The sequence below is a fragment of the Variovorax raffinosi genome, assembly GCF_051216615.1.
Taxonomy (GTDB): domain Bacteria; phylum Pseudomonadota; class Gammaproteobacteria; order Burkholderiales; family Burkholderiaceae_C; genus Variovorax.
Window position 1 is genome coordinate 1 of sequence record NZ_JBPJZR010000008.1, and the last position, 113920, is coordinate 113920.

A 113920-nucleotide genomic window follows, 5' to 3' on the forward strand; every position below is an offset into this window, starting at 1 on the left:
GAACGAGGGCACCACGCAGTCGGCCAGCAGGTTGGCGCCCGAGGTGCGCATGCGATCGAAGTACGGGGCCACGCCCGCTGCGATGGCCGCATCCAGGTACGCCGGCTCGCTGCCGTCAACGCACACGACCACGACCGGGCGCGTCATCCAGCGATAGCTTCTGGCGTTGACTTCGAGTGTCTCCTGTGTCATTTCAGACTTCCTTTTGAGGTGGGTTGTTCGGGGCGGCAACGGGGGCGGCAACAGCGGCTGCATCGGCGCGGCCGAAGGCCTTGTGCATGCGTGCGCGGCTGTCGGCGACATGCTTGCGCAGCGCGGGGCCCGCAATGTCGGGATTGCCGCTGGCAATGGCGTCGACGATGGCGCGGTGCTCGTCGGCCGAGACCCGCAGGCCACCGCCGCTGTCGAGCGCGCGCATTCTGAAAAGGTGCAGCTCCTTGACGAGGCGCTTGTAGGTTTCCGTCAGCTTCTTGCTGCCCGCGGTGTCGAGCAGGATCTCGTGGAACTGCAGGTTGAGTTGCGCGTACTGCTCCACGTCTTGCGCCTGCGCTGCCGAACGCATGGCGTCGAGCATGGCCCGCAGCCGCTCGACCGCGTCGGGCTTGATGGCGAGCGCCACGCGCCGGCCGATGATTTCTTCGAGTGCTTCGCGCAGTTCGTAGATTTCGTCGGCTTCCTCGAATGCGATCTCGCGCACGAAGACGCCCCGGTTCTTTTCGTTGCGCACGAGGCCAGCCTCTTCCAGCGCACGCAGCGCTTCGCGGATCGGGCCACGGCTGGTGTTGAAGCGCTGCGAAAGCTCGCTCTCGTTGATGCGGCTGCCCACGGGAAGCTCGCCCGTCATGATCAAACGCTCGATTTCTTCCTGCATCAGCATCGGCAACGAGCTGGATTGAAGAAACGCGAGGGCGGCGGAGTGATTGCTGGTGACCATGGGGCGTATTTTCCCCAAGGATTGAAAACTGTCAACAATTTTTTATTGACAGTCTTCAATCACCAATCTACATTGCGTTCGCCGGAGCCTGGAACGCCAGTTGCCGGAGCCCGCCACTCACCTCTTTCAGTGACAGCCAGCCCTCTCAGGAGAAAAAGATGACGATGAAACCAAGCACGCGCCGTCTCACGGCGGTTCTGTGTGCGGCAACGCTGAGCCTTGCGGCCAGCGGCGCCGCATGGGCGCAAAAGACCTCGCTCCTGGTCTACACGGCGCTCGAGACCGACGCCATGAAGCTCTACAAGGACGGCTTCGAAAAAGCCAACCCCGACATCGAGGTGAAGTGGGTGCGCGACTCCACCGGCATCGTCACCGCCAAGCTGCTGGCCGAAAAAGCCAATCCGCAGGCCGACGTGGTGGCCGGCCTGGCCGCCAGCAGCCTGGCCCTGCTCGAACAGGAAGGCATGCTGCTGCCCTATGAGCCCAAGGGCTTCAAGGAACTGAACCCCGCCTACTCCGACGCCGCCCGCCCACCGGCCTGGGTCGGCATGGACGTCTGGGCCGCGACCATCTGCTTCAACCGCGTCGAAGCGAAAAAGCTCGGCCTGCCCAAGCCCGAGACCTGGAAGGACCTGGCCAAGCCTGTCTACAAGGGCACTATCTCGATGCCGCATCCGGCCTCCAGCGGCACCGGCTACCTCGACGTGTCGTCCTGGCTGCAGAACATGGGCGACGCCGAAGGCTGGAAGTACATGGACGCGCTGCACCAGAACATCGCGCAGTACGTGCACTCGGGCTCCAAGCCCTGCAAGCAGGCCGGCGCGGGCGAATTCCCCATCGGCATTTCCTTCGAGTTCCGCGCGCACCAGGTCAAGAAGTCGGGTGCGCCGGTCGACCTGATCTTTCCGAAGGAAGGCCTGGGCTGGGACATCGAGGCCACCAGCCTCATGAAGACCAGCGCGAAGCTGCCGCAAGCCAAGCGCTTCGCCGACTGGATGGCCAGCAAGGAAGCCAACCAGATCACCTCCACATGGTGGGCGGTGGTGGCTTACCCCGGCGTGGCCTCGAAGCTGGAAGGCATTCCGGACAACTACGAAAAGCTGCTCGCAAAGAACGACATCAACTGGGCGGCCAAGAACCGAGAACGCATCCTGGCCGAGTGGAGCAAGCGCTACGAAGGCAAGGCTGAACCCAAGTAGGCCCGACGGCATTCCCGACTTTCAATCCGCGGGCGCCGCAGCAGCAGCAGTAGCGATGGCGCCCGCCAACGACGAGTGCGAAAAATGGATATGACCGACACCAAGTTCATTGCCACCCCGGTGCCTGCGAGCGCGCCTGCCGCGCTCGAGATCGTCGGCGTGCGCAAGGACTTCGAATCCTTCAGTGCCCTGCGCGACGTGCACCTGCGCGTGAACCCGGGCGAGATGCTGTGCTTTCTCGGCCCCTCGGGCTGCGGCAAGACCACGTTGCTGCGCATCATCGCGGGGCTGGAGACGCAGACTTCCGGGCAGATATTGCAGAACGGCAAGGACGTGTCGTGGCTCTCGCCTGACAAGCGCGACTACGGCATCGTGTTCCAGTCGTATGCGCTTTTTCCCAATCTCTCGATTGCCGAGAACATCGGCTACGGGCTGGTCAACAGCCGCGCCAAGAGAGGCGAGATCAAGGCGCGCGTCGAAGAGCTGCTCAAGCTCGTCGGCCTGCCGACTTCCGGCAAGAAGTACCCGAGCCAGCTCTCGGGCGGCCAGCAGCAGCGCGTGGCACTCGCCCGCGCCCTCGCCACGCGGCCCGGCCTGCTGCTGCTCGACGAGCCGCTGTCGGCGCTCGATGCGCTGGAGCGCATCCGGCTGCGCGGTGAAATCCGCCGGCTGCAAAAGCAGGTCGGCATCACGACCATCATGGTCACGCACGACCAGGAAGAAGCGCTGTCGATGGCCGACCGCATCGTGGTCATGAACCACGGCGTGATCGAGCAGGTCGGCACGCCCATGGAAGTCTATGAACAGCCGGCCACGCCCTTCGTGGCCGACTTCGTGGGCAAGGTGAATGTGCTGCGCTCGGTGGCGCTGGGCAACCACCGCTTCCAGGTCGGCGACATGGAGCTGCAGTGCGACGCCTGCGATGGTGCCTTCGAGCCCGGCGAAGCCGTCAACCTGTATCTGCGGCCCGAAGACCGCGCGGTCGAGCACCTGGGCGAGGACACGGCCAACCGGCTGCAGGCGCGGGTCACCAAGGTCGAATTTCTCGGCGGCCTGTGCATTGCCGAAGTGACGGCCGATGCGCTGCACGGGCAGACGCTCGGGCTGCACTTCTCGCTCAACCAGTTGCACGACCTGGACATCCGCGAAGGCAACACCATCGACATCGCGCTGCGCGCAAACCGCATCCGCGCTTTTTCCGCCAGTACCGCGAAGCCATGAACACGCTGGCCCACCCTCGCACCGTGCTCGCTGCGTTCACCGCGCGCCCCGTCATGCGCTGGAGCCGCGACGAAACCATTGCCCGCGCCATCCTGCTCGTGGTGATGGTGATGCTGTTCGTGTTCCTCATCGCGCCGCTGCTGACCATCCTGGCGCACGCGGTGCAGGACAAGGAAGGCCGCTTCGTCGGCCTCACCCACTTCATCACCTACTTCCAGACACCCAGCCTGCTGCGTGCGGCGTGGAACTCGATCTGGGTCTCGGCGGCGGTGGTGATGATCTCCGTGCCCATGGCCTTCGTCTTCGCCTATGCGCTCACGCGCAGTTGCATGCCGACGCCGCTGAAGGCGGTGTTTCGCCTCATTGCGCTGATCCCGCTGCTGGCGCCTTCGCTGCTGTCGGCCATTTCATTCGTGCAGTGGTTCGGCAACCAGGGCGCGCTCAAGTTCCTGCTGGGCGGCGTGTCGATCTACGGCGCGCCGGGGATCATCATGGCGGAGGTCTACAACACCTTTCCACATGCGCTGATGATCCTGGTCACGGCCCTGTCGCTGGCCGACGGCCGGCTGTACGAGGCGGCCACCGCGCTGCGCACAAGGCCGTTGCGCCAGTTCATGACCATCACGTTGCCTTCGTGCAAGTACGGCCTGATCAGCGCGGCCACCGTGGTCTTCACCTACGTGGTGAGCGACTTCGGCGCACCCAAGGTGATCGGCGGCAACTTCAACGTGCTGTCGGTCGATGTCTTCAAGCAGGTGGTGGGGCAGCACAACTTTTCCATCGGCGCGGTGGTGGGCATGCTGCTGCTGATTCCGTCGATCATTTCCTTCGTCATCGACTACGTGGTGCGACGCAAGCTGAAGGCGCAGCTCACGGCCCGCTCGGTGCCCTACAGCCCCAAGCGCCGCAAGCTCGCCGATCCGCTGCTGATGCTGTTCTGCGCGGTGGTGTGCGGCCTGCTGCTGGCCACCATCGGCATGGCGATCTACACCTCGCTGATTTCGCTCTGGCCCTACGACCTGTCGTTCACGCTCAAGCACTACCACTTCGTGCTGGTGGAGAGCGACATGGCCGCGGCCTACGGCAACAGCCTGATCGTCGCCATGGCCACCGCCGTGGCCGGCTCGCTCATCGTGTTCGTGGGCGCCTACCTGATCGAGAAGACGCGCAACCTCGGGCTGATGCGCCGCGGCATGCACCTGATGGCAGTGCTGTCGATGGCGGTGCCGGGACTGGTGCTCGGTCTGGGCTATGTGATGTTCTTCAACCATCCGGCCAACCCGCTGAACTTTCTGTACCAGACGATGGCGATATTGATCATCTCGATGGTGGTGCACTACTACACGTCGAGCCATCTCACGGCCGTCACCGCGCTCAAGCAGATCGACAACGAGTTCGAGGCCGTGTCGGCTTCGCTCAAGGTGCCGTTCTTCAAGACCTTCCTGCGCGTGACGGTGCCGGTGTGCCTGCCGGCCATCCTGGACATCGGGCGCTATTTCTTCGTGGTGTCGATGGCCAGCCTGTCGTGCGCCATCTTTCTCTACACGCCCGAGACCATCCTTGCATCGGTCGCGATCATGCATCTGGACGATGCCGGCGACATCGGCCCGGCCTCGGCGCTCGCCAGCCTGATCGTCGTGACCTCGACGCTGGTGTGCATCGCCTACTCGCTGCTCACGCGCGTGCTGCTCTCGCGCACACAGGCCTGGCGCAACCTGAGCCGCGGCTGAACACACAACGCATCTCTCTCATTTCCTTTCCCCGCCTGGAGACACCATGAGTCAAACGCCCTACCCCATCTTGCTCACGCCCGGCCCCCTGACCACTTCGGACCGCACACGCCAAGCGATGCTGCGCGACTGGGGATCATGGGACGCCGACTTCAACCAGATCACCGCACGCATCCGCAAGGAGGTGCTGAACATCGTGCATGGCACGGGCACGCACGAATGCGTTCCGCTGCAGGGCAGCGGCACCTTCTCGGTGGAAGCAGCCATCGGCACCATCGTTCCGCGCAACGGCCATGTGCTGGTGCCGAGCAACGGTGCCTACTGCCAGCGCCTCGCGAAAATCTGCAAGGTGCTGGGCCGCAAGCTGAGCACCATCGACTACACCGAAGACAAGCAGGTGTCGCCGGCCGACGTCGACCGCGCATTGGCTGCGGACCCGAGCATCACGCACGTGGCGGTCGTGCATTGCGAAACCGGCGCCGGCGTGCTCAACCCACTGCACGAGATCGCGGTGGTCGTCGCCAGGCACGGACGCGGACTGATCATCGATGCCATGAGTTCCTTCGGCGCGCTGGAGATCGATGCGCGCAAGACGCCCTTCGATGCCGTCGTCGCCGCATCAGGCAAGTGCCTCGAAGGCGTGCCGGGCATGGGCTTCGTCGTCATCAAGCGCAGCACGCTCGAAAAGTGCGAAGGCAACTGCCACTCGCTGAGCATGGACCTGTACGACCAGTGGGTGTACATGGAGAAGACCACGCAATGGCGCTTCACGCCGCCCACGCACGTGGTCGCGGCGCTCGACACCGCCATTGCGCAGTACATCGAGGAAGGCGGCCTGCCCGCGCGCGGCGGACGCTATGCGCGCAACTGCAAGGGGCTCATCGACGGACTGGCCGCGCTCGGTTTCAGGAGCTTCCTCGACCCCGCGATCCAGGCGCCGATCATCATCACCTTCCACGCGCCCGACGACGCCAACTACAACTTCAAGACCTTCTATCAAGAGGTCAAGAAGCGCGGCTACATCCTCTACCCGGGCAAGCTCACGCAGGTGGAAACCTTCCGCGTCGGCTGCATGGGGCACTTCGGCGAAGCCGGCATTCCGGGCGCGGTGGCAGCCATTGCCGACACGCTCAAGGCCATGAACATCCGGCAGGTCAGCGCACCCGTGGCCGCATGACATGAGCGATACGACGCCGCGCCGCTACATCCTCACGCTGACCTGCCCGGACCGCACGGGCATCGTGGCGGCCGTGGGCAGCTTCATCGCGAGCCACGGCGGCCTGATCACCCAGGCCGCGCAGCACGGCGATGCACTGCACAACCGCTTCTACATGCGCGTGGAAATCCAGGCCGACACGCTGCCCTTCTACCTGGACGAACTGCGCGAACGCTTCGCGCCCGTTGGCAAGCAGTTCGACATGGAGTGGAGCGTGTCCGACAGCTCGGTCAAGAAACGCATGCTGGTGCTGGTGAGCAAGCTCGACCATTGCCTGAACGACCTGCTGCATCGCTGGCGCAACAAGGACCTGCACTGCGAGATTCCGTGCGTGATCTCCAACCACAACGACCTGCGCTCCTTCGTCGAGTGGCACGGCATTCCGTACTTCCATGTGCCGGTGACGCCCGACACCAAGGAGCAGGCCTACGCCGAGGTGGAGCGCCTGTTCCGCGAATTCAGCGGCGACTTCATGGTGCTCGCGCGCTACATGCAGGTGCTGTCCGACGGCATGACCCAGCGCCTGCGCAACCGCATCATCAACATCCACCACAGCTTCCTGCCGGCCTTCGTGGGCGGCAAGCCCTACCACCAGGCCTTCGAGCGCGGCGTGAAGATGACCGGCGCCACCAGCCACTACGTGACCGCCGAGCTGGACGCCGGGCCGATCATCGAACAGGGCGTGATCGACATCGACCACGGCAACTCCATCGAGGAGATGGTGCGCCTGGGCAAGGACATCGAAAAGAGCGTGCTCTCGCGCAGCGTGCGCCACCACCTCGAAGACCGCATCCTGGTCCACCGCAACAAGACAGTGGTCTTCAAGTAGCCCCTCTCTCTCCCTCCCACAGAACAAGCCCCCTCCACACACCATGGCGACGCCACTTCCCTCCCATGCACAGGTCGTCATCGCAGGTGGCGGCATCGCCGGCTGCAGCGCGGCCTACCACCTCACCCGGCTCGGTTGCACCGACGTGATCGTGCTCGAGCAGGGCCAGCTCACCTGCGGCACCACATGGCATGCGGCCGGCCTGGTCGGCCAGTTGCGCGCGAACCGCAGCATGACGAAGATGAGCCGCTACGGCATCGATCTGTATGCCTCGCTCGAAGCCGAGACGGGTCTTGCCACCGGCTGGAAGCAATGCGGCAGCATCACGGTGGCGCGAACACCCGAGCGCATGACGCTGCTCAAGCGCACGATTGCCACGGCGCGCAGCTTCGGCATCGAGGCGGAGTTCATCACGCCCGCTGAAGCGCAAGAGCTGTGGCCCTTGATGCGCGTCGACGATCTCGTGGGCGCAGTCTGGCTGCCCGGCGACGGCAAGGCCAACCCCACAGACCTCACACAGTCGCTGGCCAAGGGCGCGCGCAACCGTGGCGCAAAGATCTTCGAAGGCGTGCAGATCACCGGCACGCTCATCGAGAACGGCCGCATCGTCGGCGTCGAAACCAACCAGGGCACGGTGCGCTGCGAGAGCTTTCTCAACTGCGCGGGCCAGTGGGCGCGCGAGCTGGGCAAGATGTCGGGCGTCAACATCCCGCTGCACTCGGCCGAGCACTTCTACCTGGTCACCAAGGAGATCGAGGGCGTTCATCGTGACCTGCCGGTGCTGCGCGACCCCGACGGCTACATCTACTACAAGGAAGAAGTCGGCGGCCTCGTGATGGGCGGCTTCGAGCCCGTGGCCAAGCCCTGGGGCATGGACGGCATTCCGCCGAAGTTCGAGTTCCAGCTGCTGCCGGACGACATGGACCAGTTCCAGGTGCTGCTCGACGAGGCGGTGCACCGCACGCCGGCCCTTGAGACCACCGAGATCAAGCTGTTCCTGAACGGCCCGGAGAGCTTCACGCCCGACGGCAACTTCATCCTCGGCGAGGCGCCCGAGGTGCGCGGCTATTTCGTGGCCGCCGGCTTCAACTCGGCCGGCATCGCCAACGCGGGCGGCGCGGGCAAGCTGATCGCCGAATGGATCGTCGGTGGTGCCGCGCCGGCCGACCTGCTCGATGTGGACATCCGTCGCTTCGCCCCCTTCAACAGCAACAAGCGCTGGTTGAAGGACCGCACGGTGGAAGCACTGGGCCTGCACTACGCCATGCGCTGGCCGCGCCACGAGCTGGAGTCCGGCCGGCCGCTGCGCCGCTCGCCGCTGTACGACAAGCTCAAGGCCAAGGGCGCCGCGTTCGGCAGCAAGCTGGGGTGGGAGCGCGCGAGCTGGTTCGCGTTGCCGGGCCAGAAGGCACAGGCCCGCTACGGCTTCGGCCGGCCCGACTGGCTCGATGCCTGCATCGAAGAACAGATGGCGGTGCGACGCGATGTGGTCGTCTTCGACCAGACCTCGTTCGGCAAGCTGATGGTGCAGGGCCGCGACGCCGAACAGTTGCTGCAGCGCCTGTGCGCCAACGACGTGGCGATACGCCCCGGCAGCATGGTCTACACCGCATTGCTCAACGAGCGCGGCGGCTTCGAGAGCGATCTCACCGTCATGCGGCTTGAAGCCGACTGCTTCCTCATCATCACCGGCTCTGCGCAGCCGTATCGCGACATCGGGCACATCAAGCGCCACTTGCAGGCAGAAGAGCATGTGACGGTGACGGACGTGACCTCGGGCTACTGCACGCTCACGGTGACCGGCCCGAAGGCGCAGCAACTGCTGTCCCGCGTGACACCGCAGGACTTGCGCAAGGAAGCGTTCCCGCAATCGGCGGTGATCGAGATCGACGTCGGCCATGCGCGTGCACTCGCAGCCAAGGTCTCGTACGTCGGCGGCCCCGGATGGGAGCTGTACATCCCGACCGAGATGGCGGTGCATGTGTACGACACGCTGTTCGAGGCGGGCGCCGACCTGGGCCTGCGCGACGGCGGCTACTACACCATCGATGCGTTGCGCGTCGAGGCCGGGCGCCGCGCCTTCGGCCTCGAACTGGGGCCGGACGAGAACCCGTTCGAGGCTGGCCTGGAATTCGCCGTCCAGCTCGACAAGCCGGTCGCGTTCATCGGCCAGGCCGCACTGGCGAAGATCGCACCAGAGCGCCTTTCCAAGCGGCTGGTGATGTTCTTGCTCGACGACGCGCAGGCTTTCGCCTGGGGCGGCGAGCCGATCCTGCGCAACGGCAAGGCCGTGGGCGAACTGACCTCCACCGCGTACAGCGCAGTGCTGGGGCGGATGGTGGTGATGGGCTACGTGCGCAGCGCCGAGCCGCTGACGCGCGACGAGGCGATGCACGGGCCGTACGAAATCGACATCGCCGGCCAACGCTTCACTGCCACCGCGCAATCGCGCCCACCCTATCCGTCGCTAGTGAAAGCTGCGCTCGATCTCGCGGGCTAATGGTTAACACTGCAGTCATTTGGTTGACCATCGGAAAAGTTCGCCCTTAGAATTTGCGCACAGGTTCAGATTTAAAGACCATCTGTAAGATGGCTTTGTCGCGCCTGCCTGGTTTGCATCGTCTTCTTGCGGAATATTCCAATGGAGACAAGCTGTGCAACCCAACGCGATCAAGATCCGTGGCATCGACGATGTCATCGCCTACCTCGATTCACGACAGGGCATCGTCGGCCGGGCCGCCACCATCTGGTGGCTCGCACTCGGCGGATTGTTCCTCGACGCCTTCTCCAACTCCGCACTGAGCGCGGGCCTCGGGCCCATGACGCGCAACCTGCATCTGAGCGCCGCACAGGTGGCGCTGATGACCTCGCTCGCCTCCTGGGTGGCGATTGCCTTCAACCCCATCGGCGGCTGGATGGCCGACCGCTGGGGCCGCATACGCCCGCTGATCCTTGCCAAGTTCCTGGCCGTGGTCGGCGCCGTGCTGGTGGTGTTCGCGCCCAGCTTCGAGATGATCCTGGTCGGCCGCTTCTTCGTGGGCGCGGCCTACGGCATCGACTTCGCCATTGCGATGGCGGTGCTGGCCGAGTTCACGCCGGCCAAGCTCAAGAGCCGGCTCAACACCTGGCAGGGCATGTGGTACGCGGCGGTGTGCACCAACCTGCTGCTGGCGCTGTTGTTCTACTCGTGGGACGTAGGTGATTCGATCTGGCGCTACTCGGTGGCCGCCACCGCCGTCTTCGGCGTGACCATCCTCGTGCTGCAGCTCACGCTGCTGGTCGAAAGCCCCGTGTGGCTTGCCCGCAAGGAACGGCTCGAAGAAGCCGCGCATGCCATGACCCGCATCTACGCCCAACTGTTCGTTGCCGCGCCGAAGCACGAGCGCGTGCCGGTGCTCAACCAGGCCCGTCGCGGTGCCGCCAACGTGCTGCTGATCTTTCGCGGTGCCTACCTGCAGCGCACGATCCTCGCGGCGACCGTGCAGATCGGCCAGTCGATCCAGTACTTCGCCGTGGGCTGGTACTTGCCGCTGATCAGCGCCACGCTGTTCGGCAAGGATTTTGCGCAGGCCACCATCGGCGCCCTCGCCTTCAACGTCTTCGGCATCTTCGGCGGCTTCCTGTCGCCGTGGATCGGCCGCAAGCTGGGCCTGCGCCGCGCCTCGGCCTTCGGTTTCGCGATGGTGTTCCTGATGCTGCTCACGCTGGGCCTGTTCCATGGCCGCATGCCGCTGTGGCTGGCGGTGATCGTGCCCTCGCTGTTCATCCTCTTCCACTCGGGCGGCCCGGGTGCGAACGGCAAGAGCCTGTCGTCGCTGTCGTTCCGCAGCGAGCTGCGCGCCGGCGCCAACGGAATCATCGGCGCGCTGGGCTCCATCGGCGCGGCGCTGGGCCTCTTGATCTTTCCGCTGTTCCGCGAGAAGTACGGCCTGGAACACACCTTCCTCATCCTGTCGGTCGTGCCGCTGATCGCAAGCGTCATCTGCTTCGTGATCCGCTGGGACCCGACGCGCACCACCATCAACCCCGACAACGAACCCGATGCACCCCAATTCGAGAACGACAAGCCTGCCATCTCCGAGCTTCGCCCGGCCGCAGGGAAAGTGAACTGATGGCGACACCTCAGGACGTGATCCTCTGCATCGACGAGGGCACCTCGGGCACGCGGGCCGCCGTGGTCGGCCGCGACGGCCATGTCTCGTGCCTCGAATACGCGCCGCTGCATGTCGACACGCCCCGCCCCGGCGTGGTCGAGCAGGACGCCAACGCGATCCTCGAGAAAACCCTCGCGGTCTGCCGCGCCAGCATCGCGCAGGCACAGGCGGCGCAGCAGCGCATCGCCGCGCTGGCCATTGCCACGCAGCGCTGCTCGGCCGTGCTCTGGGACACGCACACCGGCCGCGCGCTGGTGCCGGTCATGGTGTGGCAGGACACGCGCTACGTCGATGAACTCGACAAGCTCGCGCCCACCTGGGACAAGCTGCTGGTGCAGCAGTTGGGCCGGCCGGCCGGCGTGCGCTCGCCCTACCTCTGGGCCGCGCACCACATCCGCGAAACCGAAGCCGTCGCCCGTGCCTTCGAACAACGCCGCCTGGCCTTCGGCACCATCGACAGCTGGCTGCTGTGGCACCTGTCCACGCAGCGCGCCTGCGTGACGACGCCGACCAACGTGACCTCGGCCAGCGCCTACGTCATGGGCGGCCACCGCTACCAGCTCGACTGGATCGACGCCCTCGGCTTCCCGCGCGAACTGCTGCCCGAATTGCGCGAAGACGCGGACGACTTCGGCCGCACCCGCGTCGATCTGCTCGGCATCGACGTGCCCATCCTCGCCTGCGCCGGCGACCAGCATGCGGGCGCGATCGGCCTGGGCTGCCTCGACCGCGAGCAGGCCATGTGCGTGCACGGCACGGGCAGCTTCGTCGACGTGATCACCGGGCCGGTGCTGCCGGTGCATGCCGGCCTGCACGACGGCACGCTCACCATGACCGCGCGGCGTGCGCAGGGCGTGTCGCATTTCGCGGTAGAGACCTATGTGGCCACCACCGGCTCCGCATTGAACTGGGTCTGCGAAAAGCTGCAGTGGTTCGACAACGCCGAGCAGATCAGCAGCATGGCCGCCACCGCCGGTTCGTCGCGCGACGTGACCTTCATTCCCGCGCTGACCGGCTTTCGCGTGCCCGCCATGGAGCCCGCCGCGCGCGCATCGCTCACCGGCATCTCGATGGCGACCACGCGCGCCGAAGTCGCCCGCGCCATCCTCGAAGGCATCGCGCATTCGGTGGCCTCGTGCATTCAATCGAACGAAGACGTGTCCGGCGTCAAGGTGTCCGAGCTGGTGGTGGGCGGCGGCCTTTCGGGCAGCTCCGCGCTGCTGCAGATCCAGGCCGACCTCACCGGCATGCCGGTGCGGCGCATGAAGGAAACCGACCGCGCCAGCCTGCGCGGCATCGCCTTTCTCGCCGGTTCCTCCGGTCTCTTGTGGAACTCGCTGCAGGAAGCCCGCGCCACGCTGGCCACCGACGCGGTGTTCGAGCCCGGCATCCATGCCGATGAACGCAAGGCCCGCCGCACGCTGTGGCATGCCCGCGTGAATTCGGAACTCGCGCACGCACGCAATTTCAAGAACACAACCCCAGGAGAGCTTTCAAGATGATGGGTCTGCCATCCTTTCGATCCGGCAAAGACCGGGCCGAGATGACAAGCACCGAAGCGCTGCGGCTGAACCGGCAGGACCTGCTGGCGCGGCTCGGCGACGAGACATTCGACATCGTGATCGTCGGCGGCGGCGTCACCGGCGCCTATGCGGCGCTCGATGCCAGCCTGCGCGGCTATCGCGTGGCGCTGGTCGAGAAAGACGACTTCGCCTTCGGCACCTCGTCCAAGTCGTCCAAGATGGTCCACGGCGGCCTGCGCTACATCGAGCAGGGCAACCTGGGCCTGGTGCGCCACTCGCTGCTGGAGCGCCAGCGCCTGCGCCGCAATGCCCGGCACCTGGTGCAGCGCCTGCCCTTCCTGTTTCCGGTGATGGAGCGCGAAGGCGTGTTCGACAAGCGACTGGCCAAGGCCTTCGAGAGCCTGCTGTGGACCTACGACATCGCCGGCGGCTGGCGCGAAGGCATCCTGCACCAGAAGCTGACCAAGGCCGAGGTGCTGTCGCACTGCCCCACCTTCAAGGACGAGCACCTGACCGGCGGCTTCATGTACTTCGATGCGCGGGTCGACGACGCGCGCCTCACGCTGAACATCGCGCGCACCGCCGCCTTCCACGGCGCTGCGGTGCTCAACCATGCGAAGGCCATCGAGATCACGCGCGACGGGCACGGCAAGGTCGACGGCGTGGTGGTGCAGGCCGACGGCCGCGAGATCCGCGCGCGCGCCGGCGTCGTCATCATGGCCACCGGCGTGTGGCTGCGCGACTGGGACGGCCGCAAGAAGAGCGAAGAAAAAACGCTGAACATCCGCCCCGCCAAGGGCGTGCACGTGGCAATTCCGTGGCTGAAGATCCGCAACGACTGCACCGTGACCATTCCGGTGCCGGGCCGCAACCGGCGCGCGACCATCACGCGCTGGGGCAACGTCTCGTACCTGGGCACCACCGACGAAGACTACGAAGGCAACCTCGACGACGTATGCTGCACGCGCGAAGAGCTCGACTTTCTGCTCGACGGCGCGCGCTCCGCGCTCAAGACCGACCTGAGGGCGGAAGACGTGGTCGGCAGCATCGCCGGCTGCCGGCCGCTGGTGGCGCCGCCCGGCGGCAAGACGCTGGAGATCAAGCGCAACCACGAGATTCGCGTGGCGCCCGACGGCCTGGTGACCATCGTCGGCGGCAAGCTCACGACCTCGCGCCACATGGCCGAGCAGACCATCGACGCGGCGCAGAAAGTCATCGGCCAACGCAACGGCTGCAAGACCAAGTCGGCCTTCCTGCTGGGCGCCGCAGGGTACGACGCGCAGGCCATCATGGCCTCGGGCGGCATCTCGGCCCACCTGGGCGAGCGCTACGGCACCGAGGCGCGCTTCGTCAGCGACATCCTGCAGGAAGACCCCGGCCTGCTGCGCCCCATCGTCGAAGGCCTGCCGTACAGCGAGGCGGAAGTCGTCTACGCGGTGCGCCACGAACTCGCCTGCACCGTCGACGACGTGTTGTCGCGGCGCATCCGCGCGCGCCTCATGGCGCGCGACGCCTCGGGCCGCGCGGCAGCGCGGGTCGGCGAAATCCTCCAGGCCGAACTCGGCCTGTCCCCCTCGGAAACGGCGCAGCAGGTCGCGAGCTACCGCGCCGCCATCGAGCATGAAAAAACCATCCTTATGGGAGTCCAGTAAATGATCAGCAAAGACGCCATCCAACGCGGCTATAACCGCCGCAACTACATCGTGGGCGCCCACACGCCGCCGGCCTACGCCAAGACAATCACCGCCACCGACGGCCCGCCCGGCCTGCAGCGCGCCCCCGTCAGCGTGGCGCCGGCGCACATCGATGCGCTGCGCAAGGCGTCCGACGAAGTGCTTACCGACACCGGCAGCGTGGTCGAGTGGACGCGCGACTGGTGGGCCGGCTCGATGGTCTCGGAAACCGGCGGCAAGCCCGCCACCCCGCAGGCCGTGATCGTGCGGGTCTCGACGGTCGAGCAGATCCAGGCCGTCATGCGCATCGCGAATGCGGCGTCGATTCCGGTCACCGTGTCGGCCGGCCGCAGCAACGTCACCGGCGCGGCGCTGCCGGTGCGCGGCGGCATCGTGCTGGACGTGTGCGAGCTGAACAAGATGATCGGCTTCGATGTCGGCAGCCAGATCGTCGAGGTCGAGGCCGGCATGTTCGGCGACGTCTTCGAGGAAACCATCCAGCGCGAGCACGGCATGACGATGGGCCACTGGCCTTCGTCCTTCGGCATCAGCACGGTCGGCGGCTGGGTCGCCTGCCGCGGCGCGGGCCAGCTCTCGACCCGCTACGGGAAGATCGAGGACATGGTGTTCGGCATGGACGTGGTGCTGGCCGACGGCAGCCTCGTCACCGTGGGCGGCTACTCGCGCGCGGCGGTGGGCTCCGACCTGCAGCAGCTGTTCATCGGTTCGGAAGGCACGCTCGGCGTGATCGTGCGCGTGCGGCTGAAACTGCACCGCCTGCCGGACTACGGCCGCGCCATCGCCTACGGTTTCGACAGCTTCGCCATCGGCCTGGAGGCCTGCCGCGAGATCATGCAGCGCGGTGCCAACCCGGCGGCGCTGCGGCTGTACGACGCGCTCGAAAGCCGCGTGCAGTTCAACCTCGAAGACACGCACGTGCTGCTGATTGCCGACGAAGGCGCGCCCGAAATGGTGGACGCCGTCATGACCATCAGCGAACGCGTGTGCAAGGAACTCGGCCGCCAGCTCGACGGCCCGGTCATCTTCGAGCGCTGGCTCGACACCCGCTACCTCACCGGCAAGAGCGCCGAGGGCTTCAAGCGCAGCCCCGGCTTCGTGGCCGACACGCTGGAGATGAGCGGCCGCTGGAGCGACCTGCCCGCCATTTACGACGAAGTGGTTGCCGCCATCAACGCGGTGCCCGGCACGCTGGCCGGCTCGGCGCACCAGTCGCACGCCTACGTGGACGGCGCGTGCCTGTACTTCTCGCTGCGCGGCGAAGTGGAAGTGGAAAACCGGGGCCGCTGGTATCGCCAGGCCTGGGACGCCGCCAACGCGGTGCTGGTGCGCCACAATGCCGCGCTGAGCCACCACCATGGCGTGGGCCTGCTGCGTGCGCCGTACATGGCCGATTCGCTGGGCAGTGCCTTCCCGGTGCTGGAGGCGATCAAGCGCACGCTCGATCCGAAGAATATTTTGAACCCGGGCAAGCTCGGCCTGACCGACAAGCTGCCCCAGACCGAAGACTGAGTTTCACCGAATGGACCGCTCCCTTGGCGCGCGACTTGCGCGGCATCCGATCATCGCGACGCTCTACGGCGCCGAGCAGATCGACGCCTTCATCGACAGCCCCACCGAAATCGCCATCGTGGCGAACGTGGAGCTGCGCAAGCTGCAGGCCGTGGTGGCGACCATCACCCGCGCCGACAAGATCGTCATCGTCAACATCGACAGTTGCGAAGGCATCTCGCCGGACAAGGGCGGCGTGGAGTACCTGGCCGAGATCGGCGCGACCAGCCTGGTGTCCACCCGCGTGGCCACCATCCAGCGCGCCAACCGGGCGGGTCTTCTCACGATGCAGAAGGTGTTCGTGACGGACCGCTCGACCTGGCCGCGCAGCGTGAAGGCGCTGGAGCAGAGCGACCCGAACCTCGTGCAACTGATGCCGGCGCCCATGCTCCCCCACATCTCGGCCAAGGAGCGCAACGCGCTGCCGCCGATCGTGGCCTCGGGGTTCGTCATCACGCGGGACGACGTGCGCAGTGCATTGGCGGCGGGTGCGGTGGCGGTGTCCACGAGCGATGCGGCGATGTGGAGCCTGGACACCAAGCTGCTCAACATCGACGAGCTGCGCCCGCGTTAGTCGGACCTGCCACGCCTGCGGCAGGCTGTAGCAAAAGTGCCGCAATCCAGCCCCTGCGATCACGTAGCATCCGGCCATGAGCTACACCGTGAAACTGATCGATTTTCCCGATGCGCCACATGACGTCATCGCCACCGCCGAAACGCGCTTCCGCCGCGAACTCGACAAGCTCCTGGGCGACGGCGTCGAACAGGCACTGAAGGCCTTCGAGAACGCCAGCGAGTCGAGCGCCGACGAACTCACCAAGGAAGAAATCGGGCTGGCCGCCAGTTGGGCCAAGGCCTACGAAGCGGCCAAGACGGCGGGCTTTCGCGCACTCGGCGAGTCCGATGAAGCGTACTTCGAAGTCCGGGCCGACTGACGCACGCAAGCGGCCGCAGCCGCTGCGTCAGGCCGTCCTGTAGCCGCGCAGGCCGCCCAGGTCGAGCACCGTCAACCCCCGCTTTTCAAGGCGGATCAATTCCAGCGCCTGGAAACGCTGCAACGCCACGTTCACGCGCTGCCGCGACACATTCGCGAGCAGGCCGATCTCGGTCTGCCCCACTTGCAGGAAGCGCGGCGCATCGGGATACAGCTCGGGGTTGAACAGGCTGGCCAGGCAGTTCGCGACGCGTGCGTCGGTGTCCAGCAGCCGCTCGCGTTCCAGCGCGCCGATGAACAGGCTGAGCCGCGCGTTGAGCAACTCCTGCAGATAGTGGTTGAAAGGCACGCTGGTGCCGCGCAGCCATTCGAAGGTGCGACGCGGCATCAGCGCCACGCGCGTGGGCCGCAGCGCGAACACGTCGTAGCGGCGTTCCTCGTGCTTGAAGAGCGAGCCTTCGCCGAACCACACGCCGGACGAGACACCGGTGAGCGTCGAGACCCGGCCGTCCTCCGATGCCACCGACATCTTGGCGAAGCCGTCGATCACCCCCATCCAGTGTTCGACCAACTGCCCCGCGCGTGCAATGCAGCCGCCGCGCGCGAACTGCCGCTCCTGCATGCTGCCCAGCACATGCTCCAGGTCGGCATGCGGCAGGGCCCGCGCCCACACCGAGCGCCGCACCATCTCTTCCACGGCGGGCCCGGAAGGTCCACCGGGCGAGTCAGGGATTACCTGTAGCAATTCGCGTGTCATCTGTCGTCGCAACGACCGCGGTCCGAAACGTCCATCCGTATTCTTTCCCTACACCTACACAACACAGGAGAGACATCCATGTTCGCTACACCGTGTCCCCCGCGCAAGCGGGTTTTTCCGTGGCTGCGGCCCCGTGCCGTTGCCACAGGCCTTGCGATGACGGGCGCATTGCTGGCCGCAGGCTGCGGCGGAGGCTCCGGCGGCGGCTCGGCGTTCCCGTTCTTTCCCGGCACCACCCCGCCGCCCGCCGCGCAGACGCCGGCCGCATTCCAGGTGAAGACGCTCTCGTCACCGCCCGACATGATCAGCGGCGGCGACACGCTGCTCGAAGTCACAGCGCCGGCGGGCGTGGCCCTGGACAAGGTGCGCGTGAGCCTCAACGGCAAGGACGTGACCTCGCAGGTGCCGGTGGCCGACAGCACGGCACGCGTGCTGCGCGGCCTCGTGACCGGGCTCACGACCGATGCCAGCAGCACCACCGGCAGCAGCAACTCGCTGGTGGTGAGCAATGCCGACGACGCCACGCAACGCACCGAGACCAAGTTGGTCAACTACCCCATCACCGGGCCGATTCTCTCGGGCCCGCACATCTCGCCCTACGAATGCCGCACGGTGCAAAACGGCCTGGGCAACCCGCTCGACGCTGACTGCTCGGCCACCACGCAGGTGGTCTGGTACTACCGCACGAAGGCCAACACCTTCCTGCCGCTGAGCGACCCGACCGGCCCGCGCCCGGCCGACCTGGTGACCACGACCACCAACGACGGCGCCACGGTGCCTTACATCGTGCGCGTCGAGTCCGGCACCATCAACCGCGGCGTGTACCGGCTCGCGGTGCTCGACAACCCGGCCAAGGGCGCGCCCGCCACCTGGAAGCCCGGCCCCGGCTGGAACAAGAAGCTGGTCGTCTACTTCGACTGCTGCGGCTCGGCCCAGTACAACCAGGGCGTTCATGCAATCGACACGGTCCTGGGCGACGTCGGCCACATCCAGTTGTCGCGCGGCTTCGCCTTCATGAACTCGACGGAGCTGTGGAACAACCAGCACGCCAACCCGCACCTGCAGGGTGAAACGCTGATGATGCTCAAGGAGCACGTCATCGAAGAGTTCGGCACCGTGCCCAAGTGGACCGCCGGCTTCGGCGGCTCGGGCGGCGCCATCCAGCAGTACCTGATCGCGCAGCTCTACCCGGGCCTGCTCGACGGCATCCAGCCCATCGTGTCGTTCCCCGAAACGCTGATGCCCGAGGTGATGGAGTGCCGGTTGCTGAACAACGTCTACAAGCTCGACGCGGCCACCTGGACCACCGCCAAGCAGACCGCGGTGAACGGCTTCAACACCGACCCCAAGAGCGGCATCACCACCTGCATGAGCTGGGACGCGGCCTTCGCGAGCATCATCAAGTCCGACAACGCGGCGGGCTGCGGCTTCCTCGAACCGGCCAATGCATCGAACGTGTTCAACCGCACCACCAACCCCAACGGCATCCGCTGCGACCTGTTCCAGACCAACGTGAACCTGCTCGGCAAGCGCCCCGGCACGCAGGAGGCGCGGCGGCCGATCGACAACATCGGCGTGCAGTACGGCCTGGCCGCGCTGAACAGCGGTGCGATCTCGGTGACGGAGTTTCTCGACCTGAACCAGAAGGTCGGTGGCTTCGACGGCGATGGCAACACGCAGGCCGCGCGCTCCGAGGCGGACCCCGACGCGCTGAAGCTCACCTACGCGGGCGGCTTCAAGAACAGCTTCAGGGGGCCGGGCCTTGCGAACATTCCGATCATCACGCAGCGCGGCAACGCCGACTCGGCGGCCGACATCCACGACACCATGCAGGACCTGATCATCCGGGCCCGCCTGCAGCGCGCCAATGGCCGCAGCGACAACCAGATCATCTGGACGCTGGGTTCCAAGTCGAATGTCGACTACATGTCCGCCTCGATCGACCTGCTGAACAAGTGGCTGGACAACATGGCCGCCGATCCGGCACCCGCCTCCACCGACAAGGTGGTGCGCAACAAGCCCACGGGCGCCAACGACGCCTGCTGGGACACCACCGGCACGCGCATCGACGAAGTGGCATCGACCGATCCGGCCGCACAGTGCAACGTGGTTTATCCGCGCTTCAGCACGCCGCGCCTGACGGCCGGATCGCCGCTGGTCAACGACGTGCTCAAGTGCCAGCTCAAGCCGGTCAATGCCGCCGACTACAAGGTGACCATCGCGGGTGCCGACCTTGCGCGGCTGCAGACGATCTTTTCGGCTGGCGTGTGCGACTGGAGCAAGCCCGGCGTGGGCCAGGAGCCGCTGCGCGGCACCTACCTGCGGCTGCCGCTCAACTAAGCGGAAGAAGGCTTGCGGGCGGCGCCCGGCAACTTCGCCACCCGCTCGGCCAGAAAGTCCACCAGCACGCGCACCCGCAGCGGCTGGTGGCGGCGTGCAGCGTAGAGCAGATGCACCTCTTGCGCCGGGCCCGTGTGGCGCCCGAGCACACGCACAAGGCGCCCATCGGCCAGCAGGTCCGCCACCATCCAGGTCGGCTGCAATGAAATGCCCGCGCCGGCGAGCACGCTGTCGAGCATGGCCACCGCGTTGTTCACGCGGTAGCGACTGCGCACCGGCACGGTCACCGGGCCGTCGGGGCCTGTGAGCAGCACCCCGTCATCTCCCGCCGCATAGCGCAGGTAGTCGTGGGCCACGAGGTCCTGCGGCTTGCGTGGCTTGCCGCGCGCGGCCACGTAGTGCGGCGACGCCACCAGCACGCGCGGCCACGTGCCCAGGTGGCGGGCGACCAGGTCCGGCGGCAACGCGCCGCCTACACGCAACGAGACATCGATGCGCTCTTCGCGCGGATCGATGAAGCGGTCGTCGAGCACCAGTTCGAGCTGGATGTCGGGGTACAGCCGCAGGAACTCCACCGCCATCGCATTGAGGTGCCGCTGCCCGAGCGTGACAGGCGCACTCACACGCAGCAGGCCCTGCGGTTGCTGCACCTGCTCGCGCGCATCGGCCACCGCGTCGCCGTAGTCCTCCAGCATGCGGCGGGCGCGCTCGTGAAAGCGCTGCCCTTCTTCCGTCAGGCTCAGGCCGGTGGCGGCGCGGCGCAGCAGGCGCACGCCCAACGAACGCTCCAGGCCCGCGACCAGCTTGCTGATGGTGGGCTGGGTGGTGTCGAGCGCGCGGGCTGCCCCCGAGAGGCTGCCGAGATCGACGCTGTGCACGAAGGCCGAGAGCGCGCGCAGGGTGTCCATGGGTGTATTCGATTCAGGAATGGAATGGATGCCATTTTGCCGTCTACCCATCCTGATGTGAATGCGCAAAAGTCGGGTCCTCCCACCCATTCCAAGGACTTCACATGACTGCATCGACACTCGGATCGATCCTGCGCCAGGGCGCGCTGGCACTCACGCTGGCGGGCGTCGCCGCCGCATCCACGGCGCAAACAGCGGCGCCGCCCACGTACTGGAGCCCGAGCTGGATGGCCGCCACGCAGCCCCTGTGGGACGGCAACTTCGTGCTGCCTGCCGGCGTTCCGTTCCAGTTCAACCGCCAGACGGTGCGCCAGGTGGCACGCCTGAGCATCGGCGGCACCCGGCTGCGCGTGGTGATCAGCAACGAAGGCGGCACGTCGCCGCTGTACATCGGCGGGGCCCGCGTGGCCCGGCACGACGAAGGCTCGGCGATTGTCGAAGGCAGCGACCGCGCGGTGCGCTTCGGCGGGCAGATCGAGGTCGTCGTGCCGCCCGGCGCGCGGCTGGTCAGCGACCCGGTCGACCTGCCGCTGCCCGCGCTCAGCGAAGTCGCTGTGTCGCTCTACCTGCCCGGGCCGAGCCAGCCTGCGGGCTTTCACTTCGACGCCCGCCAGACCGCCTACGTGGCCGATGGCGACTTGACCGGCGCCCCGCGCCTGCCTGCCACCGCCACGCAATGGAGCACCCGCGTCTACGTGAGCGGCCTGATCGTCGAGACACCCAGGGCGCCCACCACCGTCGTCGCCCTCGGCGATTCGCTGACCGACGGCAACGGCTCGACGCCCGGCGCCAACACCCGCTGGCCCGATGCGCTGGCCGAACGCCTGGCCGGGCGCGGCGTGGGCGTGCTCAACGCCGGCAACTCCGGCGGCCGCCTGCTGAAGGACGGCATGGGCTGCGCCGCGCTGGAGCGCGTCGGCCGCGACGTGTTCTCGCAACCGGGCGTGCGCGCCATGGTCGTGATGCTGGGCACGAACGACATCGGCTGGCCAGGCGGCCCGTTCGCGCCGCAGGAGCCCGCTGTGCGCGCGGAAGAAGTCATCCAGGGGTTCCGCCAGTTGATAGAGATGGCCCATGCCCACAACGTGCGCATCATGGGCGCCACCATCGCGCCCAACGAACGCGCGCTGGAAGGCACACCGCTGGTCGGCCACCACTCGCCTGAAAAGGAGAAGGTGCGGCAGGCCGTGAACCGATGGATTCGCGAGAGCGGCGCCTTCGACGCGGTGGTCGACTTCGACGCGCTGCTGCGCGATCCGGCCCGCCCGATCCGCATGAAGGCCGCGATGGACTCCGGCGACCACCTGCACCCTGGCGACGCCGGCTACAAGGCGATGGCGGCGGCGATCGATCTCGAAGCGCTGCTGGGCAGCCCTGTGCAGCCTTGAGGGACGGCCACGGAGAAGCCCCGGACGGGGCTTTTCCCGTGGTCCTGAAGCCCTCAAATATACTGTACATACATACAGTATTTCTCTAAAATTCGACGTCTCCAAGAACAACGTCGAGGCGCCCCCCAATGACCACCGCCAGTCCGCCTGCGCCCTCCGCGCAGCTTCTTTTTTTCTCCCGGCTGCAGCAGTTGCAGTCCCGCTCCCGCACAGGCCGGATCTCGACCTGGCCCTTCAAGGTGGCCCGCGAAAAGGGCCACGGCGACGATGACGACAGCAACGCAAAGGAAGACGTCCGCGTTCAGGCGGCGCGCATCATCCGGACGACGGCCGAGCATTGGTGGCCGTCTGCTTCTTGAACCGCCTCATTCAAGGAAGGCCGTATGAAGTCCGAACATCTTTCCCGGAATGGACAAGTGCGCAACCGGCTTCTCATCGGACTGTTTCCCGACGAGGCCGTTCGCACTGAAATCAAGGCGCATCGCGATGATTGGCTGTGGCCCACGAGCAGCCGTTTTCCTCCAGAAGATCGATGGCATCTGACGCTGGAGTACCTCCGCGATCAGGACGAATTCGCGGAGCGACGTCTGCGTGCCGCGCTGGCGCAGGTATCGCTGCCAACGCTGGAACTCACGCTGAATCACTCATGCACATGGAACAACGACGTTTCGGTGGTCCAGCCTGCGGACCATCAAGGCCTGCGCGCGCTTCAAGCCCATATCGAACACGCAGTGCATCGGGCCGGCTTCCGTTCTCTCATCCGCGGATGGAATCCGCACGTCACGATTGCCAGAGACGCGGAGCATGCCGCCTGTCCGACCTTGAGCCCCATCCGTTGGAACGTGCGGGAGTTCAGGCTGGTTCGCTCGCACTTCACACGCCCCTTTCGCCATGAGTTGCTGGCGTCCTACCCTGCGCATTAGGAATCCGGCGCTACATTTCCTGCATGCTGACGCCACCCGACCTTTCGCAAGACGCCATCGCCCAATGCCTCGCCAACGAATACGGACTGCACACCACGCGCGCTGAATTCCTGCCCCTCGGGGCCGATGTGAATTCAGCCGTCTTCCGCGTCGATGCCAACGACGGGGCTGCGTACTTCCTCAAGCTGCGTCGAGACGACTTCAAGCAGGCCGTCGTCGCCATCCCTGCCTTTCTCCATCACGAGAAAAGCATCGAGGCCGTGATGGCGCCGCTGCCGACCACAGACCGCCAACTCAGCGTGCGCAACCTTGGCTTCGACTGGATGCTCTACCCCTTCTTCGAAGGTAGCAACGGATTCGAGCGCGCCCTGTCCAATGCGCAATGGACCACGCTCGGTGCCGCATTGAGCGCCGTTCACCATGCCGAACTGCCGGACGCCCTGCGCGCAGGCGTGCCGCAAGAAAGCTATTCGCACCACTGGCGCGAAGGCGTGCGCCGCTACCAGCGCCGCTTCATCAACGGCCTGGCCGGCGACGACATCGTTCGCCGCTTCCTCGCCTTCTGGGAAGCGCATGACGAGGAGATCGACACCGTCGTCTACCGGAGCGAACAGATCGCCTCGATCCTGCTGGAGCGCTCGTTGCCGCTGGTGCTGTGCCACTCCGACATCCACGCCGGCAACGTGCTCGTCGGCGACAACGACAGCCTGTGCGTCATCGACTGGGACACGCTGATCCTCGCGCCGAAGGAGCGCGACCTGATGTTCATCGGTGGCGGTGTCGGCCACGTGTGGAACCAGCCGCGGGAAGAAGCGCTGTTCTACGAGGGCTATGGACCGGCAGACATCGACCCGATGGCGCTGGCCTACTACCGCTACGAACGGATCACCAGGGACCTGCTCGAAACCTGCGACCTGATCTTCGATGCGTCCGCGAGCGCGGAAGACCGCGAAGAAGGCCTGCGCCAGATCGCGAGCCAGTTCCTGCCGGACGACGTTGTCGCCATCGCGCACCGGAGCTACGAAGCGATCACCTGATCCGGCCCGGATCGGCTCAGATCAGCAGGTCCTGCGCGTCATCCTCGAAACCCGCGATGGGCTGGGCCTTGGCCAGTGCCAGCCAGACGGCGAAGGGAATACGGTCGAAGGCGCGATGCACCGCTGCGCGCGCCACCACGAGGCGCTCGCCTTCGAGCACCATCACGCCGCACTCGGGCGGCACTTCGTCGGGCGTTGCAATACAACGGCCCTTGGCATCGTTGCCCAGCACGTACCAGCACTCGCCGCCCAGGTCGAGATACGCCGCGCGCTTGTCGGGCTTGCGCAGGTCGCCCAGCAGGTCGGCGCGGCTCACCTTCACCTCGTGCACGATCGGATGCGCATAGGCCTCCACGCTGGTGTTGCGGATCGAAAAAACATCGGGCCGCGCCACGCACCAGCGCGGCTTGCCGCCCTCTTCCAACGGCGGCAGTCGCGCGCGCAGCCCGAGGCCGCGCCATGCGATGCGGCCGCCGCGCGTCATCTCGCGCGCCACGCGCTCGACCAGCGCCTCGTGCGGCGACAGCGCCGCGCGGTTGATGGTGAGCGTGGTCGCAATGCGCGCAATGCCGGCATCGGTCACGCGCAAGGTTTCGTGGCCGTGCACGGTGCGCACGCGTTCGAGATAACCACCGGCGAGCAGTTCGACCTCGATGCTGTCGCAGCACGGCCAGCCGGCCGAGCGGTAGATCTCGCGCAGGCGCCGTGCATGCAGCTTGCCGAAGGGCACGGCCGTCTGCAGCGGCGGCGGGTCCGCCACCGGCGGCGCAATGCCGGGATCGGTGACCGGTGGAACCCCGGGCGGCGGATCGCCCTCGGGCAGCGGCACCGGCGGCGATGGCGGCGATGGCGGCGTGATGGGCGTCGGCACATCGGGCGCGGGCGGCGGTGGACCGATCGGTGCGGCAACGCCGACGACAACGGACTCAGGAAGAACGAGTTCGGGCATGGGAGGAGCAGGTTAGCGAAAAGTCATGGAGGGCGCGAGGCATGGAACGATCGGTTGCATTCGCGCAGGGCGGCACTCAATGGAAGTCCCGGCTCGTGTTGCTCTGCGCGAGCCGGCCCATGAGCGGCGTCAGGTCCTTGAAGCCGGTGGCGATCAGGTGCTGCACCTTGCCGCCGCTGTCGTCGTCGCGCTGCCAGGTGCCCTGCACCGCGAGCAGGTGCGACTTGAGCAGCGGCTCGCGCCAGGCATCGATGACGTGGTTCCAGACGATCACGTTGACGTTGCCGGTCTCGTCTTCGAGCGTGACGAAGATGGTGCCGTTGGCGGTTCCGGGCCGCTGCCGGCCCTTGACGATGCCGCAGGCGCGCACGGTCTGGCCGCTGGGCTGCGCGCGCAGTTCCTCCGCGCTCATGAGCTTCATGCGGGCCAGGCGCGAACGCAGCAGCGCGAGCGGATGGCGGCGCAGCGTGAGGCCGAGCGATGCGTAGTCGCCGACGATCTCCTCGCCCTCGGGCGCGGCCGGCAGCAGCAGCGCCTGTTCGTGGATCGGCACGCCCTTGAGCAGGGCCGGTGCGCGGTGCTGCGCGGTGGCGTCCCAGACCTGCTGGCGCCGATGGCCCGAGAGCGACATCAGCGCATCGGCCGCGGCCAGCGCGGCCATGTCCTTGCCGTCGAGTTCGGCGCGCAGGGCGAGGTCTTCGGTGCTGGTGAATGGCGCTTGCGCGCGCGCTTCGAGCAAGCGCTCGGCGCCCCCCGCGCTCAGGCTCGAAATCCGATTCAGGCCGAGTCGCACCGCAGGCTGGTTGTCGTTGCCCAGGCGCTCGGCATAGCGCGCGTCGGTCCCCGCCGGCATACGCGGTGCATCGGGGGCCCGGGCTTCGAGCGTGGTGTCCATGTCGCTGCATGTGACATCGACGGGTCGCACCTCGACGCCATGGCGACGCGCGTCCTGCACGAGCTGCGAAGGGCTGTAGAAGCCCATCGGTTGTGAATCGAGTAACGCGGCGAGAAAGCAGGCGGGCTCGTAGTTCTTGAGCCAGCTGCTCACGGTGACCAGCAACGCGAAGCTCGCGGCATGGCTTTCGGGAAAGCCGTAGTCGCCGAAGCCCATGACCTGCTTGAAGATGGCTTCGGCAAAGCTGGCCTTGTAGCCGTTATCGACCATGCCGTTCACGAGCTTGTCGTGGAACTTGCCGAGGCCGCCCTTGCGTTTCCATGCCGCCATCGCGCGGCGCAACTGGTCCGCTTCGTCGGCCGTGAACTTGGCCGCGATCATGGCGATCTGCATCACCTGCTCCTGGAAGATCGGTATGCCCAGCGTGCGCTCCAGTGCCGGGCGAAGCTCATCTTTCTCGTAGACGATCGGCAGCTTCTTCCTTACCCGCTCGCGCTGCTTGAGATACGGATGCACCATGCCGCCCTGAATCGGCCCCGGCCGCACGATCGCGACCTCGATCACCAGGTCTTCGTAGGTGCGCGGCTTCAGGCGCGGCAGCATCGACATCTGCGCCCTGCTCTCGATCTGGAACACGCCGATGGTGTCGGCGTCGCAGATCATGTTGAACACCTTCTGGTCGTCGTTCGGGATGTGGTGCATCTGCACCATCGAGCCCCGCCAGCGGTTCATGTGGTCGAGCCCGCGCCGGATCGCACTGAGCATGCCGAGCGCGAGCACGTCGACCTTGAGCATGCCCATGGCTTCGAGGTCGTCTTTTTCCCACTGGATGACGGAGCGGTCTTTCATCGACGCCTTCTCGACCGGCACCAGCCGCGTGAGCTTGGTGTGGGTGAGCACGAAGCCGCCGACGTGCTGGCTCAGGTGGCGCGGGAAGCCCTTGAGCCGCTGCGTCATCTCGATCCACTGGACCAGCTTGAGTTCGTCTTCTTCCACGCCGACGCGCTCGGCCGCCTGCCGCAGTTGCTCGCCGAGCACGGTGTCGTCGAACCAGTAGTGGTCCTTGGCGAACTCGTCGATCAGCCGTTCGTCGATGCCGATGGCCTTGCCCACGTCGCGCAATGCGCTGCGCGAGCGGTAGCAGATGACGACGGCGGCGATGGCGGCGCGTTCGCGGCCGTATTTTTTGTAGATGTACTGGATGACGTCTTCGCGCCGCTGGTGCTCGAAGTCGACGTCGATGTCAGGTGGCTCGCGGCGCTCACGGCTAAGAAAGCGCTCGAACAGCAGCGTGCCCTTGTCGGGGTTGATCGCGGTGATGCCAAGGCAGTAGCAGACCGCCGAATTGGCCGATGAGCCGCGGCCTTGACAAAGGATGTCCTGAGATTTTGCGAAACGCACGATGTCTTCCACCGTGAGAAAGAACATCTCGTATTCGAGTTCGATGATCAGCCTCAGCTCTTTGTGCAGCTGCATGCAGACACTCCCGGGAATGCCCGAGGCGTACCTTTCGACCGGGTACATCTTCAATGCGCCCTCCCAGGTCTTGCGCACCAACGTCTGCGCGGCGGTTTCGTTGTTGCCCACCATCTCGAGCGGGTACTTGTAGGTCTCCCGAATCACCTTCGGATCGAACCTGCACCGCTGCGCCACCACCAGCGTATTCGCCAGCATCTGCGGCAGATAAAGCCCGGCCAGCCGCATCCGCTGCCGCAGATGCCGCTCGGCGTTCGACTCCAGCGCAAAGCCGCATTCGGCCACGGTCTTGCCTTCGCGCACGGCCGTCAGCACGTCATGCAAAGGCTTGCAGGCACGCACATGCATGCGCACATCGCCGGCCGCCACCAGCGGAACGCCGGCCTGCTCGCCCGCCTGCATCAGCGTGACGAACCACAGGTCGTCGTCGAGTTCGTTGAACAGCTCCATCGCCAGCCAGAGGTTGGTGCCGTAAAGCGCCTTGGCGGCCATCAGGTCTTCATGCAGCGTGGCGACATCCACCGCGCCGCCGGGAGCGCGATGCGGCACGAAAAGAACCTGGCAGTCCTGCAGCGAGGCCACGTTGCTTTCTTCCCAGCTCACGCGGTATTGGCCCTTGGGCAATTCGGTGTTGCGCGCGGCGGTGATGAACTCGCAGAGGTTGCCCCAGCCCTCGGTGTCGTTCGCGATCACCACGAGCTTGAAGCGCTCGAAACGGAACTCGCTGCCGAACAGCAGTCTGAAATCGGGGTGGCGCGGAATCGGTGGCTCGTCGGGGTGCTCGCGTTCGTACTCGTCCAGCTTCGCAGGCAGGTCGCGCAACGCGACATGCGCACGCACGATGCCCGCCACCGAACATTCATCGGTGATCGCCAGCGCCGAGTAACCCAGGTGGTAGGCGCGCTCCACCATGTCTTCAGGCATCGATGCGCCGCGCTGGAAGCTGAAGTTCGTGAGGCAGTGCAGCTCGGCATAGTCGGGCAAGCCCGGCACCGGCCTGAACCGCTGCGGCAGCACATGCACCTTGGCAGGCATGAGCGCCCGCATCTGCTTGCCGCTGGGATCAGGCATAGAAGCCCTGCAGATACCAGCGCACTTCGCCGGAAGAAAAGCGCGCGGCAGGCCGCTCGCGAAAGATCCACACCAGCCCGGCTTCGGGGCTTTCCGCGACGTAGTAGTCGCGCATCGCGGGCTGGCCGCCGTCGTCCTTGTCGCCCCACCAGCCGGCTTCGACGCGCTGCGGTCCGATCAGCTTGCTCAGCGGCCCGCGATAGCACGGCCGCTCGCCGTCCATGTCGAGCAGCAAGGGTTCGGGCAGCAGCCACGGCGGATAGCTCGCATCGGGTTGCGAGGCCGCGGCCTTGGCATCCTTTCGGACCTTCTCGGGCGCCTTGTCTTTCTGCAGCGCGGGCCGCCATGCCTGCTTGCGCTCCGGCCGGTGGTCGGCCTGCGCCGAGGGCACCAGCACCTGCTGCGCGCCGAGCCGCACGCTGAGCCGCTCGACCATCTCGTGCAGCTTGTCGCCCTTGCGGTTGTCTTCCGGCAGAAAGCTGGTGCTGGCACCGGCCCACGGATCGGTTTCGAGGGTGCGCAGCTTCAGCCAGCTCGCGGGCGCGGCCAGCGTGGTGAGCGCCAGTTTTTCGGACAGCAGGCGGCGCAGGTGCGCCATGTCTTGCGTGGGTTCGGCGGTGCGCACGGTGACCTGTTGGTGCGGCGGCAGGTTCACGCCGTTGAAGCGCTTGAGGTCGAGCGTCCATTGCAGCTCGAGCGCACGCGCGCCGCGCTGGCGTGCGCGCAGCCAGAACTGCAGCGTCGTCAGCAGGCGGTTGGCCGACCACATCAGCTCGGGCGCGGTCTCGGCCAGCGCGGGCAGCTCCAGCTTCTGCTCGAACACGTCGGGCAGCGTGAGCCAGGTGTGGCTTTCGGGGCGCAGGCCCCAGGCCATGTCGAGCGCTTCGCGCAGGCCCGCGCCAAAACGCCGCGTGAGGCCGCCGCGCGGCAAGGCGGCCACGTCGCCCCAGGTGCGGCAGCCGAGCCGCGCGAGCAGGTCGAGGTGGGCATGCGCGGCGCTCAGGGTGTCGAGCGGCAGGCGGCCCGGAATGTCTTTCGGGCGTTCCTCGTTGCGCGAGAACAGGCGCAGCCGTGCCAGCGCGATCAGGCTGGTGGCGCCCTGCGCGCCCAGCATGCGCGCATCGGGAATGGGGTTGGCGGCGAGCAGCACCCGCATCATCTGCAGCCGCCCGCCCCACAGGCGCTCGCAGGCGGAGACTTCGAGCATCAGGGCTTCGTCTTGCCAGGCGACATGGGGCGTGTATTGCAGCGCCCACCAGCCCAAGGCCTCGGGCGTGGGCAGGGGCTGTGCGTCAGGTGTGTCGGGCGCGTCGGCGTCAAGCGACCACCGCAATGCGATCCAGTGCATTGGGGCCTCCTTTCCACGCGTCGATGCGCACCACGGTGGCCGACGACGCCGCGTCACCCACAGGCACCGTGCCCAGTTGCTGCAACCGCAGCCTGCGCCGCAACCGGGCGGCGGCCAGCAGCGCGGTCATGCGCTCGTTGCGCGCGGGCAGCATCACCGGCGAAGCCAGCGGCGGGCCGCGACGCTTGAGGATGTGCAGCTCGATCTGCGCGCTGTCGCTCTCGCAGCGTTCGACCTGGATGCGAAGCCGCGCGGGCGAGGCCGACTGCGCCACCGCCTCGGGCCGGCACACGAACAGCAGCACCTCGTGCTGGGCGGCAGCCAGTTGCAGCCGCCGCAGCTCGGCCACGCGCGCCTGCGGCAGCCAGGCCACGACGGCGGCCACGTCGGCGCAGCGCAGCGCCTGCTCGCAGGCCCACAGCCGTGCGGGCGCGGCATCGCTCTTGACCCACATCAAGGCCTCCACCGGCAGGCCCTGCGCCGCGAGCGAGGGGCCGCAAGGTTCATAAGGCGCGCCGATCAGCACCACCGGTCCGCCGCGCGTTTCCACCGCCTGCGCCAGCGCGGGCAGCAACAGCCGCCAGACATGGGCCTCGGGCGTGCCCTGCAGCAGCTCGGTCATGGCGCCGACCGGCCAGCCGCCGCCGGGCAACTGCGCATCGAGCGCGGCATGGCCGGTGGCCGTGACCTGCGCGTCGGCCAGGCCGAGTTCGTCGGCATGCCAGACGCCACGGCCTGCGGCAGCGGAAAAGGAGTCGAGGAAAGGAAGGCCCATGATTGCACCGTTAACTGTATTTTTATACAGTATTTCATGGGTCGCAAGAAAGAAGATGTTTTTCTTCCTCGCTTGGCTTTTCATATTCCCATGGCTCATGCCAAGGCGCCCAGAAGTCGTTTGAGCCGGGGCCGTGCTTTCGCTCCAATGCCAGGCAAAGGAGCCCCGCATGAACCACCCCACCGTCACCGCCGGCCTGAACTACCTGCAGCCTTCCGCGCTGCGCCCGTTCAGCTACACCTTCCAGCCGCCACCCGACACACCCTGGGAAAGCGGCAGCTACGAGTTGCGCCCCATGCCGATCTCGGATGCACGCGCCGCCGCGATGCCCACCGACATCGAGCGCGAAGGTTTCGTGCTGCGCGATGCGCCCACGGCCGTGGCCGACTTTCTCGACGATGCCGAGGTCACGGCCGTCTACCACCGCGAGGCGGCCGAACTGGCGCTGCAGGTGACGGGCGGCGCGCGGGCCTACGTGTTCGACCATCTGGTGCGCCGGCGCGAAGCCGACCGCGCCGCCTTGAGCTTCGGCCGCCGCGCGAGCGACGGCAAGGCTGCTGCCAACGGCCGCATCCACAACGACTACACCGAGGAATCCGGCCGCCGCCGGCTGGCCATGGTGCTGGCCGACCCTGGCGCGGCCGCGGCCGTGCGGCGCTATTGCATCGTCAACGTCTGGCGCTCGATCAAGGGCCCGGTGCTCGACACGCCATTGGCCGTGTGCGATGCACGCTCGGTGATGGCGAAGGACCTGGTCAGCGCCGAGGTGCGCTACCCGCGCCGCACCGGCGAGATCTACCTGGCGACCCATTCGCCATCGCACCGCTGGTCGTATTTTTCGGCAATGGACCGGCACGAGGCGCTGGTCTTCAAGCAGTACGACTCGCAACTGAGCGGCGTGTCGCGCTACACGCCGCATGCGGCCTTCGACCACCCCGATGCGCCCGCCGACGCGCCGCTGCGCGAGAGCATCGAGGCCCGCTGCCTGGTGGTGTTCGAATGACGCCGCACACACGCCCCATGCTCGATTTCTGGTTCGACTTCGGCAGCAACTACAGCTACCTGAGCGTCATGCGCATCGAGGAAGAAGCGGCACGGCATGGTGTCGACATCCGCTGGCGGCCCTTCCTGCTCGGGCCGATCTTCCGCTCGTGCGGCTGGGAGTCGTCGCCCTTCGTGCTGCAGAAAGAAAAAGGCGACTACACGTGGAAGGACATGGCCCGCCAGTGCCGCAAGTACGGCCTGCCGTGGCAGCAGCCGACCAGCTTTCCGCGCCCGGCGGTGCTGCCGCTGCGCATCGCGCTGGTGGGTGCCACGCAGCCGTGGATGGGCGAGTTCTGCCGCCGCACGATGGCGATGAACTTCGCGCAAGACCGTGGCATCGACTCGCCGCAAACCATGCATGCGCTGCTGAGCGAGCTGGGCCTGCCGGCGCACCGGGTCATCGATGAAGCCCTCTCAGACGCCAACAAACTGCGGTTGCGGCGACAGACCGAAACCGCTGCCGAGAAAGGCATCTTCGGCGCGCCCACCTTCTTTGCCGGCGACGAAATGTTCTGGGGCAACGACCGCCTCGACGAAGCGATGGCGTTCTGCAAGCAAGCAGGCTCAGGCGCCGCCTGACCGCTGTTGCCGCTGCGCCTCGGCCGCCAGCCAGGCCGCTACATGGCGCACTTCTTCGCGCGGCTCGCCCTCGGCCTGGATCAGCCAATAGGCATGCCCCGATGACTGGGCCGGCTCGGGCGCGGCCACGCGCACGAGGCGCTTTTCGTCGAGCAGCGGCTGGATCAGTTCGAGCCGCCCCAGCGCCACGCCCTGCCCGGCCAGCGCCGCCTGGATCAACTGGTCGTACTGGTTGAAGTGCAGCACCGCCTGCGGCTTGGCATCGGCCCAGCCCACCGAGGCCAGCCAGTCGCTCCACTGCAGCCACGGGTGCTGCGGATCGTCGAACGCCAGCAGGCACAGGCCCGACACGGCCCCGGCCGAGCGCAGCGACTTCAGGCCCAGCGAAGGGTGCGCCACGGGTGCCACCGTTTCGCCGAAGAGCCGCAGCGCGCCGGCCGGTGCGAGCGCGGGCGTGGTGTAGCGGATGGCCAGGTCGATGCCTTCATTGCGCAGGTCGGCCAGCCGGTTGTTGGACGACACGCGCACGTCCACGCCCGGATGCAGCTTCTGCACATGGGCCAGACGCGGCAGCAGCCAGAGCCCGGTCATGCCGATGCTGGCGCTGAGCGTCACCGGGCGCTGCTCGCCCGCCTGGCGGATGCCGCCCATCACCTCCTGCAGTTGCTGCACGGCGCCGTCGGCACTGCGAAAAAGCCGCTCGCCCTCGGCGGTGAAGGAGATCGAGCGATGGCCGCGCACCAGCAGCTTCACGCCAAGCTGCGCCTCGAGCGCATGCACCTGCTTGCTGACCGCCGACTGCGTGATGCACAGGTCTTGCGCCGCGAGCGAGATGCTCATGCGCCGCCCCACCGCGACAAAGCCCCGCACCAGATCGAGCGAGGCCATGCGAAGGAGCGAGAGTGGCATTCCCATGATGAATATGAGAGCGGATTCTCATGCAGCAGGTGCCGCGCCACAACCACAGAGCGATTTACCCGCCGGGAGCCGCGCCTTAAGATGATTTATTAACAGTTTGTGACCATGACACACAAAAAGATTCATCTGCTGGCTTCGGCCTTGGCCGTGTCTGCCTTCGCCCTCCTCGGCCTGTCGCCCGCCGCGCAGGCACAGACCAAGCCGATCCTGATCGGCCAGACCTATGTGAAGACCGGGCCGCTGGCCTCGTTGTCGACCGAACCGCTCATCGGCATTCGCGCCATGTTCACCGCGCTGAATGCGAGCGGCGGCATCAACGGCAGGCCGGTCGAATTGCGCCAGCTCGACGATGCCTACGACCCCGCCAAGGGCGCCGAGAACGTCAAGGCCTTCGTCGGCGACGGCGCGGTCGGCATCCTGATGCCCATCGGCACGTCGTCGTCGGTCGGTGCGCTGAAGGCGGCCAACGAACTCAAGGTGCCCGTCGTCGGCCCGTACACCGGCGCGGGCCCGGTGGTGAAGTTTTCCGAATACGGCTTTCCGGTGCGCATCAGCTTCGACGAGGAGTACAGCCGCATCGTGAACCACCTCTTCACCATCGGCCTGTCGCGCATCGCCTTTGCGCACAACGACAACCCGGGCGCGCGCTCGGCGATGGAGAGCACGCAGAAGTTCATTGCCGAGCGCGGCGACAAGATGGTCGGCAGCGTGGCGATCAAGAACGACGGCTCGGACGCCGCCGAACGCGCCACCGAACTGGCCAAACTCAAGCCCAAGGCGGTGGTGCTGTCGGCCACCAACGACGTGGCGGCCAAGTTCATCACCGCCTACCGCGCGGCGGGCGGCGAGACGGCCTTCTATTCGTTCTCCTTCCTGAACGGGCAGAAGCTGTTCCAGGACATCAAGAAGGACGCGGCCGGCGTGGTCATCTCGCAGGTCGTGCCCTACCCGTGGAACAGCGCGATGCCAGTGATTGCCGAGTACCAGGCGGCCATGAAGAAGATCGGCGCGACCGAGTTCAGCTATGCCAGCCTCGAGGGCTACGTCACGGCCAAGGTCATGGTCGAAGGCCTGAAGCGCGCGGGGCCGAACCCCACGCCGGACACGCTGCACAAGGGCCTCGAATCGTTCAAGACGCTCGACATCGGCGGCATTGCCGTGTCTTACCGGCCCGGCGAGCATCGCGGGCTGACCTTCTCCGAATTGTCGATGCTCAAGGCCGACGGGCGCTATCTGCGCTGAGCCCTTCCGGGCGCGGCCGGCCCGGAGCAGAATTTCCTTCGTGACCTTCCCCACGCCCCCATTGCTGCTTCCCACGCTCACACGCGCCCGGTTGCTCCGGCTGGGTGCGGCGCTTTGCGCCAGCGCCGCCCTTCCCTCCTTCGCGCAACAAGGCAGGCCCGCGATGAAGATGAACACCCGCCCCATCCCCTCCACGCAGGAAGCCTTGCCGGTGATCGGCTGCGGCACCTGGATCGGCTTCGACCAGCGCCCCGGCAGCGACGAATACAAGCGCCTGCCCGGCGTGCTCGACGCCCTGTTCGCGGCCGGCGGCGCGGTGATCGACAGCTCGCCGATGTACGGCCGCTCCGAGGAAACCACCGGCGAACTGCTGGCCGCGAGCGGACAGCGCGACAAGGCCTTTCTCGCCACCAAGGTCTGGACCTCGGGCCGCGAAGCCGGCATCGCGCAGATGGAGCAGTCGTTCACGCGGCTGCGCACCGAGCGCATGGACCTGATGCAGGTGCACAACCTCGTCGACTGGCGCACGCATCTCGCCACGCTGCGCGGCTGGAAGGACAAGGGCCGCGTGCGCTACATCGGCATCACGCACTACACGGCCTCGGCCTATGACGAGGTCGAAGCGGTGCTGCGCGCCGAGAAGCTCGACTTTCTGCAGATCAACTACTCGCTCGATGCGCGCGAGGCCGAGCAACGCCTGCTGCCGCTCGCGGCCGAGCGCGGCGTGGCGGTGATCGTCAACCTGCCCTTCGGTGGCGGCGGCCTGCTGCGGCGGCTGCGCGACAAGCCGCTGCCCGCGTGGGCCAACGAGATCGGCTGCACGAGCTGGGCGCAGGTGCTGCTGAAGTTCGTGCTGAGCCACCCGGCCGTGACCTGCGCGATCCCGGGCACGAGCCGCGCCGAACACATGGCGGACAACGCCGCGGCCGGCGCGGGCACGTTCCCGGATGCGGCGTTCTGGCGCCGAGAGGCCGCCTCTATTCGAACTTGACGTTGTGCTCCCGCACGGTGGCGCCGAAGGCGTCGTACTGCGTGCGGAAGAACTCGGCGAACTTCGCGGGGCTCATGCCGTAGCCCTCGAAGCCCTGCTGCACCAGTTGCGTGTGCACGTCAGGCCGCTTGAGCGTGTTCTGCAACTCCAGCGAGAGCTTGTCGGTGATCTCCTTCGGCAGGCCCGGTGGTCCGAAGAAACCGGCCCATGGCGTGATGGTGAGCTTGCCCAGCCCCAGCTCGCCGCCCGTGGGCACATCGGGCAGCAGGCCGCTGCGCTGCGGCAGCAGCGTGACCAGCGCGCGGATGCGCCCCTCCTTCACGAAGCCGGGTGCCAGCGTGCCGGTGGTGAACATCATGTGGATCTGCCCGCCCAGCAGGTCGGTCATGGCCTGCATGTCGCCCTTGTAGCGCGCGTTGACCACCTTGCGCTCGCCCAGCAACTGCAGCATTGCCAGTTCTGACGCGCTGTTGCTCGATGCCGAGTTGTAGTCGCCGGGCTTGGCCGTCACCATCGCCAGCAGCTCGTGCACGCTTTTCACCGGCAAGCTCGACGGCACCACGAGGAACATCGAGAACTGCCCCGCCGAGCTGATCGGCGTGAAGGCCTTGAAGGGGTCGTAGGGCGAGGTCGGCCGCAACGTGGGCGCCGCCACCATCGCGGTGTTGGTGCCCATCAGCAGCGTGTAGCCGTCGGGCTTGGCCGACGAAGTCGCTTGCGCCGCGAGCACGCCGTCGGCGCCGGGGCGGTTTTCCACGATCACCTGCTGGCCGAGTTGCTTGGACAGCCCCTCCGCGATGATCCGCGTGAGCGCATCGGCGCCGCCACCGGGCGCGAAGCCGACGATCAGCCGCAAGGGCTTGTTCGGATAGGCATCGGCGCTCCAGGCCGCCGTGCCCGGAAGCATCGCGGCCGGGAGAGCGGCAAGGGCCGCAAGGTTCAGGTTTCTGCGTCGCATGAAAGCCTCCTTGGTTCGCAGGATCAGAAGAGATGCCGCACGCCGAACTCCCAGCCCGACGAGCGCTTGCCGCCCGCCGGCGCAACGCCGCCGCTCACCACATAGCGCGCCTGCCCGCTGTTCATCAGCCGTGCGTAGGTGCCGTAGAGCGCGGTGCGCCTGGAGAGGTTGTGCACGTAGCCGATGCCGAACTGGCGCGCGTCGTCGCGGTTGCGCGGCATGCCGTTGGCGTTGCGCAGGCTGTCGTCGCTGCGGTCGTCCAGGTAGGCATAGCTCACGCGGATGCGGCCGACCTCGAAGGCCGGAATGTGCGCACCGATCTCGGCGGTGTTCTTGCGCACCGTGCCGGCCGCGAGCTTCACCGTCACCTTGTTGTAGAGCGCGAAGAACTTCGCAAAGCCCGCGTCCCACGAGCCGCCGATGTTGGCGTGCGTGTAGTTGCCGATGGTGGCAGTGGTATTGAAATGCGAGCGCGTGACGGCCGCTGCGATGTCGAACGCGCCCGAGGCAAAACCGAAGCGCGCGCCGGCAAAGTTGCCGTCGTCGCGGTTCGGCGCGGTGGAGATGTTCTCCCCGGTGCCGACCATCGCCATGCCGTAGAAGCCGCCGAGCTTGGGCGGCAGCCAGTAGCTCACCGTGTTGCTGCCGGTGATGGCCGTCGGCAGCGGCCCGGTGCCCGCGCCCGCGAACGTGAGGTTGCCCGCGCGTGCCACGCCGTTGGCGTTGAAGGGGTCGAAGTAGATGCTGTTGTAGTGCGTGGGAATGAAGTCGTGGCCCAGCCGCACTTCGCCCAGCGTGGCCGACGCGAGGCTCACGAAGGACATGCGATCGAAGGTGATCGACCCCGCGGGTCCCGCGCCGCTCGTCTGGTTGTTGCTGTTGCTCGGCCGGCCGGTGCCCACATCGGGGTTGAGGCTGCCTTCGAGCCAGAAGCCCGCGCTGAGCCCGCCGCCCAGGTCTTCGGTGCCGCGAAAGCCGATTCGGCTGGTCGAGAGCCCGCCGTTGGACAGCGCCTTGACCGCGCCGCCTCCGACGCCGTTCGTGTACTGGATGCCGAGGTCCATCACGCCGAACACGGTGACGCTGGATTGCGCGTGCGCCGCGCCGCTGCTGGCAAGGCCAATGGCCGAACACATCAAAAGTCTCTTCATGGTTTCTTGTCTCCTGCTCTTTTCTTGGTTGAAAACTCGGGTCGCGCGCAGGGCTGCGCCACCGGGTGCGAACGGGGGTTCGCACCGGTTGGCGAAGGCCGGGGGAGAAAGGTCTAGCTGGCGGGCTGCGGGCGCTCCGTGCGCACGAGCACGGCGCCCTTTGAAAGCGGACTCACGTTGCGCCGGTACTGCTGCAGCCAGCCGGTGTCGAAGGCTGGGGGCGGTGCTTGCCAGTCGGCGCGGCGCGCGGCAAGTTCGGCATCGGTCAATGCGATGTCGAGGCGGCGCGCATCGAGGTCGATGGTGATCACATCGCCATCGCGCACCAGCCCGAGCGGGCCACCGAGCGCCGCTTCGGGCGACACCTCGGCCACCACGAGGCCCTTGCAGACCAGGCCCGAGAGATGCCCGTCGGTGAGCAGCGCGACCTGGTCACCGAGCCCCGCGCCGTCGACAGCGAAGACCACGCGCGATGCGCCGCCGCCCATGGCCGGCCCGCCGCACGCGCCGGCGCCGCGCATCACGACCACCTGGCCGGGAACGATCTCGTTGTTCTTGATCGCGGCGATGGCGGCATCCGAAGTCCAGAAGCACACGGCCGGCCCGGTGAAGCGCCGCACCTTGCGCTCGGCAATGCCGGTCTTGATGAGGCCCGACTCGGGCGCGAGGTTGCCGCGCAAAAGAACGATGGCCGGCAGCGGCGCGACCGGGCGATCGATGGGGCGGATCACCTCGGCATCCATCACTTCGGCATTGCGCAGGTTGTCGGCGACCGTGCCGCCAGTCACCGTGAGCGCGCCCGTGTCGAGCAAGGGCGCGAGCTGCTTCATCAGCGCGCGGCAACCGCCCGCCGCCTCGAAGGCCTCGATCGAATGCTCGCCGATGGGCCGCACGCCGGCCAGCACCGGCGTCGTGGGGCCGAGGCTTTCGAAGAGGCCGTACACATCGACGCCGCACTCGCCTTCGGTCGATATCGCCTGCAGGTGCTTGGCCGTGTTGAGCGAGCCGCCGACGGAGAGCACTGCCCGCACCGCGTTGGCGAAGGCGCCGGCCGAGAGGATGTCGCGCGGCTTCAGGTCGTCGAGCACCATCCGCACGATGCGCGTGCCGGCCGCGCGCACGTCGTCCATCATCTTCGGGCTCAGCGCGGCCACCGGCGCGCTGCCGGGCAAGGCCATGCCGAGCGCCTCGCACACGATGTGCATCGAGTTGGCGGTGCCCAGGCCCGAGCACACGCCCGGCCCGCGAATCGCCTCGCGGCTCATGCCCACGAGTTCTTCCACCGGCAGGTTGCCGGTGACCGCGTGCATCGCGCCGATGAACACCTCCTCGATGTCCATGTGCTTGCCGCGGTACTCGCCGCTGGGCTGGTAGCCGCAGGGCACGAGCAGTGTGGGGATGTTGAGCCGCGCGGCCGCCATGAGCTGCCCCGGCACCGTCTTGTCGCACGAGGTGAGGCAGACCATGCCGTCGAGCTGCGCGCCTTCGACAGCCACCTCGATGTCGTTGGTCACGAGGTCGCGCGCGCCCAGCATGTAGGCGCCGCGCGCGCCCGCACCGGTGATGAAGTCGCTGGGCGCTGCGGTGCGGATCTCGAAGGGCACGCCGCCCGCCGCGCGGATCGCCGCCTTGATTTCCACCGCCACCTTGTCGAGATGGCTGAAGCAGGCGGCCAGCTCCGAGGAGCTGTTGACGATCGCGATCTTGGGCTTTTCGCAATCCTCTTCGGGAATGCCGAGTGCGCGCCAGTGCGCATTGCGCACCGACCAGAGATAGGAGCCGCGCGGGAAGTTGCTGCGCAGAGGGCGGGTCATGGGCGGTCTCCGGTTTTGTCGTTGTTCTTCTTGGTGATCTCGATCACGCCACGGTCGGCGTCCACACGCACCCAGTCGCCGGTCGCGATGCATTCGAGCGGATCGCGCTCGAAGTCGGTCATCGACGGCGAATGCGTGACCACGGCGCCCAGCGCCATCTTGGTCGTCATCTCGTTGAACAGGAACGCCGCGGGCGCGGAGTTCATGAGCCGCGTCATGTGGAACATCACGGACCAGCCCGACGAGCCCTTGGCCCCCGGAAACACCAGCACCTTGCCCGCGAAGCTCTGGCCGCGCAGTTCGTGCCGCGTCTCGATGACGGTGCCGGTGCGCGGGTCGATGCCGCCCCAGCCTGAGATGCGATCGCGCGTGACCAGCGCCTCGCCTTCGGCCACGCCGCCCACCACCTTGCGGCCACGGATGACGATGGTGTGTTCGGTGATGACTGCATCGCTCATGCGTAGGCTCCGTTCCAGCGGCCGGTGCAAGCCGCGTCGATGCATTCGGCCGTGCTGCCGAACCAGGCCTGCACGCCGAGGATGGCGGGCAGGTAGTGCGCCTGCTTGGCGGAATCGAGCGCCACCGTCTTCGTGCCCTTGGGCACGGCGCGGCTCATGGCCGAGCAGCTGTCGCTCATGAGGATGCCGCCCGCGTCTTCGATGATCTTGGTGTAGCCGTTGCGGTCGGCCAGCGACTTGATGGCGCGCGGCGTGAAGATCCACAGCTCGCAATCGGGGTGCACACGGCGCCCTTCGATGAGTTGAGCGGCCTCCCAGATCTGCTCGATGGTGTAGTGCGGACAGCCGAGCATCACGTACTGGACTTCGCTGTCCTTGCCGGTGACGTTGATCTTTTCGTAGGTTGCGCGGCGCTCGGCCTCGCCGTAGCGCAGCACCTCGACCGGCGCACGTCCGCCGAGTGCCTGTTCCAGCGTCAGCGCCTCCGGCGTGATGCCGGCGATGTGATACATCTCCACGCCGCCCGACGACGACGCCGCGGCACCGAAGTGCTTGAGCCTTGGCAGGTTCGGCACGCGGCCGATGCCGCGCTTGCTGTGCACCACCGGCACGCGCTCCTGCACGTGCTCGCCGATGTAGTAGCCGAGCAGGCCCCAGTCCTGCACCGACTCGACCTCGATGTCGAGTTCGATCACGTGCGTCGCGCGGCGGTTTTCGTCGAGGTGGTAGCCCCAATACGGAATGCGGCCGGTGAGCATGGCGGCGCCTGTGCTCTCGCGGCCTTCGGTGTTGGTGCGCGCGCCCAGCACCGAATTGCAATACACCACCGCCGACGACTCCATCCACGCGCAGTGCTCGCCGCGCGTCGGGATGTTGCCGACCTGGTAGGGCGTGCAAGTGTTCATGATCTGCGCGCCGAGGCCGGCGGCGTGGCGTTCGCTCTTGTTGTAGAACTGGACGATCTCCTCGCTCACGCCCATGCGCTCGGGTTGGCCGGGGTCGAAGCCCAGTTGCAGGTGGCTCGTGAAGACCTTGAACTTGGGAATCTCGACCGTCTCCTGGCTGTCGAGGCTGAATTCGGAGAACACCGCGTCCATGCCGCCGCCCTTGGCAAGCGCGAAGTCGCGCTGGAAGGGCGTGGTCGAGGTGATGGTGGCGCAGACGTTGCGCGTCTCGACCAGTCGCTCGGCGCCGAGGGCTTCGCCGTAGCGCATCAAGAGGTCCATCGCCTTCTGTACCGCCGGTCCGTCGCGGCCGTCGTACATGGCTTTTTCTTCGTTGCTCAGGTGCATGACCTGTGTCTCCGTTCTTCTGTCGTCGTGGGGATCAAGCCCCGGCCGGGTTGCTAGCCCGGCGAGGGTGTGGGTGTCGGTACGTGGCCGCCGATGTCGCGCGCAATCGTCAGCGCGATGTCGTGCAGGCGCGGTGCGAGTTCGTTGCGCAACCGGTCTTCGGTGAACACGAAGGCGGCGCCGCCACCGTTGAGCGCCATCACTTCGCCGTCCGGCCCGATGAGCGGCACCGACACCGAGTTGATCTCGCGGTGGAACTCGCCGAGCGAGAGGCAATAGCCCAGCCGCTTCGATTCGCCGATGGCGCGGTTCATGTTGGGCGCGATGCTGTCCCACTCGGGGCCGCGCAGGAGACGCATCGAATCGATCAACTGGTTGCGCTGCGCCTCGGGCAGGGCCGAGAGGTACGAGCGGCCCAACGCCGAGTTGGCCAGCGGCGCGCGCGAGCCCACGTCGAGCCGCGCCGAGAGCATCGACGAGCGCGGGCGGCAGGCTTCGATCAGCACCATCTCCATGCCGTCGCGCACCGCGAGGTAGACGGAGGCACCGACCTCCTCCGCCATCGCCTGCATGCTGGGCCGCGCGGCGGCGCGCACGTCGAGGCTGCCGAGGAACACGCGCGAGAGCGACACCACGCCCGGCCCGAGCATGAAGCGGTCGGCCGCCTGCGCGGGCTTGAGCATGCCCATCGAGAGCAGCGTGGCGACCAGGCGGTTGACGGTGGGGCGCGGAATGCCGGTCATGCGCGCCACGTCGGCGTGGCCGAGCACCGGGCGCTCTTCGCTGAAGCAGCGCAGCACCGAGATGCCGCGCTCCAGCGCGCTCACGGTGTCGGAACGTTCGCCGCGCGCATCGGAAGCATCGGCCGCGGAAAGAGAGCTGTCGTTTTTATCGGTGGACATGAAGGGACCCTTTGAACGCTTTGCAAGACTCTGCAATGTAGAGGCTTGCGAAAGGAGCTCGTCCGGGTTCATGGCGAAAGCTTCAGGCACTGGCTTCGGCCGCGACGGATGCCGCGCCCTGCCCTGCTCCGGCGCGCAGGTACACGCCCTGTGCCAGCAGCGCGGACTGCAGCGCACCGGTGTCGACGAAGCGCGGTGCGATGCCGCCCTGTGACGCCAGCGCCGCCGCCACGCCCGCCGCCTGCCCGGTGATCCAGCACTGCGGAATCTCGCGCATGAAGCCGTGCGAGTTGCGGTCGCACGAGATGTGGCGCCCGCAGGCCACGAGGCCGTCGAGCTGCTGCGGCACCAGCGCGCCATAAGGGATGGAGATGTTCGGGAATTTCGGCGACACGGCGGGCGACACACCGATCTCGTCCGCCAGCGCGACGCCGTCGGGCCACTGGCTGCGCAGCACCGCGCCCACGCCGGTCAGGCGCCGCGCATGGCGCACGCCGATCTGCGGCGCGCTGAGCATCAGGTAGGCGTCTTCGAAGCCGGGCGCGTGCGCCTTGAAGTAATCGAGGTGCGCGGCCATCGCGCGGTGCGAGCGCACTTCGACGGCCGTGAGATCGTCCACGTCGAGCGCCGAATAGCCCGACTGGCGCGGCCCCATGAAGAGCGCCACGTCGTTGCGCCACGAAACGAAGGGCCGCTCGAACAGGCCGAGCTGCTCGCGTCCGCGCGCCATGAAGCCGGCAAACGCATCGGGCTGGCCGGCCTTGAAGTCGATCCAGCGGTTCATGTCCACGCCGCCGAACAGCCACGAGGTGTTCATGCAGTGGTGCACGTCGGCCTCTTCGATGTCGTTCACGTAGGCGGCGCCCGCGCGGGCGAACAGGTCGCCGTCGCCGGTGGCGTCCACCACCACGTCGGCCATGATGGCCATGCGGCCTTCCTTGCTCTCGAAGACCACGCCCTTGACGGCGCCGTCCTGCACGATCGGGATGGCGGCCCACGAGTGGTAGATGAGCTTGACCTTGCGCTCCAGCACGATCTCTTGCGAGAGCAGCTTCAGGCGCTCGGGGTCGATGGTGGGCGACCAGGTGACGACGCCGTGGTAGGCGGCGGTGCGCTGCGACCAGTGCGCGGCCTTGGCCACGTCTTGCGAGCCCCAGTCTTCGCGCTGCGGGCCGGCGATGGCGTCGGCGGGCAGGCGGTCGAACAGTTCTTCGGCGAAGCCGCGGATCACCAGCTTGCCTTCCCAGTCGGTCATGCGGTCGATCCAGATCACGAGGCCGCCGGTCGACAAGCCACCCAGATGGTTGTAGCGCTCGAGCAGCGCCACGTCGGCGCCCGCACGGGCGGCAGCGGCGGCTGCGGCGGTGCCCGACGGGCCGCCGCCGACCACCAGCACGCCGCAGCGGTGATAGACCGGAATGTTCTTGCCGGGCTCGGCCCAGCTGCCGTGGTCAGGGCGCTTGACGCGGCTGTCGCGGTCGAAGATGTCGGAGGACAGGATGCGCTCGTCGGTGCGGACGACAGTTTTCATGGATAGGTGTCTTGGATGGGCTGTTTCATCGTATTTTGATTTCAATGTTCATTTTGTCAAACTCAAAATCCATGAAAAGCCAATTTCTCGGGGAATTCCCTAGTCAATATGGATTTTTATGATTTTCTAAATCAATATAAGAAGACAGAACAACGGAGACATTGATGAAGAAACTCGACGGCACTCGCCGTGCGTTCGGCTCGGTGCTTGGCGCCGCAGCCTTGCTGGCCCTGGCGCCGCTGGCCATGGCGCAGGACTTTCCGGCGCGCAACAAGCCCATCCGCATCGTCGTGGGCTTCACGGCCGGTGGCGGCACCGATGCGCAGGCGCGCATCGTGGCGCTGAAGCTGGGCGAGGTGCTGGGCACCAGCGTGATCGTCGACAACAAGCCCGGCGCCAGCACCATGCTCGCGGCCAACGAGGTGTCGCGCGCGCTGCCCGATGGCTACACGCTGCTGTACGCGCCCTCTTCCACGATGGCGCAGAACCCGCACACCTTCGCGCAGGTGCCCTACGACCCGTTCAAGGACTTCACCGCCATCTCGATGGGCGGACGCGGCCCGCTGGTGCTGTCGGTCAGCACCACGGTGCCGGTCAACAACGTGAAGGAACTCGTGGCCTACGTGAAGGCCCATCCCGGCAAGGTGAGCTATGCCTCGTTCGGCGCGGGCACCTCGTCGCACATCTACGGCGAGGCCTTCGTGAAGAAGACCGGCATCGACGCGGTGCACATCCCCTACAAGGGCGGCTCGGACGCGGCCAAGGACCTGATCGGCGGACGCGTGCAGTACATGTTCGACTCGGCCTCGTCGGCCATCATCACCTCGGCCACGGGCAAGGTGAAGGTGCTGGCCATCGCGGCGAACGCGCGCATCGCCGCGCTGCCCGACGTGCCCACCTTCGCCGAACAAGGCTATGCAGGGCTCGACCTGCCGAGCTGGCTCGGCTTCTACGGGCCGGCGCGCATGCCGGCGCCGGTGGTCGCAAAGCTCAACGCGGCGCTCACGCGCGTGCTGGCGATGCCGCAGGTGCGCGAGTTCTATCTCACGGGTGGCTACGAGGCCGGCGCGACCACGCCGGAAGAATTTGCAAGCATCACGCGCTCGACCTACGAGCGCTGGGGCGCGCTGGTGCAGCAGGTAGGCTTGGCCAAGCAATGACCCCCTCTTTCTTCATCGCCAGGCGCAGCCTCACCGCGTGGATCGCGCTGGGCGCCGCCGCCTTGCCGCTGGCCACGCTCGCGGCGCAGCCCGCGGCCTTTCCGGAAAAGGGCCGCAGCATCCGCATCGTGCTCGGTCTTTCGGCGGGTGGCGCCTCCGACTCGCAGGCGCGCTTCGTCGCCAACAAACTCGGCGAGGTGCTGCAGACGCCGGTGATCGTCGAGAACCGGCCGGGAGCGAGCTTCATCCTTGCAACGGAAGAGGTGATTCGCGCGGCGCCCGACGGCTACACCTTCATGTACGCGCCCTCTTCCGTCGTGGCGCAGAACCCGCAGACGCTGGCACAGGTGCGCTACGACCCGTTCAAGGACCTCACGCCGATCTCGCTCGGCGCACGCGGCCCGCTGGTGCTGACCGTGCACACCAGCGTGCCGGCGCACAACGTGCAGGAGCTGATCGCCTACATCAAGGCCAATCCGGGGAAGATGAGCTATGCCTCGTTCGGTACCGGCACCTCGTCGCACATCTACGGCGAGGCTTTCGCGCGGCAGGCCGGGCTGGACGTGGTGCATGTGCCCTACAAGGGCGGTGCCGACGCCGCGAAAGACTTTCTGGCGGGCCGCGTGCAGTACTACTTCGACGCGGCGCCCAACGCCATCCAGAACACGGCCACCGGCAAGGTCCGCATGCTGGCGGTGGCGACGCCCAAGCGCAGCCCAATGCTGCCCGACGTGCCCACGATGACCGAGCAAGGCGTGAGCGGCGTCGACATGGCGAGCTGGCTGGGCTTCTACGGACCAGCGCGCATGCCGGCGCCGGTGGTGGCAAAGCTCAACGCCGCGCTGGCGCAGGTGCTGGCCATGCCGGCCACGCGCGACTTCTTCCGCCAGGGCGCCTACGAAGCCGAGTCGTCGACCCCGCAGCAACTGGCCGACCTGACACGCACGACCTACGACCAGTGGGCCGACACCATCCGCAAGCTGGGCCTCACCAAGCAGTGAGGGCCGGGGTCAGCCGAGGAACTGCAGTAACCGCGCGTTGACCTGCGCGGCGCGCTCGTACTGCACCCAGTGCCCGGCGCCGTCGATCACCGTGCCTTCGCGGCCCGGCCCTTCGGCCACCAGTTGCGCCACCAGCGGACGCGGATCGGCGGTGACGTCGTACTCGCCCCAGAGCAGCAGCGTCGGCACGCCCAGCGTGTCTAGCGCCGCCTGCAGCCCGCCCGCGAGCGACACCTCCTTGCTGCGAAAGCGCGTGCCGTGGCAGGAGATGTCGTGGATCTCGAAGGCCAGCGGGTCGATGGCGGCCTTGTCGTGCAGCATCAGCGCGCCCAGGTTGTGCAGCAGCGCGGCGCGTTCCGCCTCGCGGTCGGGCGCGGCGCGCCAGTTGATCATCTGCACCGTCATGCGCCGCAGCGTGCCGTGGCCGCCGCTGCCCATGAGCGCCATGCGCCGGATGGCGCGGCGCTGCACCGCGAAGCGGGCGGCAGTGAGCCCGCCGAAGGAAAAACCGCCGAGATCGATGGGCGTGCCCGCGCCGATCAGCGCGTCGAGCGTGCCGCCGAGCGCCTTCAGCAGCGGCGGGAGCGAGTCTTCGCCGGGTGCCACGCGGGGCAGCGCATCGGAATCATGAAAGCCCGGCATGTCGGGCAGCCAGAGCGTGCGGCCGGCCGACAGCGCCTCGGCGTTGCGCAGCCAATGCATCCAGCTGCCGTGGCCGCCGTGCAGCAGCACCAGCGGCGGCTTCGTGGTGTCGGTGCCAAAGCGGCGCCAGCGCACGCGCACACCTTCGTGCACCGGGTCATGGTGCGTCGAGAGCGCATCGATGCGCGCGATCTCGGCACGGGCTTGTTCGATGGTGTCGACACTCATGGCAGCATCCTCTGGAGTTCGGCTTCGCCGTCGACAAACTGGTGCTTGAGCGCGCCCAACACATGCAGCCCGAACATCACGTAAAGCACATAGCCGGCCCAGGTGTGCACGCCGCCGAGCACGGTGTGCCAGGTCTCCTTGGCGACAGGCTCGATGGCCATGATCCAGCCGATGCGCGGCCATTCGAACAGCCCGAAGAGCTGCATCGGGTGCGTGGCCGCGTCCTTCCAGGCCGAGTCGTGCATCCAGCCTGACAGCGGCAGCAAGACCATCAGCAGGTAAAGCACGCCGTGGGCCGCATGCGCGGCGAAGCGCTCGAGTGGCCCGTACGAACCGGGCATGGCCGGCGGCCGGTGCGTGGCTCGCCACAGAAGCCGCAGGATCACCAGCCCCAGCACGGTGATGCCGATCGACTTGTGGGTGTCGACGGCGGGGCGCACCCAGTCGTCGGGGTAGTGGTCGACCAGCAGGATCAGCGCGATGTTGATGGCCATGAGCACCGCGACCAGCCAGTGCAGTGCCATGGCGGTCCGGGTGTAGCGGGTTTGTGGGAGCATGCGGGGAATTTTCGGGCGTGGGCCGACTCAGTCAGGAGCGCTTTCGATTGTCCCGGCTTTGTCCTGGGCCTTTTGAAACCGCTGGCCGATTTTTTGCGTATCACCGTTCGTCGCCCGGGCACATCCTCTTGAACGATTCCCTTCAGCGCGCCTTCGTGGCCGCATCACCGCGCCTGTCTCCTCCCAGTACCCCGCTGCGAAGCTGGCTGATTCACGGCGGCGTGCTCGTGCTGTGGGCCTTGCTGTTTGCCATGGCCTTTCGCGTCGGCAACGTCCGGGCGTGGTCGGTCGGCGTGGCCTATGTGCTGTACGACACCGTGCTGCTGCTGTTCGTCGGCTGGATGACCTTGCCGATCCTGCGGCCCCGGGCCGTGCCGGTTGTACCAACCACCGAAGTAGGCCGCACGCGCCGCAACACGCTGGGCGTGATCGTCGCATCGCACAACGAGGCCGCAGTGCTGCCCGTGACGCTGGCCGCGCTGCTCGGCCAGAGCGATGTGCCCGACCGCATCGTGATCGCGGACGACGGCTCCAGCGATGGCACCGCCGAATTGCTCACCACGCGCTACGGCCTCGTGGCACCGGCTCTGGGTGAACTGAGCGCAGCCAGCACCACGCACCCCGGCCTGTACTGGCTGCGGCTGCCGCACGGCGGCAAGGCTGTGGCATTGAACGCGGCCATTCTCTGCATCGACACCGACACGGTGCTCACGGTGGACGGTGACACGCTGCTCGACCACAAGGCCATCGCAGCCGTTCGCCATGCGTTTTCGTCCGAGCCGAACCTCGTGGCCGCCACCGGCGTCATCACGCCGGTGTGCAGTCGCACGTTGACGGGGCGCTGCTTCCAGTGGTTCCAGACCTACGAGTACATCCGCAACTTTCTCTCGCGCTATGCATGGATGCGCGTCAACGGCCTGCTGCTGATCTCGGGTGCCTTCGCGGGCTTCCGGCTGGACGCGGTGCGCGCGGTCGGCGGCTTCGACACCGACTGCCTGGTGGAAGACTACGAACTCATCCATCGCCTGCATCGCCATGCCCAGGCGCACGACCTGCCGTGGACCGTGCGCGTGCTCGGCGATGCGCAGGCGCACACCGATGCGCCAAGCAGCACGGGCGCCTTCCTGCGGCAGCGTCGGCGCTGGTTTGGCGGTTTCCTGCAGACGCAGTACTGGTACCGCGCGATGGTGGGCGACCGGCGTTATGGCTGGCTCGGCATCGCGATGCTGCCGGTGAAGGCCATCGACACGTTGCAGCCGCTCTACGGGCTGGCCGCCTTCGGATTGCTGCTGATGTACCTGGTGCGTGGCAACTTCGGCGTGCTGGCGCCAGTGGCGGGCGTGATCGGCGCGAAGATCGTGCTCGACCTCGTCTTTCATCTGTGGTCGGTGTTTCTTTACCGACGCTGGATCGGCCAGCACAGCGAAGCGAACATGGTTCAAGCCTTCCTCGCCGCGCTGATCGAGCCCTTCACCTTTCAGATCCTGCGGCACACGGGCGCGGCGTGGGGCTGGTGGACCTTTCTTACCGGGCGCGGCACATGGGGGCGGCAGACGCGCGTGGGGCTGGTTGATTCCGATGGGGTTGGTCGGCGCGGGTCTTAGGCTCGTCTTGTTCTTGGCTCTGCTGTTCTTCGGGGCGCTGCTGTTCAAAGCGGGTTCGGGGTCATTCAGGGCGAGTGCGAATGACACCAGGAGCTCCCCTCCGCGAATGTCCCCCGCTTCGCTCCTCCTTTATTTCGCTGCGGGGAGCACCTGGTGCCATTCGCACATGGGCACGCTTCTGGTGATCCTGTGATCAACCAGTGCTCTGAACACGCTCGCGCCGATACGGGGCTCTTTTTCGCGAAATAAAGGAGGAGCGAAGCGGGGGACATTCGCGAAAAAGAGCACCGTGTCGGCGTGAGTGTCGCCCTGAACAACAGCGCTCAGAATCACGCGCAACGAAATATCAAACAGCCCCGAAGCGGTAGCTGGACACCACAAGCCCGCCCATGAACGCGTCCTCGTGATACACGCGCTCACCGGCATCGGCCTCTGCCGCGCCCACCGCCACCATCAACGGAATCAAATGCTCTTCACGTGGATGCGCCATCCGCGCCGAAGGAGCAGCGGCCCAGTTCAGCAACTGTTCGCTGCGCTTGGTTGATGAGCCCTTGACCACCGCCTCGTCGAGCCAGTCGTCGAAGGCCTTAGAGACACCATGCGCCTGCGGCCCGAAGTTGCGCAGGTTGTGATAGCTCAGGCCGCTGCCGACGATCAGCACGTTCTCGTCGCGCAGTGGTGCGAGTGCGCGGCCCAACGCCAGGTGCTCGGCCGGGTCGAGCCCGCGCCGTAGCGACAGTTGCACCACCGGCACATCGGCCTTGGGGTACATCGCGGCCATCGGGGCGAACATGCCGTGGTCATAGCCGCGCTCGGGATCGATCTGCACCGGCAACCCCGCGGCGGCAATCAGCGCCCGCACGCGCTGCGCGAGTTCGGGCGAACCCGGCGCGTCGTAGTGCACTTCGTAGGTGTGGGGCGGGAAGCCGCCGTAGTCATAAATCATGGGCGGCTTCGGATTGCCCTGCACCGTGAAGGCGGGGGCCTCCCAATGCGCCGACACCATGAGGATGGCGCTCGGCGTGCGGCCGATCTGCCGCGGCATGTCGGCGAGCGAAGCGGCAAGCTGGTCGTAGGTCGGGCCCATTTCCTTCTTCATCCAGGGCCAGGGGCCGCCGCCGTGCGAGATGAAATAGGTCGGCAGGCGTGGGGTGTTCGTGTTGTCGTGGGTCAAGTCGATGCTCCTTGAAAGCGTTGCATCGACTGTAGACATTTCCTCCCAGGAAATCGACAGGCTAGGATGCATCGAATCAGTTCCTCACAGGAAATCTTCAAAGGGGCTCACATGGACCAGATGACCAGCCTGCGCGTGTTCCGCGAAGTCGTCGAGGCCGGCAGCTTCGTGGCTGCAGCCGGGCGCCTCGGTATGTCGCCGCCGATGGCGAGCAAGCACGTGGCCCAGCTCGAAAAGTCGCTCGGCGCGCGGCTGCTGCACCGTTCGAGCCGGCACCTGAGCCTGACCGAAGCCGGCACCGCCTGGTACGAGCAGAGCCGCCGCGCGCTCGACCTGCTCGACGCGGCCGAAGCCGCCATCGGCCAGACCAGCGAAATGCCGCGCGGCCAGCTCAAGGTGAGCGCGCCGGTCTGGTGTGCCACACCGCGCTTTGCGCGCGTGCTGGCCGACTACCGCGAACGCTATCCCGAGGTGCTGGTCGACATGCACCTGGAAAACCGCAAGGTCGATCTCGCGGCCGACGGCTACGACCTTGCGCTGCGCGCCACGCAGGAACTGTCTCCCGCGCTGATCGCCCGGCCGCTGTGCCGCGTGCCCTTCTACCTTGCAGGCACACCGGCATATCTGAAGCGCGCGGGCGGCGACCCCAGCCTGCCCGCCGACCTGGCGCGCTTCGGCGCCATCGTGCCCAGCTATGTGAACCTGGAGAACCTCGCGCTCAAGGGGCCGGGTGGGCGGATGTTTCCGCTGCGCCTCACGCCGGCCATGCGCTCCGACGACACCACGCTCACGCTGCATGCGGTGCGCGCCGGCATGGGCATCGCCTTCATGCCGCTGTGGCTGATCGATGACGACCTTGCGAACGGCCGGTTGGTTCGGTTGCTGCCCGACTTCGATTCGCCGCCCGTCACGCTCTTTGCCGTGTACACGAGCCGGCAGTACATGTCGCCCAAGCTGCGTACTTTCATCGACTTCCTGAGCGAACGATTGGGCGGCATGCAACGAAAGTCCGCGGCGCGATCGGCACCCATCGAATAGAAGCCACGCAAGCTGAAGAAGAACGCACCTTTTCAGGGCAAGGTCATGCATGCACGGCTAAAGTTGCCGGCTATCTGGGAGATCGTTCGCCTTGTTCCGCTTCTTCGAAAAACTACTTCACCCCTACCCCGCCGCCGAACCCGCGCTGCCGCCCCAAGGCTTCTTCGCCTTCCTGTGGGCCTGCACGCATGGCGTGCGCGGGAAGATCGCCGCGATGGCGGTGCTCACCGCCGTCATGTCGATCTTCGAGGCCGCGCTGTTCGCGATCCTCGGGCGCATCGTCGACTGGCTCGGCGGGCAGGTGCCCTCGCGCCTGTGGGCCGAGCGCGGCGACACGCTGCTGTGGCTGGCCGCCTTCCTGGTGATCAGCATCGGCGTGGTGGCGCTGCAGACCATCGTCAAGCACCAGACGCTGGCGGTGAACCTGCCGATGCGCCTGCGCTGGAACTTCCACCGGCTGATGCTGGGCCAGAGCATGGCCTTCTATCAGGACGAGTTCGCCGGCCGCATCACGGCCAAGGTGATGCAGACCGCGCTGGCGGTGCGCGAGACCGTGTTCGTGCTGGCCGACGTGCTGGTGGCCATGGGCGTGTATGTCGCGACCATGATCATCCTGGTGGGCGTGCTCGATGCGCAACTGGTGTGGCCCTTCGTGATCTGGCTGGTGCTGTACATCTGCGCCCTCATCTACTTCGTGCCGCGGCTGGGCAAGGTCGGCAAGGCGCAGGCCGATGCGCGCTCGCTCATGACCGGCCGCGTGACCGACGCCTACACCAACATCGCGACCGTCAAGCTGTTCTCGCACACGCAGCGCGAGGCCGGCTTTGCGCGCGACGCCATGCGCGAGTTCATGCACACCGGCTACGGCCAGATGCGGCTGGTGAGCGCGTTCGAGATCGTCAATCACGCGTTGAGCATGGGCCTGACCGCCGGCATGGCGGGCATGGCGCTGTGGCTGTGGTCGACCGGCGCGGTCGGCGTGGGTGCGGTGGCAGCGGCCACCGCGATGGCGCTGCGGCTGCAGGGCATGTCGCACTGGATCATGTGGGAAATGACCAGCCTGTTCGAGAACATCGGCACGGTGCAGGACGGCATGAAGACGCTGTCGCGCCCGCGCACGGTGCTCGACGCAGCCGACGCCACGGTGCTCGACGTGCCGCGCGGCGAAGTGCGCTTCGAACACGCGAGCTTCCGCTATGGCGACGCAGGCCGCCGCGTGATCGAGGACCTGAACCTCACGGTCAAGCCCGGCGAAAAGATCGGCCTTGTCGGCCGCTCGGGCGCCGGCAAGTCGACGCTGGTGAACCTGCTGCTGCGCTTCCATGACCTGGAGAGCGGCCGCATCCTGATCGACGGGCAGGACATCGCGCATGTCACGCAGGACTCGCTGCGCAGCCACATCGGCATGGTCACGCAGGACACCTCGCTGATGCACCGCTCGGTGGCCGACAACGTCGCCTACGGCCGGCCCGACGCCACGCCCGCGCAGATCGAGGCGGCAGCCCGGCGCGCCGAGGCGCACGACTTCATCCAGACGCTGAGCGATGCCAGCGGCCGGCGCGGCTACGAGGCGCACGTGGGCGAGCGTGGCGTGAAGCTGTCGGGCGGCCAGCGCCAGCGCGTGGCCATTGCGCGCGTGATGCTGAAGGACGCGCCGATCCTGCTGCTGGACGAAGCCACGAGCGCGCTCGACTCCGAAGTCGAGGCCGCGATCCAGCAGAGCCTGTACACGCTGATGGAAGGCAAGACCGTGATCGCCATCGCGCACCGGCTGTCGACCATCGCGGCGATGGACCGGCTGATCGTGCTCGACGAAGGCCGCGTGGTGGAAGAAGGCGACCACCGCACGCTGATGGCGCAAGGTGGTTTGTATGCGCGGCTGTGGGCCCACCAGAGCGGCGGGTTCCTGGGGGATGGCCTGGAAGACGGCGAGGCGCTCAGGGCCTAGCCGAACCCGACCCGGTAGAGATGGAACGTCTGCCGGGTCTGGAAGCCGAGACGTTCGTAGAGCCCGATGGCCGTCGCGTTGTCGTCGCGGACATGCAGGAAAGGCGTTTCGCCGCGCGCTCGTATCTCGCGGCGAAGAATGTTCATGAGCCGGCCCGCGATCCCCTTGCCGCGGTTCGCGTCGTTCACGCAGACCGCGCTGATCTCCGTGTACCCGTCGCATCGCATCCGCTCACCGGCCATCGCGATGAGACGACCACCGTCTCGAATGCCGATGTAGCTGCCCATCTCGTGCGTTCGCGGGCCGAAGGGGCCGGGCTTGGTCTCCAGGGCCAGTTCCATCATCGCGGGGGCATCGGCGGCGCTCAGACGGACCACATCGTCTTGCGTGCCGCTTGCCGCCTCGCCGGCGTCCACCATCTGGCACACGGCAAACAGGCGCTCCGCATGCACCCCTTCCACCGGCGACAGCAGTTCAGGGAGCGTGAGCAGCACGTGGCCGCCCGGCGCGACGAGCAGGCCGAGCTGCCGGAATGCCTCCGGCGTCGTGTTCGCCACGCCGGCGAACGCGGCGACATCCGGGTGGTAGCGGGCAGCGAGTTCTTCGCGCTGCCCCAGATGCGCCTGCTTCGTGGTGAGGGCAAACCACGGCGGGTTGTCGAGCCTGTTGTCGTCGAGGTGTTTCGTCATACGCTCAGTTTAGGCAGCGGGCTTGCGCCGAGCTACAGTCGTAAACGACATCTTTGGTGTGATTCACGACATGAAACTTTGCATCCTTGCCCTCGACGGCGTATTCGACACCGGCATCACCGCGCTGCTGGACACCTTTGCCACGGCGAATGAACTGGCTGCGATCCAGGGGGCGGCATCACCGCCGTTCGACGTGCGGCTGGTCGGCGTCAGGAGGCGCATCCGCACGGCCATGGGCTTCTCCACACAGGTCGAGCCGGCGAGTGCGCTCGGGCGGCCCGATTGGGTCGTGGTGCCAGCCCTGAATGCCAAGCAGCCCGCGAGCCTCCTGGAAGCCTTGGCGCGGCGCGACGTGTGCGAAGCCAAGGACCATCTGCGCGCCTGGCATGCGGAAGGCATCGGCATCGCGGCCGCCTGCATCGGCACCTTCCTGCTCGCGGACGCGGGGCTGCTGGACCATGGGGAAGCGACCACGACATGGTCGCTCGCGCCGCTCTTCCGCCAGCGTTATCCGGCGGTGAAGCTGGACGATTCACGCATGGTCATCACATCGCGCGGGGTGGTGACGGCGGGCGCCATGATGGGCCATCTCGACCTGGCACTCTGGCTGGTGCGGCAAGCCAGCCCGGAGCTGGCGGCGCGCGTTGCGCGGCTGATGCTCGTCGACAGCCGCTCGTCGCAGGCGCAATACATCATTCCGGACTTCGTGGCCCACGCCGATCCGCTGATTGCGAGGTTCGAGCGCTGGTCGCGGGAACATCTTGCGCAAGGCTTCTCGCTGCAGGCTTGTGCGGATGCATTGCACGTGCACCCACGCACCTTGCAGCGCCGGATGGAATCGGTGCTGGGCAAGTCGCCCCTGGCGTTTTTCCAGGACCTGCGGATCGAGCATGCCAAGCAGCTGGTGTCGTCCGGCAGCGACCTCGACGCGATTGCCGAAGAGGTCGGCTACGCCGATGCCTCGACATTGCGGAACCTGCTGCGCCGCAAGCTCGGCCGCGGTGTGCGGGAGCTTCGCGCCGAGATGAAGTAGGCAGCGGGTGCGCGCCCGCGCATCACGTGGGCAGCGCGCCGGCCTCGTACTGCGCCGCGAACTCCGCGCTCGGCGGGATCGGCTTGATGATGTCGATCAGCACGCCGTTCGGGTCGCTGGTGATGAAGTGCCGCTGGCCGAAGGCCTCGTCGCGCAGCGGCAGCAGGATCGGCAGGCCGGCCGCCTTCAGCCGGTCGTGCACCGCATCGGGGTCGTCCACCTCGAAGTTCAGCAGCAGCCCGCCCACCACCTGCCCGCGCGCGGGCGCCGGGATCGTCTCGTGCCGCCCGTCGAGCACGGCGAGGTTGACCGCCGAGTCGTCCGCCAGTTGCAGATGCACGTACCAGTCGCTCGTGAACAGCGCCGTGAAGCCGAAGTGCCGCTGGTAGAAGGCCGCCGTTGCGGCGACGTCATGGGTCATGACCACGGGATAGAAGCTCGTTACTTTCATGGCGTTCGTCCTTTCAGATAAAACATACAGACAGAATGTAAATTAAATATTAATCCACAAACAGGCTGCATGTAAATTAGGGTCATGGCCAAAGCCCCCGCCCGAACCAACCGCGAACGCACCGAAACCACCCGTCTGGCGCTGATCGAGGCGGCCCGCGCGCTGTTCGTCAGCAAGGGCTATGGCGACACCTCCACCCCTGAAATCGCGGTGGCCGCGGGCATCACGCGCGGAGCGCTCTATCACCACTTCACCGACAAGCGCGATCTGTTCAGGCAGGTGCTGGTGCGCGAGTCGGAAGCCGTGGCTACCGACATCGAAGCGGCCACGCCCGAGCAGCTTGCGCCGCGCGAAGCGCTGCTCGAAGGAAGCGAGGCTTACCTGAACGCGATGACGGTGCCGGGCCGCACCCGGCTGCTGCTCATCGACGGGCCCGCCGTGCTCGGCATGACGGAGATCATGGCGATGGACGACGCGAACGCGGCGCACTCGCTGCGCCAAGGCCTGACCAAGGCCGGCATGGGGCGCGGCGAAGTGTCCGTCGATGCGCTGTCTCAATTGCTGTCGGCGGCCTTCGACCGAGCTGCGCTGGAAATCGACGCAGGAGCCGACGCCAAGGAAGTGCGTTCGGCAATGCGCTGGCTGATCGAACAGGCACTCGGGCCGGAGAAAAAACGCTGATCTGCCGTTGGTGCTGCGCGGGCCTGTTCGGGGCGCTGCGGGTTCATTCAGGGCGAGTGCGAATGACACCAGGTGCTCCCCTCCGCGAATGTCCCCCGCTTCGCTCCTCCTTTATTTCGCTGCGGGGAGCACCTGGTGCCATTCGCACATGGGCACGCTGCTGGTGAATCGCCGATCAACGACCGCTCTGCCCAACGCTCGCGCCGATACGGGGCTCTTTTTCGCGAAATAAAGGAGGAGCGAAGCGGGGGACATTCGCGAAAAAGAGCACCGTGTCGGCGTGAGCGTCGCCCTGAACAACGGCGCTAAAAGTGAGCCCCGCGACAGCCCTCAAACGATCCCGCGCCCGCCCATGCGCACCGGCCATTTGGCGACGGTGCCGCGCTGCATCGATTCGAGCACCGTCTGCGTGAACACGTTGATGCTCACGTGCCGCGCGAGGTAGTGCTCCAGCACCAGCCCCAGCAGGTACGGGCTCGTGCCCGAGAAGCCCTCTTCGTCCACGCTCAGCGTGCACTGCACGCCGCGCCCGTAGATCAACGGCCCGGCACCCGGCAGCCGCCGCGTGACCGGCTGGATGCGCGAGCCGACGAGGCTGTCGATCTGGCGGGCCAGCACATCGTTGTCGGCCGTCACGAACAGCCGCAACATGTCGCGCAGCGCCTGTGCGCCTTCGCGGTGCGGCATGTCGGCCAGCGGCAGATGGTTGAAGCCCAACTGGCGAATCAGCCGCCACGCGATCTCGCGCTGCGCGAACGGCGACTTGGGCGTGCTCGGCGGGCGGATCAGGCCCACCGCCGACACCGGGATCGAATCGGCCACGGCCAGGTCGGAATGCCCGTTGCGCGGCACCAGGCACGGCAGGTCGCGGTTGGTGAGCATCGCCTTCACCGACAGATAGCGCAGGCTGTCGGGGTATGGCGCCTCGTGCTGGTCGACCAGCGACAGGAACACCTCGGTGCCGATGTACGGCGTGCGCGTGCCGTACTTGCGCGCCGTGTCCGACACCAGCCGGGGCTCGCGCCGCACCGAGAAGTAGCGGCCGTAGTTGCCCTCGTCTTCATTGAGCGTCTGGTAGAGCGGGCGGAACTCCAGCTCCGCCGTGGTTTGCGCCTGCTGTCCCCCGATGCGCTGGACCGAGTAGACCTCGAAGTCCAGTGGACGCGAGCGATCGGGCACGAGGTGAAATTCAGGCTGCGCCGCATTCAGTTCGATGCGGTCCGTGCGCCGCTCGAACAGGTTGACCACAGGCGTGCTGAACAGCGCGAACTGCCCGGCATCGACCAGCGAACCGAGCGCGCCCGGCGGCTTGCTCAGCAGCACGACGATCTCTACCTCCTTGCCGGGCACGCGCGCCAGGCCGGGTGCGAGCTGCGTGAGCGTGAAGAAGTAGAAGCGCTCGGGGCACGCGAAGTATTCGTGCAGCAGGTTGTGGCCGTGGAAGGTGTTCCACGTCAGCGGCAGCAGTCCCTCACCCGGCGCCAGTCCTTCGTGCACCAGCGCGCCGTCGGTCACCACATGCGGGCGCTCCATCAGCTTGCCGGGCTCGCCGACGAAGGTGGCCACCGCCGAGGTGTGCAGCAACTCGAACAGGTGCGAAGCGACCTGCTCGTTGCCGCGCAGGTACACGGGCAGGCGGTCGAGCCCCACCAGCGCGCTGAAACCCATCTCGCCCACGATGCGCAGCCGCAAACGCAGCGCGCCCGTCACCTGCACATGCGGCGGCACATAGCGCTCCAGCGCCGGAATGTCGGGTGGCGCGCCGGTGAGCTTGGCATCGACGATCTCGAAGGGCCACAGCGTCACGTCCTGGCTGGAGCGGAACTCGCACGGGGTTTCCTCGCCCGCCGGCACACGCGCATGGAAGGCCGTGCCGCGTGGCACCACGAAGCCGCGCGTGAAGTCGCCCTCTTTCACGCTGGGATGCAGTTGCGCCACCGCCATCGACGGCGTGGGGCTCAGGTAGTTCGGATACAGCACCTCCAGCAGCCGCTGCGTGAAGCGCGGAAACTCCGCGTCCAGCTTGATCTGCATGCGCGCCGACATGAAGCTGAACGACTCGATCAGCCGCTCCACATACGGGTCGGCCACTTCGATGCCGTGCATGCCCAGGCGGCGCGCAATCTTCGGATGCGAGCTGGCGAACTCGCTCGCCGCCTCGCGCATGTAGACCAGTTCCTTGTTGTAGTAATCCAGAAGTCGGGGTTCCATGAATGCGTCGATTCCCTGAAGAGTGATGGGTGGGGCGTGGGGCGTGAGATGTGACGGGCGCTTCAGCGCGCCGTGCTGATCACGCTCATGCGGTTGGTTTCAAGATCGACCGCGCTCTGCACCGTGAGCTCCAGCGGATAGGGACGCAGATTGATCATGGCGCGGATCTCGAACAGCAGGACGTTGTATTCCTCGGCCGCGCCGCCCTCCTTCATGAGCGGCACCACCGTCACCGTTTCCGGAATGAGGCGCGGCTCGTAGTCCTGGATGGCGCGGCGGATGATGCGTTCGATGTCCACCCACTTGCGCTCCGACAGGTAGCTGCCCGCCAGCGGCGGCACGCCGAAGTTGATGGTGGAAGACGCCGCATCGGCATGGCGCGTGCGGTCGATCAGGTCTTCGGCGTTGGTGGTGTTCAGCAGATGGGCCAGGTCGCGCTGCACGATGTCGCGCATCTGCGCCGGCGTGACGGTGTAGTCCGAAGGCAACTCCGAGGTACGACTGGGCGCCTCGTCGCGCAGGCGGTCGAACAGCGTGGGCAAAAGCTGCGCATTGGCGCGTGCCGCGGTCGCATCGGCCGGGCGGGGCGAACGGGCGCCGGGGTGGGCCGGGTGGGACCCGGTGAACGGAGACTGCTCGGTGAGTCGCATGGGGGCGGGAGATGGGTCGGGCTGAAGAGGGCCAGAGTCTTGCGTGGATGTCGGTTGCGCATTGCAAACAATCGTCACATCTGCGAAGCCTCTGGCGAAAAGGCGCGCAAACCGGGGATATGTCATGGGGTTTGCCCTTCTCAAGCGCCTACAGCACACGCCGCCCCTTGCCGACAGTCGCAACACCCGTGTAGCGCGATGCTGAAGCTGTCGTCAACAACGGAGTCCTCGCGTGAATTCCATCATCTACATCGTCGGTCTGGTCGTGGTCGTCGTGGCCGTGCTTTCGTTCTTCGGCCTTCGCTGAGACCGCGCACGCGCCAACGACTCGCACGCCATGAGAAACGGGGTCGCTCGCGGCCCCGTTTCTCATGGGCGCCGGCAACGCGCCGGGCATAATTCGCGCGCCCTGCCGCTGCGCCGGGCTTCACTTGCGAAGGGACCCTGTTGACCAACACCGCACTGCGCGAATCTGCTTTTCCGGATGCGGTGATCACCGAGGCGATCCGATGGGCCGAACAGAACGGCCCGCTCGACGACGCACAAGCCATGCGCACCGCCGCCACGCGCGCGGTCGACGCGCATGCGCAGGTCACCGACCGCGCACTGCAGCTGGGTGAACGCCTGGGCCTGCAACCCGAGATGGCACGCGCCCGCCAATGGGCGCCCTGGGTGCTGCTCGGGCTGGTGGCGCTGATCGTTGTCGCGGGCCTCGGCCTTGCGGGCAATGTGGTCGGCGGTGGCGAGCGCCACATCAACGTGATCGTCGCGCTCGTCAGCCTGCTGGGCCTGCATGCGCTGACGCTGCTGCTCTGGCTGGTCGGCCTGTGGCTTCCCCTCGGTTCGTTCAACACCGCATCACTCGGCTGGATCTGGCTGTCGCTCACCGCCCGCGTGGCCGGCGGCAAGCGCGGCCAGGCGCCGATGCTGGTGCGCGCCACCACCGGCCTGTTGGCCCGCGCCCGCTTGCTGCCCTGGGCCTTCGGACTCGTGAGCCACGGCATCTGGTCGCTGTCGTTCGCCGTGGTGCTGGCCGCGATGCTGTTCGCGCTCGCGTTTCGCAGCTACACGCTGAGCTGGGAAACGACGATCCTCGACCCCGCCTTCTTCGTGCGCGCGGTGCAGGTGCTGGGCTGGGCACCGGCGCACCTGGGCTTTCCGGTGCCCGATGCGGCGACCGTACTGGCTGCTGCGCCCGGCGCCGCGGGCCAGCGCACGTGGGCGCTGTGGCTGACCGGCTGCATCGTGGTCTACGGACTGCTGCCGCGCCTGGCACTGGTGCTTCTCAGCGCGGCCATCTGGAAGCGCCGCAGCAAGGCGCTGCAACCCGACTGGCACGAGCCGTACTACCGCAAGCTGCTGGCCCGCTTCGCCGCGCTTGCGCCGGCCGCCATCGTCGATGCCGATCCGGGCCGCATCCGTGGTGCGCTGCCAACCGGGCTGTCTGCTTCCGAGCTGCAGGACATGCTGTTCGTCATCGGCTTCGAGCTGCCGCCCGACATGCCGTGGCCACCGGCCGCCCTGCCCGCCGACGCCACGCAGGTGCTGCGCATCGACGGCAGCGCCCCCGCGCGCCGCGCCCTGCTCGACCAACTGGCACAGGCGCGCCCGCGCACCGTGCTGCTGGTGTGCCATGCCGCATCGAGCCCCGACCGTGGCACCGAACGCTTCGTGCGCGAAGTGCTGGCGCATTGCGGCGAATGCAGGCTCTGGCTGGCCGATACGCCCGGGGCCGTGGCAACGCAACGCTGGCTCGACTGGCTGCGCGACACCGGCCTGGAACGCATCGGGGCCAGCGACAGGCTCGACACTGCATTGCAGGGACTGGGGCCCACACCATGACCGCGTCGCCCATTCCACCCATCCGCATCGCCGTCGTCGGCCACACCAACGCGGGCAAGACCTCGCTGCTGCGCACGCTGACGCGGCGCGTCCACTTCGGCGAGGTGTCGCAGCGCCCCGGCACCACGCGCCATGTCGAATCGGTCGACCTCGAGGTGAACGGGCAAGCCGCCGTGCGCTTCTTCGACACGCCGGGCCTGGAAGATGCCGTCGCCCTGCGCGAACACCTCGCGGGCTTCGATGCGCAAGCCACGCCGCCCGAGCGCATCCGCCAGTTCTTGCAAAGCCCGGAAGCCCACGGCGTGTTCGAGCAGGAAGCCAAGGTGCTTCGCACCATGCTCGACATCGATGCGGCCTTTCTCGTGATCGATGTGCGCGAGCCGGTGCTGCCGAAGTTCCGCGACGAGATCGAGCTGCTCAACTCCTGCGCGCGCCCCGTGCTGCCGGTGCTGAACTTCGTGCGCGATGCCGCCAGCCGCGAGCCGGCCTGGAAAGAACTGCTCTCGGCCTACGGCCTGCATGTGCAGGTGCGCTTCGATGCGGCCGCGCCTTTCGTCGGCGCCGAGCAGGACCTGTACAACGACCTCGCCACGCTGCTGCGCGACCGCCGCGACCAGTTGCGCGGCGTGGTCGATGCGCTGGACGCCGAAGCCGGCCAGCGCCGGCACTCGGCCTGCGCGCGCATCGCCGCCTTGCTGGTCGATGCCGCGGCCGTGCGCCGCACCGTCTCCGCCACCGAATTCGCGGACACGGCCCGTCGGCAGACGCTGGTCACCGCGTTGCAGAAGGCCGTGTTCGACAAGGCACAGCGCTGCACCGACGACCTGCTCGCGCTCTACGGCTTTCGCCAGGGCGACGCCGACGAAGCACCGCTGCCGATGATCGAAGGCCGCTGGACGCTCGACTTCTTCAGCCCTGAAGCCATGAAGGACGCGGGCCTGCGGCTGGGCAAGGGCGCCGTCATCGGTGCCGCGGTGGGCGTGGTGGCCGACCTGGCCGTGGCCGGCATCTCGCTCGGCGCCGGTGCGGCGCTGGGCGGTGCCATCGGCGGCGCGGTCTCGCAAGGCTGGGGGCCGCTGGGCCGCAAGATCGCGAACAAGCTGCGCGACATGCACGAACTCACGGTCGAAGACGGCGTGCTGTTCGCGCTGGTCGCATGGCAGCTCAAGCTCACGCAGGCGCTGGAGCAACGCGGCCATGCGGCCACGCAGCGCATCAGCGCCGAGACGCCGAAAGACGGCGATGCGCCCACGCGCGCCGCGGCGGCCGCGGTGCGCGCAGCACAGCCGGCGCGCAATCACCCCGAATGGGAATCGACCGGCGGCGTGGTGCGCAGCTTCTGGCGCCCTTCGCCGCAACGCGAAGCCCTGGTCGCGGACCTCGGGCACGAACTGCAACGGGCCTTCGACGAAGAGACTTGAGTCGCATCAGCCTGCACTGGTGGCGGGCTTCGCCTGTTTGAGGCATTCGTTCTTTGACGCCGCTTGGGAGCGGGTGCATTCGGGGCGAGTGCGAATGACACCAGGTGCTCCCCTCCGCGAATGTCCCCCGCTTCGCTCCTCCTTTATTTCGCTGCGGGGAGCACCTGGTGTCATTCGCACATGGACGCGCTGCTGGTGAGCCCGCGATCAACGACCGCTCTGAGCGCTCGCGCCGATACGGGGCTCTTTTTCGCGAAATAAAGGAGGAGCGAAGCGGGGGACATTCGCGAAAAAGAGCACCGTGTCGGCGTGAGCGTCGCCCTGAACAGCAGCGCCCCCGAACACACAACAGCAAGAAGAAGCGAAAACCAGCCACCTGTGCTGCAATTCGCCCATGGCTGACCCGACCTTAGACGACCTTCGCCGCTATGCCGTAGCGCGCACCCTCTTCAAGCCCACCACACTGCCCGGCGCAATCCGCCAACTCGGTTTCGTGCAGGCCGACCCGATCCGGGCCCCGGCACGCGCACAAGACCTGACGCTGCGCCACCGCGTGAAGGACTACCGCGCAGGCGATCTCGAAAGCCGCTACACCCGGCTCGCCGTCGAGGAAGACTGCCTCGTCAACTACGGCTTCCTGCCGCGTGAACATCTCGCGCTGATGCATCCACGCGAAGCCAAGCGCGCATGGGACGCGGACACGCGGCGCAAGGCAGCCGCAGTGCTGGCTTATGTACAGGAACACGGCCCGGTGCATCCGCGCCAGGTCGAACAACACTTCGCGCATGGCAGCGTCAAGAACTACTGGGGCGGCTCGAGCAACGCGACCACGCGCCTGCTCGATGGCCTGCACTACCGGGGCATGCTGCGCGTGGTGCGGCGCGACAGCGGCACGCGCGTCTATGAAGCGGTAACGCATCAGCCCGCCGACGACAGCCCCGCCGGCCGCGCGCAACGCGCCGCCGCGCTGATCGCACTGGTGGTGCGCAAGTACGCACCGCTGCCCGCAGCAAGCCTGACGTATCTCGTGCGCCTGCTGGGCTACGGCGCCCCGCATCTTTCGACGCAGACACAGGCCGCCCTGCGCCTGGCCCGTGAAGAACTTGCCAGTTGCCGCATCGACGGCACGACCTGGTACTGGCCCGCCGACGAAAACCCGGCTTCGCGGCGCCACGCACCCGACGACGCGGTGCGCCTGCTCGCGCCCTTCGACCCGGTGGTGTGGGACCGCCGCCGCTTCGAGCTGCTGTGGGACTGGACATACAAGTTCGAGGCCTACACGCCCGCGCCGAAGCGCCAGTTCGGCTACTACGCGCTGCCGATGCTGTGGCACGACCGCGTGATCGGCTGGGCCAACGTGACGGCGCCCGAAGGCCAACTGAAACCGGCTTTCGGCTATGCGGGCAAGAAGCCGCGCGACGCCGCGTTTCGCGCGGCACTCGACGACGAACTGCATCGCATGACGCAGTTCCTGGCCGGCCGCTGATGCGCGCGCTTCTATAATCGCGCCCCTCAGCCAGCCGCCCTGCAAGGGCCCGCCAGCCGTCTTCGAAGGAACGAAGACGACAGCCGCACAGGACCGACGCCATGCTGTCGCGACCGGTGGCTGACACCCCCGCGACACCACAAGACTCACGAACAACACCAGCCGCTTGCCTGCATCGGGCAAGCGTCGGTCGTGCGCGTCGCACTCACAACTTGATTCACGAGAAGCCATGGCACGCGCCGCACGCGTGCCGCAGCCACTCCCCCTATCGCACCTATCGCAGGACACAGGAGAAGCTGCACATGACATCCAGAAACCGCCAACGATTCCGCCTCTCGCACTGCCGCCGGGCCACGCTCGCGGCCACCGCACTGGCGCTGAGCGCCGCCGCGCCGGCCTATGCCGAGGACAAGGACGAAACCGGCGAGCCGCGCAGGGCACTGCCCACCGTCACCGTGTCGGGCGACGCGGGCGAAACCGCACACGGCCCCGTGACCGGCTTCGTCGCCAAGCGAGGCGGCAGCGCCACCAAGACCGACACGCCGCTGATCGAAACCCCGCAAGCCATCTCGGTCGTCACGCGCGACCAGATGGAAGCGCAGGGCGTGCTCACGCTGCGCGAAACCACCAACTACACGGCTGGGGTGGTGTCGAGCTACTTCGACAGCCGCGTCGATTCGTTCAAGGTGCGCGGCGGCGACGCGGTGCAATACCTCGATGGCCTGCAGCGCGGCTACGGCGTCTACAACACGACCAAAGCCGAGCCCTACACGCTGGAGCGCGTCGAGTTGCTGCGCGGCCCGTCGTCGGTGCTGTACGGCCAGGGCGGGGTCGGCGGCGTGCTCAACCTCGTCTCGAAGCGGCCACAGGCCGAGACGCAGCGCGAAGTGCAACTGCAGTTGGGCAACAACAACCGCAAGCAGATCGCGGCCGATTTCACCGGTGCGCTCGACACCGAAGGCAAGTGGCTCTATCGCCTCGTGACCGTGGGGCGCGACAGCGGCACGCAGGTCGACCATGTGGCCGACGACCGCGTCGTGGTCGCGCCGTCGCTGACCTGGCGCCCGAGCGCTGACACCTCGCTCACGCTGCAGGCGCTCTACCAGAAGGACAAGAGCGGCTCGCTCATCGGCTTCTTTCCGTGGCAAGGCACGCTGCTGCCTTCGCTCTACGGGCAGATACCCACTTCGACCTTCACCGGCGAGCCAGGCTTCGATCGCTACGACTCGCGCAACAGCTCGATCGGCTACCTGTTCAGCCACCGCTTGAACGACACCTGGACCTTCCGCCAGAACCTGCGCGCATCCGAAAGCAAGGTGATCTACAACACCTCGTACACCAGCTTCACCGCCAACCGCCTCACGCGGCGGCCCGCGCGGCCGGTGTTCAACGCCGACCAGCGCACCATCGAACGCGACCTGAGCAGCGACATCAACGGCGGCAAGATGCTGCTGCTCGACAACCAGGCCGAAGCGCACTTCAAGACCGGCGAGGCAGAGCACACGCTGCTGGTCGGCGCGGACTTCCAGCGCAACACCACGTCCAAGTGGTCGGGCCGCGGACGCGCCGGCGCGCTCGATGTCTATGCGCCGGTCTATGGCAACTACACGCCGCCGACCAGCTACACGCGCTCGCCCGAGGTGGTGCAAAAGCAGATCGGCATCTACGCGCAGGACCAGGTCAAGTACGGCCGCTGGATCGGCCTGCTGGGCCTGCGCCACGACAAGGCGACCACAAACACCGAAGGCCGGCCCACTGCAACGGCCGACGACAAGGCCACCACCAAGCGCGCCGGCCTGATCTACCTGGCCGATGGTGGATGGGCGCCCTACCTGAGCTATGCCGAATCCTTCCTGCCGCTGGGCGGCGTCGACCTGAACAACACGCCCTTCAAGCCGCAGCGCGGCAAGCAGTGGGAAGCCGGCATCAAGTGGGAGCCCGAAGGCCAGCGCACCTCGTTCATGGCGGCCGTGTACGACCTGCGCGACACCAACCGCAAGACCACCGACCCGACCAATCCGCTCAACAACGTGCAGCTCGGCGAAGTGCATGTGAAAGGCCTGGAGCTGGAATACAAAGGCAGCATCGCGCGCGACTGGGACTGGATTGCCTCGTACGCCTACACCGATGCGCGCGTGTCGCGCAGCAACGGCGCGGACCTGGGCAAGCGCATCTCGGGCGTGCCCAAACACACGGCATCGGCCTGGGTCACGCGTCGCTTCTCCATCGGCGGCGTGCCCGGTTTCTCGGTGGGCGGCGGCGTGCGCTACCTGGGCGAATCGTGGGACGGCATGGACGGCATCCGCACGCCCTCGGCCACGCTGTTCGACGCGATGGTCGCCTGGGACAACGGCCCGCTGCGCCTGTCGCTCAACATCGCCAACCTGACCGACAAGGTGCAGCTCACGACCTGCCTGGCGCGCGGCGACTGCTTCTACGGCCAGCGCCGTACAGTGACTGCGAACGCGGCGTATCGCTTCTGAAGAAAATCCCCGCGCGACGGAAGGTCTGGCGCGCCGGCGACATCTTGTGCGCGGGGGCTGCTCCTAGAATCGCGCCGTTGTCCGGTTCGCCGGACGGCAAGCGTTCTCAGGGCGGGGCGAAACTCCCCACCGGCGGTAATGGCAGCGAAAGTTGCACGAGCCCGCGAGCGCCTTTGGCTTGCAACGCGCAAGCCGAAGGGTCAGCAGATTTCGGTGCAATTCCGAAGCCGACGGTCACAGTCCGGATGAAAGAGAGCGCGAAATGCGGGTCGGCCCGCGCGCTTTTTTTTAATGGAGCGCGCGAGTTGCCCTGTGGTTTCGTGCGCCCTGATTCAGGAAACCTGCTTTCAAGAGGCACACCATGAGTCAGATCAACGACCTTCCCCTCTCCGCCATTGCCGCATCGGATTCGCCGCGCGGCACGCGCATCGCATTCGTCGAGGCGCAGTGGCATTCCGACATCGTCCACCAGGCACGCGATGCCTTCCTTGCCGAGATGGACCGGCTCGGCGTGGCGCGCGACCTCATCGACATCTTCGATGTGCCGGGCGCCTTCGAGATCCCGCTGCATGCAAAGCGGCTGGCCAACTCGGGCAAGTACGCGGGCATCGTCGCGTGCGCGCTGGTGGTCGATGGCGGCATCTACCGCCACGAGTTCGTCGCGAGCACGGTCGTCAGCACGCTGATGTCGCTGCAGCTCGAGACCGACGTGCCGATCTTCTCGGCCGTGCTCACGCCGCATCACTTCCACGAGCATGTGGAGCATCGCAAGTACTTCCACCGCCACTTCGCGGTCAAGGGCACCGAAGTGGCCGAGGCCTGCTTCAACACGCTCGAAGGCCTGAAGAAAGTCGACGCGCTGCTGGCCGCGTGACAACAGGCGCAAGCCTGCAGTAATCTGGGCGGATGGTTTCCACATCCGCCTCCAGTGACCGCTACACCCTCTACGGCGCGCCCGGCTCGGGCGCCACGCCGATCCATGCCGCGCTGACGCTGATCGGCGCGCAGGTCGACACTGTCGACGTCGCCACGTGGGAGAGCGAGGCCGAGCGCGATCGCGTGGCAAGCATCAACCCGATGCGGCAAGTGCCCGCGCTCGTGCTGCCTTCGGGCGAAGTGATGACCGAGAGCGCGGCCATCCTGATCTGGCTGGGCGACCGCTACCCGCAAGCCGGCCTTTGCCCCGCGCCTGACGACCCCATGCGTGCGCGCTACCTGCGCTGGATGGTCTACCTGCCGGCCGCCATCTATTCGCTGCTCTGGGTGCGCGACGACCCGCAGCGGCTCGTGCCCGACCCTGCCGCGCAACCCGCGATGCTCGAACGCTCGGCCGAGCGCATCGCACATTGCTGGCACCTGATGGACACGCAGATCGACGAACCCGCGCCCTATCTGCTGGGCGAGAAGCTCAGCATGCTCGACCTGTACGTGACCGTGATGTCGCGCTGGACGCCGCAGCGCCGACGCTTCTACCGCGTGGCGCCGCGCATGACCCCGGTGGTGCGGCGCGTGGATGCCGATCCGCGGCTGGCCGACTTTTGGGCCGCGCGCTTTCCCTTCACGACGGAACACGACGCCCCGCAAAGCTGACGCCGACTCTTTTCATCATCGACACCATGACCGCACGCACCCCGACCACCGCTTACCCGATGACCATCTTCCACAAGCCCAACTGCAGCACCTCGCGCAATGTGCTGGGCCTGATCCGCGAAAGCGGCGTGGAGCCAGAGATCGTTCTGTACCTGGAAACGCCGCCCTCGAAGAAGAAGCTGCGCGAGTTGGCGAAGGCCATGGGTTTCGGTGCGCGCGACCTGCTGCGCACGAAGGAAGCGCCTTATGAAGAACTGAACCTGGCCGATCCGAACTGGACCGACGACCAGTTGTTCGACTTCATCGTCTCGCACCCGATCCTGCTGCAGCGGCCCATCGTGGTGTCGCCGCGCGGCACGCTGATGTGCCGGCCGTGGGAGCGGGTGCGCGAGATCCTGCCGGCTTGAGAAGAAGCCCGAGAAGCTCAGATCAGGCTCTCGCTTCGAGGAGCACGCTGCCGCCAAGCTGAGTTCAGATGCCAAGTGCAGCTCTTGATGAAGCCCGGATCCCGTACCTTGGCAAACCGAAGATTTGCTTGATCACGCCGATCGCGTGCTTCACACGAGTCAGCGCTGCCTCGCTGTTGTCTTCGCCAACAGTGTGCTCAAGCGTCAGTTCCAGGCCGATGCGCTAAGAATGGCCCCGCCGCCGGAGCAAGCCGGTGCCGCTACTGCGCTACTTGGGCCGGGGTTTAACCGGAGCGTCGAGGAATTCCCGCGCCAGGGCGCCGCGTTGTGATGCTGATGCACGCATTGCATTTTTCTTCACCCGCACCGACCCAACATCACAACTTTGGTACCCCGGGCATCCTGAATCACGCAACGAAATCTCTTGCAAGGGAATCATCTTATAGAAATATTTCCAATGCACTCCGAAAGAAATTAAATATTGGCAAACGAAAAAACAAATTATCAATTCCAGAAAATCCAAAAGTTTTTTCATCCACCAACACGCACCTACATCAAAACTCACGTCCCTAGTTCATTTTTCACCAGATAATCGGTCCATTCTTCTCCATCTCGGAACTGAAGAATATTCAAAAGATCGAGGAAAGCATGAGGGATAAGATAAATGTGGTTGTAGTGATCCCTTTTTATAATGGATCAAAATTCATCGAGCGCTCACTACAAAGCGTGCTTGAGCAGTCAACCCCGGCAAGTGAAATAATAATTGTCAATGACGGATCGAGCATTGAAGAAAGAAATTTTCTTCATGCATTGCCCGCTCACCACTCCATAAAAATTATTGACAAGAAAAACGGCGGTCAAGGCTCCGCCAGAAATGCGGGCGTTGCGGCGAGCACTGCGAATTTCATTTGCTTTCTCGATCAAGATGACTTTTTTCTCCCCGATCACATCGAAACATTGATAAAAGCTGTTCCCGAATCTCATACGCAATTTGGATTCGCCTATGCTGACCTCAAAATTGCGGATGGTGATGGCAACATTTTACTTGCGACATTCATTAAAGATAACTCAAATCAAAATCCAAAAACTTCTTTAGTTAATCTTCTGCGAAATGACATGTTCGTTCTTCCATCCGCCTCCATCATCGCTCGCAAAGCATTTGATGCCACCGGCGGATTCGACGAACAATTCATCGGCTACGAAGATGATGATTTGTTTTTGAGAATTTTTCGAAAGGGATTTGCGAATTTATTCATTGACCGCGCTGTAACAGTCTGGTGCATTCACCGAGATAGCACTTCTTACACAATTAAAATGTCGAGAAGCAGGTTTCGCTATTTTGTGAAATTGTCGATTAATTTCAATGACGATGTTCATCGTGGCTTATTTTTCTTCAGAGATTGTCTGCTGCCCAGATTTGGCATAATATTCGTAAGAGAAGCAGCAAGAGCCAGTGTAGAAAAAAGCGAACATCGCGCCGAGATTTATGAAATTCTCCGAAAATTCTCCAAAATGACTTCCGCAAATATTTATGTGGGGCGCCGCCAAAAAATCAAATATGCGCTTGCGGCCTTTTTGCTCACGTCATGCCCGGCATGGGTCTTTCGTGTATTCAGGTTCACGCTACGTCTACCTGTTATTCGTCAGCTTATCGTTCGTCGACTATTCGTTTGACGATTACCGCTGAATCTGTCGGCGGGACCTCGGTGTTTGCAGCACTCGACGCGGGTGCGATCGTCTACGCAGAGGTACGTGCTGGCGGCCAGGATACCGTTGCCGATCTTCCTGTCGCAGCCGTCCTCGATCTTTCAGACGCGGCGGCGTTGCAAGCGGCTGGCCCATCCGATGGGGTAGTCGAATACCGTCGGCGGCGCAATCGCCGAGCAACTGTTCGCGTATCTGTCCCCAAGCGGGCAATTTGCGTCTGTCGTGCTCCCTTCCCCCCACCAGCGGACGGGTCGGGCCGCTTCACCCCTGTGATTGTCGAATTCGATAGGCCTCGGTTACAGCGCTTCGTGCGAGAGATGGCAGAGAAGGGACACCAGATGTCTATCGCGCACACGCTGAAACTTGCGGACGCGGCCAAGGCGCACGCGATGTTGGAGCAAGGGGACCGCGCGGAAAGATCGTCCTGGCTGTTTGACCGGGCAGCCCCTCCTGGCCTGAAGCCCAGGCCGCGAGCGTCTCCATCCTCGTGGCGCAACGTCACAGTGAAAGATATCGACACAACAAACGCCGGCAGCACGTGCCCCTGTCGACGCACCCCATACAGCACGGGCATGCCTTGTTTCCAGAGGTCTTTGCCACAAGAGACCATCTGCTGCGTCAGTCATCGCTGAATAACGCCGATCCAATCTCTCAGTCTTCGTCTTGACGCACCCCGCGTAGCGCACCAAGCACCGCACGATGCAGGCGCTCAGGCACGTAGTGATCGGCCTGTATGTCGGGCGTCACACCATGCGTGAACACCTCGTCGGTGATCGGCAGGAAATTCCGGTCCCACTCAGCCCATTGCCGACGCAACCGCTCGAAGACCTCCGGCTCGCGTTCACGCAGGTTGGCCCGTTCGCGCTGGTCGACGGCCACGTCGAACAGGAACTCGTTGTCGTTGATCTTGAGGTACTTCCAGTCGCCGTCACGCACCGCGCGCTGCGACTGCGCCTTGTAGCGCCAATAGAGCTGCCTCGGATGCACGGGCGCACGGCCCTCCAGCACCGGCAGGATGTTCTCGCCGTCGCTGGGGAAATCGGGATGCGTCGCCACGCCCGCAGCCGCGAGCAGGGTCGGCAGCCAGTCCATCGAGATGGTCACCTGCGGCTGAACCTGCGGGGCGAGCCGCTGGCGCCAGCGCAGCAGCGTCGGCACGCGCAACCCGCCTTCGAGCAGCTCGGTCTTCTGTCCAGTGAAGGGCCAGTTCTTGGAAAAACGCTCGCCGCCGTTGTCGCTGGTGAAGACGACGATGGTGTTGTCACCCAGGCCGCCTTGGTCGAGCGCTGTCAGCACCTGCCCGACGGCTGCATCGAGTGCGCCCACGATCTTTCCGTAGGTCTCGAGGTTGCCGCCGTCGTAGTGAAAGAGGTCCTTGAGCCCGCGCGAGACGTGCTCGTCCTCCGGCCCTTCCCAGGGCCAATGCGGCGCCGTGAAATGCAGCGAGAGAAAGAAGGGTTTGTCGGGGGTCTCGGCACGCTCGCGCACATAGGCCACGGCTTCGTCGGCGAGGATCTGCGTGTAGTAGCCGGTGCGCTCGACCGGCACCTCACCTTCGTAGAGATCACGCGGCAGGTCGTCGCCGATGCCCGCCTTGTGCGTGAAGTAGTCGACCGCACCGCCGAGGTTGCCGAAGAAGCGGTCGTAGCCGCTGCGCTGCGGGCCGTACTCGGGCGGTCGACCCAGATGCCACTTTCCGACAAGCGCGGTGTCATAGCCCGCGGCCTTGAGCAGCGAAGGCAGCGTCGGGTGTTCGGGCGGCAGGCCGAGGCCCTTGCCGCCAGTGGCGATCGGCTCTTCCAGCCCGCCTCGCAGCCGGTATTGGTAGCGCCCGGTGATCAGCGCAAAGCGCGTCGCCGAGCAAACGGCCGAGTTGGCGTAGGCCTGGGTGAAACGCACGCCCTCCGCGGCAAGGCCGTCGAGATGCGGGGTCGCGAAGCCGGTCTGGCCGTAGACGCCGAGGTCCGCATAGCCGAGGTCGTCCGCCAGGATGAAGACGATGTTGGGGGTCTTGCTGCTGCTCATCGCCATCCACCTCACTGCCTGGCGGCCAGGCCCGCCGCGTTGGTGGGCGTCCAGAAACTCTCGAGCTGAAGTTCCTTGAGCGCCCGCGCCAGGAAGCTCGGATCGGCCCAGGCCCTGGCATCGAAGGTCTGGCGGACGATGCCGACCTTCTTCGCGCCGTCGATCACGTCGGTGTAGTGCGAGACGTAGCCGTCGTCCAGCAGCGGCGAGTAGCGCTCCTTGAGCGAGGCACCCTCGAAGTCGCTGCTGAACAGCGCGACGGGCTGGCCGCTGATCTCGCCGAAGCGCGCGAACAGCGCATCGCGCTTGCTGTTGTCGGACGCCGACTGCGCCTGCTTCACGATCACCTTGATCAACCGCGTGAGAGCTTCCGGATGCTGCTTCGCGAAGGCGTCGGTCGCGATCACGCCAGAGTTGATGCCGTAGATCGGCCCCCTGCCCCGGGTGCTGACAGGAATATCGGCCGTGCCCGCAAGCTTGAGCAACTGAAGGTCGGAGCCGCCGAAGGTCGCGTCGATGTCCTTGTTGACGAGTGCCGCCTTCGAGGTCGGCCAGTCGAGGTTGGTGAAGCGCACGTCCTTCTCGGTCAGGCCGGCATCTTCGAGCAGGCGGTTGAAGGACAACTGGTAGGCCGTGCCGCGCAGCACCGCGACGCGCTTGCCCTTCAGGTCCTTGAAGCTCTGGATGTTGCTGCCCAGCGCGGTCGCCAGGTAGCTGTTGCTGTTGCGCCCGCCCGAGGCGACAAGCCGCGTCTTCAGGCCGTTGGCACGACCGATCACGCCGGCCAGGTCGCCCAGGAACACGACGTCGAGCTGGTTCGCTGCCAGTGCCTCGTTGATGGCCGGGCCGGCGCCCTTGAAGAACTTCCATTCGATCTTGACGCCGTCTTTCTCGAACTCGGCCTCCAGCGCCTTCTGGGCATAGACGAGCGACACCGGTCCGGCGCCGGCAAAGGACTTGCCCTGGCTGCCCTGCTCCGGCGCGGCGAGGCGGATCACCTTGGGCAGGTCGGCGGCGGATGCCAGGGTGGGGCCGAGCAGACCGGCCAGCAGGGCGAAGGCAATGAAGGGCCTGCGGCCAGCAGAAAGATATGAAGTGCGCATGGAAGGCTTTCGATGGAAAAAATCAGATGGCGAACCGCATGGACTTGGCCGGTTGCCCTGAAGACTCGGTGAGCACACGTTCCTTGGCCCCGAAGAAAGCGGGGCTCGCCTGGTCACTTCAAGCGTGCCGTCGTCAGCCCAGACATCGACGCGCCGAACCCGCCGCCGATGGCAGGCGGGAAGACACACGCGTGAGTTGAAGTTCGTGATGCATTGCGATGGAGCCCGCATTCTGATTTGCGGGCCACGCATTCAGAACGAATCAAATGTCAGTTGCATATAGCCGACTCAACCAACGCCGAGGCCGATGCGGGCGAGTGCCCGAAGGCTGGCGCGATGGCGCGTGCGGGGTCTGGAACGACCTGCCGCAGCGTCGCAACTAGGCGACCGCTTCCTGTGCAAGGCCCCATGCGACGTGTTCGCGCACGAGTTCGCTTGGGTGTCCGACGCGTGTTGCCAGCGCCTCCTGCGCCCCGCTCTCACCCGACCGCACCGCATTGCCCAACGCCACCGCAATGTTGCGCAACCAGCGCTCGTGCCCGATGCGCCGGATCGGGCTGCCTTCGGTGCGGCGCAGAAAGTCCTCTTCGCTCCACGCGAACAGCTCGGCCAGCGTGCGCCCCGTGAGCCCTTCGCGCGCATCGAAGTCGGGCAGTTCGCTCTTCTTGGCGAACTTGTTCCAGGGGCAGATCAACTGGCAGTCGTCGCAGCCATAGATGCGGTTGCCCATCAGCGGCCGCAGCTCCAGCGGGATTGGACCGCCGTGCTCGATGGTCAGGTACGAGATGCAGCGCCGCGCGTCCAGCCGCCGCGGCGCCACGATGGCCTGCGTCGGGCAGATGTCGATGCAGGCGCTGCAACTGCCGCAGTGCGCCGTCACGGGCTCGCTCGGCGGCAGTTCCATGTCGACGTAGATCTCGCCCAGGAAGAACATCGAGCCCGCGTTGCGGTCGAGCACCAGCGTGTGCTTGCCGCGCCAGCCCTGCCCGCTGCGCGAAGCCAGCTCGGCTTCGAGCACCGGGGCCGAGTCAGTGAAGGCGCGGTGGCCGAAGGGGCCGACCTCTTCGGCGATGCGCTCGGCCAGTTTCGCGAGCCGGTTGCGCAGCACCTTGTGATAGTCGCGGCCCCGCGCATACACCGACACGATGGCCTCGCCGGGCCGCGTGAGGCGGTCGAACTCGATGGCCTGCCACTCGGGATCGGTGTCGCGCGGCAGGTAGTCCATGCGCGCGGTGATCACGCTCACCGTGCCCGGCACCAGCTCGGCCGGACGCGCGCGACGCGTGCCGTGCGTTGCCATGTATTGCATCTCGCCATGGAACCCATGGGCCAGCCATTGCATCAGACCGTCCTCGGCGCTCGATAAATCGACGCCCGCGATTCCGATTTGGGAGAATCCGAGTTCCCGGGCCAATGCCTGAATACGAACAACGAGTGGATGGCTGACGATCACTTGCCGATTGTAGAAACGCCCAAGGGCACCACACGCACTCTGCGCTGGTGCAGCGAAGCCGACACCGATGCTTTCGCGCGATCACTCGCCGCCGCGCCCGCGTTGCGCGATGCCTTCATCGCACTCGAAGGCGACCTTGGCGCCGGCAAGACCACTTTCGTACGACATCTGCTGCGCGCGCTCGGCATCGAAGGCCGCATCAAGAGCCCGACCTATGCCGTGGTCGAGCCGCACGAAGCGCCCGACGGGCTGGCGATCTTCCATTTCGACTTCTACCGTTTCGCCGATCCGCGCGAATGGGACGACGCGGGCTTTCGCGACATCTTCGCGGGCCCCGGCCTCAAGCTGGCCGAATGGCCAGAAAACGCCGCGGGCCGCACACCACCTGCCGACCTAGCTATTAAAATCGAAGCAATGACTGACGACACACGCAGCGTGACCCTCCTCGCGAACACCCCTCGCGGCAGCGATCTGCTGGCGCGCATCGCCGCATGAAGGCGGGCGGTATCAAACGGCGCGTGCTGCTGCAGGGCGGCAGCATCGCGCTGATGCTCGGCGTGCACCAGATCGCGCGCGGCGCCACCATCCTCGCCGTGCGGGTCTGGCCCGCCGCCGACTACACCCGCGTGACCATCGAGTCCGACACCCGCCTCAACTCGCAGCAGCTCGTGGTCGGCAGCCCGCCCCGGCTGGCCGTCGACATCGAGGGTATCGACCTCAACCCCGAGCTGCGCGAGCTGGTCGGCAAGATCAAGCCTGGTGACCCGTACATCAACGGCCTGCGTGTCGGGCAGAACGCGCCGAAGGTGGTGCGCATCGTGTTCGACCTGAAGCAGGCCGTGGTGCCGCAGGTGTTTTCGCTGGCACCCGTGGCGGCCTACAAGCACCGGCTGGTGCTCGACCTGTACCCCGAGCAGGCCATCGACCCGATGGAAGCGCTGATCGCCGAGCGGCTGCGCGACGCGCCCAAGTCCACCGCTGGCAACAACAGCAGCAACAACGGCACGGCCGTGGCGGGCGTATCGCCTTCGCCCGCAGCGCCGCCGGGTGTTGCGCCTGCAACGGTGCGCCCTGCCGTGCCGGCCGGTGACCCGCTGGGCGAGCTGATGGCGCAGCAATCGACGCGCCCCGGCCCGTCCACCGTGGCACCGCCCGTCGTGGCGGGGAACGACCGTCCGACCGCCCCACCCGTGCTCGTGGCCCCACCACCGCCCGTGGCCGGCCCGGCACCGGTCAGGCCCGTCGCGCCGCCACCACCGGTGGCCGTCGCACGCGGCGGCGCCACCGCGAGCCGCACCGACCGCATCATCATCGTGGCGCTCGACCCCGGCCATGGCGGTGAAGACCCCGGCGCCATCGGCCCGGCCGGCACGCGCGAGAAAGACATCGTGCTGCAGGTCGCGCACCGTCTGCGCGAGCGCATCAACGCGGGCAGCGTCAACGGCAGCCCGATGCGCGCCTTTCTCACGCGCGACGCCGACTTCTTCGTGCCGCTGGGCGTGCGCGTGCAGAAAGCGCGGCGCGTGCAGGCCGACCTGTTCGTGAGCATCCATGCCGACGCCTTCACCACGCCCGCCGCGCGCGGCGCCAGCGTGTTCGCGCTGAGCCAGAGCGGTGCGTCGAGCAGCGCCGCGCGCTGGATGGCCAACAAGGAGAACGACGCCGACAAGGTCGGCGGCGTCAACGTCGGCGGCCACGAGGCACAGGTGCAACGCGCCCTGCTCGACATGAGCACCACCGCGCAGATCAACGACAGCCTGAAGCTCGGCGGCGCGATGCTGGGCGAGATCAAGAACATCGGCGCGCGGCTGCACAAGGGCCAGGTCGAGCAGGCCGGCTTCGCGGTGCTGAAGGCGCCGGACATTCCCAGCGTGCTGGTGGAAACCGCCTTCATCAGCAACCCTGAAGAAGAAGCCAACCTGCGGCGCGTGGACTACCAGGAAAGCCTGGCCGACGCGCTCATGCGCGGCATCCAGCGCTACTTCGCGCAGAACCCACCGCTGGCGCGCAGCAGACAGCTCTGATTCGAGCCGGACGCCTTTGTAAAGCAAAGGTGCGCCCTCGTGTCCCACGCCGCCCGACCCATGGGACCGCACAGGCAGGCGCGGCAGACTCCTACACCCGCTGCACCTTGCTTTTGGACATGATGAGCCATCACTCCTCGAAAGGTGGACATCATGAACACACGACTCTGGATCGCTGCAGTCGCAGCCACTTCGGTCATGACCATTGCGGGCTGCGCCAGCGGCCCCAACCAGAACCTCGGTACCGGCGTCGGTGCGGTAGGCGGGGCGCTGGTGGGACATGCCATTGGTGGGAACACCGGCGCCACATTGGGCGGTGCAGCCATCGGCGGCATCATCGGCAACCAGGTGGGTCGTAACGCCGACGAGCGCAACAATTACAACCAGCAGCGTTATCCGTCGGGCAGCGGCTACTACCCGAGCAACGGCCCGAACTACTGATCCGCTCGCGGCCTGAGCCGGCAAAAAGAAACGCGCCCTCGGGCGCGTTTGTCATGGGTTGGATCGGAAGAAGGCGATCGGTCAGGCAGTCAAGCCTGTGGCACCTGCGCCGCGCGTGCCTTCTCGGCCTTCGAGGCGCGCCATGCGCCATAGATGGCCAGCAGGCCCGGCACGAAGATCAGCGCCCAGATGATCTTGTCCAGATGCTGCTTCACGAACGGCAGGTTGCCGAAGAAGTAGCCGGCGGTCACGATGCCCAGCACCCAGATCAGCGCGCCCACCACATTGAACATGGTGAACTTCGCGCGGTTCATTTCCGCCACGCCCGCCACGAACGGCGCAAAGGTGCGAATGAAGGGCATGAAGCGCGCCAGGATGATGGTGATGCCGCCGTACCGTTCGTAGAAACCGTGGGCCTGATCGAAGGCCTTGCGATTGAAGAAGCGCGAGCTTTCCCACTGGAACACCTTCGGCCCGAAGTAGCGGCCGATCGAATAGTTGGTCTGGTCCCCGAGGATGGCCGCGGCGATCAGGATGCCGCAGGCCAGCGGGAAATTCATGAGCCCCGCGCCGCACAGCGCGCCGACGATGAAGAGCAGCGAATCGCCCGGCAAGAACGGCATCACCACCGCACCTGTCTCCACAAAGACGATCAAAAATAGCAACGCATAGACCCAGGGACCATAGGTAATGACGAAGGCTTGGAGGTGTTTGTCGACATGCAGGATGAAGTCGACAAGAAGGCTGATGATTTCCATGGGCGCGGATTATCCTTGTTGAACCCGAACGCACCCTGAATCACCCCATGCTTCACATACGCGCCGCCCTCGATGCGGACTGGCCGGCCATCTGGGCCGTCCTCGAACCCACCTTCCGACGTGGCGACACCTACACCTATCCGCCCGACGTGACCGAAGAACAGGCACGCCATTCGTGGATGAAAGTGCCCACCGCCATCTTCGTGGCCTGCAACGAAGATGGCACGGTGCTCGGCACCTACGTCATAAAGCCCAACCAGCCGGGCCAGGGCGCGCATGTGAGCAACTGCGGCTACGTGGTGTCCGACGCCGCGCGCGGCCTGGGCGTCGCCTCGGCGCTGTGCGAACACTCGCAGCAGGAGGCCATCCGCATGGGCTTTCGCGCGATGCAGTTCAACTTCGTGGTGTCCACCAACGAAGGCGCCGTGCGGCTCTGGCGCAAGATGGGTTTCGACATCGTCGGCACCCTGCCCGGCGCCTTCAGGCATCGACAGCACGGCTACGTGGACGCCTTCGTCATGTTCAAGCAATTGTTGCAACCTCGATAAAACCACCTCACCCGGAGACACACACGATGACAGGTCAATACATCCAGATGAAAGCCGCTGACGGCAGCGGCAGCTTTCGCGGCTACCTCGCACTGCCCGAAGGCGGCACCGGCCCCGGGCTGGTGATCGCGCAGGAAATCTTCGGCATCAACCACACCATGCGCGAGGTGGCCGACTACTACGCAGAAGAAGGCTACGTGGCGCTGGTGCCCGACCTGTTCTGGCGCCAGGAGCCGAACGTCGAACTCGGCTACAGCGAAGCCGACTGGCAGCGCGCCTTCGCGCTCTATGGCGGCTTCGACGAAGCCAAGGGCATGCAGGACATGCAAACTGCCATCGATGCATTGCGCGGCCGTGCCGAAGTCACCGACAAGAAGGTCGGCGTGCTCGGCTTCTGCCTGGGCGGCAAGCTGGCGTACCTCTCGGCCTGCCGCACCGACGCCGATGCGGTCGTCGGCTACTACGGTGTCGGCATCGATGCCGCGCTCGACGAGGCCGACAACATCAAGTGTCCGCTGACGCTGCACGTGGCCGAACTCGACAAGTTCTGCCCACCCGAAGCGCGTGACCGCATCGTGCAGACGCTCAAGGGCCGCCCCGGGGTTTCGGTGTACGTGTATCTCGGCATGGACCACGCCTTCGCGCGTGCCGGCGGCGAACACTTTCACAAGCCCTCGGCGCTGATGGCGCACGAGCGCAGCATCGCCACGCTGAAAGACGCCATCGGCCCGAACTACGACCTGTCGGCGCTGTGGGACAAGCACTGCGAATACGAGTTCGGCACGCGCAATGTCGATGACACCATGGGCACCATGGTGGCCGAGCCTTATGTCAATCACATTCCGACGATGACCGGTGGCGTGGGCTACAAGGCATTGCACGCCTTCTATACGAACCACTTCGTCAACAGCAACCCGCCCGACACCGCGCTCACCTCGATCTCGCGCACCGTGGGTGCCACGCAGGTGGTGGATGAACTGCTCTTCACCTTCACGCACACCAGCGAGATTCCGTGGATGCTGCCGGGCGTGAAGCCCACCGGCAAGCGCGTCGAGGTGCCGCTGCTCGCGGTCATCAAGTTCCGTGGCAACAAGCTCTATCACGAGCACATCTACTGGGACCAGGCCAGCGTGCTGGTGCAGGTCGGCCTGCTCGATCCCAAGCTGCTGCCGGTGGCGGGCATCGAGACGGCGCGCAAGCTGCTGGACGAGAACCTGCCGTCGAACACCCTGCTCGCGTGAACGCCCGCGGATGAAGAAGATCGACCCCCGGCTCCTGCAGGCTTTTGTGGCGGTTGCCCGCGAGGGGTCGGTGTCCCGTGGGGCGCAGCGCCTTTTTCTCACGCAGCCGGCGGTGAGCCTTCAGCTCAAGGAACTGGGCGCGCTGGTCGAGCTGGAGCTGTTCCAGCGCACGCCCACCGGCCTGCTGCTGACGCGCGACGGCGCCGCGCTGCTGAACCACGCCGAGCACGCGCTCGAGGGCCTGAACGACTTCGCCATTGCCGCCGAACGCATGAAAGGCGGCGTGAGGGGATCGCTGCGCATCGGCACCATCCTCGATCCGGAGTTCACCCGGCTCAGCTCGCTGCTCAAGGAACTGGTGACGCTGGCGCCCGAACTCGAAACCGAACTGCACCACGGCACCAGCGGCGAAGTGCTCGCCAAGCTGCTCAACAAGGAGCTGGACATCGGCTTCTACCTGGGCGACCCGAATGCGAGCGACCTGCCGCAAGCCAGCTCGGCCTCGCGCCGCAATGAAGGCAAGACCTTTCATTCGGAGGTGCTGACCCGCTTCTCCTACCAGGTGATCGGCCCGAGCGGCTGGGCGCCCCAGGTGATGGGACGCGACTGGCCGGACCTGATCTGCCTGCCGTGGGTGCTGGCACCGCCGACCTCGTCGCACTCGCGCCTGCTGGCACCGGTGCTCCAGGCGCGCGGGCTGGTGCTGAAGAAGGCCGCGCAGGCCGACCAGGAGTCGTCGATGCTCGCGCTGGTACGGGCGGGTGTGGGCATCTCCCTGGCGCGCGATGCCGTGGCACTGCGCGCCAGCCAGCGCGACGGGCTGGTGATTGCGGACCGGGTCAGCATCGAGAGCGATCTGCGCTTCATCTGCCTTGCCGGATCGCTCAAGCGCCAGGAAGTGGCTTGCGCGGTGCAGGCCCTGTCGCGCGCCTGGCGGATCGCTTTCTGATCGATGAACGGCGCTACGCCCTGGGCAGTGCCGCACCCTTGAGTGCCGCATCGGCGCGCGGTGTTTCGCGCACCGTGGCCGCCACCGTGCGCCAGCCTTTCGGCATCAACACCAGCATCAACGCCGCCAGCAGTGCCGCGCTGCCGAGCGTGTAGAGCCCGGCGGCGGAACCGCCGTGGTTCTGCTCGACGTAGGTGCGCAAACTCGGCGCCACGAAGCCACCCAGGTTGCCGATGGAATTCACCAGCGCGATGCCGGTGGCAATGCCCAGCCCCGACAGCCGCTCCGACAGGAAGGCATAGAAGATCGGCGTGCCCGACAGGTAGGTCGAGGCGCCGATCGACAGCGCCGCGATCGCGAAGATCGGCGAGCCGTGCGCCGACAGGCACACGCACACACCGAAGATCGTGTACAGCGACGCCACGGTGACGCGCCGGCGTTCATGGTGGCGGTCCGACCAGCGCGTGACGAAGAAAACGACGAACAGCGCCAGCAGCCACGGAATGCTGGTGACGAAGCCCACCATCAGCCCGATCTTCTGGCCCAGGATCTGCGCCACCTGGCTCGGGAGATAGAAGATCAGGCCGTAGGCCGCGATCTGCACGATGAAGAAGTTCATCGCAAAGAACATCACCTTCGGATTGCGCAGCGTCTGCATCACCGTGTGCGGGCTGTCGACCGATTTTTCCGCCGCCTCCTGGTCGAGCACCGCCTGCAGCGCGTTCTGCTCCGCGGACGTGAGCCACTTCGCATTGCCCGGCCTGTCGACGATCACGAAGAACGCGACGATGCCGACCACGACCGCCATCACGCCTTCGATCAGGAACATCCACTCCCAGCCCTTCAGGCCACCGATGCCGTGCATGTCGAGCAGCGCACCCGAGATCGGCCCACCGATGACCAGCGCGCCTGCAAAGCCGAACAGCAGGATGCCGTTGGCCTGCGCCCGCACCTTGGCGGGAAACCAGTAGGTCAGCGTCAGCAGCACGCCCGGATAGAAGCCCGCCTCCGCGATGCCCAGCAGGAACCGAAGCACGTAGAACGACATTTCGGTGGTCGCGAACATCATGGCCGACGCCACGAGCCCCCACGTCACCATGATCCGGCACAGCCAGATGCGCGGGCCGACGCGCGACAAGATCACGTTGCTCGGCACTTCAAAAATGGCGTAGCTCACGAAGAAGATGCCGGCGCCGAGTGCGAAGGCGCTGTCGCTGATGCCGGTGTCGATCTGCAGCGCGTTCTTCGCGAAGCCGACGTTGACACGATCGAGGATCGACATGATGTACATGACGATCAACATGGGAAGAAGGCGCCATCGCGCCTTACTGACGGCTGAACTGACCAGCGTGCTGTAGGGGTTCATTCTTTTGTCTCCTGGTAATTTTTATGCGTGGGTCGCTGTTTCGGAATTGCCTGGAACCACGCTTGTGGTGCGGGTTGCTCTTGTTCTTTCGGGCGCTGTTGTTCGGGGCGAGTGCGAATGACACCAGGTGCTCCCCTCCGCGAATGTCCCCCGCTTCGCTCCTCCTTTATTTCGCTGCGGGGAGCACCTGGTGTCATTCGCACATGGGCACGCTGCTATTGATCCTGCGATCAACGACTGTTCTGTCCAACGCTCGCGCCGATACGGGGCTCTTTTTCGCGAAATAAAGGAGGAGCGAAGCGGGGGACATTCGCGAAAAAGAGCACCGTGTCGGCGTGAGCGTCGCCCTGAAGAACAGCAGCGCCCCAGACAGCAGCAGAGCAACTTTTCGCCTTAGTGATTCCGACGAGGAATACCAGCCGTCTGCGCCACCCGCTGATACTTGGTCGCAGGCTTGAGCACCATGCCTTCCGACAGCGTGTCCACCATCGAACGCTGGATTTCCTGCCACGGCGTCTGGCTCACCGGAATCGGGTAGCCGCCCTTGGCCTCCAGTTGGCGCGCGCGTTCCTGCAACTCTTCGTCGCTCACAAGCATGTTGACCGTGCGGTGCTTCAGATCCACGCGCACCTTGTCGCCTGTCTGCAGCAAGGCCAGACCCGCACCCGCCGCAGCCTCCGGCGATGCGTTCAGGATCGAGGGCGACCCCGAAGTGCCCGACTGCCGGCCATCGCCGATGCATGGCAACGCCGACACGCCGCTCTTCAGCAGATGCGCAGGTGCCCGCATGTTCACCACCTCGGACGATCCCGGGTGCCCGATGGGCCCGACGCCGCGCATGAACAGGATGCAGGACGCATCGATGTCCAGCGCCGGATCTTCGATGCGACGTTCATAGTCTTCCGGGCCGTCGAAAACAATCGCGCGGCCAACAAAAGCATCGAGGTCGCCCGGAGCGCTGAGATAGCGCGCCCTGAACTCATCCGAGATCACGCTGGTCTTCATGATCGCGCTGTCGAACAGGTTGCCCGACATCACGAGGAAGCCGGCGTTTTCCCTCAACGGCTCCTTGAACGGCCGGATCACGTCGGCGTCTTTCACCCGCGCATCGGCGCAGTTGGCGGCCAGGGTCTTGCCGTTGACCGTGAGCGCGTCTTCGCGAATCAGGCCATTGCGATGCAGCTCCGCCACCACGGCCGGCACGCCGCCGGCTCGGAAGAACTCTTCGCCGAGGTACTTGCCCGCCGGTTGCATGTCGAGCAGCAGCGGCACGTCGAGCCCCACGGTTTCCCAGTCCTGGATGACCAGCTCGACACCCGCATGCTTGGCCACGGCGATCAGGTGGATGGGTGCGTTGGTCGATCCGCCAATGGCCGAGTTGACGACGATCGCGTTCTCGAAAGCCGCACGCGTCAGGATGTCCGAGGGCTTCAGGTCTTCGCGCACCATCTCCACGATGCGGCGCCCGGTCTCGTAGGCCATCTGCCCGCGTTCGCGGTACGGGGCTGGAATGGCCGCGCATCCGGGCAGGCTCATGCCCAGCGCCTCGGCCAATGCATTCATCGTCGAGGCAGTGCCCATCACGTTGCAATGGCCTATCGACGGCACCGTCGAGCCGACCAGGTCGATATAGCCCGGAAAGTCGATGCTGCCCTTGGCAAACAGCTCGCGCGCCTTGAACAGCGTGGTGCCGGTTCCGGTGCGCTGCCCGTCGTGCCAGCCGTTGAGCATCGGCCCGCCCGAAAGAATGATGGCGGGGATGTTCGCGGTGGCCGCGGCCATCAGCGCGGCCGGCGTTGTCTTGTCGCAGCCGGTGGTCAGCACGACACCGTCGATGGGGTAGCCGGTCAGTGTCTCGACCAGGCCCAGGTACGCCAGGTTGCGGTCGAGCGCCGCCGTGGGACGGCGGCCGTTTTCCTGGATCGGGTGCATCGGGAACTCCATCGCGATGCCGCCCATTTCGCGGATGCCTTCCCGCACGCGCAGCGCGAGTTCGCGATGGTGCCGGTTGCAGGGCGTCAGGTCGGAGCCGCTTTGCGCGATGCCGATGATGGGCTTGCCGGACTGAAGCTCTTCCCGCGTGAGGCCGTAGTTCAGATACCAGGCCAGATGCAGGACCGAGAGTTCGCTGTGCTCGGGGTTGTTGAACCACGAGGCGGAGCGCAGGGGACGGGTTGTCATGGGTTTTCTTCCTTCGGGGTGGGGCTGAAGGGATGCGTGATACGGCCTTGGCCGGAGTCCGCGCCGGGTGTTCGGCGGGACGTGCTGCATCACCTGGGCGCAGCGGGGCCGCGCAACGGCAATTTCGTGGGGCTGTCTCCTGTGCGTTCTTGTTGTGCGACGGGAGCTTAGGTGGGCAGGTCTTCGAGCGCCAATGAGATCGCCTGAGGGTCGATATAAGCGCTCCAAATACACCCGAAACCCTGCCGGAGGGCCCGGCTTGGCCACGCTCCTAGAATGCCTTGGTGAGCGCCCTTCCCACCCCCTCCCCCCTGTCAGCCTCCCTCTCCGAACGCCGCCCGATCCGCGAGCTGCCCGACGAACTGATCAGCCAGATCGCCGCCGGCGAAGTGGTCGAGCGGCCCGCTTCGGTGGTGCGCGAGCTGCTGGACAACGCGCTCGACGCGGGCGCCCGGCAGATCACGGTGCGGCTGGCCTCGGGCGGTGTGCGGCTGATCTCCATCGAAGACGACGGCCTGGGCATTCCGCGCGAAGAACTCACGGTGGCCCTGCGCCGCCATGCCACCAGCAAGATCGCGAGCCTGAACGATCTAGAAACCGTCGGCACCATGGGCTTTCGCGGCGAGGCACTGGCTGCCATCAATGCGATTGCAGAACTCAGCATCCAGTCGCGCTTTGCCGGTGCCGACAGCGCCTTTTCACTCGACGGCCGCACCGGCGAGCTGCGGCCCGTGGCCCGTTCCACCGGCACCACCGTCGAAGTGCGCGAGCTGTTCTTCGCCACGCCCGCGCGCCGCAAGTTCCTCAAGACCGACGCCACCGAGCTGGCCCACTGCATCGAGGCGGTGCGCCGCCATGCGCTGGCGCGGCCCGAGGTGGGCTTTTCGATCTGGCACGACGGCAAGCTGGTCGAGCAATGGCGCGCCGCCGCCACGCGCGAGCAGCGGCTGGCCGATGCCCTGAGCGACGACTTCGTGACGCAGAGCGTGGCGGTCGAGCGCGAAGGCGGCCCGGTGCGCGTGATCGGCCGCGCCGGCATTCCCGACGCGGCGCGCTCGCGCGGCGACCAACAGTTCTTTTATGTCAACGGCCGCTTCGTGCGCGACAAGGTGCTGTCGCACGCGGTGCGCAGCGCCTATGAAGACGTGCTGCACGGTCATCGCCAGCCGATCTATGCGCTGTACCTCGAAATCGATCCGGCGCGGGTCGACGTGAACGTGCATCCGACCAAGATCGAAGTGCGCTTTCGCGATGGGCGCGAGGTGCACCAGGCGGTGCGCCATGCCATCGAGGACGCGCTGGCCGCGCCGCGTGCCGGGGATGCCGTGGCACCGTCCGGCGCGCCGCAGCCCTTCTTCAAGCCGACCCCGCTGCCGTCGAACGCCAGTTGGGCACAGCCCTCCATGAATTTCGTGGCCCAGGAGCGAGGTGCCGGCGATTTCGAGGCCATGTGGCCGCGACGCACCGAGCAGTCGGGGCACGAGCCTGAATCGACGCCTTCGCATTGGCCGCTGACCGGCGCCGCGCCGATGACCTTCCGCACGCCCGTCGGGCTGCCTTCGGATGCGGCCCCGGAAACCACCGCCGCGCCTCTGGCCACCAACGAAGAAGCCTGGCCGCTGGGCCGCGCGCTGGCGCAGTTGCAGGGCATCTACATCCTGGCCGAGAACAGCCAGGGCCTTGTGGTCGTCGACATGCATGCGGCGCACGAGCGCATCGTTTATGAGCGCCTGAAGACGCAGCTCGACGGCGCGGCCATCAGCAGCCAGCCGCTGCTGATCCCGGCCACCTTCGCCGCCACGCCGCAGGAAGTGGCGACAGCCGAGGCCTGCGCGGCGGTGCTGCCCACGCTGGGGCTGGAAATCACGGCTTTCTCGCCGCGCACGCTCGCGGTGCGCGCCGTGCCCGGAACACTGGCCGACGGCGACCCGGTGGAGCTTGCGCGCAGCGTTCTGGCCGAATTGGGCCAGCACGACGCCAGCACCGTGGTGCAGCGCGCGCAGAACGAATTGCTCTCCACCATGGCCTGCCACGGCGCCGTGCGGGCCAACCGCAAGCTCACCATCGACGAAATGAACGCACTGTTACGTCAGATGGAAGCGACCGAGCGTTCGGACCAGTGCAACCACGGCCGGCCCACCTGGCGGCAGCTGTCCATCCGCGAGCTGGACAGCCTGTTTATGCGCGGCCGATAGGGCAAACCCTCGGGAACGCCGAGGAACCGGCTTTGCCGGGCCTCTGGCGTTGCCCCCGGTAGGGGGTAGGCAAAGCGACACGAAGTGCGCGCAGCCACGGGGGCGAGCCTATTTATAGGGTTTTGGACGGTCATCCCCACAGCGGGCACGCACGTTGCATGGACTCGTGCAAAGCGCCGTCGAGCGTTGTTTCGGAGGGTTACCGGGGCGCAATGTTGGCGTGCCGCGGTGACAGCCAATGAACTTTTCCGCCGACTTCGCTGTCCCTCAACCCCATGATGAAACGCTGGACCCTCCTCGCGTCAGTCCTTTCGCTTTGCGCCCTGCTGGCCGCCGGCTGCTCCACGCTTGACGAACAGCAACGCGAATGGATCTTCCAGCCCAGCGACCGCAGCTGGGGCAACACCGCCACCATGACCGAAGGCATGCAGGACGTGTGGATCGACTTCCAGTCGTCCATCACCGGCGAGCCCGCGCGCCTGCACGGCCTGTGGCTGGGCGGCGCGCCCGAGACCACCGACACGCCCGTGCTGCTGTACCTGCACGGCGCGCGCTACAACGTGGCCGGCTCGGCGCCGCGCATCCAGCGCATGCACGAGCTGGGTTTTTCGGTGCTGGCCATCGACTACCGCGGCTTCGGCAAAAGCTCCAAGGGCCTGCCCTCGGAAGAATCGGCGCGCGAAGACGCCCGCGCCGCCTGGACCTGGCTGGCCGCGCGCCACCCCAGGCAGCATCGCTACATCTTCGGCCACTCGCTCGGCGGCGCCATCGGCATCGACCTGGCAGCCCACGTGAACGACGAAAGTGGCGTGATCGTGGAAAGCACCTTCACCTCGATCGCCGATGTGGTGAGCGGCTTCAAGTGGGGCTGGCTGCCCTTCGGCCCGTTCATCACGCAGCGCTTCGAGGCGATCAACACGGTCAAGCAGATCGGTGCGCCGCTGCTGGTGGTGCATGGCACGGCCGACAGCCTCATCAACCCCACGCTGGGCCGCAAGCTCTATGACGCGGCCACGGTGCCCAAGCTGTTCGTGCTGGTCGAGGGCGGCTCGCACCACAACACCAATTCCGTCGGCGAGGCGCAATACCGCGCGGCACTGGCGCAGTTGTTCCGCATGAAGCCGGACAACACGCTCGCCGCCAACCGGCCGCCACCGCGGCTCGCGCCGCCGGCCGGGGCGCTCACGCCGCAGGATGTGCGCGGCCAGACGCAGGCACAGGCGGCGCCCGCCGCCATCTGAGCACAAGCTCCCCGCACGCGGCGCGCCGCGCGAGACCTCCGGCGCCGAGGGGCACGCGCCATTTGCTACCCTCGGCGCACCATGTCTCCCAGCTTCGCTCCGGCCGCCGAGGCCGCTCCCCCGGCATCGCCAGGCGCCGCACCTCCTGTTTCACCGCGCTACATCGCGCTTGCCGGCCCCACCGCCTCAGGCAAGACCGCCGCCGCACTGGCGCTGACGCGCACGCAGGCCGTTGAAATCATCAGCGTCGATTCGGCCCTCGTCTACCGGGGCATGGACATCGGCACCGCCAAGCCCAGCCCCGCCGAACTGGCGCAGGCGCCGCACCACCTCATCGACATCCTCGATCCGCGCGAGAGCTACAGCGCGGCCGCCTTCGTGGCCGATGCCACGCGGCTCATCGACGAAATTCGCGGACGCGGCGCGCTGCCGCTGCTGGTGGGCGGCACGATGCTTTACTTCAAGGCCCTGTTCGACGGCATCGACGCCATGCCCGCAGCGGATGCCGCCGTGCGCGCGCGCATCGATGCCGAAGCCGCGACCCTCGGCTGGCCCGCCATGCACGCGCGGCTGGCCCTGGTCGACCCGGTCACGGCCGCGCGGCTCGCGCCGCAGGACAGCCAACGCATCCAGCGTGCGCTCGAAGTGTGGGAAAGCAGCGGCCAGCCCCTGTCCAGCTTTCATGCGAGCGACAACAAGACCGCCAAGGCGGTGGAAGGCGGCGTGCTGTTCTCGCTCGAACCCACCGACCGCGCATGGCTGCATGCGCGCATCGCCGAGCGCTTCGACGCCATGCTCGCGGCAGGCTTCATCGACGAAGTGAAGGCGCTGCGCGCGCGCGGCGATCTCTCGCCCGACCTGCCCTCGATGCGCTGCGTGGGCTACCGGCAGGCCTGGGAAATGCTCGATGCCTGCGGCACGGCGGCGCCCGACGCCAAGGCAATGAATGACCTGCGCGAACGCGGCATCGCCGCCACACGACAGCTCGCCAAGCGGCAGATCACCTGGCTGCGCAGCATGCCGACTCGCACCGTGATCGCCTGCGACGCGCCCGACGCGGTGCAGACCGCCGTTCAACTCATCACATCAATCACAAGCCCCGGATGACGCTGCGCATTTCCAACCTCGGCAAGCACTACGGTGACGCGCCCGTCTTCGAGAACGTGACGCTCGAGGTCGAGCCCGGCGAGTTCGTTGCCATCGTCGGCGAATCGGGTGTCGGCAAGTCGACGCTGCTCAACTGCATGGCCGGGCTCGACACGTGGGACCAAGGCAGCGTGACGCACGACGGCACCGACATCGGCGCGCTCGATGGCGAGGCCTGCGCGCTCTGGCGCCGCAAGCACGTGGGCTTCGTGTTCCAGGCCTTCCATGTGCTGCCGCACCTGGACGTGGCGCAGAACGTGTCGTTGCCGCTGATGCTGCTGGGTGAACATCGCGGTGACGAGGGCCGCGTCGCCCACATGCTCGAAGCGGTCGGCCTGCCCGGCATGGGTGCGCGGCTGCCGCAGACGCTGTCGGGCGGCCAGTTGCAGCGCGTGGCCATCGCGCGTGCGCTGGTGCATCGCCCCGCGCTGCTGCTGGCCGACGAGCCCACGGGCAACCTCGACCCGACCACCGCCGCCAAGGTGATGGAACTGCTGATCGGCCAGACCCGCGAGCACGGCGCCTCGCTGGTACTGGTGACGCACTCCGAAAGCGCGGCCGCCCGCGCGGACCGCCTGCTGCACCTGACAGCAAGCGGCATCCGCGCCTGACGACTTATCTGTCTGTTGTTTACTGCTGCGGCGCGAGGAGGCTCGCGTAGCGCGACAGATCGACGTTGCCGCCGCTGATCACGATGCCCACGCGCTGGCCCGCAATCGCTTTGCCAGCCGCGATGGCACCCGCAAAGGCCAGGCAGCCGGTCGGCTCGACCACCATCTTCATGCGCTCGGCGAAGAAGCGCATCGCATCGACCAGTTGCGCATCGGTCACCGTGAAGATGTCGTTCACGTCGCGCTGGATGATGCCGAAGGTGTACTCGCCCAGATGCTGCGTCTGCGCGCCGTCCGCGATGGTCTTGGGCGTTTCGATGTGCACGATCTTCCCGGCGCGAAACGACTGCTGCCCGTCGTTGCCCGCCTCGGGCTCCACGCCGTAGATCTTGCAATCGGGCGACAGCGCGCGCGCCGACAGCGCCGAGCCCGACAGCAGCCCGCCGCCGCCCAGGCACACGAACAGGTGGTCGAGCGGACCGGTTTCCTCGATCAGCTCCTTCACCGCCGTGCCCTGCCCCGTCAGCACGTCCGGATGGTCGTAGGGCGGAATCATCGTCATGCCGCGCTCTTGTGCGAGCCGCTTGGTCAGCGCCTCGCGGTCTTCGGTGAAGCGGTCATACAGCACGACTTCAGCGCCGTAGCCCTTGGTGGCAGCGACCTTGGCGGAGGGTGCGTCATTGGGCATGACGATCACGGCCGGCATCGACAGCAGGCGCGCCGACAGCGCGATGGCCTGCGCATGGTTGCCCGAAGAAAAAGCGATCACGCCGCCCTTGCGCTGCGTGGCGTCAAATTTCGACAGCGCGTTGAAGGCGCCGCGAAACTTGAACGCGCCCATGCGCTGGAAGTTCTCGCACTTGAAGAAGAACTGCGCGCCCCAGCGCTCGTCGGCGGTGGTCGAGCGCAGCACGGGCGTGCGATGGGCATGGCCCTCGAGCCGCGCGGCCGCGGCGATGACGTCGTCGTAGGTAGGTAGTTGCATCACCCGAGCTTAGCGGGGCTCGTCGTTCTTTTGCACCCCCAGGTGGGTAAAAACCCGGGTGCACGGTCGCCTTGAAGTTCGTACTCTGTATACAGAGTTCAGAACCCGGAGCCACCCATGCCCGCCCAGCTCGTCAGCATCGAAGCCGCGCCCGACCTTGTCGATCAGGTCTACCGCGCCCTGCTCGGCGCCATCAGCAGCGGGACGCTGGCGCCCGGCGAACGCCTCACGCAGGAAGACATCGCGCAGCGGCTGTCGGTGTCGCGCCAGCCGGTGCTGCAGGCGCTCCGGCTGCTGAAGAAAGACGGCTTCGTGCTCGACGCACCCGGCCGTGGTGTGCTGGTGGCGCCGCTCGACGCCGAAGGCATGCGGCAGATCTACCAGGTGCGCGGCGCGCTCGACGTGCTGGCCGCGCGGCTCGCGGCGCAGCAGCGCTTTCGCATCGACCCGAAGCTCATCGAGCGTGGCCGGCGTGCGGCGCGCGGGCGCAATGTCGAAGCCATGATCGATGCCGACGTGGCCTTTCACCAGGCCATCTACGCGGCCTCGGGCAATCCGCTGATCGGCCAAAGCGCCGACCCGCACTGGCGCCACCTGCGCCGCGCGATGGGCGCGGTGCTGCAGGCCGAGCCCCAGCGCGAATCGCTGTGGGACGAGCACGAAGCCATTGCCACCGCCATCGCCGCCGGCCATGCCGATCGCGCGGCGCGCCTGAGCGAACAGCACGTCGCCAAGGCCAGCGAAGCACTCGGCCAGCGGCTCATGCAACAACAGCAGCAACAGCAGCAGCTCGCGCACACCGCACCCACCCCCACCACGCAAGGAGACAAGGCATGAAGCTGACCCCCGAGCAACGCGCGCAGTTCGAGCGCGACGGCTACCTGTTCTTTCCCGGCCATTTTTCGCCCGAGGAAACGAAGGCACTGACCGATGCGGTGCCCGATCTGTACAGCCGGCGCGAGGCCTTCAACGTGCGCGAGAAAGGCTCCGACGCCGTGCGCACGAACTTCGCCGCGCACCTCATCAGCGAGCCCTTCGCCCGGCTGGCGCGCCACCCGCGCATGGTCGGGCCGGTGAGCGATCTCTTCGAGGAAGAGGTCTACATGCACCAGTTCAAGATCAACGGAAAGATGGCCTTCGAGGGCGACGTGTGGCAGTGGCACCAGGACTACGGCACCTGGCTCAACGACGACCTGATGCCGACCGAGCGCGCGATGAACGTGGCGATTTTTCTCGACGAGGTGAACGAGCACAACGGCCCGCTGATGTTCATTCCGGGCAGCCATCGCAAGGGCGTGGTGGATGCCAAACACGACCTGACCACAACGAGCTATCCGCTCTGGACGGTGGACAACGCACTGATCCGCCAGTTGGTCGAGCGCGCCGGCGGCAAGAACGGCGGCATCGTCTCGCCCAAGGGCCCGGCCGGTTCGATGATCCTGTTCCACAGTTGCCTTGTGCATGCCTCGGGCAGCAATCTCTCGCCCTTCAACCGCGTGGCCGTGTACCTGAGCCTGTGCGCGGTCAGCAACCACATCCGCCGCCACAAGCGGCCCGAGTACATCGCGCACCGGAATTTCACGCCCATCGAGATGCTGCCCGACGACTGCCTGCTGAAGCCCTACCCCGTCGATGTGCCGTGGAAGAAGGGCCTGCCCGAAAGTGCGCTGCTGACGTCGCTCGATGTCCTCGACACCGCGGAGGCCTGACCCATGAGCCTGTACACCCGCCTGCAGCAGCGCGCCGCCGAAGGCCGCCCCATCCGCATCGGCCTGATCGGCGCCGGCAAGTTCGGCTCCATGTATCTCGCGCAAGTGCCGCGCACGCCCGGCGTTCAACTGGTGGCGATTGCCGACCTGTCGCCCGACGCAGCCCGCGTCAACCTGGAGCGCGTGGGCTGGGAGCCGGCGCGCGCATCGGCCGGCTCGGTGCAGGAGGCGCTGAAGAGCGGCACCACCTGGATCACCGACGACTGGCAGGCGGTGACGCGCGAGCCGTCCATCGACATCGTCGTCGAGTGCACCGGCAACCCGATCGCGGCGGTCGATCACTGCCTGGACGCCTTTGCGCATGGCAAGCACGTGGTCAACGTCACGGTCGAGGCCGATGCCTTCTGCGGCCCGCTGCTCGCACGACGGGCGCAACAGGCGGGCGTGACCTATTCGCTGGCCTTCGGCGACCAGCCCGCGCTGATCTGCGACCTGGTCGACTGGGCGCGCACCTGCGGCTTTCCGGTGGTGGCGGCGGGGCGCGGCCACAAGTGGCTCCCGCACTTCACCGAATCGACGCCCGAGACCGTGTGGGGCAACTACGGCCTGACACCGGAACAGGCGCAACGCGGCGGGCTCAACCCGAAGATGTTCAATAGCTTTCTCGATGGCTCCAAGCCATCCATCGAAAGCTCGGCGGTCGCCAATGCCACCGGCCTCACGGTGCCATCGGACGGCCTGCTTTATCCGCCAGCGAGCGTGGAAGACATTCCCTTCGTCACGCGCCCACGCAGCGAAGGCGGTGTGCTGGAGCGCAAGGGCATGGTCGAGGTGATCTCGTCGCTCGAAGCCGATGGGCGAAAGATCCCCTACGACATCCGCATGGGCGTGTGGGTCACGGTCGAAGCCGAGACCGACTACATCAAGAACTGCTTCGAGGAATACAACGCCCACACCGACCCGAGCGGGCGCTACTTCACGCTGTACAAGCGCTGGCACCTGATCGGGCTCGAAGTCGGCATGTCGGTGGCCAGCGTGGCGCTGCGCGGCGAGCCGACCGGCGTGGCCACCTGCTGGAACGCCGACGTGGTGGCCACGGCCAAGCGCGACCTTGCGCCGGGCGAGATGCTCGACGGCGAAGGCGGCTACACGGTGTGGGGCAAGCTGCTGCCGGCCGACCGCTCGCTGCGCATGGGCGGACTGCCGCTCGGACTCGCGCACAACGTCAGGCTGCTGCGGCCGGTGAAGAAGGGACAGAGCCTCTGCTGGGCCGACGTGGCGATCGACACATCGACTGCGGCTTACAAGCTGCGCGCCAACATGGAGACGATGTTCGCGCCATCTGTGCAGGTTCGGGCCGCTTAGCTCCTGGCGAACCTTTTTCTTGTGTTCTTCGCGTTGCGTTTGGAGCGCGTTGTTTTTGGCGCTGCTGCTGTTCAGGGCGACGCTCCCGCCGACACGGTGCTCTTTTTCGCGAATGTCCCCCGCTTCGCTCCTCCTTTATTTCGCGAAAAAGAGCCCCGCATCGACGTGAGCGTTATCAGAGCGGTCGTTGATCGCAGGATCAACAGCAACGTGCCCTCGTGCGAATTACGCCGGGTGGTCCCCGCAGCGAAATAAAGGAGGAGCGAAGCGGGGGACATTCGCGGAGGGGACCACCCGGTGTAATTCGCACACGCCCCGAACTCACGAATCACATGCAAGAGCGGCAAACCCAACAGGGGATTCCGGGCATTGCGCCAAACCCCATTCACGTAAAAAATATTCGCCTCGACACAAGGCTTAGTGTCGAAATGACCGGCGGCGGGCCGTCATTGGGGTGAGCGATCTTGCTCAAGCCAATCTTTTCCATGACGGAGAAACACCATGCAATACATGTTGATGTTCTATCAGCCCGCTGCCGAATTCGAACAACGCGACGACGCCTCCTCCAAGGCCTATCGAGCCAGCTGGATCGCCTACGCCGACGCCGTGCGACAAGCGGGCATCTCGCTCGGCGGCCACGGCCTCTTCCCGCCGATGACAGGTACCACCCTGCGCGTGCGCGGCGACAAGCGCCAGGTGCAGGACGGCCCCTTTGCCGACACCAAGGAACAACTCGGCGGCTACTTCGTGGTCGACGTGCCCGACCTCGATGCCGCACTCGAATGGGCCGAACGCGCACCCTGCGCCACCAGCGGCGGCGTGGAAGTGCGCCCCGTCTTCATGGCCACGGCCATGGCGGCGGCCACCGCGTGAACGGCCCGGCGGCTCACCAGGCCGCCGAGCGGGCGGCCCGCGAGTCCTACGGGCGGCTCCTGGCCATCCTGTCGGCGCGCACGCACGACATCGCGGCGTCGGAAGACGCTCTCTCAGATGCCTTTGCGCGCGCGCTCGAACGCTGGCCCGTGGACGGCATTCCCGACAAGCCCGACGCCTGGCTGCTGAGCGTGGCGCGGCACCGCAAGCTCGATGCGTGGCGCCACACCCGCGTGCAGGACAAGGCCACGCAATCGCTGCTGCTGCTCGCCGGCGAAGCGGACCTGGCCGATGCCGAAGGCGCGACCGTGCCCGACGAACGGCTGCGCCTGCTCTTCGTGTGCGCGCACCCCGCCATCGACGCGCCGGCCCGCGCGCCGCTGATGCTGCAAACCGTGCTCGGCCTCGACGCGGCCCGCATGGCCGGCGCCTTTCTCACCGCGCCCTCCACGCTCGGCCAGCGGCTGGTGCGCGCCAAGGCCCGCATCCGCGCGGCCGGCATTCCCTTCGAGTACCCGCAGCCGCGCGACCTGCCGCAGCGGCTGCAGGACGTGCTCGACGGCATCTACGCCGCCTACGGCACCGGCTGGGAAGACGTAGACGGCGCCGACGCGCTGCCACGCGGCCTGACCACCGAGGCCATCGACCTGGGCGGCATCCTTTGCCACCTGATGCCCGACGAGCCCGAGCCGCTGGGCCTGCTGGCGCTGATGCTGTTCTGCGAAAGCCGCACGGCGGCGCGGCGCAGCGAGACGGGCGCGTATGTGCCGCTCGACCAGCAGGACATTACGCGCTGGAACCACGAACTGCTCGCGCAGGCCGAGCACCATCTGCGGAAAGCCTCCGGCATGGGCTCGCTCGGTGCCTACCAGTTGGAAGCGGCTATCCAGTCGGCGCATTGCGAGCGCCGCGCCGGCGCCCCGGTGCCACCCGAAACGCTGGTGGCGCTGTACGAGGGCCTGCTGGCGCTGCGCCCGAGCATCGGTGCGCAGGTCAGCCGCGCCTGTGCCTTGGCGAACGCACGCGGGCCGGACATCGGCCTGCAAGCGCTCGATGCGATTCCCGCCGACGAAGTGACGAACTACCAGCCCTTCTGGGCCGCCCGCGCGCATCTGCTCGCAGCGGGCGGCGTGCGCGCCGCGGCCCGGAAGGCCTACGACCGCGCCATCGGCTTGAGTGCCAATGCGGCGGTGCGCGGCTACCTCGGCGCGATGGCTGCCCGGCTCTGAAACGGCCACGGGCTGCTCATCGCGCAGCATCCATTCAAGCGGCAGACTAGCCGAAGACGTTGAACCAGCTAAGGATGGAGCCGATCAAGCTGCCAGCACTGAACGACTCCCCGGGCGCTCCGACCTCCTTGAGCACCGGGAGGCTCGCGAGGCTCTGGGTACTCACAAGGTTGTTCAGGAAGAAACCCACATCGCCGTTGAACTCAGGGGCGATCCGCCCACCGTCGTCGCGCAGATTCCCTGCGCGCCAGATGTCGGTGCCCGCGAACGTAAGCGCCGTCGTCACGTGGCTGCCTATGACCAGATACCGCGACCAGGGCATGTAGTACCCGTAGTTGGGCAGCGGGCCGAGTTCGGCGCGCACCAGGTTCATCTCCTTGGTGAAGAGCTTCATCTTCGCGTCGCGCAAGGCACTGCCCGTCAGGCCGACGACTTCGGCGTTCTGGCCACCGACGAAGGCGAAGCTGGAGATGACCTGGTCCTGCTGGAAGCTGCCCAGGCCGAGGCGGTCTTCGGCATACCGCTTGGAGAGCACCTTGTTGAGGCTGCTGGTGTCGCCACCACGGCTCTTCAATAGCTCGACCTTCTCGCCCGTGGCCTTCTCCCAACGCGCGACCAGCCCCTTGGCCTGCTCCGCGTATTCGGGATGGCCCGGCGTCTTTGCATCGGCAGCGGTGGGCTGCTGGAACCAGCCCCACGCATCGGTGACCTTCTGCCAGAACTTCACCGCAGGCGTCTTGTCGAGGTCGCTCGCAAGGATTTCTTCGCCCTGCTTGTAGATCGGTGCCGGAAGAATCGGGCCGGAATCGTTGAACATCGCAACCCGCGTCTTGCCGCCCGCCAGAGCCTCCCGGATCATCGGGTAGTTGGCCAACGATGAGTAGCCACCGGCGCTGGCACCGTAGACCAGCAACTGCTGGATCGACTTCCTGTCCGACAAGCTCTCCGCAAACTTGTTCTGGCGCAGGAACTCCATTGCAGCCCGCACATTGTTCAGGCCGTTGAAGTTGACCTTCTTGCTGTTTTGCGGATTGCTCGGGTCTTCAAAAACCCTGAAGCTCGCGCCCGAGTTGACGTCACCGGTGCAATACGGAAACACCAGCTGGGTCCATCGCTGCGTTTCCGGCTGCGAGGTGAACTTCGGAAAATTCCACCAGCTACGGTTGTCCAGCGTACCTGTGCCTCGGCCGAAGAGAAGGTACGCGGCCGCATTGACCAGAAACGTGTTGCCATCCAGCACCGGAGACGTGAGGGCGACCGTGGTCGTGGTCACGATGCCGTTGCCCTTGAGGTAGCCCGAGGGCAGACCGTCGGGATTGGATGCGCCGAGCTTGGCGTCCGGCTTGCACGAATTGAAGTCCCAGCACGCACCGCCGCCTTCGAAGTCGATCAGCACCTTGTCGCGCATGTTCGCCTCGGACGCGATCCTGTAGTACATGCGGTAGGGCGTCCCATTCAGGCACGACGCGCCTGAGCTGGCCGGAAAGGTGTACTCCACCCAGGTGTCCAGATCGGCGGTCCATACCGGGCCGGCCGCAGGCACGATCGCCTGCCCCGGCGCGGAGCTGGACTTGAGCGCTGCGTTGTACCTGGCCGTCGACTCGTCGATGAATGCCTGCGCATCGGCCCTGCTCTTCTGGGCCGGCGGGGTCGCGGCCGGTGCGGCGCCGGCCGCGGTCATCGAAAGCATGAAGGCCAGCGCGGCCGCGAGCCTCCAGAGTGTTCTTGTTCGCTGCATGGCTGTGTGTCTCCTGCGTTGTGAATGGGGTCGAATCGATCCGGTGGATCAGACGGATCAAATGGATCTGGATCAGTAGTGGCGCTGCCGTATCTCGAGCTCGCGCTGCGCCATCGCCGCTTGCCGCGCTTCGGGGTCCTGGATGGAGGACTGCACCTCGCTGACCATGCGGTCGCGCTCTTGCGCATAGCTCTGGAAGCGTGATTCGGTGATGGGCTCGGGCCCCACGACCTGCTTGACATACGCCTGCAGCGAAGCCGTCATCCGCTTCGTGAGTTCGTCGCGGACCACAGGGTCCGACTCGCCGATCTGAAGCAGCGCCGTGGTGGTCGTCAGCGCCTCGCGCGGAAGAATCTCGCCATTGGCCACGTGTTCAGGCAATTGGTGCAGGACCGCGTAAGACTCCTGTTGCCGCTCTTCGTCGCTCAGGCTGGGAAGCACTTCGGCGAGCACGTTCATGCGGTCGCGAAAGCGCGCGAGCTTGACGAGGCGATCGACCTCGTCTTCAACGTTCTTGCCGCTGCTGGCCAGGTCGCGCCTCAGTTGGTCGATGTCGAGGCCGCGTTCCATGGGGCCGGCCGACAGGAGATAGGGCGATGCACCCGGAGCGAACGGCTTGTAGCCGGCAGCCCGCTGCGCCAGCACCACGCCGCCCTGCGTTGTGGCTTGTGCGCCAGCGGATGCGGGAGCGTTGCCCTGCGCCTCAGTGGTCGCCTGCGCGTTGCCCTGGTCGGCAAACAGCAGCCAAAGCACCACGGCGGCCATCAGGATGCCAACACCCGCGACCAGCTTGCCGCCAGTCGGAAAGCGAAATTTCATGCGAATCCTCACCAGTCTCCAGTTGTTCTTGAGTGCCTCTCGGGGCACGCGTGGAGACTAGTCAGCCAGGCTCGCGCTGACTTGTACGAAGGTGCTGAAATGAAGCCCGACCGCTAGGCCTTGCCGGCGAGCGAGCGCCAGGCATCCGGCGCATGCCCGTCCGTCACGACCTTCACCTCTCGCACCAGGAACGAGGGCTGCAGGCCGAATGAATCGCGGAAGGTGCGGCTCATGTGTGCCGCATCCGAAAAGCCGCTCGCCAGCGCGATGTGCGTCAGCGGCTGGCCGTCGGCCAGTTGCACACTGGAGCGCCGCAGCTTGCTCCACAACAGATAGCGCTTGACCGACAGCCCCATCTGCTCGCGGAACAGATGGCTCAACCGGCCGCGCGACAGGCAGGCCATCACGGACAGCTCTTCGCGCTGCAACAGACTCGGATGCGTGCGGATCAGCCGCAGCAGGCGTTCGATGCGCGGGTCCATCTGCGTCGAAAGAACCGCTGATCCGGTCACCGCATCCACCATGCGTTGGCTGAGCGACCTTAATTGCCCATCACGGAGCACGCCATGCAGTGCCGGCTCGAAGCTGTCGCGCAAGGCGCCGAAGACACGCGCATCGAGCGGCATGATGCGGCGCCCGCCCATCCATGCCGACAGCATGCGACAGGTGCTCGACGCCGGATCGAGATTGATCGAGATCAGCCCGCCGCAATCGGCATCGAGCCGGCGCGACACGTCCGGCGCCACCACCGCGGCCGAGCAATGCGCACGCGTGCCGTCATGCGCCTCCAGCATGAACGCACGCCCGCTGATCGATGCCAGCAAGGTCAACGCAGGACGGGCGGTCAGCCCCGAGTGGATGGCCGGCGTGAGATAGACGAAGCCGTCGTCCCACAGGTGCAGCAGGCTCTGCGCGCTCATTGCACGAACACCTCGCGGCGGCCCCGAAGACCGAAAGATCCCCTGCAATGGCAATACATGGGCAAGCCCGCCTTTTGTTTGTCTTCTGCTTGTTGCGGCTGCCGCGCGATGGCCGCGCGGCGCCTCCCCTGAAACGCCCCGCAGTGTAGGCACCGCGAGGCCGGGAGTCGTTCAGGGTTAGTGTTTAAGCAGAAAGAGTCGCATGTGTGACGGCCACACCTCGGAACATGGGTCTTCTGAAGGTCGGCACCGGGTACTGGCATCCGCTTCGGGTGAACCCGAAACCGTCAATCGTCGCGTCGGCTATCGGGCGTTGAATGTGCGAGGAAACAGCGCAGCCTGCGAGCGGTCGCGCAGGCGGTAGCTCATGGCCGGCCGGCCCAGGCTGCCGGTGACCATGCCGGCCTCTTCCATGAATTCACCGTCGAGCATGCGCTTGCGGAAAGCGCTTTTGTCCATGTCGCGCCCCAGCACCACCTCGTAGGTGTGCTGCAGCGCCGGCAGCGTGAAGGGCTCTTCGAGCAGGAAGGCTGGCAGCGAGGTGTATTCGACCTTGCTGCGCAGCCGGGCAATGGCGGCATCGAGCAGTTCGCCGTGATCGAAGGCAAGTCGCTTGCGCAACGCGGCGCCAACCTCGAACCACGCCACCTCCGCCGCGTTGGCACCGCTGCGTAACTGCATCGCCTGCGCCGGAATCAGCGCGCAGAAGCAGTGCGTGGCAGACCAGCCGCGCGGGTCACGCTGCGCACCGCCCCAACTGCCGAGCTGTTCGAGGTATGGCGCCTCGACGCCGGTTTTCTCGCGCAGCTTGCGCAACGCGCAATCGAGCAGCGAAGCGTCTTCATCGATGTTCACGAAGCCGCCCGGCAACGCCCACTTGCCGGGGAACGGCTCGGCCGTATCGGCGGGCCGTCGAACCAGCAAGACCTGCAAGGCGTCTTCGAGCACGGTGAACATCACGACGTCGACCGTGACCAAGGGGCGCGGAAAGGTCAGCGGCGGAAATTTTGAGGCGGAGGTGTTCACTGGATGGGTTGACTTCGTTCTTATTAGTTGTACTATACAACCCATCATTAGTTGCACAGAACAACTCAATAGATCAGCAAGAACAAGAACACGAGGAACACAAGATGAACAACGCTGTCACACCACTTCCCACCGAGCTGCACATCGCGCAGCGCACGCGCTGGCCGCAAAGCGGCCCGCACATCCTCGCGCACCATGACGCCGAGTCGGTCATCGTCTACCAGGCCTATCGCCCCGCCATTGGCGAGTACGCGATCCGGCACGGCCGGCTCGATGGCCCGGACTTCAGCCTTTCACGCATGAGTTGGATCAAGCCGAACTTCCTCTGGATGATGTACCGCTCGGGCTGGGGCACCAAGCAGGGCCAGGAAGTAACGCTCGGGCTTCGGCTGCGCCGCGCCTTCTTCGAGCGCGTGGTGCGTGAGGCCGTGCCGTCGACCTTCGACCCCAGCTATCCGAGCCGTGAAGCATGGCAGGCCGCCGTCGCCCGATCAGAGGTGCGCCTGCAATGGGACCCGGATCACGCGCCGAGTGGCAACAAGCTGGAGCGCCGGGCCATCCAGCTCGGGCTGCGTGGCCGTACGCTTGTGGCGTTCGCGCACGAAGAACTGCTGGAGGTCATCGACATGCGCCCCTTCGTGGATGCCCAGCGCCCCTTGGCGCAAAACGACAACCCCGAATTGCAATTGCCGGTCGAGCATCCGCTGGACGTCGGCCCCTGACGAAAAGAAAAGAATGACGACGCACACACCGACGACACCGCGCAGTATCAAGGACCTGCCCACCTACTTCGCACAAGGGCATCGCCCCGAATACCTGCTGTTCTGGGGGCACCAGAGCCCGAAGACCGGCGTGAACAAGAGTTGCTTCAGCCAGTGGTTCGAAGCCGAATTCGCCGTCGAAGGCGTCCGGTATCGCACGGCAGAGCATTTCATGATGGCCGGCAAGGCGCGCCTGTTCGGCGACACACAAACCTGCGAGCGGATCATCGCGGCGCGCACGCCCGGCGAAGCCAAGAAGCTCGGCCGCGAGATCCGCGACTTCGACGAAGCCGCGTGGGTGCAAGCGCGCCTGGACATCGTGATGCGCGGCAACATCGCCAAGTTCTCGCAGAACCCCGCGCTGGGTGCCTTCCTGCTCGGCACGGGCCACCAGGTGCTGGTGGAAGCCAGCCCGGTCGATCCGATCTGGGGCATCGGCCGTGCCGCCACCGACCCGGCTGCGCAAGACCCTCGCGAATGGCGCGGTCTCAACCTGCTGGGCTTTGCACTGATGGCCGCGCGCGAAGCGTTGAGGCAGGCGCAATGAGCACCGACCGCTACCGGGGTTGCCTGCTCGGACTGGCTTGCGGCGACGCGGTCGGCACCACTGTCGAGTTCTGCGCGCGCGGCACCTTCGAGCGCGTCACCGACATGCGAGGTGGTGGCCCTTTTGAATTGCGTCCCGGCGAATGGACCGACGACACATCGATGGCCTTGTGCCTCGCGGCAAGCCTGATCCATTGCCAAGGCTCCAATGCCATCGACCAGATGAACCGCTACTGCAACTGGCGCAGCGTGGGCTACATGAGCAGCACGGGGAACTGCTTCGACATCGGCATGACGGTGTCGGGCGCCCTCACCCGCTACCTCGCGTCGGGCGACCCGTTCGCGGGCGACCCCGACCCGCGTACCGCCGGCAACGGCGCATTGATGCGGCTCGCGCCCGTGCCGATGTTCTTCGCACCGAGCATCGAGATGACCTGGCAGCAAGCCGGCGACAGCACGCGCACCACGCATGGTGCACGGGAGGCCATCGAATGCTCGCGGCTCTTTGCATTGCAATTGCGCGCGGCGCTGCGGGGAGAGAGCAAGACGGCGATTCTTTCGACCGCGCCGCTCGAACCCTTGAGCGAGAAAGTCGCCGCACTGGCACGCGGCGACTACACGACCAAGCCACGCGAACACATCAGTGGATCAGGCTATTGCGTCGAGTCGCTCGAAGCGGCCCTCTGGTGCTTCGCGCACACGGACTCCTTCGAACAGGCCGTGCTTGCCGCGGTCAACCTCGGCGACGATGCCGACACCACCGCGGCCATCTGCGGCCAGCTGGCAGGCGCCTTCTACGGTGCGGGCGCCATTCCGGCCGGCTGGCTCGAACAGCTCGTGATGCGCGCTGAAATCGAGCAGATGGCAGACCAGTTGCTCGCACTCGCACGCTGAAGGCAGCGGCGCGCCGCCCTCACTCCTGCGGGACAGCCACAGGCTCACCAACCCGCCGCGCATCGAGCTGACTACCCCCTTGCGACAGCGAGACACCCACCACCGAGTTCCCCTCGCCGCGCTTGAAGACGAACTGCGCGCCGATGGTCGCCACGGCAAAGCGGTCGTTGCCTGTGGGCATGAGCGCGCTGTAGCCGCGCCCCGTCTCGCGCACCAGCAGCTTGGCGCCGCGCACGGTGAAGGTCAGCGACATCGTCTTGCTGACGCGGAACTCGCCCCTGTAGTCCTCCAGCCGCGCGGGATCGACGGGCACCTCGATGGTCGACACCGGGTAGCGGCTCTTGCCGATGGCCAAAAACACCGACTGCATCGGCGCGCGCGTGTTGCTGCTGAGCACGATCATGGCCTCGCCGGTGTCTGGCGCGAGCAGCCAGAGCGTGCGGTAGCCCTCGGTCACGCCTGCGTGGTAGTAGGTGCGTCGCGCCCCTTCGGTGCCGCGCACCATCACCGCGTAGCCGATCTCCGCGCCCTCGTAGCGCGCCAGCGGCGTGAGCATGCGCACGGCGGCCGGGCCGAGCGGGCCGTTGGCGCCGGCCAGGATCGCGCGGCTGAAGGTCAGCATGTCGGCGGCGGTGGAACGCAGCGCGCTGGCCGGCGAGTAGGCCAGCATGTCCAGCAACTGCTGGCGGCGGTCGCCGGCGAAGGCCGGGGCCATGCGCGAGGCCTTGTCGCCGAGCGGGATCACGGTGTCGTTCATGCCCAGCGGTTCGGTGATGCGCGCGCGCACCAGCTCGCCCCACGAGGTGTTGTAGCGCTCGGCCAGCAACAGCCCGAGCAGGGCCATGCCGAAGTTGCTGTAGCTGCCTTCGCAGGGAGCGGCGGCGGCGGTGAGCTTGATGCGCGTGAGCGCGGCCCAGAACATCGGCTTGTCGAAGGTGCGGAACTGCTCGGCCAGCGCCGGGCCGCCGGCCACGCCATCGGCCATCACGGGCATGCAGCCGGTGTGCGTGACGAGCTGGCGCAGCGTCACCGCGGCCACGGGGGGCGACAAGCCCTCGACCTTGCCGGCGAGCAGCTTGCCGACGGTGTCGTCCAGCTTCAGGTCGCCGCGCTCCACGGCTTGTGCGAGCAGCAGGCCGGTGAAGACCTTGGTGACGGAGCCGATCTCGAACATCGGCTGCTCCGCGCTGTTGGGCTCGATGGGGCGCGGTGTCGAAGGCGGCTCGGGGTTGTAGGCCGCGCCGTAAGCGGCCTTGCCGTTGCGCAAGGTGCCGATGACGAGCGTGCCGCGCTCGGCGCCGAGCGCGGCCTTGGCCAGCACCGTCGGGTCGCTCGCCAGCGTGAGGGGCACCAGCTGCGCGGCGGCGTTGCCCGCCAGCAGCGACAAAAGAAGCCAGGCCGCGAACCAGCGGTGGTACAGGGCGTGAGACAGCAGCCGCATCGTCGGATTCCTCAGGCGTCATCGAAGAGGTGCCATCGTGCCACGGCAGGTGTAACACCGTGCGCGCCGTGACAATCGGGCGATGCGCGCATTGCTCACCACCTTCTCCTGGCAGGAACTCCGCCACCACCCCTGGCGCAACGCGGCGGCCGTGCTGGCGGTGATGCTGGGCGTGGCGCTCGCGTTCTCGGTGCAGTTGATCAACGCCTCGGCACTCGACGAATTCTCCAGCGCCGTGCGCTCTGTGAACGGCCAGCCCGACCTTGAAGTGCGCGCCGTGCAGGGCGGCTTCGACGAAGCCGTGTTCGCCCGGCTGGCGCAGCAGCCGCAGGTGACGCTCGCGAGCCCCGTGCTCGAATTCCAGGGCCTGGCGCTGGCAGGTAGCGAACGCCAAGTGCCGATGCGCGTGATCGGTGTCGATGCGCTGGTGCTGCCCACCATCGCGCCCGCGCTGATGCCGCAGCCCGCGGCCGGTGCCGACCGCTTCGCGCTGTTCGCACCGGGCCATGTGTTCCTGAACGCTGCCGCGCGCAATGTGCTGGGCCTGCCGGCGCAAGCCGATGCCGGCGCCACGGAGACGGTGCAACTGCGCAGCGGCGACGCATGGCAGCGGCTCGACGTGGCCGGCCATGTCGCCGCCAGCGGCGCGGCGCTCGCGGTGATGGACATTGCGGCGGCTCAGGAGCTGTTCGGGCAGATCGGACAACTCAGCCGCATCGACCTGCGGCTGGCGCCCGGCACCGACCGCGCGGCCTTCATCGCGTCGCTGCAGCAATCGCCGGGCTGGCCGGCAGGCGTGCAGTTCGCCGAGCCGGGCGATGCGGCTGAACGCGTGAGCAACCTGTCGCGCGCCTACCGCGTGAACCTCACGGTGCTGGCATTGGTCGCGCTGTTCACGGGCGCGTTCCTCGTCTTCTCCGTGCTGGCGCTCAGCGTGGCCAAGCGCGCGCAGCAGTTCGCGCTGCTTGGCGTGCTGGGCCTCACGCCGCGCGAGCGGCTGCGGCTGGTGCTGAGCGAATCGCTGGTGCTGGGCCTGATCGGCAGCGTGGCCGGCATTGCGCTCGGCACCGCGCTGGCGGCCTTCGCGCTGCGGGTGCTCGGCGGCGACCTGGGCGGTGGCTACTTCGAAGGCGTCGCGCCCAAGCTGCACTGGAGCAGCGGCGCGGCGCTGCTGTACGGCGGCCTCGGCGTGCTGGCCGCGCTGGTCGGCGGCTGGTGGCCCGCGCGCGCGGCGCAGGCCTTGCCCGAGGCGCAAACGCTCAAGGGCCTGGGCGCCGCGCCCACGCAGGGCAACAGCCACTGGCTGGCACTGGGGCTGATTGCCGTCAGCGTGGTGCTGGCGAACATCCCGGCCATCGGCGGCATTCCGGTCGCGGCTTACTTGTCGGTGGCCTGCCTGCTGGTCGGCGGCATCACCGCCCTGCCCTGGCTGATCGCGTTGCTGTACGACCGCGTGGCGCCGCTGTTCGCGCAGCGCGTGCTGCCGATGCTGGCCGTCGAGCGCGCGCGGCGCATGCGCGGCACGGCGGCCGTGGCGGTGAGCGGCGTGGTGGCGAGCCTGAGCCTTGCCGTCGCGCTCACCGTGATGGTCGCGAGCTTCCGCGATTCGGTCACGCACTGGCTCGACGTGGTGCTGCCGGCCGACCTGTATGTGCGCGCCACGTCCGGAGGACGCGGCAGCAACACCGGCAACAGCAGCAGCACCGACACCGCCACCTTTGCGCCAGCCTTCGTGCAGGCGCTGGCGCAACTGCCCGGCGTGGCGCGCACGGGCACGCTGCGCACCCAGTCGCTGCAGCTCGATGCCTCCCGCCCGACCGTGGCGCTGATCGCGCGCAGCCTTGAAGGCAGCGCGGCGCAGTCGCTGCCACTGGTGGGCGCCGCGCTGCCTGTGCCCGAGGGGCAGATCGGCATCTACGTGAGCGAGCCGATGGTCGAGCTGTATGGCGCGAAGCCGGGGAGCACGTTCGCGCCGATGTCGGGCGCCATGGCTGCGGCCGCGTCATCGAAAACCGCGCCCGTCTTTTTCGTCGCGGGCGTGTGGCGTGACTACGCGCGGCAGTTCGGCGCGATCACGATGGATGCGCGCGACTTCGAGCGCATCACCGGCGAGCGCAACGTGAGCGACGTGGCGCTGTGGCTCGAGGCCGGTGTGTCGGAAGGCTCAGTGCAGGCCGGCGTGCGCAAGCTGGCGGCGCAACAGGGCGGTGCGTCTTCGGAGTCGGTCGAGATTTCTTCCGTGGGGCAGATCCGCACGACCTCGCTGCGCATCTTCGACCGCAGCTTCGCGGTGACCTACTGGCTGCAGGCCGTGGCCATTGCCATCGGGCTCTTCGGCATCGCGGCGAGCTTCAGCGCGCAGGTGCTGGCGCGGCGCAAGGAGTTCGGCCTGCTCGCGCACTTGGGCTTCACGCGGCGGCAGGTGCTGGCTGTCGTGGCGGGCGAAGGCGCGGCGTGGACGGCCATCGGCGCCGTGGCAGGGCTGGTGTTGGGGCTGGCCGTGTCGGTGGTGCTGGTAAAGGTGGTGAACCCGCAGAGCTTCCACTGGAGCATGGACCTGCTGGTGCCCTGGGCCCGGCTGCTGGTGCTGTGTGCGGCGGTTGTGGCAGCCGGCACGGTGACCGCATGGATGGCGGGGCGGGCCGCCGCCGGCAAGGACGTGGTGCTGGCGGTCAAGGAAGACTGGTAGCCCTTGTTCGTTCTTTCCCGGAGGCGAGGTGCGCCCCCGGCCCCGGGAAAGAAAGAACTCACTTGCCGGGCGTGAGCTGAATCCTCTCCACGGTCTCTTTCTCGACCGCCGACCGGGTGTAGACCAGCGGCACGTACTTCCCCTCAAGCCATAGCGGCGCCAGGTCCCGGTAGTTCGGGCTGTCCGGATTGCCCGATTGCCCCGGCGTGTTGATGACGCGCGATGCATCCCAGTTGCCCACGTCCAGCACCATGCGAAACGATGCCCCCGCCGTCAGCTTGTAGTCGCTCGCGCGGTAGGTGGCGGCCATCGGCGTGAAGGAAGAGCCGGACATCGGCCAGTCGCCCACGTCCAGCTTCTTGCGCGTCGCCGCATCGACGACACCACCCAGCGGATGCCGGAACTCCGCGCGATGCAGGGTGCCCCATTTCCACGCGGCAGGGTCGGGCCCGAGCTTGGCGGAAAGCTCCTGCATCGCGGCCGGCAAGGTCTTCAGCAGCAAGGCGTCGCGCTGTTCGTTGCTCACCCATCCGAACGGGTTCTCCAGCAGCAGCACCATGCGCGTGTTGTCGCCCGGTGCGGCCAGCGCGGCGGCGCTGTCGCCGGCACCGGCCTTGAGCACGGCCGCGCGCAAGGGCTTGCTGCTCCACACCTCGTAGAGCGCGGCGGGCCCGCTGTCGCGGTCCATGGTGCCGTCCCAGCCCTGCAGCATGCGCAGGGCCGTCGCGGTCTGCGCGTCGTCGCTGCGAAGGCCGGCCAGCAGCTTCAGCAGGCGCTGCGCCGGCGTCGCGACGATGTCGTTCTGCATGCGCTCCGAATCCTCGACCGTGAAGCGCGAGCCCGCCGCGACCTTGGCCGCGAACAGTTCCTTGAGGCGGCGCGCACGGGCCGCATCGCTCCATTCGTAGCCGACACCCTTCTTCGCGGCGGGATGGTCGGGCGGAATGTTGTTCTCGTTGGCGGTCACGACGTAGCCGCGCGCCGGGTTGAACTCCGACGGCAGCTCGTCGCCATTGCGAAAACCCGACCACTCGTAGCGGCCGTCGCCGGGCACGGGCATGAGCCCGTCCCAGTTGGGCCGGATCGGCGTGAGCCCGCCCGGAATCCAGCCGACGTTGCCGCTGGTGTCCGCATAGACCTGGTTCTCGCCCGGTGCGCCCCAGCGGTTCATGGCCGCGCGGAACTGGTCCCAGTTGCGCGCGCGCATGTAGTCCATCGAGCCGAAGTACGGCGCCATGCCGGGCTCCAGCCAGGCGGCGCGCAAGGCATAGGCGCGGCGCTTGCCGGGCTCGGACAGCAGCACCGGGCCATGGCGCGTGAAGGTGTTGACCACCTCGCGCGGCGTGCTTTCGCCCCTGACCGCGATGCGCTCCTTCACGTGCGTCATCGGCTCCCAGCGGCCCTGGTAGCGGTACTCGTCGGGGTTGCGCGGGTTGAGCTGGTACACGTACAGGTCTTCCTGGTCCATGTAGAAGCGCGTGAGGCCGAAGGCGATGGTGCCGTTGTGGCCGATCGACAGGCCGGGCAAAAAGGGCTCGCCCGCGCCGATGGCGTCCATGCCGGGCGCGCTCAGGTGCGTCATGTAGCGCAGGCTCGGCGCGCCGTGGGCACGGTGCGGGTCGTTGGCCAGGATGGGACGCCCGGTGGCCGTGAGCTTGGGCGAGATCACCCAGTTGTTGCTGCCGTAGGCGCCGGTCGGATCGCCTTGCGCGGCCTGCTCCTGCTGCGCCCTTGCCGCAGCCGACTCGGCGCTGCCGGGCAGCAACGCGACCGGCGTGGAGGCCGCGCCGGTGTTCAAGCCCACCCGCGTGTTGGCCTTGGTGAACTGCGGCGGCTCGGTCGCGCGCATGTAGGCGGCGCGCAGCTCGGTCGCCGGGATGTTGCAAGGGTCCAGGCCCGGTGGCACGCGGGGCGTGACCGGTGGATCGAGTTCGCGGCGCAGCCAGTCGGCCTTGATGCCGGCACCGCCCGCACAGAAAGCGCGGGCGCGTTCGATCTCGGAAGTGAAGTTGAGCGTGAGCCCGTGGTGGCGGATGCGCACCACGTCTTCGGGTGACCACATCGCGGGCTGATAGTCGAGCAGCGCGAACTCGGGCGGCAGCAGCGCGGGCTGCGCACGCACCTGCGCCACGTAGGCATTGACGCCGGCCGTGAAAGCCTCGGCCACGCGCTTGGCGTCGGAGCCGTAGGCCAGCCACTCGCGGTACATGTCGCCGCGGTAGAGCACGGCGCGCGCGGCGCGGTCGCTCTCGACCCATGCGGGTCCGAAGTCCTTCGCCATTTCGCCGAGGCCGCGCTTGCGCCACAGGTCCATCTGCCACAACCGGTCGCGCGCGGCGATGAAGCCCTGCGCCACGAAAGCGTCGTAGAGCGTGCCCGCATAAAGGTGCGGCACGCCCCAGCGATCGACCAGCACCTCGGCCGGTTTTTCCAGGCCCGGCACTGCGAAGGATGAGGAGGGGCGCTGCGGTGTCGTCCCCTTGTCGGGAGGCCCCGATGCGCAGCCGGCGAGCGCGAGGACCGCGAACGCAACGGCGCCGATGGAATGCCTTTGGCCTAACGAGCGCCGCGATGCCGGGCGCAGGTTTCTTCTTTTCATGTGTCTCGTCTCCTGCCTGTTGATGGCAGGGCACAGTATCCCGATTTATGCGCCGGGCGGGGGTTACAAGGCATGACTTGTAGACTGGCGCGCTATGCAGCAGCAAACCACTTTCTCCTCCTCTTCTTCCTGCAGCGGCTGGCTCGGCGGTGCGATCCGCCGCATCGAGGCCGACTACCAGCGCAGTGCCGACACGCACCTGATCCCGCTGCCCATGCCCTCGCTCGCCGCGCACGGCATCGACCTGTACCTGAAGGACGAATCGACGCACCCGACCGGCAGCCTCAAGCACCGGCTCGCACGCTCGCTCTTTCTCTATGCGCTGTGCAACGGCTGGGTGCGCGAAGGCACGACCATCGTCGAAGCCTCCAGCGGCTCGACGGCGGTAAGCGAGGCCTACTTCGCGCGGCTGCTGGGCCTGCCCTTCATCGCGGTGATGCCGCGCACCACCTCGCCCGAGAAGATCGCGCAGATCGCCTTCTATGGCGCGAGCTGCCACTTCGTCGACCATGCGGCGCAGGTGTACGAAGAAGCGCGCGCGCTGGCCGAGCGCACGGGTGGCCACTACATGGACCAGTTCACGTATGCCGAGCGCGCCACCGACTGGCGCGGCAACAACAACATCGCCGAGAGCATGTTCCAGCAGATGGCGCGCGAGCGGCATCCGGTGCCCAAGTGGATCGTGGTGGGCGCGGGCACCGGCGGCACCAGCGCCACCATCGGGCGCTACCTGCGCTTTCGCTGCCACGACACGCAGGTGTGCGTGCCTGACCCCGAAGGCTCGGTGTTCTCGGCCTATCACCGCACGGGCGACACCACGCTCACCGCCGTGGGCTCGCGCATCGAAGGCATCGGCCGCCCGCGCGTGGAGCCCAGCTTCATCCGCACGCTGGTCGACCGCATGATCGAAGTGCCAAACCTCGATTCGGTGGCGGCGATGCATGCGCTGTCGACGCTGCTGGGGCGCAAGGTCGGCCCGTCGACTGGCACCAACTTCATCGGCATGCTCGCGGTGGCGCAGGAGATGCGCGCGGCCGGCCAGCAGGGCTCGATTCTTTCGCTGCTGTGCGATGCGGGCGAGCGCTACCTGCCGAGCTATCACGACGCGGCGTGGGTGCAGAACGCCTTCGGCGACATCGGCCCGGCGCAGCAGCGCATCGACGCGCTGGTTGCGGCTTGACGTGACGATGCCTGCGTCTTTCGCGCTGTCGCGGCGTGGCCTGCTGCTGGCCGCGCTGTGTGCGGGGCCGGCGGCCTGGGCGTTGCCCGCGCGCACGCTGCAGTTTCCGCGCGACTTCGGCAGCCACCCTGATCTGCACACCGAGTGGTGGTACATCACGGGCCACGCGAAGACGCCGGCCGGACGCGAGTTCGGCTTTCAGGTCACTTTTTTCCGTTCGCGCGTCGAGGCCACGCAGAACATGCGCTCGGCCTTCGCGGCGAAGAACCTCGTGTTCGCGCACGCAGCCGTCACCGACCTCGAAGGCCGCGTGCTGCTGCACGACCAGCGCATCGCGCGCGCGGGCTTCGGCGTGGCATCGGCGAGCGAGGCGGACACCGACGTGCGCATCCGCGACTGGTCGCTGGTGCGCAAGGACGGCAGCTATTCGGCGCGCATCCCTGCCGGCGAGTTCTCGCTGGACCTGCGCTTCACGCCGACGCAGCCGTTGCTGTTGCAGGGCAACGCCGGCCTCTCGCGCAAGGGGCCTGACGAAGCACAGGCGAGCTACTACTACAGCGAACCGCAGCTCAAGGCACAGGGCAAGCTGACGCTCAAGGGCCAGGCCTTCGAGGTCGATGGCGCGGCATGGCTCGATCACGAGTGGAGCGAAGCGTTGATGCACCCCGGGGCCGTGGGCTGGGACTGGATCGGCATGAACCTCGACGACGGCAGTGCGCTCACCGCATTCCATCTGCGCCGTGCCGATGGCAGCGGGTTGTGGGCCGGTGGTTCTTTCCGTCCGCGAGACGGGGCGGCGCGCATCTTCAAGAACGACGAAGTGCGCTTCGAGAGCATCAACGCGTGGACCAGTCCGCGCACGCAGGCGAAGTACCCGACGCAGTGGCGCGTGCAAACGCCCTCCGGCAATTTCGAGGTGCGTGCACTGCTCGACGACCAGGAGCTGGACAGCCGTGGCTCGACCGGGGGCGTGTACTGGGAAGGGTTGAGCGAACTGCTCGATGCGCAGGGCCGTCGCGTGGGGCGCGGTTACCTCGAAATGACCGGTTACGCCGCCCCGCTGCGTCTGTAACGGTTGTAGCGCAACGCAAGCCCCGACAACCGGCCATGAGCCGCGTGCGTTGGACGTCATGCATTGCATGACTTGAAAAAGAGAGGACCCCCATGACGATTCGAATCACCGCGCTGGCACTGGCCGGCGCTTGTTCACTGCTTGCCGTTCCGATGGCCGCGAACGCGCAGGTCTCGGTCAACATCAACGTACCCGGGCTGGTCATGGCGGCACCGCCGCCGCCACGCTACGAAGCCGCGCCGCCGCCGCGTGGCGGCTTCGTCTGGGTGCCCGGCCGCTGGGCCTGGGACGGACGCGCCTACGCATGGCAACGAGGCAGCTGGCAGCCCGAGCGCGTGGGCTATGCGTACGCACCGGGCCGCTGGGTGGAAGACCGCGGCGGCTGGCGTTGGGCCGATGGTGACTGGCGCCGGCGCGAAGAGCGCCGCGAACGACGGGATTGGAACGACGACCATCGGCATCATGACCGCGGCGACGATCGCCGTGGACACGATCGCGACCGGGGCGATTTCTGCCCGCCCGGCCAGGCGAAAAAGGGCAACTGCTGACAGCAATGAAAAAGGGAGCCACGTGGCTCCCTTTTTTCTTGAGGGGTTGAATCGGGTTCTGCCTACTTCGCGCGCCGCCGCTCGATGAAAGCGATGATCTCGCCCATGATCCCCTTGCGGAAGGCGAGCACGCAGATCACGAAGATCAGGCCCGTGACCATGGTCACCGACTCGCCCAGCGTGTTGAACCAGTCGACCGTCGTGATGCGGGCCAGGAAGCTGCCGAGTTCGCCGATCTTGTTTTCCAGCAGCACCACGACAGCCGAACCCACCAGCGGACCCGAGAGCGTACCGAGGCCACCCACCAAGGTCATCAGGATGACCTGGCCCGATGCGGTCCAGTGCACATCGGACAGCGTGGCAAAGCCCAGCACCAGCGTCTTGAGTGAACCGGCCAGGCCCGAGAGCGCGGCCGAGATCACGAAGGCCAGCAGCTTGAAGCGGCTCACGTCATAGCCCAGCGACAGCGCGCGTGGCTCGTTTTCCTTGATGCCCTTGAGCACCTGCCCGAAAGGCGAGTGGATGGTGCGCACGATCAGCAGGAAGGCCAGCACGACCACGATCAGCGCGACGTAGTACATCGTGAGGTCGTTAGACAGATCGATGAAGCCGAACAGCTTGCCGCGCGGCACGCCCTGCAGGCCGTCTTCGCCACCCGTGAACTTGGCCTGCAGCGCGACGAAGAACATCATCTGCGCCAGCGCCAGCGTGATCATCGCGAAGTAGATGCCCTGGCGGCGGATGGCCAGCACGCCGAACAACCAGCCGAGCAAGGCGCCGGTGAGCGTGCCTGCAATCAGCCCCAGCTCGGGCGTGAGGCCCCAGACCTTCATCGCATGCCCGGCCACGTAGGCAGAGCCGCCCAGGAAAGCCGCATGCCCGAAGGACAGCAGGCCCGTGAAGCCCAGCAGCAGGTTGAAGGCCGCGGCGAACAGCGCGAAGCACATGAGCTTCATCACGAACACCGGATAAGCGCCGAAGAACGGCGCGGCGATCAGCGCGACCAGCAGCAAGGCGTAGACGACGGTGGATATTTTTTTCATGTTCATGCCGCTCGCCTTACTTCTCTTTGCCGAACAGGCCGGCGGGGCGAATCAACAGCACGATGACCATGATCACGAACACAACCGTAGACGATGCTTCCGGATAGAAAACCTTGGTGAAGCCCTCGATCACGCCCAGGCCCAGGCCGGTGAGGATGGCGCCCATGATCGAGCCCATGCCGCCGATCACGACGACAGCGAACACCACGATGATGAGGTTCTGCCCCATCAGCGGCGACACCTGGATCACCGGCGCCGCCAGCACGCCGGCAAACGCGGCCAGACCGGCGCCGAAGGCATAGGTCAGCGTGATCATCAGCGGCACGTTGACGCCAAAGGCTTCCACCAGCCGCGGGTTCTCGGTGCCGGCGCGCAGGTAGGCGCCCAGGCGGGTCTTCTCGATCACGTACCAGGTCGCAAAGCAGACCACGAGGGACGCGACGACCACCCAGGCCCGGTAGTTGGGCAGCACCATGAAGCCGAGGTCGGTGGCGCTCGACAACGCTTCGGGCGCGTCATAGGACAGGCCCGAGACGCCATAGACCGAGCGGAACACGCCTTCGATCAGCAGCGTCAGGCCCAGCGTGAGCAGCAGGCCGTAGAGGTGGTCGAGCTTGTAGATCCAGCGCAGCAGCAGCCGCTCGATGAGCACGCCGAAGATGCCGATGACGATGGGTGCCAGCAGCAGCATCACCCAGTAGTTGATGCCGAAATATTCCATGGCCATCCAGGTCAGGATGGCGCCCATCATGAACAGCGCGCCGTGCGCGAAGTTGATGACGTTGAGCAGGCCGAAGATCACCGCGAGCCCGAGGCTCAAAATGGCATAGAACGAGCCATTGACCAGCCCCAGAAGGAGCTGGCTCAACAGGCCGGGTAGGGAAATGGTCATAAGCGTTTCAACGAACGCGGGCGCTGCAAAAGCGCCCGCGGGGGATCACTTCCAGAGGGCGCACTTGCTCTCGGCCTTGGTCGTGAAGACCTCTTCACCCTTGAGCTTCTGGACCACCTTGTAGTAGTCCCAGGGCTGCTTCGACTCGGCCGGCGACTTGACCTGCATCAGGTACATGTCGTGCACGAAGCGGCCGTCGGCGCGCACCGTGCCCTTGGCGTAGAAGTCATCGATGGGCGTGGCCTTGATAGTCTCCATGACCTTGTCGGCATCGACCGTCTTGGCGGCCTGCACGGCCTTCAGGTAGGTCATGGTGGCCGAGTAGTCGGCCGCCTGGATGTCGGTGGGCATGCGCTTGGTCTTCTCGAAGAAGCGCTTGCCGAAGGCGCGCGTCTTGTCGTCCAGGTTCCAGTCCCAGCTCGTGGTGAGCAGCAGGCCTTCGGTGTTCTTCAGGCCCAGGCTGTGCACGTCGGTCACGAACACCAGCAGGCCGACCATCTTCATGGTCTTGGTGATGCCGAACTCCTTGGCCGACTTGATGGCGTTCTGCGTGTCGCCGCCCGCATTGGCCAGTGCC

The 113920-nt window shown here is 66.7% G+C and carries 97 protein-coding genes, 1 pseudogene and 1 riboswitch (1 of these 99 cut by a window edge); of the genes and pseudogenes, 58 read left to right on the plus strand and 40 right to left on the minus strand.

The genetic code is table 11. From position 1 onward, the window contains the following. Both ACSFB7_RS22565 and ACSFB7_RS22570 read right to left on the minus strand, forming a co-directional pair. Nucleotides 1-192 (minus strand): annotated as a pseudogene (locus ACSFB7_RS22565) (phosphonoacetate hydrolase); the annotation flags it as partial. Nucleotide 193: 1 nt separating this feature from the next. Then, a complete protein-coding gene (locus ACSFB7_RS22570; RefSeq protein ID WP_435474134.1) occupies nt 194-934 on the minus strand; it encodes a phosphonate utilization associated transcriptional regulator in 741 nt (246 codons plus the stop codon). A gap of 164 nt (nt 935-1098) precedes the next feature. On the opposite strand from ACSFB7_RS22570, the gene ACSFB7_RS22575 reads away from it, so the two are divergent. The 12 genes from ACSFB7_RS22575 (at nt 1099) to ACSFB7_RS22630 (ending at nt 16983) form a co-directional block, all read left to right on the plus strand. Continuing rightward, nucleotides 1099-2133: a putative 2-aminoethylphosphonate ABC transporter substrate-binding protein gene (locus ACSFB7_RS22575; protein WP_435474717.1), complete on the plus strand. Its 1035-nt coding sequence runs from the start codon at nt 1099-1101 to the stop codon at nt 2131-2133. Between the two features lie 84 nt (nt 2134-2217). Then, nucleotides 2218-3354 carry a putative 2-aminoethylphosphonate ABC transporter ATP-binding protein gene (locus ACSFB7_RS22580; protein WP_435474136.1) on the plus strand — a complete coding sequence of 379 codons (1137 nt, stop codon included), beginning with the start codon at nt 2218-2220 and terminating at the stop codon, nt 3352-3354. After that, entirely contained in the window at nt 3351-5084 is a 1734-nt protein-coding gene (locus ACSFB7_RS22585; RefSeq protein WP_435474138.1) for a putative 2-aminoethylphosphonate ABC transporter permease subunit, read from the plus strand. Before ACSFB7_RS22580 ends, ACSFB7_RS22585 begins: the two co-directional genes overlap by 4 nt. A 46-nt stretch (nt 5085-5130) precedes the next feature. Further along, nucleotides 5131-6261 (plus strand): 2-aminoethylphosphonate--pyruvate transaminase, encoded by a 1131-nt coding sequence (locus ACSFB7_RS22590; protein WP_435474140.1) that lies wholly within the window; start codon nt 5131-5133, stop codon nt 6259-6261. Between the two features lies 1 nt (nt 6262). Beyond that, on the plus strand, nt 6263-7129 hold the full coding sequence (gene purU / locus ACSFB7_RS22595; protein ID WP_435474142.1) for a formyltetrahydrofolate deformylase: 867 nt from the start codon (nt 6263-6265) through the stop codon (nt 7127-7129). A 43-nt stretch (nt 7130-7172) separates the two neighbouring features. Next, nucleotides 7173-9629 carry a GcvT family protein gene (locus ACSFB7_RS22600; protein ID WP_435474144.1) on the plus strand — a complete coding sequence of 819 codons (2457 nt, stop codon included), beginning with the start codon at nt 7173-7175 and terminating at the stop codon, nt 9627-9629. Nucleotides 9630-9783: 154 nt separating this feature from the next. Then, nucleotides 9784-11241: an MFS transporter gene (locus tag ACSFB7_RS22605; RefSeq protein ID WP_435474146.1), complete on the plus strand. Its 1458-nt coding sequence runs from the start codon at nt 9784-9786 to the stop codon at nt 11239-11241. Then, entirely contained in the window at nt 11241-12785 is a 1545-nt protein-coding gene (locus tag ACSFB7_RS22610) for an FGGY family carbohydrate kinase (RefSeq protein WP_435474148.1), read from the plus strand. The genes ACSFB7_RS22605 and ACSFB7_RS22610 overlap by 1 nt, the downstream gene beginning before the upstream one ends. Further along, nucleotides 12782-14458: a glycerol-3-phosphate dehydrogenase/oxidase gene (locus ACSFB7_RS22615; RefSeq protein WP_187110881.1), complete on the plus strand. Its 1677-nt coding sequence runs from the start codon at nt 12782-12784 to the stop codon at nt 14456-14458. Before ACSFB7_RS22610 ends, ACSFB7_RS22615 begins: the two co-directional genes overlap by 4 nt. Next, on the plus strand, nt 14459-16009 hold the full coding sequence (locus ACSFB7_RS22620) for an FAD-binding oxidoreductase (RefSeq protein WP_435474150.1): 1551 nt from the start codon (nt 14459-14461) through the stop codon (nt 16007-16009). 10 nt (nt 16010-16019) lie between these two features. Further along, nucleotides 16020-16622, plus strand: coding sequence for a glycerol-3-phosphate responsive antiterminator (locus tag ACSFB7_RS22625; protein ID WP_435474152.1), 603 nt, complete (start codon nt 16020-16022; stop codon nt 16620-16622). A 76-nt stretch (nt 16623-16698) separates the two neighbouring features. Next, nucleotides 16699-16983: a hypothetical protein gene (locus tag ACSFB7_RS22630; protein WP_435474154.1), complete on the plus strand. Its 285-nt coding sequence runs from the start codon at nt 16699-16701 to the stop codon at nt 16981-16983. Nucleotides 16984-17010: 27 nt separating this feature from the next. Here the strand turns inward: ACSFB7_RS22630 and ACSFB7_RS22635 are convergent, their stop codons facing one another. After that, nucleotides 17011-17670, minus strand: coding sequence for a Crp/Fnr family transcriptional regulator (locus ACSFB7_RS22635; protein ID WP_435474719.1), 660 nt, complete (start codon nt 17668-17670; stop codon nt 17011-17013). A gap of 147 nt (nt 17671-17817) precedes the next feature. On the opposite strand from ACSFB7_RS22635, the gene ACSFB7_RS22640 reads away from it, so the two are divergent. After that, nucleotides 17818-20079 (plus strand): DUF6351 family protein, encoded by a 2262-nt coding sequence (locus tag ACSFB7_RS22640; RefSeq protein WP_435474156.1) that lies wholly within the window; start codon nt 17818-17820, stop codon nt 20077-20079. Here ACSFB7_RS22640 and ACSFB7_RS22645 read toward each other — a convergent pair. Next, nucleotides 20076-20987, minus strand: coding sequence for a LysR family transcriptional regulator (locus tag ACSFB7_RS22645; protein ID WP_435474158.1), 912 nt, complete (start codon nt 20985-20987; stop codon nt 20076-20078). The genes ACSFB7_RS22640 and ACSFB7_RS22645 overlap by 4 nt on opposite strands. A 104-nt stretch (nt 20988-21091) precedes the next feature. Here ACSFB7_RS22645 and ACSFB7_RS22650 point away from each other — a divergent pair, with 104 nt between their 5' ends. From ACSFB7_RS22650 to ACSFB7_RS22665, 4 genes are all read left to right on the plus strand, one after another. Continuing rightward, entirely contained in the window at nt 21092-22375 is a 1284-nt protein-coding gene (locus ACSFB7_RS22650) for an SGNH/GDSL hydrolase family protein (protein ID WP_435474160.1), read from the plus strand. Between the two features lie 128 nt (nt 22376-22503). After that, complete coding sequence (locus tag ACSFB7_RS22655) at nt 22504-22734, plus strand: hypothetical protein (RefSeq protein ID WP_435474162.1); 231 nt, start codon at nt 22504-22506, stop codon at nt 22732-22734. 24 nt (nt 22735-22758) lie between these two features. After that, nucleotides 22759-23298, plus strand: a complete 540-nt coding sequence (gene thpR, locus ACSFB7_RS22660) for an RNA 2',3'-cyclic phosphodiesterase (RefSeq protein ID WP_435474164.1) — start codon at nt 22759-22761, stop codon at nt 23296-23298. A 23-nt stretch (nt 23299-23321) separates the two neighbouring features. Then, nucleotides 23322-24335, plus strand: coding sequence for a phosphotransferase enzyme family protein (locus tag ACSFB7_RS22665; RefSeq protein ID WP_435474166.1), 1014 nt, complete (start codon nt 23322-23324; stop codon nt 24333-24335). Nucleotides 24336-24351: 16 nt separating this feature from the next. Here ACSFB7_RS22665 and ACSFB7_RS22670 read toward each other — a convergent pair whose 3' ends face one another. From ACSFB7_RS22670 to imuA, 4 genes are all read right to left on the minus strand, one after another. Then, nucleotides 24352-25284: a hypothetical protein gene (locus tag ACSFB7_RS22670; RefSeq protein ID WP_435474168.1), complete on the minus strand. Its 933-nt coding sequence runs from the start codon at nt 25282-25284 to the stop codon at nt 24352-24354. A 76-nt stretch (nt 25285-25360) separates the two neighbouring features. Further along, complete coding sequence (locus ACSFB7_RS22675; RefSeq protein WP_435474169.1) at nt 25361-28726, minus strand: error-prone DNA polymerase; 3366 nt, start codon at nt 28724-28726, stop codon at nt 25361-25363. After that, entirely contained in the window at nt 28719-30074 is a 1356-nt protein-coding gene (locus ACSFB7_RS22680; RefSeq protein ID WP_435474171.1) for a Y-family DNA polymerase, read from the minus strand. The genes ACSFB7_RS22675 and ACSFB7_RS22680 overlap by 8 nt, the downstream gene beginning before the upstream one ends. Next, nucleotides 30043-30849, minus strand: coding sequence for a translesion DNA synthesis-associated protein ImuA (imuA, locus tag ACSFB7_RS22685; protein WP_435474173.1), 807 nt, complete (start codon nt 30847-30849; stop codon nt 30043-30045). Before imuA ends, ACSFB7_RS22680 begins: the two co-directional genes overlap by 32 nt. A 169-nt stretch (nt 30850-31018) precedes the next feature. Between imuA and ACSFB7_RS22690 the strand changes: the two genes are divergently transcribed. Together ACSFB7_RS22690 and ACSFB7_RS22695 are read left to right on the plus strand one after the other, a co-directional pair. Beyond that, nucleotides 31019-31852 (plus strand): CmcJ/NvfI family oxidoreductase, encoded by an 834-nt coding sequence (locus ACSFB7_RS22690; RefSeq protein ID WP_435474175.1) that lies wholly within the window; start codon nt 31019-31021, stop codon nt 31850-31852. Next, nucleotides 31849-32472 carry a 2-hydroxychromene-2-carboxylate isomerase gene (locus ACSFB7_RS22695; RefSeq protein WP_435474177.1) on the plus strand — a complete coding sequence of 208 codons (624 nt, stop codon included), beginning with the start codon at nt 31849-31851 and terminating at the stop codon, nt 32470-32472. The genes ACSFB7_RS22690 and ACSFB7_RS22695 overlap by 4 nt, the downstream gene beginning before the upstream one ends. Here ACSFB7_RS22695 and ACSFB7_RS22700 read toward each other — a convergent pair. Continuing rightward, nucleotides 32458-33381, minus strand: coding sequence for a LysR substrate-binding domain-containing protein (locus ACSFB7_RS22700; RefSeq protein WP_435474179.1), 924 nt, complete (start codon nt 33379-33381; stop codon nt 32458-32460). The two genes, ACSFB7_RS22695 and ACSFB7_RS22700, sit on opposite strands and share 15 nt — an antisense overlap. Before the next feature lie 114 nt (nt 33382-33495). Between ACSFB7_RS22700 and ACSFB7_RS22705 the strand changes: the two genes are divergently transcribed. Together ACSFB7_RS22705 and ACSFB7_RS22710 are read left to right on the plus strand one after the other, a co-directional pair. Beyond that, nucleotides 33496-34632: an ABC transporter substrate-binding protein gene (locus tag ACSFB7_RS22705; protein WP_435474181.1), complete on the plus strand. Its 1137-nt coding sequence runs from the start codon at nt 33496-33498 to the stop codon at nt 34630-34632. A gap of 163 nt (nt 34633-34795) precedes the next feature. Beyond that, on the plus strand, nt 34796-35623 hold the full coding sequence (locus ACSFB7_RS22710) for an aldo/keto reductase (protein WP_435474183.1): 828 nt from the start codon (nt 34796-34798) through the stop codon (nt 35621-35623). On the opposite strand, the gene ACSFB7_RS22715 is transcribed toward ACSFB7_RS22710, so the two are convergent. The 7 genes from ACSFB7_RS22715 to ACSFB7_RS22745 all read right to left on the minus strand — a co-directional run bounded on the left by ACSFB7_RS22715 (nt 35610) and on the right by ACSFB7_RS22745 (nt 43729). Continuing rightward, entirely contained in the window at nt 35610-36581 is a 972-nt protein-coding gene (locus ACSFB7_RS22715) for a Bug family tripartite tricarboxylate transporter substrate binding protein (protein WP_435474184.1), read from the minus strand. The two genes, ACSFB7_RS22710 and ACSFB7_RS22715, sit on opposite strands and share 14 nt — an antisense overlap. A gap of 23 nt (nt 36582-36604) precedes the next feature. Next, a complete protein-coding gene (locus ACSFB7_RS22720; RefSeq protein WP_435474186.1) occupies nt 36605-37732 on the minus strand; it encodes a porin in 1128 nt (375 codons plus the stop codon). Nucleotides 37733-37845: 113 nt separating this feature from the next. Then, nucleotides 37846-39546, minus strand: coding sequence for a dihydroxy-acid dehydratase (gene ilvD, locus ACSFB7_RS22725; protein ID WP_435474188.1), 1701 nt, complete (start codon nt 39544-39546; stop codon nt 37846-37848). Further along, the gene (locus ACSFB7_RS22730; RefSeq protein WP_435474190.1) at nt 39543-40004 is read right to left on the minus strand and encodes an aconitase X swivel domain-containing protein; all 462 of its coding nucleotides are present in this window, start codon (nt 40002-40004) and stop codon (nt 39543-39545) included. The genes ilvD and ACSFB7_RS22730 overlap by 4 nt, the downstream gene beginning before the upstream one ends. Beyond that, a complete protein-coding gene (locus tag ACSFB7_RS22735; protein ID WP_435474192.1) occupies nt 40001-41296 on the minus strand; it encodes an aconitase X in 1296 nt (431 codons plus the stop codon). The genes ACSFB7_RS22730 and ACSFB7_RS22735 overlap by 4 nt, the downstream gene beginning before the upstream one ends. Nucleotides 41297-41349: 53 nt before the next feature. Next, nucleotides 41350-42198, minus strand: coding sequence for an IclR family transcriptional regulator (locus ACSFB7_RS22740; protein ID WP_435474194.1), 849 nt, complete (start codon nt 42196-42198; stop codon nt 41350-41352). Nucleotides 42199-42280: 82 nt separating this feature from the next. After that, a complete protein-coding gene (locus ACSFB7_RS22745) occupies nt 42281-43729 on the minus strand; it encodes an FAD-dependent oxidoreductase (protein ID WP_435474195.1) in 1449 nt (482 codons plus the stop codon). A 164-nt stretch (nt 43730-43893) separates the two neighbouring features. Between ACSFB7_RS22745 and ACSFB7_RS22750 the strand changes: the two genes are divergently transcribed. Together ACSFB7_RS22750 and ACSFB7_RS22755 are read left to right on the plus strand one after the other, a co-directional pair. Continuing rightward, a complete protein-coding gene (locus ACSFB7_RS22750) occupies nt 43894-44889 on the plus strand; it encodes a Bug family tripartite tricarboxylate transporter substrate binding protein (RefSeq protein WP_435474197.1) in 996 nt (331 codons plus the stop codon). Further along, nucleotides 44886-45890 carry a Bug family tripartite tricarboxylate transporter substrate binding protein gene (locus ACSFB7_RS22755; RefSeq protein ID WP_435474199.1) on the plus strand — a complete coding sequence of 335 codons (1005 nt, stop codon included), beginning with the start codon at nt 44886-44888 and terminating at the stop codon, nt 45888-45890. The genes ACSFB7_RS22750 and ACSFB7_RS22755 overlap by 4 nt, the downstream gene beginning before the upstream one ends. A gap of 9 nt (nt 45891-45899) precedes the next feature. Here the strand turns inward: ACSFB7_RS22755 and ACSFB7_RS22760 are convergent, their stop codons facing one another. Together ACSFB7_RS22760 and ACSFB7_RS22765 are read right to left on the minus strand one after the other, a co-directional pair. After that, the gene (locus tag ACSFB7_RS22760; protein WP_435474200.1) at nt 45900-46760 is read right to left on the minus strand and encodes an alpha/beta fold hydrolase; all 861 of its coding nucleotides are present in this window, start codon (nt 46758-46760) and stop codon (nt 45900-45902) included. Beyond that, nucleotides 46757-47317 carry a cytochrome b gene (locus ACSFB7_RS22765; protein WP_435474202.1) on the minus strand — a complete coding sequence of 187 codons (561 nt, stop codon included), beginning with the start codon at nt 47315-47317 and terminating at the stop codon, nt 46757-46759. Before ACSFB7_RS22765 ends, ACSFB7_RS22760 begins: the two co-directional genes overlap by 4 nt. 128 nt (nt 47318-47445) lie before the next feature. Here ACSFB7_RS22765 and ACSFB7_RS22770 point away from each other — a divergent pair, with 128 nt between their 5' ends. Further along, nucleotides 47446-48921 carry a glycosyltransferase family 2 protein gene (locus ACSFB7_RS22770; protein ID WP_435474204.1) on the plus strand — a complete coding sequence of 492 codons (1476 nt, stop codon included), beginning with the start codon at nt 47446-47448 and terminating at the stop codon, nt 48919-48921. A 346-nt stretch (nt 48922-49267) separates the two neighbouring features. Here the strand turns inward: ACSFB7_RS22770 and ACSFB7_RS22775 are convergent, their stop codons facing one another. Then, nucleotides 49268-50095 carry a DODA-type extradiol aromatic ring-opening family dioxygenase gene (locus ACSFB7_RS22775; protein WP_435474206.1) on the minus strand — a complete coding sequence of 276 codons (828 nt, stop codon included), beginning with the start codon at nt 50093-50095 and terminating at the stop codon, nt 49268-49270. Nucleotides 50096-50206: 111 nt separating this feature from the next. Between ACSFB7_RS22775 and ACSFB7_RS22780 the strand changes: the two genes are divergently transcribed. Beyond that, on the plus strand, nt 50207-51133 hold the full coding sequence (locus ACSFB7_RS22780; RefSeq protein WP_435474208.1) for a LysR family transcriptional regulator: 927 nt from the start codon (nt 50207-50209) through the stop codon (nt 51131-51133). A gap of 91 nt (nt 51134-51224) precedes the next feature. Next, the gene (locus ACSFB7_RS22785) at nt 51225-53081 is read left to right on the plus strand and encodes an ABC transporter ATP-binding protein (RefSeq protein WP_435474210.1); all 1857 of its coding nucleotides are present in this window, start codon (nt 51225-51227) and stop codon (nt 53079-53081) included. Here ACSFB7_RS22785 and ACSFB7_RS22790 read toward each other — a convergent pair. Continuing rightward, nucleotides 53078-53770 (minus strand): GNAT family N-acetyltransferase, encoded by a 693-nt coding sequence (locus ACSFB7_RS22790; protein ID WP_435474212.1) that lies wholly within the window; start codon nt 53768-53770, stop codon nt 53078-53080. The genes ACSFB7_RS22785 and ACSFB7_RS22790 overlap by 4 nt on opposite strands. 70 nt (nt 53771-53840) lie before the next feature. Between ACSFB7_RS22790 and ACSFB7_RS22795 the strand changes: the two genes are divergently transcribed. Next, entirely contained in the window at nt 53841-54803 is a 963-nt protein-coding gene (locus ACSFB7_RS22795) for a GlxA family transcriptional regulator (protein WP_435474214.1), read from the plus strand. 22 nt (nt 54804-54825) lie between these two features. Here the strand turns inward: ACSFB7_RS22795 and ACSFB7_RS22800 are convergent, their stop codons facing one another. Then, nucleotides 54826-55254, minus strand: coding sequence for a VOC family protein (locus ACSFB7_RS22800; RefSeq protein WP_435474216.1), 429 nt, complete (start codon nt 55252-55254; stop codon nt 54826-54828). Nucleotides 55255-55338: 84 nt separating this feature from the next. Here ACSFB7_RS22800 and ACSFB7_RS22805 point away from each other — a divergent pair, with 84 nt between their 5' ends. Next, complete coding sequence (locus ACSFB7_RS22805) at nt 55339-55935, plus strand: TetR/AcrR family transcriptional regulator (RefSeq protein ID WP_435474218.1); 597 nt, start codon at nt 55339-55341, stop codon at nt 55933-55935. 330 nt (nt 55936-56265) lie between these two features. On the opposite strand, the gene tssF is transcribed toward ACSFB7_RS22805, so the two are convergent. Both tssF and tssE read right to left on the minus strand, forming a co-directional pair. Then, nucleotides 56266-58146 carry a type VI secretion system baseplate subunit TssF gene (gene tssF / locus ACSFB7_RS22810; RefSeq protein WP_435474220.1) on the minus strand — a complete coding sequence of 627 codons (1881 nt, stop codon included), beginning with the start codon at nt 58144-58146 and terminating at the stop codon, nt 56266-56268. 62 nt (nt 58147-58208) lie between these two features. Continuing rightward, nucleotides 58209-58796, minus strand: coding sequence for a type VI secretion system baseplate subunit TssE (tssE, locus tag ACSFB7_RS22815; protein ID WP_435474222.1), 588 nt, complete (start codon nt 58794-58796; stop codon nt 58209-58211). Nucleotides 58797-59243: 447 nt separating this feature from the next. On the opposite strand from tssE, the gene ACSFB7_RS22820 reads away from it, so the two are divergent. The 7 genes from ACSFB7_RS22820 (at nt 59244) to arsC (ending at nt 68025) form a co-directional block, all read left to right on the plus strand. After that, a complete protein-coding gene (locus ACSFB7_RS22820; RefSeq protein WP_435474224.1) occupies nt 59244-60638 on the plus strand; it encodes a DUF2868 domain-containing protein in 1395 nt (464 codons plus the stop codon). Further along, complete coding sequence (locus ACSFB7_RS22825; protein WP_435474226.1) at nt 60635-62059, plus strand: GTPase/DUF3482 domain-containing protein; 1425 nt, start codon at nt 60635-60637, stop codon at nt 62057-62059. The genes ACSFB7_RS22820 and ACSFB7_RS22825 overlap by 4 nt, the downstream gene beginning before the upstream one ends. 394 nt (nt 62060-62453) lie before the next feature. Continuing rightward, nucleotides 62454-63545, plus strand: a complete 1092-nt coding sequence (locus tag ACSFB7_RS22830) for a DNA glycosylase AlkZ-like family protein (protein WP_435474228.1) — start codon at nt 62454-62456, stop codon at nt 63543-63545. A 302-nt stretch (nt 63546-63847) separates the two neighbouring features. Then, complete coding sequence (locus tag ACSFB7_RS22835; RefSeq protein WP_435474230.1) at nt 63848-66028, plus strand: TonB-dependent siderophore receptor; 2181 nt, start codon at nt 63848-63850, stop codon at nt 66026-66028. 98 nt (nt 66029-66126) lie between these two features. Beyond that, a riboswitch (FMN riboswitch) is annotated at nt 66127-66289 on the plus strand. Nucleotides 66290-66389: 100 nt separating this feature from the next. Next, entirely contained in the window at nt 66390-66902 is a 513-nt protein-coding gene (locus ACSFB7_RS22840; protein ID WP_435474232.1) for a 6,7-dimethyl-8-ribityllumazine synthase, read from the plus strand. 32 nt (nt 66903-66934) lie between these two features. After that, the gene (locus ACSFB7_RS22845; RefSeq protein WP_435474234.1) at nt 66935-67618 is read left to right on the plus strand and encodes a glutathione S-transferase family protein; all 684 of its coding nucleotides are present in this window, start codon (nt 66935-66937) and stop codon (nt 67616-67618) included. Between the two features lie 26 nt (nt 67619-67644). After that, nucleotides 67645-68025: an arsenate reductase (glutaredoxin) gene (arsC, locus tag ACSFB7_RS22850; RefSeq protein ID WP_435474236.1), complete on the plus strand. Its 381-nt coding sequence runs from the start codon at nt 67645-67647 to the stop codon at nt 68023-68025. Nucleotides 68026-68293: 268 nt separating this feature from the next. Here arsC and ACSFB7_RS22855 read toward each other — a convergent pair whose 3' ends face one another. Next, on the minus strand, nt 68294-68590 hold the full coding sequence (locus tag ACSFB7_RS22855) for a hypothetical protein (RefSeq protein WP_435474238.1): 297 nt from the start codon (nt 68588-68590) through the stop codon (nt 68294-68296). Nucleotides 68591-68673: 83 nt separating this feature from the next. Between ACSFB7_RS22855 and ACSFB7_RS22860 the strand changes: the two genes are divergently transcribed. Continuing rightward, a complete protein-coding gene (locus tag ACSFB7_RS22860) occupies nt 68674-69699 on the plus strand; it encodes a glycosyltransferase family 2 protein (RefSeq protein ID WP_435474240.1) in 1026 nt (341 codons plus the stop codon). A 684-nt stretch (nt 69700-70383) separates the two neighbouring features. On the opposite strand, the gene ACSFB7_RS22865 is transcribed toward ACSFB7_RS22860, so the two are convergent. The 3 genes from ACSFB7_RS22865 to queG form a co-directional block, all read right to left on the minus strand. Further along, a complete protein-coding gene (locus ACSFB7_RS22865; RefSeq protein ID WP_435474242.1) occupies nt 70384-71757 on the minus strand; it encodes a sulfatase family protein in 1374 nt (457 codons plus the stop codon). An 11-nt stretch (nt 71758-71768) separates the two neighbouring features. Further along, entirely contained in the window at nt 71769-72860 is a 1092-nt protein-coding gene (locus tag ACSFB7_RS22870; protein ID WP_435474244.1) for an ABC transporter substrate-binding protein, read from the minus strand. Nucleotides 72861-73239: 379 nt separating this feature from the next. Next, entirely contained in the window at nt 73240-74313 is a 1074-nt protein-coding gene (queG, locus tag ACSFB7_RS22875) for a tRNA epoxyqueuosine(34) reductase QueG (protein WP_435474246.1), read from the minus strand. Between queG and tsaE the strand changes: the two genes are divergently transcribed. The 3 genes from tsaE (at nt 74299) to ACSFB7_RS22890 (ending at nt 76778) form a co-directional block, all read left to right on the plus strand. Beyond that, nucleotides 74299-74808: a tRNA (adenosine(37)-N6)-threonylcarbamoyltransferase complex ATPase subunit type 1 TsaE gene (gene tsaE / locus ACSFB7_RS22880; RefSeq protein ID WP_435474248.1), complete on the plus strand. Its 510-nt coding sequence runs from the start codon at nt 74299-74301 to the stop codon at nt 74806-74808. The genes queG and tsaE overlap by 15 nt on opposite strands. After that, complete coding sequence (locus ACSFB7_RS22885) at nt 74805-76337, plus strand: N-acetylmuramoyl-L-alanine amidase (RefSeq protein WP_435474250.1); 1533 nt, start codon at nt 74805-74807, stop codon at nt 76335-76337. The genes tsaE and ACSFB7_RS22885 overlap by 4 nt, the downstream gene beginning before the upstream one ends. A 153-nt stretch (nt 76338-76490) precedes the next feature. Further along, nucleotides 76491-76778 (plus strand): glycine zipper domain-containing protein, encoded by a 288-nt coding sequence (locus tag ACSFB7_RS22890; RefSeq protein WP_435474252.1) that lies wholly within the window; start codon nt 76491-76493, stop codon nt 76776-76778. 89 nt (nt 76779-76867) lie between these two features. On the opposite strand, the gene ACSFB7_RS22895 is transcribed toward ACSFB7_RS22890, so the two are convergent. After that, entirely contained in the window at nt 76868-77536 is a 669-nt protein-coding gene (locus tag ACSFB7_RS22895) for a DedA family protein (RefSeq protein ID WP_435474254.1), read from the minus strand. A gap of 47 nt (nt 77537-77583) precedes the next feature. On the opposite strand from ACSFB7_RS22895, the gene ACSFB7_RS22900 reads away from it, so the two are divergent. Genes ACSFB7_RS22900 through ACSFB7_RS22910 form a run of 3 tightly spaced genes read left to right on the plus strand, consistent with a single transcriptional unit; the run spans nt 77584 to nt 80274 of the window. Continuing rightward, nucleotides 77584-78084: a GNAT family N-acetyltransferase gene (locus ACSFB7_RS22900; RefSeq protein WP_435474256.1), complete on the plus strand. Its 501-nt coding sequence runs from the start codon at nt 77584-77586 to the stop codon at nt 78082-78084. A gap of 26 nt (nt 78085-78110) precedes the next feature. Next, on the plus strand, nt 78111-79325 hold the full coding sequence (locus tag ACSFB7_RS22905) for a dienelactone hydrolase family protein (protein WP_435474258.1): 1215 nt from the start codon (nt 78111-78113) through the stop codon (nt 79323-79325). Between the two features lie 10 nt (nt 79326-79335). Next, nucleotides 79336-80274, plus strand: coding sequence for a LysR family transcriptional regulator (locus ACSFB7_RS22910; RefSeq protein ID WP_435474260.1), 939 nt, complete (start codon nt 79336-79338; stop codon nt 80272-80274). A 13-nt stretch (nt 80275-80287) separates the two neighbouring features. Here the strand turns inward: ACSFB7_RS22910 and ACSFB7_RS22915 are convergent, their stop codons facing one another. After that, nucleotides 80288-81640 carry an MFS transporter gene (locus ACSFB7_RS22915; RefSeq protein WP_435474262.1) on the minus strand — a complete coding sequence of 451 codons (1353 nt, stop codon included), beginning with the start codon at nt 81638-81640 and terminating at the stop codon, nt 80288-80290. Nucleotides 81641-82033: 393 nt separating this feature from the next. After that, complete coding sequence (locus tag ACSFB7_RS22920; RefSeq protein ID WP_435474264.1) at nt 82034-83821, minus strand: IlvD/Edd family dehydratase; 1788 nt, start codon at nt 83819-83821, stop codon at nt 82034-82036. A gap of 284 nt (nt 83822-84105) precedes the next feature. Between ACSFB7_RS22920 and mutL the strand changes: the two genes are divergently transcribed. The 4 genes from mutL to ACSFB7_RS22940 all read left to right on the plus strand — a co-directional run bounded on the left by mutL (nt 84106) and on the right by ACSFB7_RS22940 (nt 89014). Further along, nucleotides 84106-86016, plus strand: a complete 1911-nt coding sequence (gene mutL, locus ACSFB7_RS22925) for a DNA mismatch repair endonuclease MutL (RefSeq protein WP_435474266.1) — start codon at nt 84106-84108, stop codon at nt 86014-86016. A gap of 278 nt (nt 86017-86294) precedes the next feature. Further along, entirely contained in the window at nt 86295-87257 is a 963-nt protein-coding gene (locus ACSFB7_RS22930; protein ID WP_435474267.1) for an alpha/beta hydrolase, read from the plus strand. Nucleotides 87258-87338: 81 nt separating this feature from the next. Continuing rightward, nucleotides 87339-88364, plus strand: coding sequence for a tRNA (adenosine(37)-N6)-dimethylallyltransferase MiaA (miaA, locus tag ACSFB7_RS22935; RefSeq protein WP_435474269.1), 1026 nt, complete (start codon nt 87339-87341; stop codon nt 88362-88364). Next, the gene (locus ACSFB7_RS22940) at nt 88361-89014 is read left to right on the plus strand and encodes an ABC transporter ATP-binding protein (RefSeq protein ID WP_435474271.1); all 654 of its coding nucleotides are present in this window, start codon (nt 88361-88363) and stop codon (nt 89012-89014) included. Before miaA ends, ACSFB7_RS22940 begins: the two co-directional genes overlap by 4 nt. 19 nt (nt 89015-89033) lie before the next feature. On the opposite strand, the gene ACSFB7_RS22945 is transcribed toward ACSFB7_RS22940, so the two are convergent. Beyond that, complete coding sequence (locus ACSFB7_RS22945; protein ID WP_435474273.1) at nt 89034-89999, minus strand: threo-3-hydroxy-L-aspartate ammonia-lyase; 966 nt, start codon at nt 89997-89999, stop codon at nt 89034-89036. Nucleotides 90000-90116: 117 nt separating this feature from the next. Here ACSFB7_RS22945 and ACSFB7_RS22950 point away from each other — a divergent pair, with 117 nt between their 5' ends. The 5 genes from ACSFB7_RS22950 (at nt 90117) to ACSFB7_RS22970 (ending at nt 95175) form a co-directional block, all read left to right on the plus strand. Further along, nucleotides 90117-90836 (plus strand): GntR family transcriptional regulator, encoded by a 720-nt coding sequence (locus ACSFB7_RS22950; protein WP_435474275.1) that lies wholly within the window; start codon nt 90117-90119, stop codon nt 90834-90836. Continuing rightward, complete coding sequence (locus tag ACSFB7_RS22955; protein WP_435474277.1) at nt 90833-91708, plus strand: phytanoyl-CoA dioxygenase family protein; 876 nt, start codon at nt 90833-90835, stop codon at nt 91706-91708. Before ACSFB7_RS22950 ends, ACSFB7_RS22955 begins: the two co-directional genes overlap by 4 nt. 3 nt (nt 91709-91711) lie before the next feature. After that, nucleotides 91712-93073: an NAD(P)H-dependent oxidoreductase gene (locus ACSFB7_RS22960; protein ID WP_435474279.1), complete on the plus strand. Its 1362-nt coding sequence runs from the start codon at nt 91712-91714 to the stop codon at nt 93071-93073. Nucleotides 93074-93574: 501 nt separating this feature from the next. After that, a complete protein-coding gene (locus tag ACSFB7_RS22965; RefSeq protein ID WP_435474280.1) occupies nt 93575-93946 on the plus strand; it encodes a YciI family protein in 372 nt (123 codons plus the stop codon). Next, nucleotides 93943-95175, plus strand: coding sequence for an RNA polymerase sigma factor (locus tag ACSFB7_RS22970; protein WP_435474282.1), 1233 nt, complete (start codon nt 93943-93945; stop codon nt 95173-95175). Before ACSFB7_RS22965 ends, ACSFB7_RS22970 begins: the two co-directional genes overlap by 4 nt. Before the next feature lie 46 nt (nt 95176-95221). Here ACSFB7_RS22970 and ACSFB7_RS22975 read toward each other — a convergent pair whose 3' ends face one another. The 4 genes from ACSFB7_RS22975 to ACSFB7_RS22990 form a co-directional block, all read right to left on the minus strand. After that, nucleotides 95222-96913, minus strand: a complete 1692-nt coding sequence (locus tag ACSFB7_RS22975) for a pectin acetylesterase-family hydrolase (RefSeq protein ID WP_435474284.1) — start codon at nt 96911-96913, stop codon at nt 95222-95224. Nucleotides 96914-96985: 72 nt separating this feature from the next. After that, the gene (locus tag ACSFB7_RS22980) at nt 96986-97732 is read right to left on the minus strand and encodes a hypothetical protein (RefSeq protein WP_435474286.1); all 747 of its coding nucleotides are present in this window, start codon (nt 97730-97732) and stop codon (nt 96986-96988) included. Between the two features lie 113 nt (nt 97733-97845). Beyond that, nucleotides 97846-98652 (minus strand): helix-turn-helix domain-containing protein, encoded by an 807-nt coding sequence (locus ACSFB7_RS22985; protein ID WP_435474288.1) that lies wholly within the window; start codon nt 98650-98652, stop codon nt 97846-97848. A gap of 303 nt (nt 98653-98955) precedes the next feature. Then, nucleotides 98956-99609 carry an NUDIX hydrolase gene (locus ACSFB7_RS22990; RefSeq protein ID WP_435474721.1) on the minus strand — a complete coding sequence of 218 codons (654 nt, stop codon included), beginning with the start codon at nt 99607-99609 and terminating at the stop codon, nt 98956-98958. Nucleotides 99610-99782: 173 nt separating this feature from the next. Between ACSFB7_RS22990 and ACSFB7_RS22995 the strand changes: the two genes are divergently transcribed. Genes ACSFB7_RS22995 through ACSFB7_RS23005 form a run of 3 tightly spaced genes read left to right on the plus strand, consistent with a single transcriptional unit; the run spans nt 99783 to nt 101879 of the window. Then, nucleotides 99783-100400: a DUF4291 domain-containing protein gene (locus tag ACSFB7_RS22995; protein WP_435474290.1), complete on the plus strand. Its 618-nt coding sequence runs from the start codon at nt 99783-99785 to the stop codon at nt 100398-100400. Nucleotides 100401-100413: 13 nt separating this feature from the next. Continuing rightward, nucleotides 100414-100986, plus strand: a complete 573-nt coding sequence (locus ACSFB7_RS23000; RefSeq protein WP_435474292.1) for an NADAR family protein — start codon at nt 100414-100416, stop codon at nt 100984-100986. Then, nucleotides 100983-101879: an ADP-ribosylglycohydrolase family protein gene (locus ACSFB7_RS23005; RefSeq protein ID WP_435474294.1), complete on the plus strand. Its 897-nt coding sequence runs from the start codon at nt 100983-100985 to the stop codon at nt 101877-101879. Before ACSFB7_RS23000 ends, ACSFB7_RS23005 begins: the two co-directional genes overlap by 4 nt. Before the next feature lie 19 nt (nt 101880-101898). Here the strand turns inward: ACSFB7_RS23005 and ACSFB7_RS23010 are convergent, their stop codons facing one another. Beyond that, nucleotides 101899-103320: a serine hydrolase domain-containing protein gene (locus ACSFB7_RS23010; RefSeq protein ID WP_435474296.1), complete on the minus strand. Its 1422-nt coding sequence runs from the start codon at nt 103318-103320 to the stop codon at nt 101899-101901. Nucleotides 103321-103402: 82 nt separating this feature from the next. Between ACSFB7_RS23010 and ACSFB7_RS23015 the strand changes: the two genes are divergently transcribed. Beyond that, nucleotides 103403-106009: an FtsX-like permease family protein gene (locus ACSFB7_RS23015; protein ID WP_435474298.1), complete on the plus strand. Its 2607-nt coding sequence runs from the start codon at nt 103403-103405 to the stop codon at nt 106007-106009. A 58-nt stretch (nt 106010-106067) separates the two neighbouring features. Here the strand turns inward: ACSFB7_RS23015 and ACSFB7_RS23020 are convergent, their stop codons facing one another. After that, nucleotides 106068-108608 carry a penicillin acylase family protein gene (locus tag ACSFB7_RS23020; protein WP_435474300.1) on the minus strand — a complete coding sequence of 847 codons (2541 nt, stop codon included), beginning with the start codon at nt 108606-108608 and terminating at the stop codon, nt 106068-106070. A 94-nt stretch (nt 108609-108702) separates the two neighbouring features. Between ACSFB7_RS23020 and ACSFB7_RS23025 the strand changes: the two genes are divergently transcribed. The 3 genes from ACSFB7_RS23025 to ACSFB7_RS23035 all read left to right on the plus strand — a co-directional run bounded on the left by ACSFB7_RS23025 (nt 108703) and on the right by ACSFB7_RS23035 (nt 111408). Next, entirely contained in the window at nt 108703-109788 is a 1086-nt protein-coding gene (locus tag ACSFB7_RS23025) for a PLP-dependent cysteine synthase family protein (protein WP_435474302.1), read from the plus strand. Nucleotides 109789-109795: 7 nt separating this feature from the next. After that, nucleotides 109796-110860: a lipocalin-like domain-containing protein gene (locus ACSFB7_RS23030; RefSeq protein ID WP_435474304.1), complete on the plus strand. Its 1065-nt coding sequence runs from the start codon at nt 109796-109798 to the stop codon at nt 110858-110860. A 92-nt stretch (nt 110861-110952) separates the two neighbouring features. Continuing rightward, nucleotides 110953-111408 (plus strand): hypothetical protein, encoded by a 456-nt coding sequence (locus tag ACSFB7_RS23035; RefSeq protein WP_435474305.1) that lies wholly within the window; start codon nt 110953-110955, stop codon nt 111406-111408. Between the two features lie 62 nt (nt 111409-111470). Here ACSFB7_RS23035 and ACSFB7_RS23040 read toward each other — a convergent pair whose 3' ends face one another. The 3 genes in view from ACSFB7_RS23040 to ACSFB7_RS23050 are tightly spaced (at most 45 nt apart) and all read right to left on the minus strand, a layout consistent with a single transcriptional unit that may run on beyond the window. Continuing rightward, a complete protein-coding gene (locus ACSFB7_RS23040; protein ID WP_435474307.1) occupies nt 111471-112457 on the minus strand; it encodes a branched-chain amino acid ABC transporter permease in 987 nt (328 codons plus the stop codon). A 10-nt stretch (nt 112458-112467) separates the two neighbouring features. Continuing rightward, entirely contained in the window at nt 112468-113343 is an 876-nt protein-coding gene (locus ACSFB7_RS23045; protein ID WP_187110955.1) for a branched-chain amino acid ABC transporter permease, read from the minus strand. A 45-nt stretch (nt 113344-113388) separates the two neighbouring features. Then, nucleotides 113389-113920 carry the end of an ABC transporter substrate-binding protein gene (locus ACSFB7_RS23050; protein WP_435474723.1) on the minus strand. The gene runs 617 nt beyond the window's last position, so 532 of the gene's 1149 nt are visible here — the last part of the coding sequence; its start codon lies off the right edge, out of view; it ends in the stop codon at nt 113389-113391.

What these genes read in the sequence shown, in the direction of transcription:
- ACSFB7_RS22570 (WP_435474134.1), bottom strand. Translation starts at nt 934, where the DNA reads ATGGTCACCAGCAATCACTCCGCCGCCCTCGCGTTTCTTCAATCCAGC.
- ACSFB7_RS22575 (WP_435474717.1), top strand. Translation starts at nt 1,099, where the DNA reads ATGAAACCAAGCACGCGCCGTCTCACGGCGGTTCTGTGTGCGGCAACG.
- ACSFB7_RS22580 (WP_435474136.1), top strand. Translation starts at nt 2,218, where the DNA reads ATGGATATGACCGACACCAAGTTCATTGCCACCCCGGTGCCTGCGAGC.
- ACSFB7_RS22585 (WP_435474138.1), top strand. Translation starts at nt 3,351, where the DNA reads ATGAACACGCTGGCCCACCCTCGCACCGTGCTCGCTGCGTTCACCGCG.
- ACSFB7_RS22590 (WP_435474140.1), top strand. Translation starts at nt 5,131, where the DNA reads ATGAGTCAAACGCCCTACCCCATCTTGCTCACGCCCGGCCCCCTGACC.
- purU (WP_435474142.1), top strand. Translation starts at nt 6,263, where the DNA reads ATGAGCGATACGACGCCGCGCCGCTACATCCTCACGCTGACCTGCCCG.
- ACSFB7_RS22600 (WP_435474144.1), top strand. Translation starts at nt 7,173, where the DNA reads ATGGCGACGCCACTTCCCTCCCATGCACAGGTCGTCATCGCAGGTGGC.
- ACSFB7_RS22610 (WP_435474148.1), top strand. Translation starts at nt 11,241, where the DNA reads ATGGCGACACCTCAGGACGTGATCCTCTGCATCGACGAGGGCACCTCG.
- ACSFB7_RS22615 (WP_187110881.1), top strand. Translation starts at nt 12,782, where the DNA reads ATGATGGGTCTGCCATCCTTTCGATCCGGCAAAGACCGGGCCGAGATG.
- ACSFB7_RS22620 (WP_435474150.1), top strand. Translation starts at nt 14,459, where the DNA reads ATGATCAGCAAAGACGCCATCCAACGCGGCTATAACCGCCGCAACTAC.
- ACSFB7_RS22625 (WP_435474152.1), top strand. Translation starts at nt 16,020, where the DNA reads ATGGACCGCTCCCTTGGCGCGCGACTTGCGCGGCATCCGATCATCGCG.
- ACSFB7_RS22630 (WP_435474154.1), top strand. Translation starts at nt 16,699, where the DNA reads ATGAGCTACACCGTGAAACTGATCGATTTTCCCGATGCGCCACATGAC.
- ACSFB7_RS22635 (WP_435474719.1), bottom strand. Translation starts at nt 17,670, where the DNA reads ATGGTGCGGCGCTCGGTGTGGGCGCGGGCCCTGCCGCATGCCGACCTG.
- ACSFB7_RS22640 (WP_435474156.1), top strand. Translation starts at nt 17,818, where the DNA reads ATGTTCGCTACACCGTGTCCCCCGCGCAAGCGGGTTTTTCCGTGGCTG.
- ACSFB7_RS22645 (WP_435474158.1), bottom strand. Translation starts at nt 20,987, where the DNA reads ATGGACACCCTGCGCGCGCTCTCGGCCTTCGTGCACAGCGTCGATCTC.
- ACSFB7_RS22650 (WP_435474160.1), top strand. Translation starts at nt 21,092, where the DNA reads ATGACTGCATCGACACTCGGATCGATCCTGCGCCAGGGCGCGCTGGCA.
- ACSFB7_RS22655 (WP_435474162.1), top strand. Translation starts at nt 22,504, where the DNA reads ATGACCACCGCCAGTCCGCCTGCGCCCTCCGCGCAGCTTCTTTTTTTC.
- thpR (WP_435474164.1), top strand. Translation starts at nt 22,759, where the DNA reads ATGAAGTCCGAACATCTTTCCCGGAATGGACAAGTGCGCAACCGGCTT.
- ACSFB7_RS22665 (WP_435474166.1), top strand. Translation starts at nt 23,322, where the DNA reads ATGCTGACGCCACCCGACCTTTCGCAAGACGCCATCGCCCAATGCCTC.
- ACSFB7_RS22670 (WP_435474168.1), bottom strand. Translation starts at nt 25,284, where the DNA reads ATGCCCGAACTCGTTCTTCCTGAGTCCGTTGTCGTCGGCGTTGCCGCA.
- ACSFB7_RS22675 (WP_435474169.1), bottom strand. Translation starts at nt 28,726, where the DNA reads ATGCCTGATCCCAGCGGCAAGCAGATGCGGGCGCTCATGCCTGCCAAG.
- ACSFB7_RS22680 (WP_435474171.1), bottom strand. Translation starts at nt 30,074, where the DNA reads ATGCACTGGATCGCATTGCGGTGGTCGCTTGACGCCGACGCGCCCGAC.
- imuA (WP_435474173.1), bottom strand. Translation starts at nt 30,849, where the DNA reads ATGGGCCTTCCTTTCCTCGACTCCTTTTCCGCTGCCGCAGGCCGTGGC.
- ACSFB7_RS22690 (WP_435474175.1), top strand. Translation starts at nt 31,019, where the DNA reads ATGAACCACCCCACCGTCACCGCCGGCCTGAACTACCTGCAGCCTTCC.
- ACSFB7_RS22695 (WP_435474177.1), top strand. Translation starts at nt 31,849, where the DNA reads ATGACGCCGCACACACGCCCCATGCTCGATTTCTGGTTCGACTTCGGC.
- ACSFB7_RS22700 (WP_435474179.1), bottom strand. Translation starts at nt 33,381, where the DNA reads ATGCCACTCTCGCTCCTTCGCATGGCCTCGCTCGATCTGGTGCGGGGC.
- ACSFB7_RS22705 (WP_435474181.1), top strand. Translation starts at nt 33,496, where the DNA reads ATGACACACAAAAAGATTCATCTGCTGGCTTCGGCCTTGGCCGTGTCT.
- ACSFB7_RS22710 (WP_435474183.1), top strand. Translation starts at nt 34,796, where the DNA reads ATGAAGATGAACACCCGCCCCATCCCCTCCACGCAGGAAGCCTTGCCG.
- ACSFB7_RS22715 (WP_435474184.1), bottom strand. Translation starts at nt 36,581, where the DNA reads ATGCGACGCAGAAACCTGAACCTTGCGGCCCTTGCCGCTCTCCCGGCC.
- ACSFB7_RS22720 (WP_435474186.1), bottom strand. Translation starts at nt 37,732, where the DNA reads ATGAAGAGACTTTTGATGTGTTCGGCCATTGGCCTTGCCAGCAGCGGC.
- ilvD (WP_435474188.1), bottom strand. Translation starts at nt 39,546, where the DNA reads ATGACCCGCCCTCTGCGCAGCAACTTCCCGCGCGGCTCCTATCTCTGG.
- ACSFB7_RS22730 (WP_435474190.1), bottom strand. Translation starts at nt 40,004, where the DNA reads ATGAGCGATGCAGTCATCACCGAACACACCATCGTCATCCGTGGCCGC.
- ACSFB7_RS22735 (WP_435474192.1), bottom strand. Translation starts at nt 41,296, where the DNA reads ATGCACCTGAGCAACGAAGAAAAAGCCATGTACGACGGCCGCGACGGA.
- ACSFB7_RS22740 (WP_435474194.1), bottom strand. Translation starts at nt 42,198, where the DNA reads ATGTCCACCGATAAAAACGACAGCTCTCTTTCCGCGGCCGATGCTTCC.
- ACSFB7_RS22745 (WP_435474195.1), bottom strand. Translation starts at nt 43,729, where the DNA reads ATGAAAACTGTCGTCCGCACCGACGAGCGCATCCTGTCCTCCGACATC.
- ACSFB7_RS22750 (WP_435474197.1), top strand. Translation starts at nt 43,894, where the DNA reads ATGAAGAAACTCGACGGCACTCGCCGTGCGTTCGGCTCGGTGCTTGGC.
- ACSFB7_RS22755 (WP_435474199.1), top strand. Translation starts at nt 44,886, where the DNA reads ATGACCCCCTCTTTCTTCATCGCCAGGCGCAGCCTCACCGCGTGGATC.
- ACSFB7_RS22760 (WP_435474200.1), bottom strand. Translation starts at nt 46,760, where the DNA reads ATGAGTGTCGACACCATCGAACAAGCCCGTGCCGAGATCGCGCGCATC.
- ACSFB7_RS22765 (WP_435474202.1), bottom strand. Translation starts at nt 47,317, where the DNA reads ATGCTCCCACAAACCCGCTACACCCGGACCGCCATGGCACTGCACTGG.
- ACSFB7_RS22780 (WP_435474208.1), top strand. Translation starts at nt 50,207, where the DNA reads ATGGACCAGATGACCAGCCTGCGCGTGTTCCGCGAAGTCGTCGAGGCC.
- ACSFB7_RS22790 (WP_435474212.1), bottom strand. Translation starts at nt 53,770, where the DNA reads ATGACGAAACACCTCGACGACAACAGGCTCGACAACCCGCCGTGGTTT.
- ACSFB7_RS22795 (WP_435474214.1), top strand. Translation starts at nt 53,841, where the DNA reads ATGAAACTTTGCATCCTTGCCCTCGACGGCGTATTCGACACCGGCATC.
- ACSFB7_RS22800 (WP_435474216.1), bottom strand. Translation starts at nt 55,254, where the DNA reads ATGAAAGTAACGAGCTTCTATCCCGTGGTCATGACCCATGACGTCGCC.
- ACSFB7_RS22805 (WP_435474218.1), top strand. Translation starts at nt 55,339, where the DNA reads ATGGCCAAAGCCCCCGCCCGAACCAACCGCGAACGCACCGAAACCACC.
- tssF (WP_435474220.1), bottom strand. Translation starts at nt 58,146, where the DNA reads ATGGAACCCCGACTTCTGGATTACTACAACAAGGAACTGGTCTACATG.
- tssE (WP_435474222.1), bottom strand. Translation starts at nt 58,796, where the DNA reads ATGCGACTCACCGAGCAGTCTCCGTTCACCGGGTCCCACCCGGCCCAC.
- ACSFB7_RS22825 (WP_435474226.1), top strand. Translation starts at nt 60,635, where the DNA reads ATGACCGCGTCGCCCATTCCACCCATCCGCATCGCCGTCGTCGGCCAC.
- ACSFB7_RS22830 (WP_435474228.1), top strand. Translation starts at nt 62,454, where the DNA reads ATGGCTGACCCGACCTTAGACGACCTTCGCCGCTATGCCGTAGCGCGC.
- ACSFB7_RS22835 (WP_435474230.1), top strand. Translation starts at nt 63,848, where the DNA reads ATGACATCCAGAAACCGCCAACGATTCCGCCTCTCGCACTGCCGCCGG.
- ACSFB7_RS22840 (WP_435474232.1), top strand. Translation starts at nt 66,390, where the DNA reads ATGAGTCAGATCAACGACCTTCCCCTCTCCGCCATTGCCGCATCGGAT.
- ACSFB7_RS22845 (WP_435474234.1), top strand. Translation starts at nt 66,935, where the DNA reads ATGGTTTCCACATCCGCCTCCAGTGACCGCTACACCCTCTACGGCGCG.
- arsC (WP_435474236.1), top strand. Translation starts at nt 67,645, where the DNA reads ATGACCGCACGCACCCCGACCACCGCTTACCCGATGACCATCTTCCAC.
- ACSFB7_RS22860 (WP_435474240.1), top strand. Translation starts at nt 68,674, where the DNA reads ATGAGGGATAAGATAAATGTGGTTGTAGTGATCCCTTTTTATAATGGA.
- ACSFB7_RS22865 (WP_435474242.1), bottom strand. Translation starts at nt 71,757, where the DNA reads ATGAGCAGCAGCAAGACCCCCAACATCGTCTTCATCCTGGCGGACGAC.
- ACSFB7_RS22870 (WP_435474244.1), bottom strand. Translation starts at nt 72,860, where the DNA reads ATGCGCACTTCATATCTTTCTGCTGGCCGCAGGCCCTTCATTGCCTTC.
- tsaE (WP_435474248.1), top strand. Translation starts at nt 74,299, where the DNA reads ATGGCTGACGATCACTTGCCGATTGTAGAAACGCCCAAGGGCACCACA.
- ACSFB7_RS22885 (WP_435474250.1), top strand. Translation starts at nt 74,805, where the DNA reads ATGAAGGCGGGCGGTATCAAACGGCGCGTGCTGCTGCAGGGCGGCAGC.
- ACSFB7_RS22890 (WP_435474252.1), top strand. Translation starts at nt 76,491, where the DNA reads ATGAACACACGACTCTGGATCGCTGCAGTCGCAGCCACTTCGGTCATG.
- ACSFB7_RS22895 (WP_435474254.1), bottom strand. Translation starts at nt 77,536, where the DNA reads ATGGAAATCATCAGCCTTCTTGTCGACTTCATCCTGCATGTCGACAAA.
- ACSFB7_RS22900 (WP_435474256.1), top strand. Translation starts at nt 77,584, where the DNA reads ATGCTTCACATACGCGCCGCCCTCGATGCGGACTGGCCGGCCATCTGG.
- ACSFB7_RS22905 (WP_435474258.1), top strand. Translation starts at nt 78,111, where the DNA reads ATGACAGGTCAATACATCCAGATGAAAGCCGCTGACGGCAGCGGCAGC.
- ACSFB7_RS22910 (WP_435474260.1), top strand. Translation starts at nt 79,336, where the DNA reads ATGAAGAAGATCGACCCCCGGCTCCTGCAGGCTTTTGTGGCGGTTGCC.
- ACSFB7_RS22915 (WP_435474262.1), bottom strand. Translation starts at nt 81,640, where the DNA reads ATGAACCCCTACAGCACGCTGGTCAGTTCAGCCGTCAGTAAGGCGCGA.
- ACSFB7_RS22920 (WP_435474264.1), bottom strand. Translation starts at nt 83,821, where the DNA reads ATGACAACCCGTCCCCTGCGCTCCGCCTCGTGGTTCAACAACCCCGAG.
- ACSFB7_RS22930 (WP_435474267.1), top strand. Translation starts at nt 86,295, where the DNA reads ATGAAACGCTGGACCCTCCTCGCGTCAGTCCTTTCGCTTTGCGCCCTG.
- miaA (WP_435474269.1), top strand. Translation starts at nt 87,339, where the DNA reads ATGTCTCCCAGCTTCGCTCCGGCCGCCGAGGCCGCTCCCCCGGCATCG.
- ACSFB7_RS22940 (WP_435474271.1), top strand. Translation starts at nt 88,361, where the DNA reads ATGACGCTGCGCATTTCCAACCTCGGCAAGCACTACGGTGACGCGCCC.
- ACSFB7_RS22945 (WP_435474273.1), bottom strand. Translation starts at nt 89,999, where the DNA reads ATGCAACTACCTACCTACGACGACGTCATCGCCGCGGCCGCGCGGCTC.
- ACSFB7_RS22950 (WP_435474275.1), top strand. Translation starts at nt 90,117, where the DNA reads ATGCCCGCCCAGCTCGTCAGCATCGAAGCCGCGCCCGACCTTGTCGAT.
- ACSFB7_RS22955 (WP_435474277.1), top strand. Translation starts at nt 90,833, where the DNA reads ATGAAGCTGACCCCCGAGCAACGCGCGCAGTTCGAGCGCGACGGCTAC.
- ACSFB7_RS22960 (WP_435474279.1), top strand. Translation starts at nt 91,712, where the DNA reads ATGAGCCTGTACACCCGCCTGCAGCAGCGCGCCGCCGAAGGCCGCCCC.
- ACSFB7_RS22965 (WP_435474280.1), top strand. Translation starts at nt 93,575, where the DNA reads ATGCAATACATGTTGATGTTCTATCAGCCCGCTGCCGAATTCGAACAA.
- ACSFB7_RS22975 (WP_435474284.1), bottom strand. Translation starts at nt 96,913, where the DNA reads ATGCAGCGAACAAGAACACTCTGGAGGCTCGCGGCCGCGCTGGCCTTC.
- ACSFB7_RS22980 (WP_435474286.1), bottom strand. Translation starts at nt 97,732, where the DNA reads ATGAAATTTCGCTTTCCGACTGGCGGCAAGCTGGTCGCGGGTGTTGGC.
- ACSFB7_RS22985 (WP_435474288.1), bottom strand. Translation starts at nt 98,652, where the DNA reads ATGAGCGCGCAGAGCCTGCTGCACCTGTGGGACGACGGCTTCGTCTAT.
- ACSFB7_RS22990 (WP_435474721.1), bottom strand. Translation starts at nt 99,609, where the DNA reads ATGTTCACCGTGCTCGAAGACGCCTTGCAGGTCTTGCTGGTTCGACGG.
- ACSFB7_RS22995 (WP_435474290.1), top strand. Translation starts at nt 99,783, where the DNA reads ATGAACAACGCTGTCACACCACTTCCCACCGAGCTGCACATCGCGCAG.
- ACSFB7_RS23000 (WP_435474292.1), top strand. Translation starts at nt 100,414, where the DNA reads ATGACGACGCACACACCGACGACACCGCGCAGTATCAAGGACCTGCCC.
- ACSFB7_RS23005 (WP_435474294.1), top strand. Translation starts at nt 100,983, where the DNA reads ATGAGCACCGACCGCTACCGGGGTTGCCTGCTCGGACTGGCTTGCGGC.
- ACSFB7_RS23010 (WP_435474296.1), bottom strand. Translation starts at nt 103,320, where the DNA reads ATGCGGCTGCTGTCTCACGCCCTGTACCACCGCTGGTTCGCGGCCTGG.
- ACSFB7_RS23015 (WP_435474298.1), top strand. Translation starts at nt 103,403, where the DNA reads ATGCGCGCATTGCTCACCACCTTCTCCTGGCAGGAACTCCGCCACCAC.
- ACSFB7_RS23020 (WP_435474300.1), bottom strand. Translation starts at nt 108,608, where the DNA reads ATGAAAAGAAGAAACCTGCGCCCGGCATCGCGGCGCTCGTTAGGCCAA.
- ACSFB7_RS23025 (WP_435474302.1), top strand. Translation starts at nt 108,703, where the DNA reads ATGCAGCAGCAAACCACTTTCTCCTCCTCTTCTTCCTGCAGCGGCTGG.
- ACSFB7_RS23030 (WP_435474304.1), top strand. Translation starts at nt 109,796, where the DNA reads ATGCCTGCGTCTTTCGCGCTGTCGCGGCGTGGCCTGCTGCTGGCCGCG.
- ACSFB7_RS23035 (WP_435474305.1), top strand. Translation starts at nt 110,953, where the DNA reads ATGACGATTCGAATCACCGCGCTGGCACTGGCCGGCGCTTGTTCACTG.
- ACSFB7_RS23040 (WP_435474307.1), bottom strand. Translation starts at nt 112,457, where the DNA reads ATGAACATGAAAAAAATATCCACCGTCGTCTACGCCTTGCTGCTGGTC.
- ACSFB7_RS23045 (WP_187110955.1), bottom strand. Translation starts at nt 113,343, where the DNA reads ATGACCATTTCCCTACCCGGCCTGTTGAGCCAGCTCCTTCTGGGGCTG.